Origin of the sequence: Pseudonocardia zijingensis (assembly GCF_042657305.1) — a bacterium.
Classification (GTDB): domain Bacteria; phylum Actinomycetota; class Actinomycetes; order Mycobacteriales; family Pseudonocardiaceae; genus Pseudonocardia; species Pseudonocardia zijingensis.
Window position 1 is genome coordinate 456,946 of record NZ_JBHSKO010000003.1, and the last position, 113,849, is coordinate 570,794.

103 protein-coding genes, 1 tRNA gene and 2 pseudogenes (1 of these 106 running past the window's edge) are annotated in these 113,849 nt (G+C 72.8%); 50 read left to right on the forward strand and 56 right to left on the reverse strand.

Annotated features, from left to right (window positions below; all coding sequences use genetic code 11):
* Positions 1-205: 205 nt before the first annotated feature.
* Complete coding sequence (locus ACFPL3_RS09195; protein WP_343944543.1) at positions 206-907, reverse strand: GntR family transcriptional regulator; 702 nt, start codon at positions 905-907, stop codon at positions 206-208.
* Between the two features lie 120 nt (positions 908-1,027).
* Between ACFPL3_RS09195 and ACFPL3_RS09200 the strand changes: the two genes are divergently transcribed.
* The 5 genes from ACFPL3_RS09200 (at position 1,028) to ACFPL3_RS09220 (ending at position 7,184) form a co-directional block, all read left to right on the forward strand.
* Positions 1,028-2,320: an ABC transporter substrate-binding protein gene (locus ACFPL3_RS09200; RefSeq protein WP_343944544.1), complete on the forward strand. Its 1,293-nt coding sequence runs from the start codon at positions 1,028-1,030 to the stop codon at positions 2,318-2,320.
* The gene (locus tag ACFPL3_RS09205) at positions 2,317-3,270 is read left to right on the forward strand and encodes a carbohydrate ABC transporter permease (protein WP_343944545.1); all 954 of its coding nucleotides are present in this window, start codon (positions 2,317-2,319) and stop codon (positions 3,268-3,270) included. Before ACFPL3_RS09200 ends, ACFPL3_RS09205 begins: the two co-directional genes overlap by 4 nt.
* Entirely contained in the window at positions 3,267-4,085 is an 819-nt protein-coding gene (locus tag ACFPL3_RS09210; RefSeq protein ID WP_343944546.1) for a carbohydrate ABC transporter permease, read from the forward strand. The genes ACFPL3_RS09205 and ACFPL3_RS09210 overlap by 4 nt, the downstream gene beginning before the upstream one ends.
* A complete protein-coding gene (locus ACFPL3_RS09215) occupies positions 4,082-6,148 on the forward strand; it encodes an alpha-amylase family protein (RefSeq protein WP_343944547.1) in 2,067 nt (688 codons plus the stop codon). The genes ACFPL3_RS09210 and ACFPL3_RS09215 overlap by 4 nt, the downstream gene beginning before the upstream one ends.
* A 205-nt stretch (positions 6,149-6,353) precedes the next feature.
* The gene (locus tag ACFPL3_RS09220) at positions 6,354-7,184 is read left to right on the forward strand and encodes an HAD family hydrolase (RefSeq protein WP_343944548.1); all 831 of its coding nucleotides are present in this window, start codon (positions 6,354-6,356) and stop codon (positions 7,182-7,184) included.
* 368 nt (positions 7,185-7,552) lie between these two features.
* On the opposite strand, the gene ACFPL3_RS09225 is transcribed toward ACFPL3_RS09220, so the two are convergent.
* Positions 7,553-8,296 (reverse strand): oxidoreductase, encoded by a 744-nt coding sequence (locus tag ACFPL3_RS09225; protein WP_343944549.1) that lies wholly within the window; start codon positions 8,294-8,296, stop codon positions 7,553-7,555.
* A gap of 261 nt (positions 8,297-8,557) precedes the next feature.
* Here ACFPL3_RS09225 and acs point away from each other — a divergent pair, with 261 nt between their 5' ends.
* Positions 8,558-10,537: an acetate--CoA ligase gene (acs, locus tag ACFPL3_RS09230; protein ID WP_343944550.1), complete on the forward strand. Its 1,980-nt coding sequence runs from the start codon at positions 8,558-8,560 to the stop codon at positions 10,535-10,537.
* A gap of 610 nt (positions 10,538-11,147) precedes the next feature.
* Here acs and ACFPL3_RS09235 read toward each other — a convergent pair.
* The 5 genes from ACFPL3_RS09235 to frc form a co-directional block, all read right to left on the reverse strand.
* Entirely contained in the window at positions 11,148-12,149 is a 1,002-nt protein-coding gene (locus ACFPL3_RS09235; protein WP_343944551.1) for a TerC family protein, read from the reverse strand.
* An 87-nt stretch (positions 12,150-12,236) separates the two neighbouring features.
* The gene (locus tag ACFPL3_RS09240; protein ID WP_343944552.1) at positions 12,237-12,833 is read right to left on the reverse strand and encodes a hypothetical protein; all 597 of its coding nucleotides are present in this window, start codon (positions 12,831-12,833) and stop codon (positions 12,237-12,239) included.
* A gap of 1 nt (position 12,834) precedes the next feature.
* Positions 12,835-14,241, reverse strand: coding sequence for an Nramp family divalent metal transporter (locus ACFPL3_RS09245; RefSeq protein WP_343944553.1), 1,407 nt, complete (start codon positions 14,239-14,241; stop codon positions 12,835-12,837).
* 280 nt (positions 14,242-14,521) lie between these two features.
* Complete coding sequence (locus ACFPL3_RS09250; protein ID WP_343944554.1) at positions 14,522-16,657, reverse strand: acetate--CoA ligase family protein; 2,136 nt, start codon at positions 16,655-16,657, stop codon at positions 14,522-14,524.
* Between the two features lie 3 nt (positions 16,658-16,660).
* Positions 16,661-17,887: a formyl-CoA transferase gene (gene frc / locus ACFPL3_RS09255; protein WP_343944555.1), complete on the reverse strand. Its 1,227-nt coding sequence runs from the start codon at positions 17,885-17,887 to the stop codon at positions 16,661-16,663.
* 281 nt (positions 17,888-18,168) lie between these two features.
* Between frc and ACFPL3_RS09260 the strand changes: the two genes are divergently transcribed.
* On the forward strand, positions 18,169-19,146 hold the full coding sequence (locus ACFPL3_RS09260; RefSeq protein ID WP_343944556.1) for a 2-dehydropantoate 2-reductase: 978 nt from the start codon (positions 18,169-18,171) through the stop codon (positions 19,144-19,146).
* Positions 19,147-19,337: 191 nt separating this feature from the next.
* Here the strand turns inward: ACFPL3_RS09260 and gcl are convergent, their stop codons facing one another.
* From gcl to sucC, 5 genes are all read right to left on the reverse strand, one after another.
* A complete protein-coding gene (gcl, locus tag ACFPL3_RS09265) occupies positions 19,338-21,035 on the reverse strand; it encodes a glyoxylate carboligase (protein ID WP_425564219.1) in 1,698 nt (565 codons plus the stop codon).
* Positions 21,036-21,052: 17 nt separating this feature from the next.
* Positions 21,053-21,931: a 2-hydroxy-3-oxopropionate reductase gene (locus ACFPL3_RS09270; RefSeq protein WP_343944558.1), complete on the reverse strand. Its 879-nt coding sequence runs from the start codon at positions 21,929-21,931 to the stop codon at positions 21,053-21,055.
* A complete protein-coding gene (locus tag ACFPL3_RS09275) occupies positions 21,928-22,788 on the reverse strand; it encodes a hydroxypyruvate isomerase family protein (RefSeq protein ID WP_343944559.1) in 861 nt (286 codons plus the stop codon). The genes ACFPL3_RS09270 and ACFPL3_RS09275 overlap by 4 nt, the downstream gene beginning before the upstream one ends.
* A 68-nt stretch (positions 22,789-22,856) precedes the next feature.
* On the reverse strand, positions 22,857-23,768 hold the full coding sequence (gene sucD, locus ACFPL3_RS09280) for a succinate--CoA ligase subunit alpha (protein ID WP_379588717.1): 912 nt from the start codon (positions 23,766-23,768) through the stop codon (positions 22,857-22,859).
* Between the two features lie 2 nt (positions 23,769-23,770).
* On the reverse strand, positions 23,771-24,934 hold the full coding sequence (sucC, locus tag ACFPL3_RS09285; protein ID WP_343946855.1) for an ADP-forming succinate--CoA ligase subunit beta: 1,164 nt from the start codon (positions 24,932-24,934) through the stop codon (positions 23,771-23,773).
* Positions 24,935-25,062: 128 nt separating this feature from the next.
* On the opposite strand from sucC, the gene ACFPL3_RS09290 reads away from it, so the two are divergent.
* Positions 25,063-26,436 (forward strand): MFS transporter, encoded by a 1,374-nt coding sequence (locus ACFPL3_RS09290; protein WP_343946856.1) that lies wholly within the window; start codon positions 25,063-25,065, stop codon positions 26,434-26,436.
* Positions 26,437-26,488: 52 nt separating this feature from the next.
* On the opposite strand, the gene ACFPL3_RS09295 is transcribed toward ACFPL3_RS09290, so the two are convergent.
* Both ACFPL3_RS09295 and ACFPL3_RS09300 read right to left on the reverse strand, forming a co-directional pair.
* On the reverse strand, positions 26,489-26,677 hold the full coding sequence (locus ACFPL3_RS09295; RefSeq protein ID WP_343946857.1) for a hypothetical protein: 189 nt from the start codon (positions 26,675-26,677) through the stop codon (positions 26,489-26,491).
* Positions 26,678-26,885: 208 nt separating this feature from the next.
* Positions 26,886-27,605, reverse strand: coding sequence for a GntR family transcriptional regulator (locus ACFPL3_RS09300; RefSeq protein WP_343946858.1), 720 nt, complete (start codon positions 27,603-27,605; stop codon positions 26,886-26,888).
* Positions 27,606-27,750: 145 nt separating this feature from the next.
* Between ACFPL3_RS09300 and arfB the strand changes: the two genes are divergently transcribed.
* From arfB to ACFPL3_RS09340, 8 genes are all read left to right on the forward strand, one after another.
* Positions 27,751-28,179 carry an alternative ribosome rescue aminoacyl-tRNA hydrolase ArfB gene (gene arfB / locus ACFPL3_RS09305; protein ID WP_343946859.1) on the forward strand — a complete coding sequence of 143 codons (429 nt, stop codon included), beginning with the start codon at positions 27,751-27,753 and terminating at the stop codon, positions 28,177-28,179.
* Positions 28,180-28,262: 83 nt separating this feature from the next.
* Positions 28,263-29,591 carry a Na+/H+ antiporter NhaA gene (gene nhaA / locus ACFPL3_RS09310; RefSeq protein ID WP_343946860.1) on the forward strand — a complete coding sequence of 443 codons (1,329 nt, stop codon included), beginning with the start codon at positions 28,263-28,265 and terminating at the stop codon, positions 29,589-29,591.
* Positions 29,592-29,709: 118 nt separating this feature from the next.
* The gene (gene nhaA / locus ACFPL3_RS09315; protein WP_343946861.1) at positions 29,710-30,945 is read left to right on the forward strand and encodes a Na+/H+ antiporter NhaA; all 1,236 of its coding nucleotides are present in this window, start codon (positions 29,710-29,712) and stop codon (positions 30,943-30,945) included.
* Positions 30,946-31,029: 84 nt separating this feature from the next.
* Positions 31,030-31,551 carry a phage holin family protein gene (locus ACFPL3_RS09320; protein ID WP_379588722.1) on the forward strand — a complete coding sequence of 174 codons (522 nt, stop codon included), beginning with the start codon at positions 31,030-31,032 and terminating at the stop codon, positions 31,549-31,551.
* 5 nt (positions 31,552-31,556) lie between these two features.
* Positions 31,557-32,492 carry an alpha/beta fold hydrolase gene (locus tag ACFPL3_RS09325; protein WP_343946863.1) on the forward strand — a complete coding sequence of 312 codons (936 nt, stop codon included), beginning with the start codon at positions 31,557-31,559 and terminating at the stop codon, positions 32,490-32,492.
* A gap of 71 nt (positions 32,493-32,563) precedes the next feature.
* A complete protein-coding gene (gene purD, locus ACFPL3_RS09330) occupies positions 32,564-33,829 on the forward strand; it encodes a phosphoribosylamine--glycine ligase (protein ID WP_343946864.1) in 1,266 nt (421 codons plus the stop codon).
* A 252-nt stretch (positions 33,830-34,081) separates the two neighbouring features.
* Positions 34,082-35,938, forward strand: coding sequence for a hypothetical protein (locus tag ACFPL3_RS09335; RefSeq protein WP_343946865.1), 1,857 nt, complete (start codon positions 34,082-34,084; stop codon positions 35,936-35,938).
* Between the two features lie 154 nt (positions 35,939-36,092).
* Positions 36,093-37,211, forward strand: a complete 1,119-nt coding sequence (locus ACFPL3_RS09340; protein WP_343946868.1) for a pyridoxal phosphate-dependent aminotransferase — start codon at positions 36,093-36,095, stop codon at positions 37,209-37,211.
* Between the two features lie 142 nt (positions 37,212-37,353).
* Here the strand turns inward: ACFPL3_RS09340 and ACFPL3_RS09345 are convergent, their stop codons facing one another.
* Positions 37,354-38,460 (reverse strand): threonine aldolase family protein, encoded by a 1,107-nt coding sequence (locus ACFPL3_RS09345; RefSeq protein WP_343946866.1) that lies wholly within the window; start codon positions 38,458-38,460, stop codon positions 37,354-37,356.
* A 160-nt stretch (positions 38,461-38,620) separates the two neighbouring features.
* Between ACFPL3_RS09345 and ACFPL3_RS09350 the strand changes: the two genes are divergently transcribed.
* The 6 genes from ACFPL3_RS09350 (at position 38,621) to ACFPL3_RS09375 (ending at position 43,785) form a co-directional block, all read left to right on the forward strand.
* Complete coding sequence (locus ACFPL3_RS09350) at positions 38,621-39,139, forward strand: SigE family RNA polymerase sigma factor (protein WP_343946867.1); 519 nt, start codon at positions 38,621-38,623, stop codon at positions 39,137-39,139.
* Between the two features lie 13 nt (positions 39,140-39,152).
* Positions 39,153-39,893, forward strand: coding sequence for a hypothetical protein (locus tag ACFPL3_RS09355; protein WP_379588725.1), 741 nt, complete (start codon positions 39,153-39,155; stop codon positions 39,891-39,893).
* A 20-nt stretch (positions 39,894-39,913) separates the two neighbouring features.
* Positions 39,914-40,486 carry a TetR/AcrR family transcriptional regulator gene (locus ACFPL3_RS09360; RefSeq protein WP_343945749.1) on the forward strand — a complete coding sequence of 191 codons (573 nt, stop codon included), beginning with the start codon at positions 39,914-39,916 and terminating at the stop codon, positions 40,484-40,486.
* A gap of 217 nt (positions 40,487-40,703) precedes the next feature.
* Positions 40,704-42,122, forward strand: a complete 1,419-nt coding sequence (gene purB, locus ACFPL3_RS09365; protein ID WP_343945748.1) for an adenylosuccinate lyase — start codon at positions 40,704-40,706, stop codon at positions 42,120-42,122.
* On the forward strand, positions 42,119-42,949 hold the full coding sequence (locus ACFPL3_RS09370) for a phosphoribosylaminoimidazolesuccinocarboxamide synthase (protein ID WP_343945747.1): 831 nt from the start codon (positions 42,119-42,121) through the stop codon (positions 42,947-42,949). Before purB ends, ACFPL3_RS09370 begins: the two co-directional genes overlap by 4 nt.
* Positions 42,950-43,014: 65 nt before the next feature.
* Positions 43,015-43,785 carry a DUF2334 domain-containing protein gene (locus tag ACFPL3_RS09375; protein WP_343945746.1) on the forward strand — a complete coding sequence of 257 codons (771 nt, stop codon included), beginning with the start codon at positions 43,015-43,017 and terminating at the stop codon, positions 43,783-43,785.
* Between the two features lie 2 nt (positions 43,786-43,787).
* Here the strand turns inward: ACFPL3_RS09375 and ACFPL3_RS09380 are convergent, their stop codons facing one another.
* Positions 43,788-44,414, reverse strand: coding sequence for an MBL fold metallo-hydrolase (locus ACFPL3_RS09380; RefSeq protein ID WP_343945745.1), 627 nt, complete (start codon positions 44,412-44,414; stop codon positions 43,788-43,790).
* Positions 44,415-44,482: 68 nt separating this feature from the next.
* Between ACFPL3_RS09380 and purS the strand changes: the two genes are divergently transcribed.
* From purS to ACFPL3_RS09405, 5 genes are read left to right on the forward strand one after another with little or no spacing between them, the layout of a single operon-like run.
* Positions 44,483-44,716 carry a phosphoribosylformylglycinamidine synthase subunit PurS gene (gene purS, locus ACFPL3_RS09385; protein ID WP_343945744.1) on the forward strand — a complete coding sequence of 78 codons (234 nt, stop codon included), beginning with the start codon at positions 44,483-44,485 and terminating at the stop codon, positions 44,714-44,716.
* Positions 44,713-45,387 carry a phosphoribosylformylglycinamidine synthase subunit PurQ gene (gene purQ, locus ACFPL3_RS09390; RefSeq protein ID WP_343945743.1) on the forward strand — a complete coding sequence of 225 codons (675 nt, stop codon included), beginning with the start codon at positions 44,713-44,715 and terminating at the stop codon, positions 45,385-45,387. The genes purS and purQ overlap by 4 nt, the downstream gene beginning before the upstream one ends.
* Before the next feature lie 50 nt (positions 45,388-45,437).
* On the forward strand, positions 45,438-46,592 hold the full coding sequence (locus tag ACFPL3_RS09395) for a PP2C family protein-serine/threonine phosphatase (RefSeq protein WP_343945742.1): 1,155 nt from the start codon (positions 45,438-45,440) through the stop codon (positions 46,590-46,592).
* The gene (locus tag ACFPL3_RS09400) at positions 46,589-48,160 is read left to right on the forward strand and encodes a sensor histidine kinase (protein WP_343945741.1); all 1,572 of its coding nucleotides are present in this window, start codon (positions 46,589-46,591) and stop codon (positions 48,158-48,160) included. Before ACFPL3_RS09395 ends, ACFPL3_RS09400 begins: the two co-directional genes overlap by 4 nt.
* A complete protein-coding gene (locus ACFPL3_RS09405; protein WP_343945740.1) occupies positions 48,157-48,609 on the forward strand; it encodes a response regulator in 453 nt (150 codons plus the stop codon). The genes ACFPL3_RS09400 and ACFPL3_RS09405 overlap by 4 nt, the downstream gene beginning before the upstream one ends.
* A 391-nt stretch (positions 48,610-49,000) precedes the next feature.
* Here ACFPL3_RS09405 and ACFPL3_RS09410 read toward each other — a convergent pair whose 3' ends face one another.
* Positions 49,001-50,500: an FAD-dependent monooxygenase gene (locus ACFPL3_RS09410; protein WP_343945739.1), complete on the reverse strand. Its 1,500-nt coding sequence runs from the start codon at positions 50,498-50,500 to the stop codon at positions 49,001-49,003.
* An 80-nt stretch (positions 50,501-50,580) separates the two neighbouring features.
* Here ACFPL3_RS09410 and ACFPL3_RS09415 point away from each other — a divergent pair, with 80 nt between their 5' ends.
* The 7 genes from ACFPL3_RS09415 to ACFPL3_RS09445 all read left to right on the forward strand — a co-directional run bounded on the left by ACFPL3_RS09415 (position 50,581) and on the right by ACFPL3_RS09445 (position 59,564).
* Positions 50,581-51,225: a TetR/AcrR family transcriptional regulator gene (locus ACFPL3_RS09415; RefSeq protein ID WP_343945738.1), complete on the forward strand. Its 645-nt coding sequence runs from the start codon at positions 50,581-50,583 to the stop codon at positions 51,223-51,225.
* An 11-nt stretch (positions 51,226-51,236) separates the two neighbouring features.
* Positions 51,237-53,504, forward strand: coding sequence for a phosphoribosylformylglycinamidine synthase subunit PurL (gene purL, locus ACFPL3_RS09420; RefSeq protein WP_343945737.1), 2,268 nt, complete (start codon positions 51,237-51,239; stop codon positions 53,502-53,504).
* Positions 53,505-53,586: 82 nt separating this feature from the next.
* Complete coding sequence (locus ACFPL3_RS09425; RefSeq protein ID WP_379588734.1) at positions 53,587-53,949, forward strand: sterol carrier family protein; 363 nt, start codon at positions 53,587-53,589, stop codon at positions 53,947-53,949.
* A gap of 128 nt (positions 53,950-54,077) precedes the next feature.
* Positions 54,078-56,252, forward strand: a complete 2,175-nt coding sequence (locus tag ACFPL3_RS09430; protein WP_343945735.1) for a putative bifunctional diguanylate cyclase/phosphodiesterase — start codon at positions 54,078-54,080, stop codon at positions 56,250-56,252.
* 54 nt (positions 56,253-56,306) lie between these two features.
* On the forward strand, positions 56,307-57,890 hold the full coding sequence (gene purF / locus ACFPL3_RS09435) for an amidophosphoribosyltransferase (protein ID WP_343945734.1): 1,584 nt from the start codon (positions 56,307-56,309) through the stop codon (positions 57,888-57,890).
* A 64-nt stretch (positions 57,891-57,954) separates the two neighbouring features.
* Entirely contained in the window at positions 57,955-59,034 is a 1,080-nt protein-coding gene (gene purM / locus ACFPL3_RS09440) for a phosphoribosylformylglycinamidine cyclo-ligase (protein WP_343945733.1), read from the forward strand.
* Positions 59,035-59,141: 107 nt separating this feature from the next.
* Positions 59,142-59,564, forward strand: a complete 423-nt coding sequence (locus ACFPL3_RS09445; RefSeq protein ID WP_343945732.1) for an SRPBCC family protein — start codon at positions 59,142-59,144, stop codon at positions 59,562-59,564.
* An 89-nt stretch (positions 59,565-59,653) separates the two neighbouring features.
* On the opposite strand, the gene ACFPL3_RS09450 is transcribed toward ACFPL3_RS09445, so the two are convergent.
* Genes ACFPL3_RS09450 through ACFPL3_RS09465 form a run of 4 tightly spaced genes read right to left on the reverse strand, consistent with a single transcriptional unit; the run spans position 59,654 to position 63,295 of the window.
* The gene (locus ACFPL3_RS09450; RefSeq protein ID WP_343945731.1) at positions 59,654-60,325 is read right to left on the reverse strand and encodes an NUDIX hydrolase; all 672 of its coding nucleotides are present in this window, start codon (positions 60,323-60,325) and stop codon (positions 59,654-59,656) included.
* Positions 60,326-60,369: 44 nt separating this feature from the next.
* The gene (locus ACFPL3_RS09455) at positions 60,370-61,377 is read right to left on the reverse strand and encodes a Gfo/Idh/MocA family protein (RefSeq protein WP_343945730.1); all 1,008 of its coding nucleotides are present in this window, start codon (positions 61,375-61,377) and stop codon (positions 60,370-60,372) included.
* Positions 61,377-62,153, reverse strand: coding sequence for an SDR family oxidoreductase (locus tag ACFPL3_RS09460; RefSeq protein ID WP_379588740.1), 777 nt, complete (start codon positions 62,151-62,153; stop codon positions 61,377-61,379). The genes ACFPL3_RS09455 and ACFPL3_RS09460 overlap by 1 nt, the downstream gene beginning before the upstream one ends.
* The gene (locus tag ACFPL3_RS09465) at positions 62,153-63,295 is read right to left on the reverse strand and encodes a phytanoyl-CoA dioxygenase family protein (RefSeq protein WP_343946259.1); all 1,143 of its coding nucleotides are present in this window, start codon (positions 63,293-63,295) and stop codon (positions 62,153-62,155) included. Before ACFPL3_RS09465 ends, ACFPL3_RS09460 begins: the two co-directional genes overlap by 1 nt.
* 80 nt (positions 63,296-63,375) lie before the next feature.
* On the opposite strand from ACFPL3_RS09465, the gene ACFPL3_RS09470 reads away from it, so the two are divergent.
* Positions 63,376-64,365: a LacI family DNA-binding transcriptional regulator gene (locus tag ACFPL3_RS09470; protein ID WP_343946258.1), complete on the forward strand. Its 990-nt coding sequence runs from the start codon at positions 63,376-63,378 to the stop codon at positions 64,363-64,365.
* Between the two features lie 56 nt (positions 64,366-64,421).
* Here ACFPL3_RS09470 and ACFPL3_RS09475 read toward each other — a convergent pair whose 3' ends face one another.
* The 13 genes from ACFPL3_RS09475 to iolC form a co-directional block, all read right to left on the reverse strand.
* Positions 64,422-64,595 carry a type II toxin-antitoxin system CcdA family antitoxin gene (locus ACFPL3_RS09475; protein WP_343946257.1) on the reverse strand — a complete coding sequence of 58 codons (174 nt, stop codon included), beginning with the start codon at positions 64,593-64,595 and terminating at the stop codon, positions 64,422-64,424.
* A 92-nt stretch (positions 64,596-64,687) separates the two neighbouring features.
* Positions 64,688-65,569, reverse strand: coding sequence for a sugar phosphate isomerase/epimerase family protein (locus ACFPL3_RS09480; RefSeq protein ID WP_343946256.1), 882 nt, complete (start codon positions 65,567-65,569; stop codon positions 64,688-64,690).
* Positions 65,566-66,567 (reverse strand): Gfo/Idh/MocA family protein, encoded by a 1,002-nt coding sequence (locus tag ACFPL3_RS09485; protein ID WP_343946255.1) that lies wholly within the window; start codon positions 66,565-66,567, stop codon positions 65,566-65,568. The genes ACFPL3_RS09480 and ACFPL3_RS09485 overlap by 4 nt, the downstream gene beginning before the upstream one ends.
* Positions 66,564-67,586, reverse strand: a complete 1,023-nt coding sequence (locus ACFPL3_RS09490) for a Gfo/Idh/MocA family oxidoreductase (RefSeq protein WP_343946254.1) — start codon at positions 67,584-67,586, stop codon at positions 66,564-66,566. The genes ACFPL3_RS09485 and ACFPL3_RS09490 overlap by 4 nt, the downstream gene beginning before the upstream one ends.
* 15 nt (positions 67,587-67,601) lie before the next feature.
* Positions 67,602-68,417 (reverse strand): ATP-binding cassette domain-containing protein, encoded by an 816-nt coding sequence (locus ACFPL3_RS09495; protein WP_343946253.1) that lies wholly within the window; start codon positions 68,415-68,417, stop codon positions 67,602-67,604.
* Between the two features lie 5 nt (positions 68,418-68,422).
* Complete coding sequence (locus ACFPL3_RS09500; RefSeq protein WP_343946252.1) at positions 68,423-69,487, reverse strand: ABC transporter permease; 1,065 nt, start codon at positions 69,485-69,487, stop codon at positions 68,423-68,425.
* A 63-nt stretch (positions 69,488-69,550) separates the two neighbouring features.
* A complete protein-coding gene (locus ACFPL3_RS09505) occupies positions 69,551-70,543 on the reverse strand; it encodes a substrate-binding domain-containing protein (protein ID WP_343946251.1) in 993 nt (330 codons plus the stop codon).
* A 55-nt stretch (positions 70,544-70,598) separates the two neighbouring features.
* Complete coding sequence (locus ACFPL3_RS09510) at positions 70,599-71,522, reverse strand: TIM barrel protein (RefSeq protein WP_343946261.1); 924 nt, start codon at positions 71,520-71,522, stop codon at positions 70,599-70,601.
* Between the two features lie 2 nt (positions 71,523-71,524).
* Positions 71,525-73,021, reverse strand: a complete 1,497-nt coding sequence (locus ACFPL3_RS09515; RefSeq protein WP_343946250.1) for a CoA-acylating methylmalonate-semialdehyde dehydrogenase — start codon at positions 73,019-73,021, stop codon at positions 71,525-71,527.
* Positions 73,018-74,880 carry a 3D-(3,5/4)-trihydroxycyclohexane-1,2-dione acylhydrolase (decyclizing) gene (gene iolD / locus ACFPL3_RS09520; RefSeq protein ID WP_343946249.1) on the reverse strand — a complete coding sequence of 621 codons (1,863 nt, stop codon included), beginning with the start codon at positions 74,878-74,880 and terminating at the stop codon, positions 73,018-73,020. Before iolD ends, ACFPL3_RS09515 begins: the two co-directional genes overlap by 4 nt.
* The gene (gene iolB / locus ACFPL3_RS09525) at positions 74,877-75,749 is read right to left on the reverse strand and encodes a 5-deoxy-glucuronate isomerase (protein WP_343946248.1); all 873 of its coding nucleotides are present in this window, start codon (positions 75,747-75,749) and stop codon (positions 74,877-74,879) included. Before iolB ends, iolD begins: the two co-directional genes overlap by 4 nt.
* Positions 75,746-76,621 carry a Cgl0159 family (beta/alpha)8-fold protein gene (locus tag ACFPL3_RS09530; RefSeq protein WP_343946247.1) on the reverse strand — a complete coding sequence of 292 codons (876 nt, stop codon included), beginning with the start codon at positions 76,619-76,621 and terminating at the stop codon, positions 75,746-75,748. Before ACFPL3_RS09530 ends, iolB begins: the two co-directional genes overlap by 4 nt.
* The gene (iolC, locus tag ACFPL3_RS09535; RefSeq protein ID WP_343946246.1) at positions 76,611-77,561 is read right to left on the reverse strand and encodes a 5-dehydro-2-deoxygluconokinase; all 951 of its coding nucleotides are present in this window, start codon (positions 77,559-77,561) and stop codon (positions 76,611-76,613) included. The genes ACFPL3_RS09530 and iolC overlap by 11 nt, the downstream gene beginning before the upstream one ends.
* Positions 77,562-77,677: 116 nt before the next feature.
* Between iolC and ACFPL3_RS09540 the strand changes: the two genes are divergently transcribed.
* Positions 77,678-78,406 carry a GntR family transcriptional regulator gene (locus tag ACFPL3_RS09540; RefSeq protein ID WP_343946245.1) on the forward strand — a complete coding sequence of 243 codons (729 nt, stop codon included), beginning with the start codon at positions 77,678-77,680 and terminating at the stop codon, positions 78,404-78,406.
* A gap of 62 nt (positions 78,407-78,468) precedes the next feature.
* Here the strand turns inward: ACFPL3_RS09540 and ACFPL3_RS09545 are convergent, their stop codons facing one another.
* From ACFPL3_RS09545 to ACFPL3_RS09560, 4 genes are all read right to left on the reverse strand, one after another.
* Positions 78,469-78,672 carry a DUF3073 domain-containing protein gene (locus ACFPL3_RS09545; protein ID WP_343946244.1) on the reverse strand — a complete coding sequence of 68 codons (204 nt, stop codon included), beginning with the start codon at positions 78,670-78,672 and terminating at the stop codon, positions 78,469-78,471.
* 239 nt (positions 78,673-78,911) lie between these two features.
* Positions 78,912-80,102, reverse strand: a complete 1,191-nt coding sequence (locus ACFPL3_RS09550; RefSeq protein WP_343946243.1) for an MFS transporter — start codon at positions 80,100-80,102, stop codon at positions 78,912-78,914.
* Positions 80,103-81,108: 1,006 nt separating this feature from the next.
* Complete coding sequence (ygfZ, locus tag ACFPL3_RS09555) at positions 81,109-82,209, reverse strand: CAF17-like 4Fe-4S cluster assembly/insertion protein YgfZ (RefSeq protein WP_379588746.1); 1,101 nt, start codon at positions 82,207-82,209, stop codon at positions 81,109-81,111.
* Positions 82,179-82,562: a Fur family transcriptional regulator gene (locus ACFPL3_RS09560; RefSeq protein WP_343946260.1), complete on the reverse strand. Its 384-nt coding sequence runs from the start codon at positions 82,560-82,562 to the stop codon at positions 82,179-82,181. Before ACFPL3_RS09560 ends, ygfZ begins: the two co-directional genes overlap by 31 nt.
* A gap of 283 nt (positions 82,563-82,845) precedes the next feature.
* Here ACFPL3_RS09560 and ACFPL3_RS09565 point away from each other — a divergent pair, with 283 nt between their 5' ends.
* Entirely contained in the window at positions 82,846-84,678 is a 1,833-nt protein-coding gene (locus tag ACFPL3_RS09565; protein ID WP_379588747.1) for a DivIVA domain-containing protein, read from the forward strand.
* Positions 84,679-84,723: 45 nt separating this feature from the next.
* Positions 84,724-86,673 carry a hypothetical protein gene (locus ACFPL3_RS09570; RefSeq protein WP_379588748.1) on the forward strand — a complete coding sequence of 650 codons (1,950 nt, stop codon included), beginning with the start codon at positions 84,724-84,726 and terminating at the stop codon, positions 86,671-86,673.
* Between the two features lie 9 nt (positions 86,674-86,682).
* Here the strand turns inward: ACFPL3_RS09570 and ACFPL3_RS09575 are convergent, their stop codons facing one another.
* The 7 genes from ACFPL3_RS09575 to ACFPL3_RS09605 all read right to left on the reverse strand — a co-directional run bounded on the left by ACFPL3_RS09575 (position 86,683) and on the right by ACFPL3_RS09605 (position 90,625).
* A complete protein-coding gene (locus tag ACFPL3_RS09575; RefSeq protein ID WP_379588750.1) occupies positions 86,683-87,306 on the reverse strand; it encodes a heme-binding beta-barrel domain-containing protein in 624 nt (207 codons plus the stop codon).
* The gene (locus ACFPL3_RS09580) at positions 87,303-87,434 is read right to left on the reverse strand and encodes a hypothetical protein (protein WP_343946811.1); all 132 of its coding nucleotides are present in this window, start codon (positions 87,432-87,434) and stop codon (positions 87,303-87,305) included. The genes ACFPL3_RS09575 and ACFPL3_RS09580 overlap by 4 nt, the downstream gene beginning before the upstream one ends.
* A 99-nt stretch (positions 87,435-87,533) precedes the next feature.
* Positions 87,534-87,833 carry a DUF1416 domain-containing protein gene (locus ACFPL3_RS09585; protein WP_343946812.1) on the reverse strand — a complete coding sequence of 100 codons (300 nt, stop codon included), beginning with the start codon at positions 87,831-87,833 and terminating at the stop codon, positions 87,534-87,536.
* Positions 87,833-88,684 carry a sulfurtransferase gene (locus ACFPL3_RS09590; protein ID WP_343946813.1) on the reverse strand — a complete coding sequence of 284 codons (852 nt, stop codon included), beginning with the start codon at positions 88,682-88,684 and terminating at the stop codon, positions 87,833-87,835. The genes ACFPL3_RS09585 and ACFPL3_RS09590 overlap by 1 nt, the downstream gene beginning before the upstream one ends.
* Positions 88,685-88,821: 137 nt before the next feature.
* Positions 88,822-88,896 carry a putative leader peptide gene (locus ACFPL3_RS09595; RefSeq protein WP_379588785.1) on the reverse strand — a complete coding sequence of 25 codons (75 nt, stop codon included), beginning with the start codon at positions 88,894-88,896 and terminating at the stop codon, positions 88,822-88,824.
* A 68-nt stretch (positions 88,897-88,964) separates the two neighbouring features.
* Entirely contained in the window at positions 88,965-89,756 is a 792-nt protein-coding gene (locus ACFPL3_RS09600) for an LmeA family phospholipid-binding protein (protein ID WP_343946814.1), read from the reverse strand.
* Positions 89,757-89,830: 74 nt separating this feature from the next.
* Complete coding sequence (locus ACFPL3_RS09605) at positions 89,831-90,625, reverse strand: alpha/beta hydrolase family protein (RefSeq protein WP_343946815.1); 795 nt, start codon at positions 90,623-90,625, stop codon at positions 89,831-89,833.
* A 138-nt stretch (positions 90,626-90,763) separates the two neighbouring features.
* Between ACFPL3_RS09605 and ACFPL3_RS09610 the strand changes: the two genes are divergently transcribed.
* The 6 genes from ACFPL3_RS09610 to pstB all read left to right on the forward strand — a co-directional run bounded on the left by ACFPL3_RS09610 (position 90,764) and on the right by pstB (position 97,815).
* Entirely contained in the window at positions 90,764-91,540 is a 777-nt protein-coding gene (locus tag ACFPL3_RS09610) for a winged helix-turn-helix transcriptional regulator (RefSeq protein WP_343946816.1), read from the forward strand.
* Positions 91,541-92,625: 1,085 nt separating this feature from the next.
* A complete protein-coding gene (gene mshD / locus ACFPL3_RS09615; protein WP_379588751.1) occupies positions 92,626-93,495 on the forward strand; it encodes a mycothiol synthase in 870 nt (289 codons plus the stop codon).
* Positions 93,496-93,735: 240 nt separating this feature from the next.
* Positions 93,736-94,848: a phosphate ABC transporter substrate-binding protein PstS gene (pstS, locus tag ACFPL3_RS09620; RefSeq protein WP_379588786.1), complete on the forward strand. Its 1,113-nt coding sequence runs from the start codon at positions 93,736-93,738 to the stop codon at positions 94,846-94,848.
* A gap of 189 nt (positions 94,849-95,037) precedes the next feature.
* Positions 95,038-95,940, forward strand: a complete 903-nt coding sequence (gene pstC, locus ACFPL3_RS09625) for a phosphate ABC transporter permease subunit PstC (protein ID WP_343946818.1) — start codon at positions 95,038-95,040, stop codon at positions 95,938-95,940.
* Positions 95,940-97,025, forward strand: a complete 1,086-nt coding sequence (gene pstA, locus ACFPL3_RS09630; RefSeq protein ID WP_343946819.1) for a phosphate ABC transporter permease PstA — start codon at positions 95,940-95,942, stop codon at positions 97,023-97,025. Before pstC ends, pstA begins: the two co-directional genes overlap by 1 nt.
* Positions 97,026-97,035: 10 nt before the next feature.
* Entirely contained in the window at positions 97,036-97,815 is a 780-nt protein-coding gene (pstB, locus tag ACFPL3_RS09635; RefSeq protein ID WP_343946820.1) for a phosphate ABC transporter ATP-binding protein PstB, read from the forward strand.
* A 62-nt stretch (positions 97,816-97,877) separates the two neighbouring features.
* On the opposite strand, the gene phoU (ACFPL3_RS09640) is transcribed toward pstB, so the two are convergent.
* The 6 genes from phoU (ACFPL3_RS09640) to ACFPL3_RS09665 form a co-directional block, all read right to left on the reverse strand.
* Positions 97,878-98,537: a phosphate signaling complex protein PhoU gene (gene phoU / locus ACFPL3_RS09640; RefSeq protein ID WP_343946821.1), complete on the reverse strand. Its 660-nt coding sequence runs from the start codon at positions 98,535-98,537 to the stop codon at positions 97,878-97,880.
* Positions 98,538-98,609: 72 nt separating this feature from the next.
* Complete coding sequence (gene phoU / locus ACFPL3_RS09645; RefSeq protein WP_343946822.1) at positions 98,610-99,266, reverse strand: phosphate signaling complex protein PhoU; 657 nt, start codon at positions 99,264-99,266, stop codon at positions 98,610-98,612.
* A 72-nt stretch (positions 99,267-99,338) separates the two neighbouring features.
* Positions 99,339-103,022 carry an LCP family glycopolymer transferase gene (locus ACFPL3_RS09650; protein WP_379588753.1) on the reverse strand — a complete coding sequence of 1,228 codons (3,684 nt, stop codon included), beginning with the start codon at positions 103,020-103,022 and terminating at the stop codon, positions 99,339-99,341.
* 80 nt (positions 103,023-103,102) lie between these two features.
* Complete coding sequence (locus ACFPL3_RS09655; RefSeq protein ID WP_343942728.1) at positions 103,103-103,924, reverse strand: GGDEF domain-containing protein; 822 nt, start codon at positions 103,922-103,924, stop codon at positions 103,103-103,105.
* Positions 103,925-104,058: 134 nt separating this feature from the next.
* On the reverse strand, positions 104,059-105,195 hold the full coding sequence (dusB, locus tag ACFPL3_RS09660; RefSeq protein ID WP_343942727.1) for a tRNA dihydrouridine synthase DusB: 1,137 nt from the start codon (positions 105,193-105,195) through the stop codon (positions 104,059-104,061).
* A gap of 21 nt (positions 105,196-105,216) precedes the next feature.
* Positions 105,217-105,678, reverse strand: coding sequence for a superoxide dismutase family protein (locus tag ACFPL3_RS09665; RefSeq protein ID WP_343942726.1), 462 nt, complete (start codon positions 105,676-105,678; stop codon positions 105,217-105,219).
* A 321-nt stretch (positions 105,679-105,999) separates the two neighbouring features.
* Between ACFPL3_RS09665 and ACFPL3_RS09670 the strand changes: the two genes are divergently transcribed.
* Positions 106,000-106,075, forward strand: a tRNA-Lys gene (locus ACFPL3_RS09670).
* A gap of 35 nt (positions 106,076-106,110) precedes the next feature.
* Here the strand turns inward: ACFPL3_RS09670 and ACFPL3_RS09675 are convergent.
* The gene (locus tag ACFPL3_RS09675) at positions 106,111-106,479 is read right to left on the reverse strand and encodes a tyrosine-type recombinase/integrase (protein ID WP_343942725.1); all 369 of its coding nucleotides are present in this window, start codon (positions 106,477-106,479) and stop codon (positions 106,111-106,113) included.
* A 676-nt stretch (positions 106,480-107,155) separates the two neighbouring features.
* Here ACFPL3_RS09675 and ACFPL3_RS09680 point away from each other — a divergent pair.
* Entirely contained in the window at positions 107,156-107,953 is a 798-nt protein-coding gene (locus ACFPL3_RS09680; protein ID WP_343942724.1) for a class I SAM-dependent methyltransferase, read from the forward strand.
* 999 nt (positions 107,954-108,952) lie between these two features.
* On the opposite strand, the gene ACFPL3_RS09685 is transcribed toward ACFPL3_RS09680, so the two are convergent.
* On the reverse strand, positions 108,953-109,354 hold the full coding sequence (locus tag ACFPL3_RS09685; protein ID WP_379588755.1) for an alpha/beta fold hydrolase: 402 nt from the start codon (positions 109,352-109,354) through the stop codon (positions 108,953-108,955).
* A gap of 273 nt (positions 109,355-109,627) precedes the next feature.
* Positions 109,628-110,119, reverse strand: a complete 492-nt coding sequence (locus ACFPL3_RS09690; RefSeq protein WP_343942722.1) for a TetR/AcrR family transcriptional regulator — start codon at positions 110,117-110,119, stop codon at positions 109,628-109,630.
* A 23-nt stretch (positions 110,120-110,142) separates the two neighbouring features.
* Between ACFPL3_RS09690 and ACFPL3_RS09695 the strand changes: the two genes are divergently transcribed.
* Positions 110,143-110,388, forward strand: a complete 246-nt coding sequence (locus ACFPL3_RS09695) for a cupin domain-containing protein (protein WP_343942721.1) — start codon at positions 110,143-110,145, stop codon at positions 110,386-110,388.
* A gap of 61 nt (positions 110,389-110,449) precedes the next feature.
* Here the strand turns inward: ACFPL3_RS09695 and ACFPL3_RS09700 are convergent, their stop codons facing one another.
* Positions 110,450-111,019 carry an alpha/beta hydrolase gene (locus ACFPL3_RS09700; RefSeq protein WP_343942720.1) on the reverse strand — a complete coding sequence of 190 codons (570 nt, stop codon included), beginning with the start codon at positions 111,017-111,019 and terminating at the stop codon, positions 110,450-110,452.
* Positions 110,902-111,480: pseudogene (locus ACFPL3_RS09705) on the reverse strand (alpha/beta hydrolase); the annotation flags it as partial. The gene ACFPL3_RS09700 and the pseudogene ACFPL3_RS09705, both read right to left, overlap by 118 nt.
* Positions 111,481-111,650: 170 nt before the next feature.
* Between ACFPL3_RS09705 and ACFPL3_RS09710 the strand changes: the two are divergent.
* From ACFPL3_RS09710 to ACFPL3_RS09720, 3 genes and pseudogenes are all read left to right on the forward strand, one after another.
* Positions 111,651-112,964: an MFS transporter gene (locus ACFPL3_RS09710; RefSeq protein WP_343942719.1), complete on the forward strand. Its 1,314-nt coding sequence runs from the start codon at positions 111,651-111,653 to the stop codon at positions 112,962-112,964.
* A gap of 185 nt (positions 112,965-113,149) precedes the next feature.
* Positions 113,150-113,251 (forward strand): annotated as a pseudogene (locus ACFPL3_RS09715) (DNA-binding response regulator); the annotation flags it as partial.
* Positions 113,252-113,558: 307 nt separating this feature from the next.
* Positions 113,559-113,849, forward strand: the 5' portion of a protein-coding gene (locus ACFPL3_RS09720) for a cupin domain-containing protein (protein WP_343942718.1). It continues 60 nt past the right edge of the window; only the first 291 of its 351 coding nucleotides appear in the window; it begins with the start codon at positions 113,559-113,561; its stop codon lies off the right edge, out of view.

Sequence of the window (113,849 nt, forward strand, 5' to 3'; positions counted from 1 at the left end):
GGTGGTCGGCGGAGGGGCGTCGTGGGAGACGATCACCAGAGCTGTGGAAAACCTGTGGTTGATGTGGACAACTCCGGATCAAGCCGGGCTGACCAGCACATCTGTGTCAGCCCCGTCCGGAAGAGTTGAGATCGGGGGTCCCTCCCGCGCCGATCCATCCACAGCGTTGCCCACAGGGTGAGCGGCCGGCGCCGCGACGGGTGGGTCAGGCGTCGACGCGGGGCGGTTCGTGCGGCTGCTCGTCGCGGGTGAGCCGGGCGACGAGCCGGTCCTGCGCGGCGCGCAGGTGGCCGGCGAGGTGCTCGGCGGCCGCCGCCTGGTCTCCCGCCTCGACCGCGGCGAGGATCGCGAGGTGCTCCGCGGCCACCGTGCGGGGGTCGGTGGTGCGGTGGGCCTGGAACTGGCCCATGGTGAGGTGCACCTCGCCCATGATCAGCTCGTGCATGCGGGAGAGCCGCTTGCTGCCCACTGCGTCGACGAGCGCGGTGTGGAAGGCGATGTCGGCCTCCACCTGGTGGGCGAAGTCCTTGTCGGCCACGGCGCGCTCGATGCGCTCCTGGGCGGCGCGGGCGGCGGCAGGCACCCGGCCCAGCTCGGCGAGGCGCTGCACGGCCCGGCGCTCGATGGAGTCGCGCGCGAAGAAGAGGTCGAGGATCTCGGCCACGTCGAGCTCGGGGACGACGGCGGTGCGGTGGGCGGTGCGGTGCAGCAGTCCCACGGCCGTGAGCCGTTCCAGGCAGGCCTTGGCGGTGGGCCGCGCCACCGTGTACTCGCTGACGACCCGCGCCTCGGTGACCTTCTCGCCGGGGGCGATCTCGCCGTTGATGATCCGCTGCCGCAGCGACTCGTAGAGCGCGTCGATCATCGACGAGGGCGCCAGCGTGAACCTCGGCGGGCTGGTCGACATGGCGGACACGCTACTGGGCCGCAAAATTGTTAGACAAGTATCTGCTGCATATTGACTGACAAGTACGCAGCTCCGTAGCGTCGGCTCGCCCGCGTTCACCTCAGGGCTGAGGAGCTTCGGATGAACCCCGTGAACCGACGACGATTCCTTCAACTGGTGGGGATGGGAGCCCTCGGCACTGCCGGGGTCACGGCTCTCGCCTCCTGCGGCGGCGGGTCGGGCGGCACCGCGATCCGCTACGCCTGGTGGGGCGACTCGAACCGGCAGCAGAAGTACACGGCCGCGCTGGACGCGTTCGTCGCGCAGAACCCCGGCATCGAGGTCCGGCCCGAGTTCGCCGACTACGACGCCTTCCAGGAGCGGATCACCGTGCAGACGGCCGGCCGCGACGTGCCGGACGTCTTCTGGATCCCGTCGCCGCAGGTCATGAGCTACCACGAGGCCGGGCTGTACCGGCGCCTCGACGACATCCCGTCGCTGGACCTGTCGGCGTTCAGCCCCACGCTGATCGACTCGTACCGGATCGACGGGGAGCTGAACACGCTCCCGCGCTCGGTGCTCACGGCCGCCGTGCGCTACAACCAGACGTTCCTCGACGAGGCGGGTGCCCAGCTCCCCGCCGACGGCGCCTGGACGTGGGACGGGCTGTCGGAGTTCCTGATCGAGTACACCCGCACCGCGTCCGGCGGCCGCAAGGGGATCCACTACAACGCGCAGGCCGACCTGTGCTTCGAGGCGTGGCTGCGCCAGCACGGGCAGGACCTGTGGACCGCCGACGGGCGGATGGGCTTCGAGGTCGACGCGCTGGCGGGCTGGTTCGAGTGGTGGGAGGTCCTGCGCCGGGCCGGTGCCGCCACGAACCTGAGCGAGCAGGAGGGTGCGCAACCGGAGTGGCCGGTCGTCGGCGACAAGGTGCTGATGACCTTCGGCAACTCGAACCACATCGCCGACGAGGCCCCGATGTTCCCCGACTACGAGTTCGGGCTGCGCCCGATGCCGGTGCTCGCGGACGCGGCCGCCGGGCACCGCTTCGGCTACCTGAGCCGCCTGGCCGTCTACCAGGGCATCGACGACGACAAGCTCGAGGCCGCCGGCCGCCTCGTCCACTTCAACATCAACGACCCGGCGATCCTCGGGATCGTCGGCCTCTCGGTCGGGGCGCCCGCCAACCCGCAGATGCTGCAGGCGGCCTACGCGGTGGCCAACGAGGACGAGAAGAAGATGCTCGCCGTCGTCGAGCAGGAGATGGCGGAGGAGCAGAAGCCGCGCTACGAGGCTCCGCCCGGGTCGGGCACGTGGCGCACGATCATGACCCGCGGGGTGGAGGAGGTGGCCCTGGAGCGGTCGAGCGTCGCCGACGCCGCCGCGCGGGTGGTGGCGGACATCGAGCGCGAGCTGGGCCGGGCGTCGTGACCCAGGAGACGCTCGTGCGACCGGTGGCGCAGAGCCCGCCGGTGCCGGCCCGCCGCAGGCGGCCCCCCTCGTTCCGCCGGCAGGGCGGCGCGGCACACGTGTTCCTGCTGCCCTTCCTGCTCGGGCTGGTGTTCGTCACGGCGGTGCCGCTGCTCGCGTCGCTGTACCTGTCGTTCACCGACTACGACCTGCTCCACGACCCCGAGCTGATCGGGCTGGAGAACTTCCAGCGCATGGTCTCCGACGAGCGGTTCTGGGCGTCGGTCGGCGTGACGCTGCGCTACGTGCTGGTCTCGGTGCCGCTGCAGCTGGCGTTCGCGCTGCTGCTCGCCGTGGTGCTGGACAAGGGGATGCGCGGTCTCGCGCTCTACCGCAGCGCCTTCTACCTGCCCTCGCTGCTGGGCTCCAGCGTGGCCGTCGCGATCCTGTGGCGGCAGTTGTTCGGCCACGAGGGCCTGGTCAACGGCGTGCTCGGCTGGTTCGGCGTGGAGGGCGAGAGCTGGCTGCAGAACCCCGACACCGCCCTGTCGACGCTCGTGGTGCTCAACGTCTGGACGTTCGGATCCCCGATGATCATCTTCCTGGCCGGGCTGCGGCAGATCCCCGAGGAGCTCTACGAGGCGGCGCGCGTGGACGGCGCGGGCAAGGTGCGGCAGTTCTGGAGCGTGACGGTGCCGCTGCTCACGCCGATCGTGTTCTTCAACCTCGTGCTGCAGACGATCGGGGCGTTCCAGGCGTTCACCCAGGCCCACATCATCTCCGGGGGCCAGGGCGGGCCGCTCGACTCCACCCTGTTCTACACGCTGTACCTGTACCAACAGGGGTTCCAGAGCTTCAACATGGGCTACGCGTCGGCGATGGCGTGGGTGCTGCTGGTGGTCATCGGGATCGTGACGGCGGCCCACTTCCTGCTCTCGAAGTACTGGGTGTTCTACGGGGACGAGCGATGAGGGCGGCCGTGCGGCACGTCGTGATGTGCGCGTTCGTGCTGGTGATGATCTACCCGCTGATCTGGATGGTGGTCAGCTCGGTGAAGCCGGGCAACCTCGTGCTGTCCGAGCCGGGGCTGACCCCGTCCGAGGTGACGTTCCAGAACTACCGCGACGGCTGGAACGCCCTCGACGAGCCGTTCTCGCTGTTCTTCCTCAACTCGCTGCTGGTGAGCGTCGGCTCGATCGTCGGGAACCTGGTGTCCTGCTCGCTGGCGGCCTACGCGCTCGCCCGCCTGGAGTTCCGCGGCCGGAAGCTGTACTTCGCCATCACGCTCGTGTCGGTGATGCTGCCGCTGCACGTGCTGGTGGTGCCGCAGTACATCTTCTTCTCGCAGCTGGACATGGTGAACACCTACTTCCCGCTGCTGCTGCCGAAGTTCCTCGCCACCGACGCGTTCTTCACCTTCCTCATGGTCCAGTTCATCCGCACGATCCCGCGGGAGCTGGACGCGGCAGCGTGGGTGGACGGCGCGGGCCCGTTCCGCATCTACTGGTCGATCGTGCTCCCGCTGATGAAGCCGGCGCTGGTCACCGCGGCGATCTTCACGTTCATCTGGACGTGGAACGACTTCTTCACCCCGCTGATCTACCTGACCTCCACCGAGATGTTCACGGTGCCGGTGGCGTTGAACTCGATGATGAGCTCGGAGACGGCGAACGGGGTGGGAGCGCTGTTCGCGATGTCCCTGCTGTCGCTGCTGCCGGTGCTCGTGTTCTTCGTGACGGCCCAGAAGTACCTGATCCGCGGTATCTCGACGACAGGACTCAAATGAACCTGCGCACCCCCGACTGGCACCGCACGGCCACGCGCTGGACGCAGCTGACGCTCACCGAGAGCGACCCGGGCCGGTTCGATCCCGCGTTCTGGGTCGACATCATGCGCCGCACGCGGTCCAACGCGACCTGCATCAGCGCGGGTGGCTACATGGCCTTCTACCCGACGCGGATCCCGTTCCACTACCGCAGCCGCCACCTCGGCGACGGCGACCCGTTCGGCGAGCTCGTGGAGGGTGCGCGCAGCCTGGGGATGCACGTGATGGCGCGCGTCGACCCGCACGCGGTGCACGCCGACGCGCTGGCGGCGCACCCGGAGTGGGTGGACCGCACGCCCGACGGCGAGCCGCGCGAGCACTGGGCGTTCCCCGGCACGTACGTGACCTGCCCGTTCGGCCCGTACAACCGGGAGTTCGTCACCGAAGTGGCGCGCGAGCTCGTGCGCGAGTACGACATCGACGCCGTGTTCGCGAACCGGTGGCAGGGCCACGGCGTGTCCCGCAGCGAGCACGCGCGCAGGGCGTTCTTCGACGCCACGGGCCACGAGCTCCCAGTGGAGCCGTACGACCCGGACGACCCCGCCTGGAAGGCCTACGTCCCGTGGCGTCGTCAGCAGCTCAGCGAGCTCGTGGCGCTGTGGGACACCGCGGTGAAGGACATCCGGCCGCACGCCCGGTTCATCCCGAACCTGGGGTCGCTCGCGGTGCACGAGCTCGACCGGGACCTGATCGAGCGCCACTACCCCTTCTTCGTGCTCGATCGGCAGAGCCGTTCGGGGATCGAGGCGCCGTGGGCCGCGGGCCGCAACGCCAAGCGCAGCCGCGGGGCGTTCCGCGATCGGCCGGTCGGACTGATCTCCTCCGTGGGGCCCGAGCACCACCAGCACCGCTGGAAGGACTCGGTGGCGAGCCCCGCGGAGATCCGGATGTGGATCGTGGACGGCTTCGCCCACGGCGGCTTCCCGTGGTTCACCAAGTTCAACGGGATGGTGCCCGACGACCGCTGGGTGGAGCCGGTGGCCGACGCGTTCGGCCTGCACGCCACCGTGGAGCCGGTGCTGTCGCGGATGCGGGTCACGGCGGACGTCGCGGTGTACGACGCGGCGGGCCCTGCGGGCGACCCGCACGAGGACGGCTTCCACCAGGCGCTGGTGGAGGCGCGGATCCCGTTCGAGTTCGTGTCGGCCACCCGGTTCACCGCCGAGGAGCTCGGCCGGTTCCGGGTGCTCGTGCTGCCCAACGCCGAGCGGATGAGCGACGAGGCCTGCGCGGTGGTGCGCGAGTTCGTGCGCGCGGGCGGCGGCGTGGTGGCCGGGCACCGGACGTCGCTGAGCACCGCGGACGGCGGCACGCGATCCGACTTCGGGCTCGCCGACGTGCTCGGCGTGCACCTCGAGGAGGACGTGCGCGGCCCGGTGAAGAACAACTACATCGCGCTGACCGGGGAGCACCCGGTGTCGGCCGGGTTCGGTGGTGCCGGGCGGATCATCGGCGGCACGCACCTGCTGCGCGTGGCGGCGGCCCCGGACGCCGACGTGCCCTTCCGGTTCGTGCCGGACTACCCGGACCTCCCGATGGAGGAGCTGTACGCCCGCCGCGCACCGGAGCACCCCGCAGTGGTGACCCGGCAGCGGCCGGGCGAGGGCCGCACCGTGCACGTGGCGTTCGACATCGGCTCGCTGTTCTGGGAGACCCTGCAGCCCGACCACGGCCGCCTCATGGCCGATGCGGTGACGTGGGCACTCGCCGAGCCGCCCCGGGTGGACGTGCGCGGGCCGGGGCTGCACGACGTGGCGGTGCACGAGGGCGAGGGCGAGCTCGCCGTGTGCCTGGTGAACCTCACCAACCCGATGGCGATGCGCGGCCCCGTGCGCGAGCTCATCCCGGTGGGCCCGCTCGCGGTGTCGGTGGCGTTGCCCGAAGGGGCCACCGGTGCGGTCGCCCGGCTCCTGGTGGGCGGCGCCGACGCGGAGGTGGCGGTGGCCGACGGCCGCGTGACGGTGGCCGTCGACTCCGTCGAGCTGCTCGAGGTGCTGCACCTCGCCTGGGTGACAGGCCGCTGAACGGGACGGCCCCCGCCAGGGGGGATTGGCGGGGGCCGTCGGTGGTTCAGCTCCGGGGGGTCGAGCTGAACCGTGTCCGGACACAGCCGGACAAACCCATCGTAGCCCCTGACGAGCGCATCCGCGCGATTCTGAGAGAAGAACTGGGGTGGTGTCGACCCGGACGCACGCGGGTGACCGATGGTGGTCTGGCAAGCTCGCCCGCGTGTCCGGTGCGCTCCCCCCGCAGCTGCCCGCCCGGGCGCCGGCCCGCTCCGGCGCCGCGGCCTTCTTCGACCTCGACAAGACCATCATCGCGGGGTCGAGCGCGCTCGCGTTCAGCCGGCCGTTCCGCCGGAAGGGGCTGATCAGCAGGCGGGCGGCGCTGCGCAGCGGTTACGCGCAGCTGCTGCTGGTGCTGGCCGGTGCCGACGCCGACACCATGGAGCTGCTGCGCAGGCGCATCACCGCGCTCTGCACCGGCTGGGAGGTGGCCCAGATCCGCAACATCGTCGCGGAGACGCTGCACGACATCGTCGAGCCGATGGTCTACGCGGAGGCCACGGAGCTGATCGCCGAGCACCGCGCGAACGGCGACGAGGTCGTGGTGCTGTCGGCGTCGGGCCAGGAGGTGGTGGAGCCGATCGCCGCGCTCGTCGGGGCCGACACCTGCCTGGCCACGCGCATGGGCGTCGTCGACGGCCGCTACACCGGCGAGATCGAGTACTACTGCTACGGCGAGGAGAAGGCCCGGGCCGCGCGCCAGATCGCCCAGGAGCGCGGGTACCGGCTGGAGGACTGCCGCGCCTACTCCGACTCGATCACCGACCTGCCGCTGCTGGAGGCCGTCGGGCATCCCACCGTCGTCAACCCGGACCGCTCGCTGCGCCGGGAGGCCGAGCAGCGCGGCTGGCCCGTGCTGACGTTCGTCGACCCGGTGGCGCTGCGGTTCCGGCGCCCGCCCCTGCGCACCACCCTCGCGGCGGCGGGGGTCGGAGCGGCGGCCGCGCTGGCCGCCGTCGGCTGGTACGCGTGGCGCCGACCGGCGCGCGCCTGAGCCCGCTGGGGTACGTGAGGGTGGCTGCGCGGTCGCTGATCGCCACCCTGCGTGCCTGAACCGGTGCACCTCTCGGCGGCCCTTGATGTGCTCCGGGTCACCGACTACAAAGGGCCGTACGGACCCCTGATCGGCCAGGGGCGGTGCGGTGGAGAAGCACCCGTCCACCCCGAGCAGGGCTCCGTGCGGGAAGGTCGGGCGCTCCACGCACAGCACGCCGCGGGAGGCATGTCGTCGTGGGCCTGCGTACCGGGACGCCGGACGCCGAGGCCACAACCACGACACGTAGTGCACGCCTGGATCTCGGACTTCCCGCGCAGGCGGGCGGCGTTCCTCGTGGGCGCCGCCCGCTTCGTGCGTTCGGGGCCTCAGGCCCGGGCGTCGGCGATGGACGTGCCCTCGCGCGCCCCCGCCTCCCACTGCGCGCAGCAGTGCAGCACCCATTCCCGCACGCCGTCGCTCGTGCCCCCGGCGAATGCGGCGGCCGCGCTGCGGTACTGCGCGGCGTGGCGCAGGTGCCCCACCTCCGGCACGGCGAGCCCCTTCGGGTCGAGACCTGCGGCCACCGCGGCGAGCCGGGCCGCGGCGCGGGCCACCACACCGTTCGCCTCCGAGAACGGCGCGAGCGCGAGGAGTTCGCCGTGCACCACCGCCACGAGCACCGGTCCGGGCGCCCGGGTGCCGCCCGTGACGAGGTCGGCGAGCATGCTCAGCCGCGCCGCCACCCCCGGGGCGCTACGGGGGCGGCCCAGCTCCGCCTCGTGCCGGTCGGCAGGCACCAGGTCCGCTGCCGCCACGACGTGCAGGCGGGCGAGCGCCTGCAGCGGGGAGCTGCGCCAGGCGCCGAGCAGCCGCCCGCTCTCCTCTGCGGCCCGCACGGCGCCCGCGAGCACGGGGTCGGCCGCGGTGTCGCCCGGTTGGAGCGCGGCCCCCTCCAGCGCAGCGGACGCGCGGGCGGCGCGCAGGCTCGCCTCGGCTGCGCTCGCCGGCCACCCCCGCCGGTTCACCGGGTGGTTGTGCACGGCCACCAGCGCGTCCCGCGCCCGGGCGACGGCCTCGGGCACGCCGGGCAGCTCGAGCAGCGGGGCCAACGGATCGGAGGTCACGGCCACCGGGGCATGCTGTCACCCGCGTCGCGGGCCGCGGTGCGCGGTGCCGTCCAGCTCGTGGAGCGGGGTGCCCTGGCGCCGGGTTCGCGGGGCCGCCGTTGCCCGGCCGCCGGTCGGACGTTCGTCGACCGTCCGGCAAAAAGGCCCCGACCTGTCCGGACCGACGGTGCATCGGGCCGTGCGGCGCACTAGCGTCGAACGGCAAGCATGCTTCAGCCGGGCGCGCCGCCGCCCGGCGCGACGCCCAGGACCAGGAGGGCATTGATGGCCGAGGAACACGCCACGCTGAGCAACCTGTCCACCGAGAACCGGAGCTTCCCGCCGAGCGCCGAGTTCGCCGCGCAGGCCAACGCCACGGCCGACTGGTACGACCGCGCCGACGCCGACCGCGAGGCGTTCTGGGCCGAGCAGGCGGAGCGGTTGCACTGGGACCAGAAATGGGACCGGGTGCTGGACTGGGACGCGCCGTTCGCGAAGTGGTTCGTCGGCGGCAAGCTGAACGTGGCCTACAACTGCGTCGACCGGCACGTCGAGGCGGGACACGGCGAGCAGGTGGCGTTCCACTGGGAGGGCGAGCCCGGTGACACCCGCACCATCACCTACGCCGACCTGCAGCGCGAGGTCAGCAAAACGGCGAACGCGCTGATCGAGCTGGGCATCGGCTCGGGCGACCGGGTGGCCATCCAGCTGCCGATGATCCCGGAGGCCGTGTTCTCCATGCTGGCGTGCGCGCGGTTGGGCGCCATGCACAGCGTGGTGTTCGGCGGGTTCTCGCCCGGTGCGCTGAAGGCCCGCATCGAGGACGCCGAGGCGAAGCTGCTGATCACCTCGGACGGCCAGTTCCGCCGGGGCAAGCCCGCGCCGATGAAGGCCAACACCGACGAGGCCACGGCGCAGACGCCCACGATCGAGCACGTGCTCGTGGTCAAGCGCACCGAGATCGACGTGCCCTGGACCGAGGGCCGCGACGTGTGGTGGCACGACCTGGTGGACAAGCAGTCCGACCAGCACACCCCGGAGGCGTTCGACTCCGAGCACCCGCTCTACATCCTCTACACGTCCGGCACCACCGGGAAGCCGAAGGGCATCCTGCACACCTCCGGTGGCTACCTCACCCAGTGCGCCTACACGCACCACGTGGTCTTCGACCACAAGCCCGGCGAGAGCGTCTACTGGTGCACCGCCGACATCGGCTGGGTCACCGGGCACAGCTACATCGTGTACGGGCCGCTGGCCAACCGGGCCACGTCGGTGATGTACGAGGGCACCCCGAACACCCCGCACGAGGGCCGGCACTGGGAGATCATCCAGAAGTACGGCGTCTCGATCTACTACACGGCCCCCACGCTGATCCGCACGTTCATGAAGTGGGGCCACGACATCCCGGAGAAGTACGACCTGTCGTCGCTTCGGGTGCTGGGCAGCGTCGGCGAGCCGATCAACCCCGAGGCCTGGATGTGGTACCGGGAGCACATCGGCCGCAACAACTGCCCGATCGTCGACACCTGGTGGCAGACCGAGACCGGCGCGATCATGATCTCCCCGTTGCCGGGGGTCACGGCCACGAAGCCGGGCTCGGCGATGCGGCCGCTGCCCGGGATCAGCGCCGAGATCGTCACCGACGAGGCCAAGCCGGTCGGCCCGGGCGGTGGCGGGTACCTGGTGCTGGACAAGCCGTGGCCCTCGATGCTGCGCGGCATCTGGGGTGACGAGGAGCGCTACCGCGAGACGTACTGGTCGCGCTTCGCCGACCAGGGCTACTACTTCGCGGGCGACGGCGCCAAGTACGACGACGACGGCGCGATCTGGCTGCTGGGCCGGGTGGACGACGTGATGAACGTGTCCGGCCACCGCATCTCCACCACCGAGGTGGAGTCGGCGCTGGTGAGCCACCCGACGGTGGCCGAGGCGGCCGTCGTGGGCGCGTCCGACGCCACCACGGGGCAGGGGATCGTCGCGTTCGTGATCCTGCGCGGCAACGTGGCGCAGGACGAGGCCAAGGGCGCCGACGCCATCAAGGCCCTGCGCGACCACGTCTCCAAGGAGATCGGCCCGATCGCGAAGCCGCGTCAGATCATGGTCGTCGACGAGCTGCCGAAGACCCGGTCCGGCAAGATCATGCGCAGGCTCCTGCGCGACGTGGCCGAGAACCGCGAGATCGGCGACGTCACCACGCTGGCCGACTCGTCGGTGATGGACATGATCTCTGCGGGCCTGCAGGACACCAGCCGCTCGGAGGACTGAGCCGGCGGTGGGTGCGGGTGCCGCGGCACCCGCACCCACCCACCCCTGTCGTCACTGTCGACGTGCCGCTCGACGCGGTCGCCGTGCCCCGTGAGGATCGGACCGAGGCGCACACAGCTGCTGTCGTAAGAACAACCAGGTCCTGCTGATCACCACGACGCCCGCATGCTCGACGCGAGCAGCACCTCACTGCCGTGGTGCGAGCAGTGGCGTACTGCTCGCGACGATCAACACCGCAGAGCCGGACCGAGAAGTACACCGCCGTACCTGCGACGACCGTCAGGTTCTGCTGATCATCGACAGCGCGCCACGGCCACCGCCATCTCCGCCCGAGCAGCACGTCACGGCTGCCACCCGGGTGTGCTCCTCGCGGAGCAGACCGAGGCGCACCCCGCCTCTGCAGCGAGGACACCCAGGTTCTGCTGATCATCCGGGTCTGGGCCGGCTGCCCTCGCGATCAGCGCAAGCAGCACCTCACCGCTTCGGCCGTGCAGAGGTGTACTGCTCGCAGCGATCAACGGTCGCGAGCAGGACCTCCGCGTTGCTGTGCGTGCAGTGGCGTACTGCTCGCGGCGATCAACTTCCGACGGCCGCCGCCCACGAGCGCCGGTCAGGCGCCGGAGGCCCGGCTGCTCGGCTCGCTCACGTCGTCGTCGGGCGTGGCCGAAGCGGCGGCGTCGCGGCGGGACTTCGCGAGGCTCGCCACCGTCGTCACCGCGAGCGTGCCGACGATGACGGCGAGGGACACGACGATCGGCACCTCGGGCGCCCACGAGACGCCGTGGTGGTGCATCGCCTCGAGGATGAGCTTCACGCCGATGAAGGCGAGGATGAACGCCAGGCCCTTGCTGAGGTACACGAGCCGGTCCAGCAGCCCGCCGATCAGGAAGAACAGCTGCCGCAGCCCCATCAGGGCGAAGGCGTTGGCCGTGAACACCAGATACGGCTCCTGGGTCAGGCCGAAGATCGCCGGGATGGAGTCGAGGGCGAACAGCAGGTCGGTGGTGCCGATGGCCACCATCACGATGAGCATCGGGGTCACCAGCCTGCGGCCGTCCACCACGGTGGTCATCCGCGCACCCTCGTACCGGTCCGTGGACGGCACCACCCGCCGGACGAACAGCAGCGCCCGGTTCTCCTTGAACTCCTCGTCCTCGTCACCGTGGCGGATGAGCTTCCAGGCCGTGTAGATGAGGAACGCGCCGAACAGGTAGAACATCCAGTCGAAGCGTTCGATGGCCTCCGCGCCCAGCGCGATGAAGATGCCGCGCAGCACGAGCGCGAGCACGATGCCGATCAGCAGCACCTTCTGCCGGTAGTCGCGGGGCACCGCGAACCGGCTCATGATCAGCACGAAGATGAACAGGTTGTCCACCGACAGCGAGTACTCGGTGATCCAGCCGGCGAAGAACTCCCCGCCGTACTGCGATCCCGCCACCGTCGTCACACCGATCCCGAACGCGATCGCGAGCGAGACGTAGACGAGCACCCAGATGGTCGACTCGCGCATGGACGGATCGCGCGGGTTGCGGGCCACGAGGTAGAAGTCGAACGCGATCACCACGAGGAAGGCAGCGATCGTCGCGATCCACGCCCAGGTCGGTATGCCCATCTCTCTCCTGTCGGAATGCGGCGTGCCGCAGCGGCGGCGGAGCGGGAACGGCGCGGCGGGGGCGGGTGCCCCTCGCCGCGCCGTCCGTCACGAGGACCGGCGGGTGCGCGCCCGGGCGGCGGCCCCGGTGGCCCGGGGCTTCCCGGGCGCGTCGCGGGCGGCTCGCCGGGCCCGCTTGGCCTCCCTGGCGGCCCACACCGCTTCGGCGTGGGCGGCGTAGCGGGCGTAGACCCGCTGCGCGTAGGGGTTGTGGTCCTTGATGTGGATCAGCCAGCCGGGGATGAGGCGCTCGTGGAGCCAGATGAACCCGATGGCGAAGCCCATGCTGACCAGCGCCTGGAACAGCAGGAACGTGAGCACGTCGTCCGGTGGCGCCGGGTCGCCGCCCAGGAACACCGGGGTCAGCGTCTCGTGCGCCAGGCGGGCGAGGGGGAAGCCCACGATCCACAGCAGGGCGACGGGGGCGAACGTGCCCGGCTGGGCGTACCCGAGCCCGACGAGCACGCCGTAGCAGCCGCCGACCACGGCGAGCGGGACGGCGAGCATGACGGCCCCGGTGAGCGCCCAGCCGAGGGGCTGGCCGACGAGTACGGCCAACCCCCCGACGACGGCGCCGGCGAGCACCCCGATCACGGCGCCGGGGGCACCGAGCTCGGCGAGCTGACGTGCGCGGATCAGCGACATGTCAGCTCACGATCACGCCGAAGCGGATCAGGCTGTAGAAGAGCATCCCCAGGTAGAAGAACGCGCCGAACCCGATGATGAGGTTCGTCCACAGCTTCGGCCGGATCGGCTTCGGCAGCAGCCTGTTGTTCACCAGGAGGAGCACCACGCAGTACGCGCCCATGGCGAACGTGGACAGGAACGCGAGGATGTCCAGGATCGCGGCAGGCCCGTCGGCGGGACCCCACAGCAGGATGCAGATCCCGAAGATGATCACGCCCCAGAGGAAGCCCGCGTACAGGTGGGCCATCCGGAACCGCTTCATGCCGGGCACGAAGTGGTAGGTCATGTCCGACTGCCCCCGGGCGAAGGAGTCGAACAGACCGAGCGTGGCGTTGAGGCCGATCAGCGCGATGAATCCGAGGAACACCGTGCCGAGCACCGGCATGCCGACGCCGCCGAACGAGTCGGACATCGCCTGCAGCGCGGCCGACCGGTCACCGTCCCGGAGCAGTGCGACGACGTCCGGGCTCTGCCGGGCCGCCGACTGCGCCAGCACGGTGAACGAGATCGTGACCAGCATCGTGATCCCCCAGAACAGCAGGATCGCGTCGAACGTGACCCAGCGCCGCCAGCCCTTCCACTTGCGCATCTCGTCCGGGTCGTCGGTGTCGAACATGAAGCCGCGGGAGGGCTGCTCCTCCTCCTCGCCCGCGGCGCGCAGGCCGCGCAGCTGGGGGATGTGCGCGCCCATGCCGGCGCCCTTGTCACGCAGGTGCAGCGTGTACCACATCTGCTGCATGCCGGACGGGCCCGCGAAGGCGACCGAGCCGACGATCACGGGGAACCACTCCGCGGACAGCGCCTCCTGCGGGAGGTAGCCGAACGCGAACATGCCGGTGATCGTGCTGGTGAGGTCGCCCCACGTGCCGACGAGCGACGCGATGATCGCTGTGCCCAGCACCAGCACGCCGATGAGGATCGACAGGATGCTCTCGACGACGTTGTAGATCACCTTGGCGAGCGTGAACAGCGTGCCGACCATCAGCATGCCGATGATCGCGGCCACCTGCCACGGGACCCCCGTGGCCTGTTCGAACGCGCTCGCCCCGGCCGAGAGGTGCCCCGGCCAGATGTAGATCAGGATCGCGATCGTGAAGAAGAACCACATGACCGGTTTCCAGATGCGCGCGGCGCCGGTGAAGATGCTCTCCCCGGTGGCCATCGCGTAGCGCGCCATCTCCAGCAGGACGAACGCCTGCAGGGTGACACCGATCAGGAACAACCAGCGGATCTCGGGCCCGAACAGCAGCACGAGCCGCGGCCACATGTAGGACTCGCCCATGCCCACGCCGAGGGCGACGAGGAAGACCGTCGGCCCGATGAGGTGGACGGACGGGGGAGCTTCCGGCAGCTTGCGGATGGGCATCGGTTCGAGCCCACCCGCCCGCCATACTCGTTCGGCGCCTGCAGGGGCAGCCGTGTGCGCGGCCGGTAGGCCCGCGTCGGGTTGCTTGGAAGTCGTCACTGGTGGACCTCTCCGTTGGGATCTCCTGGGTGGTTGACTGCCCTGGCCCTGCACTTCCTCCTCGTCTCTCGACGTGGCCACCGGCCGGCCCGGCAGGCTTCCCGGCGGGTGGGCGAGATCCGCGGGGAGCCGGCCGGGCCGACCGATCCGAGCCGGTGGCGGGCACCGGCCTGGCGTTGTCTCAGATCAGGCCCGCGCTGCGAGCCCAGCGGTACTTGGCGCCGAGCACGGCCACCGGCTTCTCCGTCGTGTACGGGTAGGCGACGATCCCGTGGTCGTAGAGGTACGTGCTCGCCTCCTCCACCTCGACGTCCCCGGCGAGTGAAGCCACCACCGGCTTCTCGATCCCCTTCTCCCTGGCCTCGGCCACCACGCGAGCGGTGAGCTCGGCGAAGACCATCGGTGGGGTCACGATGGTGTGCCAGTAGCCCAGGATCAAGGCGTGGATCCGGTCGTCCTCCAGACCGAGCCGGATGGTGGCCTCGTAGGTGGAGGGCGGCTCGCCACCGGTGATGTCGACGGGGTTGCCCGCGGCACCGAACGGCGGGATGAACTTCCGGAACGCCTCGTCGAGGTCCGGCGGGATCTCCATCAGCGACATCCCGTTGTCCACCACCGCGTCGGACAGCAGCACCCCGGACCCGCCTGCGCCGGTGATGATGACGACGTTGTCGCCCTTCGGCGTGGGCAGCACCGGGACACCGCGGGCGAACTCCAGCATGTCGTTCAGCGAGTAGGCCCGCACCACGCCGGACTGGCGGAGGATGTCGTCGTAGACCTTGTCGTCGCCGGCCAGCGCGCCGGTGTGCGAACCCGCTGCGCGCGCCCCCATCGCCGTGCGGCCCGCCTTGAGCACCACCACGGGCTTCTTCTTGGTGATGCGCTGCGCCGCCTCGACGAACGCCCGGCCGTCCTTGAGGTCCTCGAGGTGCATGGCGACGACCTTGGTGTCGTCGTCCTGCTCGAAGTAGGTGAGCAGGTCGTCCTCGTCGAGGTCGGACTTGTTGCCCAGGCCGACGATCGCCGAGACACCGGTCTTCGTGGTGCGGCTGAACCCGAGGATCGCCATGCCGATGCCGCCGGACTGCGACGTCAGCGCCACCCCGCCCTTGACGTCGTAGGGGGTGCAGAACGTCGCGCACAGGTTCTGCGGCGTGTAGTAGTAGCCGTAGATGTTCGGCCCGAGCAGGCGCACGCCCTGCTCCCGGCCGATCCGCACGATCTCGTCCTGCAGCTCGTGGTTGCCGGTCTCGGCGAACCCGGACGGGATGAGCACCGCGGCCGGCACGTTCTTCTCGCCGACCTCGCGCAGCGCCTGCGGCACGAACTTGGCCGGCACGGCGAACACCGCCACGTCGACGTCGCCGGGCACGTCGCCGATGCTCTTGTAGGCCTTCTTCCCGAGGATCTCGTCGGCCTTCGGGTTGATCGGGTAGATCTCGCCGGCGTAGCCCCCGTTGATGAGGTTCTTCATCACGGAGTTGCCGATCTTGCCGTTCTCGGCCGACGCCCCGATCACGGCCACCGCGTTCGGCCGCATCATGCGGTTCATCGTCGCCAGGATCTCCTCCTGGCTGTAGCGCACCGGCTCGGCGGGCTCCTCGGCGTCGAGCAGGATCCGGACGTCGGCCGCGGACGCGCCGTTCGCGCGGGCGAACACCGGGTTGAGGTCGAACTCGCGGATCCGCGGGAAGTCGGTGACCAGGTCCGACAGCCTGCGGATGACGTCCGCGAGCGCGTCGGCGTCGGCGGGTTCCGCCCCGCGCGCTCCCTTGAGCACCTCCGCCGCCTGGATGTCGTCGAGCATGCCGCGGGCGGTGGCGGCGTCGACCGGGGCGAGCCGGAACGTGGCGTCTTTGAGCACCTCGACCAGCACGCCACCGAGGCCGAAGAGCACCACCTTGCCGAACGTCGGGTCGGTGGTGGCGCCGATGATCACCTCGTGGCCGCCGGTCAGCAGCTGCTGGACCTGCACGCCGTCGATGTCGGCCTCGGCGTCGTACGCCTTCGCGTTGGCGATGATCTCGTCGAACGCGGCGCGGACGTCGGCGTCGCCGGAGACACCGACCTTGACGCCGCCTGCCTCCGTCTTGTGCAGGATGTCCGGCGACACGATCTTCATCACGACCTTGCCGCCCAGCTCGGCGGCGAGCTGCACGGCGTCGTCGGCCGTGCTGGCCAGGCCCTCGCCCGGCGTCGGGATCCCGTACGCCTCGCAGACCCGGCGGCCCTCCGGCGCGGTCAGCGAGTCCCGGCCCTCCGCGAGCGCCTTGTCGAGGACGTCGCGTACGGCGTCCTTGTCGTAGCCGGCTCCCATTGCTCAGATCACCCCGTTCGTCTTGAGCTCGGCGAGGCGCTGCGGATCCAGGCCCAGCTCGCGCACGTACACGTCCTCGTTGTGCTGGCCGAGCAGCGGCGAGGTCTCGACCTTCACCGGGGAGTCGGACAGCTTGATCGGGCAGCCGACGGTCTTGAACGCGCCGCGCTCCGGGTGGTCGACGGTGACGATCATGTTGTTGTCGACCAGTGACGCGTCCTCGATCAGCTCCTTCGTGGAGAGGATCGGGCCGCAGGGGATGTTGTGGGCGTTCAGCTCGGCGAGCGCGTCCCACTTGCTCAAGCCCGCCGACCACTCCTCGATCAGCTGGAACATCTTGTCCAGCTTCGGCAGGCGGGCCTCCGGGGTGGCCCACTCGGGGTCGTCGGCCAGCTCGGGCCGGCCGATCAGCTTCGCGATCGGGGCCCAGCCCGGCGGCTGCACGATCACGTAGATGTAGTCGTTGGGTCCGCCCGGCGCGCACTTCACGGCCCAGCCGGGCTGCCCGCCGCCCGAGGCGTTGCCCGAGCGGGGGACCTCGTCGCCGAACTCCTCGTTCGGGTACTCGGCCAGCGGGCCGTGCGTCAGCCGCTGCTGGTCGCGCAGCTTCACCCGGCACAGGTTGAGCACCGCGTGCTGCATCGCCACCGTGACGCGCTGGCCGCGCCCGGTGCGCCCGCGCTGGACGAGGGCGGCGAGGATCCCCGCCACGGCGTGCATCCCGGTGCCGGAGTCGCCGATCTGTGCGCCGGTGGCCGTCGGCGGGCCGTCCTCGAACCCGGTGGTGCTCATCGAGCCGCCCATCGCCTGGGCGACCACCTCGTAGGCCTTGTAATGGGTGTAGGGGCCCTCACCGAATCCCTTGATGGAGGCGTACACCAGGCGCGGGTTCAGTTCCTGCAGCCGATCCCACGTGAATCCCATGCGGTCGACGGCGCCGGGTCCGAAGTTCTCGACGAGCACATCGGACTTCTTCACCATGTCGATGAAGAGCTGCTTTCCCTCTTCGCTCTTCATGTTGAGAGTGATGCTGCGCTTGTTGCAGTTCAGCATCGTGAAGTACAGGCTGTCGACGTCGGGCAGGTCCCGCAGCTGCTTGCGCGTGATGTCCCCGCCCGGGGCCTCGAGTTTCACCACGTCCGCGCCGAGCCAGGCCAGGATCTGGGTGGCCGACGGGCCCGACTGGACGTGGGTCATGTCCAGGACTCGGATTCCTTCCAGCGCGCTCACCTATCGCCCCCTGATCACTTGTCCGTCGTCTGGTGGATGACCCGCACGTCGATGAACGGGGGCGGATCGCCGGACCCGTTGCGAGCGGCGCTTCCGGAGATCGTCTGCGTCATGGGAAGCATCTCCTCGTCGTCGCCGCCCAGGAGCTCGACGGCCTGTCTACTGCATACGGTATGGCTGTCTTGGTACTCCTCGGGAGAGCGCTTGTCCAGAGGAACCTTGACGAACGGTCGACTCCATACTGCATACTGCATCCACAACACCGAGGACGGGAGCCCGACGTGAAGGTTGCTGTGCTGGGGGCAGGTGCGATCGGTGCGTACGTGGGAGCGAGCCTCAGTCGGGCGGGTGCGGACGTGCACCTCGTGGCCCGCGGTCCGCACCTCGCGGCGCTGCGGGAACGAGGGGTCGAGGTGCGCAGTCCGCGGGGAGATTTCTCCGCCCACCCGCACGCCACGGACGACCCCGCGGAGATCGGCCCGGTCGACCACGTGTTCCTGGGGTTCAAGGCCAACGCCTACGCGGCGGCGGGGCCGATGGTGGCGCCGCTGCTGCACGAACGCACCACGATCATCGCCGCCCAGAACGGGATCCCCTGGTGGTACTTCCACCGCCTGCCCGGCCCGTTCGACGGCCACCGGATCGAGAGCGTCGACCCCGGCGGTGCCGTCACCCGCGCCCTCCCGCTGGAGCGCGCCGTCGGCTGCGTCGTCTACGCCGCCACCGAGATCGAGTCACCTGGCGTGGTCCGCCACCTGGAGGGCACCCGCTTCTCCATCGGCGAGCCGGACATGACGGTCTCCGCGCGCTGCACCGAGTTCGCGGACGCGATGGTCGCCGGGGGCCTCAAGTGCCCCGTGGAGGCCGATCTGCGCCGCGACATCTGGATCAAGCTGATGGGCAACATCGCCTTCAACCCGCTCAGCGCGCTCACCCGGGCCACGATGGCCGGGATCTGCCGGCACGCCGGCACCCGCGCGCTCGTCGCACGGATGATGGAGGAGACCCTGGAGGTGGCCCACAGCGTGGGCTGCCACCCGGAGATCTCCGTGGAGAAGCGGCTCGCGGGCGCCGAGCGCACCGGGGAGCACAAGACCTCCACCCTGCAAGACCTCGAACGCGGCCGCCCCATGGAGCTCGACGTGCTCCTGACGGCCGTGGTGGAGCTCGCCGACCTCGCCGGGGCCGAGGTGCCCACGCTGCGGGCCATCACCGCGGTGGCGGACCTCCTCAACCAGCAGGTGGCCGCGGCTTCCTGAGCGTACGAACGGCACCCTCGTCCCGCTCTATCGGACGAGGGTGCCGTTCGTACGGCTGCGCGGAGGTTCAGGAACGTGGCGTTCCTGAACCCCGTCGAAGCGGGGCCCTGCGGTGACGGCGCGCAGCACCGCACCACGTACGAACGGCACCCCCGTCCCGCTCTATCGGACGGGGGTGCCGTTCGTACGTGTCAGTCGGCCACGGGCACCAGGTCCGGCACCGGCTCGAACTCCGTGATCGCGTCGAGGGACGGGCCCATCGCCGCGTTGGCCTCGCGCTCCACCATCACCTCGACGAGCACGGGCAGCTGCTGGGCCTCGGCCTCGAGGGAGGCCCACGCGAGCGCGTCGGCGATCTCGTCGGGCTGCTCCACCCGCCGGGCGGGGCACCCGAAGGCCTGCATGAGGGTGACGTGGTCGATGCCGCCCTCCCCGTAGTGCAGGTCGACCGCGTAGTTCATGTCGTAGCCGAGCTCGGCCTGCCGGATCAGCCCGAGGTACTCGTTGTTGACCATGACGATGACGAACGGGATGCGGTACTGCGCCGCGACGGCCACCTCCTCCATGAGGAACTGGAAGGAGTAGTCGCCCACGACGGCCACCACCTGCTTGTCCGGGTGGGCGCACTTCACGCCGATCGCGGCCGGCACCTCCCAGCCGAGCGGGCCGGCCTGCCCGCACACCAGGTAGTGGCGGGGCCGGAACGTCTGCTGGAACTGCCCGGACCAGATCTGGTAGAGCCCGATCGCCGTGACGAACGTGGTGTCCGGCCCGAACGCCCGGTTCAGCTCCCGGTAGACGCGCGGCGGCTTGATCGGCTTGTCGTCGAAGTCGTCGCGGCGCAGCAGCGTGCTGCGCAGCTCGGCAACCCGCTCCACCCAGCTTCCGGGCGCGTGCCGGGGCGAGGCGTGGCGGGCGTGCTCGGCGAGCGCGGCGAGCGTGGGCCGGGCGTGCCCGACGATCCCCAGGTCCGGTTCGAACACCTTGCCGATCTGGGTGGGTTCGATGTCGACGTGGATGAACCGGCGGCCGCGCCGGTAGGTCTCCAGGTCGCCGGTGTGCCGGTCGCCGAAGCGGGCCCCGACGGCGAGCACGAGGTCGCTTTCGAGGAACGCCGCGTTGCCCCACCGCGTCTGGGTCTGGATGCCCGCCATGCCGGCGAAGAGCGGGTGGTCCTCGGGGAACGCGCCCTTGCCCATCAGGGTGACCTGCACCGGGATCTGCAGGTGCTCGGCGAGCGAGCGCAGCTCGTCCGACGCCTCGGCACCGATCACGCCGCCGCCGGCGAGGATGATCGGGCGCTCGGCCTCCAGGAGCATCGCGACGGCCGCGGCGATCGGTTGCGGCCGCGGCTCCGGGACGTCGACGGGCAGCGGGGCGTCGAGTGCGGCGTCGTAGACGCAGGTGCCCTTCTGGACGTCGAGCGGCAGGTCGATGAGCACCGGACCCGGCCGCCCCGAGCGGGCGATGCGGAACGCCTCGCGGAACACCCAGGGAGCCTGGGCGGGCTCCTTGAGCTGCACCGCCCATTTCGTCACGGGCTTGGCGATCTCGACGATGTCGACCGCCTGGAACGCCTCCTGGTGCAGCTTCGCCCGCGGCGCCTGGCCGGTGATGCAGATCATCGGGATGGAGTCGGCCAGCGCCGTGTACAGCCCGGTGATCATGTTGGTACCGGCTGGGCCGGAGGTTCCGATCGACACCCCGACCTTGCCGGTGGCTCGTGCCCACCCGTCGGCGGCGTGCGTGCCGCCCTCCTCGTGCCGCACGGTGAGGTGGCGGATGCCGCTCTTCCGCAGCGCGGCGTAGAGCGGCAGGATCGCCGCCCCGGGAATGCCGAACACGGTGTCGACGCCCTCCGACTCGAGCACCGCGGCGACGGCTTCCATGCAGGGGATCCGGGTCATCAGGCAGCCTTTCCCGAGACGTTCTCCAGCACCTTGAGCAGCGCGGAGTGGTCGAGCGAGCCGTGGCCCTGGGCGCGGGCGGCGGCGACGAGCTGGGCGGTGAGGGCGGTCATCGGCAGCGCGACGCCCGCCTCGCGGGCCGCGGCGAGCGCGATCCCCATGTCCTTGTGGTGCAGGTCGATCCGGAAACCCGGCGCGAACTGCCTGGCCACCATCGACTTGCGCTTGAGCTCGAGGATCCGGCTGCCCGCGAGCCCGCCCGCCAGCACGTCGAGCGCGGGGCCCGGGTCGACGCCGGAGGCCTCCAGCAGCACGATGGCCTCGGCGACCAGCGCGTAGATCCCCCCGACGACGAGCTGGTTGGCGGCCTTGACGGTCTGGCCGGCGCCGCTCGGCCCGACGTGCACGATCGTCGTGCCGAGCACCTCGAGCACCGGCCGGGCCGCCGCGAACGCCTCGGCGTCGCCGCCCACCATGATCGACAGGACGCCGTCGACCGCGCCCTTCTCCCCGCCGCTCACCGGTGCGTCCAGCGCCCGCACGTCGCGCGCCGCGGCCGCCGCGGCGACGGCCACCGAGGTGTCCGGCCGGATCGTGCTCATGTCGATCAGCAGCAGGCCGGGTTCGGCGTGCTCGAGCACGCCGCCCGGACCGAGGACGACCTCCTCCACCTGCGGTGAGTCCGGCAGCATGGTGATCACCACGTCGGCGGCGGTCGCGGCCGCCACCGAGTCGACGTACTTGCCGCCCGCCGTCACGAGCCGTTCCGCCGCGGCCTGCTGCACGTCGTGGCCGAGCACGGTGTGCCCCGCGGCCACCAGGTTGGCGGCCATCGGGCCGCCCATGATCCCGAGCCCGATGAAGCCGATCGTGCTCATGCGTTCTCCTCGACGGTGGCGGATCGCAGCGGACGGGGGAGCCAGTCGAAGCTCTCGGCGCTCGGGCCGCCCGGCTTGTACTCGAGCCCCACGTGGCCGGAGTAGCCGCTCGCGGCGAGCCGGTCGAGCACGGCGGGCCAGTCGAGCTCGCCGGTGCCCGGCCGGCCGCGGCCGGGCGGGTCGGCGATCTGGACGTGGACGAACCGGTCGGCGCGCAGCTCCACGAGGCGTTCGACCGGCTCGCCCATCCGCGCGAGGTGGTAGAGGTCGGCGAGGAAGCCCACGTTCGGCACGCCGTGCACGACCTTGAGGTAGTCGACGAGGTCGAGCGCCTTCTGCGACGACGTGATCGGGTAGTGCGGGCTCTCGTAGCTGTTCAGCGCCTCGATCACGACGGTCGCCCCCACCCGCTCCGCGGCCGCCGCGGCGAACACGAGGTTGTCGGTGGCGAGCTCCCGCTGCTCCGGCACGGTGCTGCGCGGGTCCCGGTTGCCGTAGAGCGCGTTGAGCACCGTGCACCCCAGCGAGGCCGCGAACCCGACGGCCACGTCGACGTTCGCCCGGAACCGGGCGCTGTCGCACGGGCGGGAGAGCAGCCCGCGGTCGCCCGCCGCCATGTCTCCGGCGTCGAAGTTCAGCCCGACCAGCCGCACCCCGGCGTCGGTGATCGCGGTGCGCAGCGCGTCCAGGTCGCGGTCGGCGGGCACCGGGTCGGGGAACGGCCACCACAGCTCGACCGCGTCGAACCCGGCCGCCGCCGCGGCGGCGGGGCGCTGCAGCAGCGGCAGTTCGGTGAAGAGGATGGACAGGTTGACGTCGTAGCGCAGGGGTGGGGTGGGCAGGACGGGGTCGGGCATGCGGCTCCTCCCGGAGTCGGCGGTGCGGCGAGGTGGTGGGTGCCGGTGCGGCCTGAACCTCGAGCGGCTCAGGCCGGCGACGAACTCAGCTCGGTGGCGGCGGCGAGCTGCTCCCGCATCAGGGCGGCGGTCTCGCTGGGCGTCTTGCCCACGGTGACGCCGGCTGCCTCGAGGGCGTCCTTCTTGGCCTGGGCGGTGCCGGCCGAGCCGGACACGATCGCCCCGGCGTGCCCCATCGTCTTGCCCTCGGGCGCGGTGAACCCGGCAACGTACCCGACCACGGGCTTGGTGACGTTGGCCTTGATGAAGTCCGCGGCGCGTTCCTCGGCGTCGCCGCCGATCTCGCCGATCATCACGATCGCCTTCGTGTCCGGGTCGGCCTCGAACGCCTCGAGCGCGTCGATGTGGGTGGTGCCGATCACCGGGTCGCCGCCGATGCCGATCGCGGTGGAGAAGCCGAACTCCCGCAGCTCGTACATCATCTGGTAGGTCAGCGTGCCCGACTTCGACACCAGCCCGATCGGGCCCGGCCCCGCGATGTCGGCCGGGATGATCCCGGCGTTCGACTTCCCGGGCGAGATGATCCCCGGGCAGTTCGGGCCGATGATCCGCGTGCGGTTCCCGGTGGCGCAGGCGTGCGCCCACACCCGCGCCGAGTCGTGCACGGGGATGCCCTCGGTGATGACGACGGCCAGCCCGATGCCCGCGTCGATCGCCTCCACCGCCGCGTCGGCCGCGAAGCGCGGCGGCACGAACAGGACGCTGACGTCGGCGCCGGTCTCGGCCATGGCCTCCGCGACGGTGCCGAACACGGTGAGGTCCCGGCCGCCGATCGTGACGGAGGTGCCGGCCTTGCGGGCGTTCACGCCACCGACGACCTCGGTGCCCGCGGCGAGCATCTTCGCCGTGTGCTTGGTGGCCTCGCTGCCGGTGATGCCCTGGACGATGACGCGGCTGTGCTCGTGCAAGAAGATCGACATTGTCAGGCTCCCGCCGCTGCCAGCGACGCGGCCCGGTCCGCCGCGTCGTCCATCGTGGCCACCTGGGTGACCAGGGGGTGGTTCGCCTCGTCGAGGATCCGGCGGCCCTCGACCACGTTGTTGCCGTCCAGCCGCACCACGAGCGGCTTGGTGGCCCCGTCGCCGAGGATCTTCAACGCCTCGACGATCCCGTTGGCCACCGCGTCACATGCGGTGATCCCACCGAACACGTTGACGAACACGCTCTTCACCGCCGGGTCACCCAGGATCACGTCCAGACCCGCGGCCATCACCTCGGCCGAAGCGCCACCACCGATGTCCAGGAAGTTCGCCGGCTTGACCCCGCCGTGCCGCTCGCCCGCGTAGGCGACCACGTCCAGCGTCGACATCACCAGGCCCGCACCGTTGCCGATGATCCCGACCTCGCCGTCCAGCTTGACGTAGTTCAGGTCCTTGGCCTTGGCCTTCGCCTCGAGTGGGTCCTCGGTGCGCCGGTCGACCAGGTCGGCGTGCGCGGGCTGGCGGAAGGCGGCGTTCTCGTCGAGGGTGACCTTGCCGTCGAGGGCCACGACCTCGCCCTGGCGCGTGCGCACCAGCGGGTTGACCTCGACGAGCGTGGCGTCCTCCGCCACGAACGCCGACCACAGGCTGCTGATCACCTTGGCGGCATCGGCGGCCACCTCGGCCGGCAACGCGGCGGCGATCCGGGAGGCGGTGTCGGGGTCGACGCCGCGCAGCGGGTCGATCGGCACCTTGAGCAGCGCCTCCGGGCGCTCGACGGCCAGCTGTTCGATCTCGACGCCGCCCTCGGCGGAGCACATCGCGAGGAACGTGCGGTTCGAGCGGTCGAGCAGGAACGAGAGGTAGTACTCCTCGGCGATGTCGCTGGCCTCGGTGACCAGCACCCGGTGGACGGTGTGGCCCTTGATGTCCATGCCGAGGATGGCGGCGGCCTTCTCCTGCGCCTCCTCGGGTGTCCGGGCCAGCTGCACGCCACCCGCCTTGCCCCGTCCACCGGTCTTCACCTGGGCCTTCACCACGACCGTCCCGCCGAGCTCACGGGCTCGGTCGGCGGCCTCGGCGGCGGTGTCGGCCACCGCGCCGCGGGGGACCGGTACGCCGTGGGCGGCGAAGAGGTCCCTGGCCTGGTGCTCGTAGAGGTCCACAGTGCGGTCTCCCGTCTGCCGCGAGCAATGGCGGTCGACTGTATGCAGTATGGAGAAAGTTGTCCAGGGCTCTTGTGCTCTGGGTCACGCGTGACGCAGACTCGGCATACTGTATGGAGGGAGTCGACATGGGGATGCCGCACCCGGGGGCCGTCCGGGAGATCCGCGACAACCACGGGCGCCGCTACCGCGTGGGCGAGTCACCGATGCAGCTCATCGGCCGCCCGCGATCCAGCGTGCTGTGGCAGGCCTGGCTGCCGATGGCCGCCGTCGGCGTGCTCCAGTACGGGTACGGCGCCGCGGTTCCGGCGCTCATGGAGCGCAACGGCTGGAGCCTCGTCGGCGCGATCTGGCTGCTCGCGGGGTGGACGGTCATGCAGGCGGGCGTCGGCCTGCCCACCGCCTACCTGCGCGAACGCCACCGCATCGGACCCCGCCCGGTGATGGTCGCGGGCGCGGCGCTCTCCGCCCTCGGGCTCGTCGCGCTCGCGCACAGCACCGACCTGCTGGGCGCGCTCCTCGGCTACGCCCTCCTCGGGGGCACCGGGGCGGGCCTGGTCTACGCGGCGTGCACGTCGACCGTGGCGAAGTGGTACCCCGAGCGCATGGGCCGGCGGGTGAGCACGGTGACCGGGGCCTTCGCCTACGGGTCGGTGCCGTTCATCGTGGCCGCCGTGATCGGCCTGGACGCGGCCAACCTCACGCCGGTCCTCGACGTCGCCGCGGTGGTGCTCTTCGTGCTCGTGGCCGGTCCCGGGCTCTTCTTCCGCGACCCACCCCAGCGGTGGTGGCCCGAGGAGGTCGACCCCAGGGCGTGGGCGCTGCGCAACCCGGCCCGGCGGATGAACCCGCCCGCCATCCGCGACTTCTCACCCGCGCAGGCGATGCAGACCCGCGTGCTGCCCGTGATGTGCCTGATCCTGCTCGGCGCCGGGGCGGTGTCGCTGTTCAACGCGGCGTTCCTCGTCGTTTACGCGGGCGGCGTCACGGCCACCGCGGGCCTCGTGGCGCTCGCCGCGGGCCTCTTCGCGGGCGTCAACGGGGCCGGGCGGGCGTTGTCCATGGGCATCTCCGACCGGCTCGGCCGCTGCCGCACGCTGAGCGCGGTGCTCACCGTGCAGGGGGTGGCGCAGTTGCTGTTCGCGCTGTCGGCGGCCAGCGGCTCCACGAGCGCGCTCGTCGTGGCCGCGACCCTGGCCGGCCTCGGCGGGGGCGGCTTCTACCCGATCTTCGCCAGCTTGGCGCGGGAGTACTTCGGCGAGCAGAGCGCGCTCGAGGTGCACGGCCTGGTGTACAGCGCCAAGGCCGCGGGCGGGGTGCTCGGCCTCGGGCTGGCCGTGCTCGCCGTCACGAGCTGGGGCTGGGCCGCCGCGTTCACGGGTGCGGCCGTCGTCTCGCTGGTCGCGGCCCGGGCCACGGCGGCGCTGCAGCGCCCCGGGCTGCCCAGCACCCTCCCGCTGCCCCGGATCCCCGAGCAGCAGTCGTCGCGCTACGCAGTCTGAACATGACTGTGGCCGCCCCGATCGGGGCGGCCACAGTCATGTCAGGCGTTCGTCAGGCCCGGGTGAAAGGACGGTCCTCGGTGGTCGGACGGCTCCGGGTCGTGAGCGGGGTGCCCTCGGCGCCCCGGGCGCGCTGGGCCCGCAGCGCGGCGTCCAGCCCGAGACCGATGCCACGGCCGTCGGCCGAGGAGCCGCGCGGGAGGTCCGCAAGGGACCGGATGAAGTTGCGCAGCGTACGCATGCTTGTCACCTCCGTGATCAGGGTTCCCCATCCGCGGCCCGGCATGCGAGATCGGGCGCGGTGGCGTCGTTCGGTCGGCGCGCGGGGACGGCCGGCGCTCGGCACTGCGCGCCGGATGGTCGTGCGGGACCCGCCCGTCGGGCGGGGTGTGAGATCCGGCGTCGTCGTCGACGCCGTGCGTGCGCCGGGCCCATGCGGCCCGGGTCGGTCAGGGGACGCGACCCCGCAGGGCGGGAGCGTCCTCGTCCGCGTCGTCGCGGTGCTCCAGGTAGGACTGACGCGTGTGCTCGGTGTGGGCGGCCATCACCTCGCCCGCGCGGGCGGCGTCGCCCGCAGCGATGGCGTCGATCAGGGCGGCGTGCTCGATCCAGGACTGCTCGCCGCGGTGGCGCGCCACCGGCGTGTAGTACCAGCGGACCCGCCGGTCGACCTGGGCCGCGAGCTCGACGAGCACGTCGTTGCCGGACATCGACATCACGGCTTTGTGCAGCTCGGCGTTGAGTTCCACCATGGTGGAGACGTCCTCGGCGGCGAGGGCCGCCTGGCCGCGGTCGCACAGCTCGCGCAGGCGCGCCACGCCCTCCTCGGTGGCCCGGCCGGCGGCGAGGCGCGCCGACTCGGTCTCGAGCAGGCTGCGTACCGCGAGCAGCTGGTCGGCCTCCTCGACCGTGGGCGTGTGGACGAACGCGCCGAGGCCCGGTCGCAGGTCGACCCATCCGTCGTTCTTGAGCCACTGGAGGGCCTCACGCACCGGCTGTCGCGATACGCCCAGCATCATGGCGAGCTCGCTCTCCACGAGGTGCTGGCCGGGCTCCAGGTTCCGGCTGACGATCATGTCCAGGATCGCGGTGTAGACGCTCTCGCGGAGCGGCACGGGCCGGGCGATCCGCCGGCTTCCGGCCTCGGTGGGCGTCTCTGACAGTGCCATCGCGTACTCCTGGACCTCCGGTCGACTGCTTACAGCATACAAAGTGCTGAGCCTGTCTGAGCTGTTCCGCGCCGTGAACATGCTCACTCCGGCCGAAAGGGGTACACCGCCCCCGTCCGGACACCCCCTTCGGCATCCTGTAGCGGTGGCCGAACCAGACCTCCCGGTGCGACGCGCCGTGGTGCTGCCCGGCCGCGAGCTGCACTGGCGCTTCTCCCGTTCGTCCGGCCCCGGCGGCCAGGGCGTGAACACCACGGACTCGCGCGTCGAGCTGTCGTTCGACCTCGCCCGTTCGCCCAGCGTGCCCGAAGCCCTGCGCGAGCGCGCGGTGCGCAGGCTCTCCGGCCGCCTCGTCGACGGCGTGCTCACGGTCGTGGCCGCCGAGCACCGCAGCCAGCTCCGCAACCGCGAGGCCGCCCGGGAACGCCTCGCCGGCGTGCTGCGCGAGGCCATGCGCGCCGATCCGCCGGCGCGAAGGCCGACCCGGCCCACCCGCGGCTCCGTGCGCAGGAGGCTCGACGCCAAGGCGCGCCGCGGAGCGGTCAAGCGGATGCGCGGCCGCCCGGAGGATTGACCGGCCGGCAGCAGTTAGGGTGGCTCCAGGTGTGCCGGGAAGCCTGGTCGGCGAGTCGATCGCCGACGTCCCGAGGAGCACCGATGGACCCGAACGCCCGCCGCACGCCGTCCCTGCTCACGCGGGGCAGCTGGCCCGAGGTGCGGCGCATCGGCGACATCCTGCGCACCGAGACCGTGGGTGGCGTCCTGCTCGTCGTCGCCGCGGCGCTCGGGCTGGCGTGGGCGAACTCGCCGTGGGGTGAGGTCTACCGGGCGCTGTCGGACCTGCAGGTCGGCCCGAGCGCGCTGCACCTCGACCTGTCGCTGCACACCTGGGCGGCCGACGGCCTGCTCGCGATCTTCTTCTTCGTGGCGGGGCTGGAGCTCAAGCGCGAGTTCGTCGCCGGCGATTTGCGCGATCCGCGGCGCGCGGCCCTGCCCGTCGCCGCGGCGGTCGGCGGCATGGCCGCTCCCGCGGTGCTCTACGCGCTGACCAACAGCGCGAACACGGCTGCGCTCGTCGGCTGGGCCATCCCCACCGCGACCGACATCGCCTTCGCGCTGGCCGTGCTCGCGGTGATCAGCACGCACCTGCCCTCCGCGCTGCGGACGTTCCTGCTCACGCTCGCGGTGGTCGACGACCTGCTCGCGATCACGATCATCGCCGTCTTCTACACGGAGACGCTGGCGTGGGGTCCGCTCGCGCTCGCGATCGTGCCGCTCGGGTTGTTCGCGGTGCTCGTGCAGCGGCGGGTGCGGTCGTGGTGGCTGCTGCTCCCGCTGGCCGTCGTCACGTGGGTGCTGGTGCACGAGTCCGGCGTGCACGCCACGGTGGCCGGGGTGCTCCTGGGGTTCACCGTGCCGGTCGTCCGGCGCGCGTCCGGGCCGGGACCCGGGCTCGCCGAGCACTTCGAGCACCGGTTCCGCCCGCTGTCGGCGGGCGTCGCCGTGCCGGTCTTCGCGTTCTTCGCCGCCGGTGTGACGCTCGCGGGAGCGGGCGGGTTCGGCGCGAGCCTGGCCGACCCCATCACGCTCGGGATCGTCGCCGGCCTCGTGTTGGGCAAGCCCCTCGGGGTACTCGGCGCCACCTGGGCCGTGCAGCGCTTCACCGGGGCGCGGCTGGCCGACGACCTGGGCTGGCCGGACCTGTTCGGCCTGTCGCTGCTGGCCGGGATCGGGTTCACCGTCTCGCTGCTGATCGGCGAGCTCGCCTTCGGGCCGGGGAGCGAGAGCGACGAGCGCGTCAAGATCGGTGTGCTGCTCGGCTCGCTGATCTCGGCGCTGCTGGCCACGGTCGTGCTGCGGCTGCGCAACCGGCGCTACCGGCGCATCTGCGCCGAGGAGGAACGCGACACCGACGCCGACGGCGTGCCCGACGTGTACGAGCCCGAGCCCGACGGGGGCTCCTCCCCCGGGGAGGCCGGGCGGTAGGGCTCACATCCGCACGATCTTCCTGGGCCCCGGTCCGGCCGTTAGGGTTCCCGCAGGGCGTGCCGGGAAGTCTGGTCGGCGACGTTTTCGCCATGCCTTCCGACGACCGGAGATCCCCGTGCAGGAGCGTCGCCCAGCCAGCCCCGTCAGCGAGTTCGCGCGCTTCCTGCGCACCGAGACCGTCGGCGGCGTCGTCCTGCTCGCCGCCACCGCCGTCGCGTTGATATGGGCGAACTCGCCCTGGTCGGGCGCCTACGTGGCGATGCGGGAGACCGTGGTGGGGCCCGCAGGCCTGCACCTGGACCTGACGCTCGCGACGTGGGCCACCGACGGGCTGCTGGCCATCTTCTTCTTCGTGGTCGGGCTGGAGCTCAAACGCGAGCTGGTGATCGGGGAGCTGTCCACCCGCAGCCAGGCCATGCTCCCGGTCACGGCCGCGCTCGGCGGCATGATCGTGCCCGCGCTCCTCGCCCTCGCGGTGGGCTGGGGCGAACCCGCCATGGAACAGGCGTGGGCCATACCCGTGGCCACCGACATCGCGTTCGCACTGGGCGTGCTCGCGGTCGCGGGCTCGGCATTGCCGACGAGCGCCCGCATCTTCCTCCTCGGCCTCGCCGTGGCCGACGACCTCGGCGGCATCATCGTGATCGCGGTGCTGTTCAGCAGCGGGCTGAACCTCCTGTGGATCGGGGCCGTCGTGCTCGCGGGCCTCACGTACTGGTGGCTGCAGCGCAAGCGCGTGCGCGCGTGGTGGCTGTACGTGCCACTCGGGGTGTTCACCTGGATCGCGATGCACGAGGCCGGGATCCACGCCACCATCTCGGGCGTGCTGCTCGGCCTGCTCACCAGGGTGAAGGCCGACCCCGGTGAGGAGTACGCGCCCGCACTGCGCCTGGAGCACCGCCTGCAGCCCTGGTCGGCGGGCTTCTGCGTGCCGGTGTTCGCGCTCTTCGCGGCCGGCGTGCCGATCGGGTCGGACGCGCTGCGCGCCGTGTTCACCGAGCGCGTCGCGCTCGGCATCGTCGTCGGGTTGCTGGTCGGCAAGCTCATCGGCATCTTCGGGGCGTCCTGGCTCGTGATCCGGTTCACCCCCGCGGACCGTCCGCGCGGGCTGAGCTGGCGCGACCTCGCGGCCGTGTCGATGCTCGGTGGGGTGGGGTTCACGGTGAGCCTGCTCATCGCCGAGCTGTCGCTGGCCGACCACCCGGACCTGCTCGACACGGCCAAGGCCGGGGTGCTCGTGGCCTCGGCCTCGGCGTCGCTGATCGGAGCGGCGATGGTGATGCGGCGTGTCCGCGTGCGCGCCCGGGAGAACGGCGACAACGGGGGCGACGAGGGGTCCGCGCCCGCTTGATCACCCGCGGCACGCCGGTCCTCCTGACCGGCATCGTGCAAGGTGGCGTGGGAGGATGCCCGCATTCGCCCATGACCCGGACAGATGAGCAGGAGGACCGTGGTGGCCAGCCCGACCAGCTCCGGCGGCGGGGACGTTCCGCCCGTCCTGCCGTCGATCCCGCTCGCGCCGGAGCCCGTCCGATCCGCTGGTGAGCAGTCGATCGGCGAGCTCGTCCGCGAAGCCACGACGCACGTCTCCACGCTGGTGCGCGCGGAGGTCGAACTGGCGCGCGCCGAGGTCACGGCAGAGGTGAAGAAGGGCCTGCAGGGCAGCATCTTCTTCGTCGTCGCGCTGACGATCCTGCTGTTCAGCCTGTTCTTCCTGTTCTTCACGCTGGCCGAGGTGCTCGCCATCTGGCTGCCGCCCGCGGCGGCTTTCGGCATCGTCTTCGGCGTCATGCTGCTCACCGCCGGGCTCTTCGCCTTCCTCGGCTACCTGCGCGTGCGGCGCATCCGCAAGCCGGAGCGCACGATCTCCTCGCTCCGCGAGTCGGCGCAGGTGCTCGCCCACCGCGGCCACGACGACGACGGCCATCCCGAGCTGACTGCGCGCCAAGGCGCCTGAGGGCGGTGCGCCGGGCCGCGCCGGACGCCTCCTCGCTCCGGTTGCCGGGTCCGTGGACGCACCGGGCCGTCTCCGCCAACGGGATCCGGCTGCACGTCGCCGAGTGCGACGGCGGCGGCCCGCTCGTGGTGCTGCTGCACGGCTTCCCGGAGTTCTGGTGGGCCTGGCGCCACCAGCTGCCCGCGCTCGCCGATCGCGGGTACCGCGTGGTGGCCGCCGACTTGCGCGGCTACGGGGAGTCCGACAAGCCGCCCCGCGGCTACGACCTCTGGACGCTCGCGGGTGACGTCGCCGGGCTGATCAAGGCGCTCGGGGAACCGCGCGCCCACGTCGTCGGGCACGGCTGGGGCGGGCTCGTCGCGTGGACGGTGACCGCGCTGCACCCGCGGCTGGTGTTGTCGCTCGCCGCGTTCGGTGCCCCGCACCCGCTCGCCGTCCGGTCCGCGGTGGTGCGGGACCCGCGCGGGCAGGGGAGGGCGACGGCGGCCTACGGCGCGGCGTTCCAGCTCCCGCGCTGGCCCGAGCGGTCGCTGCGGCGCGAGGGGGGAGCCCGGGTGGCGCGGATCCTGAGTGCCTGGTCGGGGCCGGACTGGGTGCGCACGCAGGACTTCACCGAGGCCGTGGGGCACTACCGGCGTGCCATCCAGGTGACCGGCGTGGTGCACAGCGCCCTCGAGTACTACCGGTGGGCGGCGCGGTCGCAGCTGCGCGCGGAGGGGAGGCGGTTCGCCGCAGCCGTGGCGCGGACCCCGTCGGTGCCGGTGCTGCAGGTGCACGGCGCGCTCGACCCCTGCGCGCTGCTGCCCACGGCCGCGGCTTCCCGGCACTGGGCGGGTCCCGAGCACCGCCTGGACGTCGTGCCCGGCGCCGGTCATTTCCCGCACGAGGAGAGCCCCACGGCCTCCACCGACCTCCTCGCCGGGTTCCTCACCCCCTCGTGAGTGGTAACAGGTGCTCCCGCACCCGTATCCGCTCACGACGGCCCCGGTCAGGCCATCTACGATTCTGCAACGTGCGCGTCCTGGTCGTGGGGTCCGGTGCTCGGGAGCACGCCATCGTCCTCGCCCTGGCGCAGGACCCCGGCGTCACGGCGTTGGCCTGCGCGCCGGGCAACGCCGGCACCGCCACCGTGGCGGAACAGCTCGGCGTCGACGCGGCCAACCCCGCCGCACTCGCGGCGCTGGCCCTCGACTGGCGCGCCGACCTCGTCGTCATCGGACCGGAGGCGCCGCTCGTCGCCGGTGCCGCCGACGCCATCCGCGCCGCCGGCATCGCGTGTTTCGGGCCGAGCGCCGCCGCCGCCCGCATCGAGGGCTCGAAGAGTTTCGCCAAGGACGTCATGGCCGCGGCCGGCGTCAACACGGCCACCGCCGTGGTGGTCGACAACCCCGCGCACCTGGACGCGGCCCTCGCCCGGTTCAGCCCGCCCTACGTCGTGAAGGACGACGGCCTCGCCGCCGGGAAGGGCGTGGTCGTGAGCAGCGACATCGACGTGGCCAGGGCCCACGCGAGCACGCTCCTCGACGGCGGGCACCCGGTGCTGCTCGAGTCCTACCTCGACGGGCCGGAGGTCTCGCTGTTCTGCCTCGTCGACGGGGAGACGGTGCGGCCGCTCCTGCCCGCCCAGGACTTCAAGCGCGTCGGCGACGACGACTCCGGCCCCAACACCGGCGGCATGGGTGCGTACGCGCCGCTGCCGTGGGCGGGCCCCGGCCTGGCCGACGAGCTGGTGGAGAAGGTGGTCGGCCCGGTGGCGGCGGAGCTGGTGCGCCGCGGCACGCCGTTCAGCGGGCTGCTCTACGCCGGCCTGGTGCTCACCTCGTCCGGCCCGGCCGTCATCGAGTTCAACTGCCGTTTCGGCGACCCCGAGACCCAGGTGGTGCTGGCGCTGCTGCGCAGCTCGCTCGCCCGCCTGCTCCACGCCACCGCCACCGGCAGGCTGGCCGAGGAACCCGCCCCCCAGTGGGCCGACGGCGCCGCCGTCACGGTGGTGGTGGCCGCCGAGGGTTACCCCGGTCCGCCCCGCGTGGGTGATGTGATCACCGGGGCCGACGCGCAGGGCGTGCTGCACGCGGGCACCCGGCGCCGCGACGACGGCGCCGTGGTCTCGTCCGGCGGACGGGTGCTGTCGGTGGTCGGGACGGGCGCCAACCTGCCCGCTGCCCGCCAAGAGGCCTACAACCGATTGGAGCAGGTGCACCTGCCCGGCTCCCACCATCGGACGGACATCGCCCTCCGGGCGGCCGAGGGGACCATCTCTGTACCCGCTCGATCGTGAAATCGGGTCCTCCGAACAGGTGACATTTGCGATCTCTTGGCGTACGCTCCGGGCCGTGAAGCGCATGCTCAGTGCCCCCATCAGGGTGAGGCGTGCCGTTCGGGGGTCGCTCTCCGCGATTTGCACCCCGAACGGGTGGCGCGCCAGGGTCTGCGCACCCGGGGTGATCACGTCGTCGCCGCTCCCCACGACGGCTCCCTGCTGATCACGTCGGGTCCCTGTTCGCTCCCCCGAGAAGACACGAGGACTCGAATGACGAACAACGCACGGCCTCGACACGCAGCCCCGAGCCGCGCGTCGAAGATCGCCGGGCGCGCCGCGGTCGGCGTCCTTGGCGCGCCGATGGCCATGATGGCCGCGGCCGGGCCGGCATCGGCCGCTGCAACGAGCGCCCAGGTCGACAACGACGAGTCGGGCACCGACCTGCAGCTGTCGATGGTGGGGTCGGTGCTGCCCGGGCTCGAGGCGCTGGGAGTTGAGGGACTCCCCGGCGCCGAGCAGGTCACCCAGGGGCTGGCCGGCGACCTCGACGTGTTCGAGGTCACCAACGCGCTGTCCACCGCGCCCAGCCTCGCCAACGGCGTGGCCTCCGAGCTCGGTGCCGACCTGCTGCCGGTGGTCGGCGACCTGCCGGTTGCCGGCGTGCTGTCGGGCTCCGACCTCACCGAGCTGCCGGGCGCCGACGTCCTGCCGCTGGTCGGCGACCTCGAGGGCCTGCCCGTCGTCGGCTCGATCGAGCCGCCCCAGCCCGTCGACGTCAACGTGATCGAGAACACCGTCGGTGGCCTGAGCGGCAGCCTCCGCACGCTCGACCTCGATGCGCTGCGCGACCTCGACCTCGACGACCTCCCGGCCGACCTGCGCGACGTCCCGCTCGGTGACCTCGCCGACGCCCTGGACGACCTCGACATCGACCTCGACGAGCTGCCGGACGTCCTCCAGGACCTCGACCTGGACAACCTGCCGCGGATTCTGCAGAACGTCGAGCTGAGCCAGCTGCCCGCCGTGGTCGACGGGCTCGAGCTGGGCAAGGTCACGTCGGTTCTCTCCGACCTCGACCTGCCGGTCGACCTGAAGAACCTCGACCTCGACGAGCTGCGGAGCGTCCTGTCCGGCCTCGACCTGGACGACGTCGACCTCGACGATCTCGACCTCCGCGAGCTGCGCACCGCCCTGTCGGACCTCGACCTGAAGGGTCTCGACCTCGACGAGCTGCGGAGCGTCCTCTCCGACCTCGACGTCGACGGGCTCACCGACGAGGTCTCCGACACCCTCGCCACCGTGCTCAACGGCAACGCCCTGCGCGCCGGTCTCCCGCTGGGCCTCGGCAACCTCGACGACGACGAGGCCCGCGGCCTGCTGGCGGGCGTGCTCGGCTCCGACGCCGACGACAAGGTCCGCAGCGGGCTGGTCTCCGGCCTGCTCGGCGGGTCGCGCGACAGCGACGATGACGACGACCGGCGCGGTGGCCTGCTCACGGGCCTGCTGGGCGGCGGCTCCTCGCGCGAAGCCGCCGACGACGACCGCGACGACGACCGCAGCGGCGGCCTGCTCACGGGCCTGCTCGGCGGTGGCTCCACGCGCGCCGTCGACTCCGACGACGACGAGGACGACGACGAGCGCTCGGAGCGCCGCGGCGGCCTGCTGTCCGGGCTCCTGGGCGGTGGCGCGTCGCAGCGTGCCGACGCCGACGACTCGGACGACGACGAGGACTCCGACGAGCGCCAGGAGCGCCGCGGTGGTCTCGTGTCCGGCCTGCTCGGTGGCGGCGGCTCGCAGAAGGCCGACGCCGACGACTCCGACGAGGACGACGACTCCGACGAGGAGTCCCGCGACTCCGACGACGAGCGCCGCGGCGGTCTCCTCGGCGGCCTGCTCGGCGGTGGCTCCGACCGCGGCGGCGACGAGTCCGACTCCGACTCGGACGAGAAGGGCTCCGACGAGTCCGACTCGGACGACGAGAAGGCTTCTGAGGAGTCCGACTCCGACGAGGGCGACTCCGATGACAGCGACTCGGACGAGGGTGACTCGGACGACAGCGACTCCGACGGGGGCAACTCCGGCGGCGACCGCTTCTCGGCCAAGGATCTGGTCTCCGGCCTGCTCTGACAGCCGGGAGCACATCCCGGTGCGGATCGGCGGTCGCCCTCCATCGACGTGGGGCGACCGCCGATCCGCATAAGCTCCGAACGTGCCGACCCAGCCTGTTCCCACCGCCCGGCTCACGGTCGCCGCGCGGGCCGCGGTGCCCCCGTTCCACGTCATGGACGTGTGGGCGGCGGCTGCCGAGCGCCAGCGCACCCACGGCGACCTGGTCAACCTCTCCGCGGGCCAGCCCTCCACGCCCGCCCCGGCGGCCGTGCGGCAGGCCGCCGCGGCAGCCCTCGACGGCGACGTGCTCGGCTACACCGTCGCACTCGGGATCCCCGAGCTGCGCGAGGCGATCGCCGGGCACTACGCCCGCACCTACGCGCTGGACGTGCCGCCGGAGCAGGTGGTGGTCACCACCGGCTCGTCAGGCGGGTTCCTGCTGGCGTTCCTCGCCGCGTTCGACGTCGGCGACCGCGTGGCGCTCGCCCGCCCCGGCTACCCCTGCTACCGCAACATCCTCACCGCGCTCGGCTGCGAGGTCGTCGACCTGCCCTGCGGGCCGCAGACCCGCTACCAGCCCACCGTCGCGATGCTGGAGGCGCTCGACGAGCCCGTGAAGGGCCTGGTCGTGGCGAGTCCGGCCAACCCCACCGGCACCGTGCTCGACCCCGCTGAGCTGGCCGCGCTCGCCGAGTACTGCGAGCGCACCGGCGTGCAGTTGATCAGCGACGAGATCTACCACGGCATCTCCTACCCGGGCGCCCCGGCCACGTCGTCGGCGTGGACCACCTCGCGCGAGGCGATCGTCGTCAACTCGTTCTCGAAGTACTTCTCCATGACCGGCTGGCGGCTCGGCTGGCTGCTCCTGCCGCCCAGGCTCCTGCGTGCCGCCGACCGCCTCACCGGGAACTTCACGATCTGCCCACCCGCCCTCGCGCAACGCGCGGCCCTCGGTGCCTTCGAGGAGTCGAGCTACGCCGAGGCCGACGGGCACGTCGACCGGTACGCCGTGAACCGGGAACTCCTCCTGGACGGCCTCGGCGCGGCGGGCATCACCCGGCTCGCGCCGGCGGACGGTGCCTTCTACGTCTACGCCGACGTCTCGCACCTCACGGCCGACTCGATGGAGTTCACCCAGCGCCTGCTCGCCGAGACCGGAGTGGCCACGGCACCGGGGATCGACTTCGACACGGTGGACGGCGGCCGGTTCATCCGGATGTCCTTCGCCGGGGCCACCGCGGACATCGAGCTGGCCCTCGAGCGCCTGGGAGCGTGGCTGCCGCGGGCCTGACCTGACCCGAGGGCTCCGCTACGGAGTGCAGCCCCGGGAGGCGTCCCCGAAGTTCAGGAAAGCCACATTCAGGGCCGTACAGGCCCGGAAAGTGGCTTTCCTGAACCCCGGGGCGAGGGGCGGCGCGCACGGCGCGTGACGGTCAGCGACGGCCGGGCCGCACCGGGGAGCGGCGGCCGTCGACGCGGCCCGCCGTGTCGTCGATCGGCCCGATCCGGTGCAGGGCGGTGGCGATGTCGGCGTCGGTGAGGTCGGCGTGGGTCATCAGTCGCACCTGGCCCGACATCGGCACCGCGCGCACGCCGGCGGCCTCGAAGCGCTGCAGGGTGCCCGCGAGGTCGGCCACCGCGACGAGCACGATGTTGGTCTGCGGCACCGAGGCCTGCCAGCCGCGTTCGCGCAGGCCCGCGGCGAGCGTGCGGGCGCGTTCGTGGTCCTCGTGCAGGCGGTCGATGCGGTCGAGCGCCACGAGGCCCGCGGCGGCCACCACGCCGCCCTGCCGCACGCCTCCGCCGAGCATCTTGCGCAGCCGCCGGGCGTCGGCGACGAACTCGGACGAGCCGGCCACCACCGAACCGATCGGGGCGCCGAGGCCCTTGCTGAGGCAGACCTGCACGGTGTCGACGCCGACGGTGAGCGCGGCGGGCGGGACGCCGAGCGCGACCGCGGCGTGCCAGAGCCGGGCGCCGTCGAGGTGCACCTTGAGCTTCGCCCCGCGTGCCGCGGCGACGACGCCCGCGTGCTCGTCGGGTTCGGTGACGGTGCCCCCGGCCGCGTTGTGGGTGTTCTCGAGGCACAGCAGGGTGGTGCGCAGCGCGTGGTAGGGCGCGTCGCCGCCCGCCGCGGCCCGGCGCACCGCGGAGGGCGTCACCTTGCCCGGCCCGGCGTCGTGCGCGAGCGGGCGGGGCATCCCGCCGGCGAGCCACGCCGCGGTGCCGAGCTCGCTGTCCAGCACGTGGGCGCCGGCCGGCGCGAGGAAGGCGTCGCCGCGGCCCAGGTGGTGCATGAGTGCGATGAGGTTGCCCATGGAGCCGCTGGGCGTCCACAGGGCGTCGGTCGCGCCGAGCAGCCCGGCCACGCGGAGTTCGAGCTCGCGCATCGTGGGGTCGCGGTCGAGTACGTCGTCGCCCACCTCGGCCGCGGCCATCGCCGCACGCATCTGCTTGGTGGGCTTCGTGACGGTGTCCGAGCGGAGGTCGATCGGGCCGTCGTGGGCCGCAGATCGCCGGGCTCGCGAGGTGGGTCGCACGACCCTCGATTCAACCAGGAGGAGACGGCGCGGCGGCGGGAGGGTCACGGAACGGTCACAGTGTTGGGCCATTCGGGGGAATCAGAGCGGCTCGGCCAACCACGGACGAGGATGCTCGCGTCCCTTGCACGACGGACCGGCGGGAAGGGGGAAGGGCCGGGTGGACGACGCCAGCGAGCGGGAGTTCGCCGAGTACTTCCGCGCGCGCCGCGACGCCGTGCGCCGCACGGCCTTCCTGCTGTGCGGCGACTGGCACCGCGCCGACGACCACGCGCAGTCGGCGTTCGTCAAGCTGCACCGCCACTGGCGGCGCATCCGCGACCGCGACGCGCTCGACGCGTGGGTGCGCCGCACGCTCGTGCGCTCCATCGTCGACGAGTCGCGGCGGCCGTGGCGCCGGGAACGGGCCACGGCGGAGCTGCCCCCGGACACGGCGGTCACGCCGTCGGCGTCGGAGGCGGTGACCACGCGCCACGTGCTCGTCGACGGCCTGCGGGCGGTGCCGCCGCGGCAGCGCGCCGTGCTCGTCCTGCGCTACCTCGACGGTCTCGACGTCGCGGGCACGGCCGCGGCGCTGAACTGCAGCGAGGGCACTGTCAAGAGCCAGACCGCACACGGGCTGTCGGCGCTGCGCGCCGTGCTCGGCGACGTACTCGACGACCTGCGACCGGCCGGATAGGGAGGTGGGGGACATGACCGACGACGAGCGGCTCGGGGCGCTGTTCCAGGCCGCCGCCTCCGAATCCGCACCCGAACCCGGGTTCGACCACGAGACGGTGGTGCGGGCGTCGCGGCGGGTCACGGCCCGGCGTCGCGCCGCCGTGGTGGTCGGCGGGCTCGCGCTGTTCGCGGCGGTGGGCGTCGGCGGGGCGATCGTGCTCCCGGGGCAGCCCACCGGCGGCGGGGAGTCGGCCACGGTGGCCGCGCCGATGGTCGCCCCGGATGCGCCGAACGCCGACGCTCGGGCGGAGCGGCAGGCACCCCCGCCCGCTGCGGCGGAGCGTGCGCCCGGTGCCGCGCCGGACGTGCGCATGGCGCCCGAGCCGGGGGCGGCGGCCGTCGGGGGGCCGCCGCCGCTGGGGCCGGGCACCACCGAGTGCGCCGACCGGCAGGACCCCGCGCTGCGCGCCGTGCTGGAGGAGTTCCTCCCCGAGGTGGCCGGTGCGCCCGAGGCCGGGATCACGATGGAGTGCAGGCCGCGGGGTGAGCGGGGCGTCAACCTCGAGGTGCGCGACGGCGCGGCGGCCGGGCTGCTCACCGTGCAGTACCTGCCCCCCGCCGTCGAGCCCGGCCCGCTGGAGGGCGCGGTCTCGGCCCCGACGGCGAGCGGCGGCACGGTGGTGGTCGTGACCCGCGGCGACGGTCCCGGCACGCCCGCCCCCTTCGCGGACCGGCTGGACGCTCTGGCCTCGCAGCTGGCCCCCCGCCTCTGACGGCGGAGGAGGATGGCGGCGTGGGTACGAGCAAGGGGGAGAGGCGGCGGCACGAGCTGGTGACGGCCGCCGCCGCCCTGCTGCGCTCGGGCGGGTTCGACGCCGTGCGCCACCGGGCGGTGGCCGAGCGCGCCGGCCTGCCGCTCGCGTCCACCACGTACTACTTCTCCTCCCTGGAGGAGCTGGTCACGGCGGCCGTCGAGCGCACGGGGCGCGACGAGCTGGCCGAGGTCCGCGCGCAGCTCGACGCCCTCCCCGAGGACGTCCTCGGCACGGCCGAGCTGGTGGAGCTGGTGCTGGACCACCTGATCGGGCCGGAGTCGCGGGAGCAGGGGCTGGAGGCCGCGCTGCTGCGCTACGAGCGGCTCGTCGGTGCCGGGCGGCGGCCGTACCTGGCGCCGTTGATGCGCAAGATGCGCGACGAGTTCGACGCCCTGCTCGGCGAGATCCTCGCGCGGTCCGGCCGTTCGCTCGACCCGGTGGCCGTGCGCGACCTCGTCTCCCTCGTCGACGGGGCGGTGGTGAGCGCGCTGATCGAGGCCGACCCGGACCCCCGCGCCGTCGGCCGCGAGCTCCTCCTCCGCACCCTCTGACCGAACGCAGAACTCGGCCCGTGAAACGCGAGACTCGCGTCCGGTGTGTGTGGTGCCCCCGGATCTCCGCGAGTCTCCCGTCTCGGTGGGCGAGTTTCGCGTCCCATCCCGCGCGAGTCTCGCGTTCCGTAGGGCGAGTGGCGCGTTCCGTGGCGGGGACGGTCACGGTTGCGGCCGGTGCCCCCGGGCCGGGGCCCGGCCCGTAGGCTGCCGGAACGTGATTCCCAACGTGCTGGCCGCCCGCTACGCGAGCGCGGAGCTCGTGCGGCTGTGGTCGCCCGAGAACAAGATCGTTCTGGAGCGGCGGCTCTGGATCGCGGTGCTCCAGGCCCAGCGGGCGCTCGGCGTGGACGTCCCCGACGGTGTGGTGGAGGACTACGAGCGGGTCGTCGACCAGGTCGACCTCGCCTCGATCGCCGCCCGCGAGCGGGTCACCCGCCACGACGTGAAGGCGCGCATCGAGGAGTTCAACGCGCTGGCCGGGCACGAGCACGTGCACAAGGGCCTCACCAGCCGGGACCTCACCGAGAACGTCGAGCAGCTGCAGGTGCGGCTCTCGCTCGAGCACGTGCGGGACCGCACGGTGGCGGTGCTCGCCCGGCTGGCCCGCCGCGCCGCGGAGCACGCCGAGCTCGTGATGGCCGGGCGCTCGCACAACGTCGCCGCCCAGGCCACCACGCTCGGGAAGCGGTTCGCCTCGGCGGCCGACGAGCTGCTCGTGGCGTACGCCCGCCTGGAGGACCTGCAGGCGCGCTACCCGCTGCGGGGGATCAAGGGGCCGGTCGGCACGGCGCAGGACATGCTGGACCTCCTCGGCGGCGACGCTGCGAAGCTCGCGGAGCTGGAGCGGCGGGTGGCCGAGCACCTCGGGTTCGCAGGGGCCCTGACGAGCGTGGGCCAGGTCTACCCGCGCTCGCTCGACTTCGACGTGGTGAGCGCGCTCGTGCAGCTGGCCGCCGCGCCGTCGTCGCTCGCCACCACGATCCGGCTGATGGCGGGGGCCGAGCTGGCCACCGAGGGGTTCCAGCCCGGGCAGGTCGGCTCGTCGGCGATGCCGCACAAGATGAACTCCCGCTCGGCCGAGCGGATCAACGGGATGCTGGTGCTGCTGCGCGGCTACGCGGGCATGGCGTCCGAGCTCGCGGGCGCGCAGTGGAACGAGGGCGACGTCTCCGACTCGGTGGTGCGCCGGGTCGTGCTGCCGGACGCGTTCTTCGCGCTCGACGGGCTGTTCGAGACCACGCTGACCGTGCTCGACGAGTTCGGCGCCTACCCGGCCGTGATCGCCCGCGAGCTGGACCGCTACCTGCCCTTCCTCGCCACCACGGCCGTGCTGATGGCCGCCGTGCGGGCCGGGGTCGGGCGGGAGACGGCCCACGAGGTGATCAAGGAGCACGCCGTGGGCGTGGCGCTGGCGATGCGGGAGAAGGGCCAGGCCGAGAACGACCTCGTGGCGCGGCTCGCGGGCGACGAGCGCCTGGGGTTGCCCGCGGGTGCCCTCGACGGCCTGCTCGCCGACCCGCTGCGGTTCACCGGTGCCGCCACCGCCCAGGTGGCCGCCGTCGTCGAGCGCGTGCAGGGCGTCGTCGACGCCCACCCGGACGCCGCCGCCTACACCCCCGGAGCGATCCTGTGAAGCTGCTGCACTCGGGCAAGGTCCGCGACGTCTACGAGGACGGGGAGGACCTCGTGCTGGTCGCCTCCGACCGTGTGTCGATCTACGACGTGGTGCTGCCGACGCCCATCCCGGACAAGGGCAGGGTGCTCACCCAGCTGTCGCTGTGGTGGTTCGACCGGCTCGCCGACATCGTGCCGCACCACGTGATCTCCGGCACGGACGTGCCCGCCGAGTTCGCGGGGCGCGCGATGCGGTGCCGCCGGCTGGAGATGCTGCCGGTCGAGTGCATCGCCCGCGGCTACCTCGCAGGGCTGGGCCTGGAGGAGTACCGCAAGCAGGGCACGGTGTCGGGGGTCCCGCTGCCGGACGGGCTCGTGGAGGGTTCGAAGCTGCCGGAGCCGATCTTCACGCCCACCACGAAGGCGGCGGTGGGCGAGCACGACGAGTTCATGACGTTCGACGACGTCGTCTCCGCCGTCGGCGCGGACACCGCGAAGAAGCTGCGGGAGCTCACGCTGGCCGTCTACACGCGGGGCGCCGAGACCGCGGCGGCGCGCGGGATCGTGGTGGCCGACACCAAGCTCGAGTTCGGCCTCGACCGCGACGGCCGGATCGTGCTCGCCGACGAGGTGCTCACCCCGGATTCGTCGCGGTTCTGGCCCGCCGACTCCTGGGAGCCGGGTCGCCCGCAGTACGCGTTCGACAAGCAGTTCCTGCGGGAGTGGTCGCAGGGCCTGGAGTGGGACCGCACGCCGCCCGGCCCGGAGGTGCCGCCCGACGTCGTGGCGGCCACCCGGGCCCGCTACCTGGAGGCGTACGAGCGCATCACCGGTGGCGTCCTGTGATGGGCGCCCACTGACCACCCGCCGCTCATCGCCAGGTCCACCGCCGTTCACGGCGGCATGGGTCCATGGCGGGCGTGGCCCACTCCCACCTGGTGGTCTCCCTCTCGGGGCTGACCCACGACGCCGCCGAGGCGCTCGACCGCGCCGTCGACCTCACCGCTGAGCTGGACGCGCGCGGCGTCCCGTCGTCGCAGCTCCTGCGGCCGGCGGGCGTCCCCGACGGGTCGGCGCTGGCTCGCTGGGTGCACGAACGCCGGGCCGGGGGCGACGCGCTCGTGCTCCACGGCTTCGACCACACCGCGGACCCGATCGGCGCCTGGCAGCCGGGCGGGCTGCCGCGGGTGGGCAGGCGGGCGGAGTTCGCCGCCCTGCCGCGCCACGAGGCCGGCCTGCGGCTGGTGGCGGCCCGGCGGGCGCTCACCGCGCTGGGGCTGCGCACGGACCTGTTCGTGCCGCCGCGCTGGATCGCCTCGCCCGGCACCGTCGAGGCGCTGCGCGAGCAGGGCTTCCGGCTCCTCGCCGACGAGCACGGCGTGCGGTTCCTGCAGGAGGGCGGGGCGCAGCTGCGGTCGCGCGTGCTCGGCTTCCGGACGTCCGGCCTGCGCCTCCCCGTGGCGGCGGACCGGCGCGCGGCGGAGGCGTGGCGCTGCCGGGTGCTGGTGGCCGAGATGGCCCGCACGGTGCGCCGCGGTGGGCTGGTGCGGATCAACGTGCGGGCGAAGGACCTCAGGCGCCCGCAGCGGCGGGCCGCGGTGCTGGCGGCGGTGGACGCCGCGCTCGGCCTCGGTGCCGTGCCGGCCACCTACCAGCTCAAGGCGACCGCCCGCGCGGCGTGAGCTCAGACCTGCGTCGCCGTCTCCCGGTCGAGCACGCGCAGCGTGGTGGCCTCCGGCTTGAGCCGTTCGAACATGCCGTAGTGCATCGCCGGCCGGGCGAGCACGGCCTCGTGGATCGGCACAGCGGCACGCGGCGCCACCGCGCGCAGGTATTCCACCGCCTCGGACAGCTTGAGCCACGGGGCGCCCGTGGGCAGGAACAGCACGTCCACGGGCTGCGGTGCGGGCGTGTAGGCGTCGCCGGGGTGCAGATGCGTGCCGTCCACCAGGTAGGCGTTGTTCGGGACCACCGGGATGTCCGGGTGGATCACGGCGTGCTCCCCGCCCAGCACGTCGACGTGGGCGCCCGCGATCTCCAGCTCCGCCCCCGGTGCGACGACCTCGTGGGGGATCTCCGCGAGCTGCTCCGCGGTGCCGCTGTCCACGATCAGGCGGGCGTCCGGGTTGGCGTCGAGCAGCGGGCGGATGCGGTCGGCGTCGAGGTGGTCGAAGTGCTGGTGGGTGACGAGCACGGCGTCCAGCCCGCGGACCTGCTCGAAACCCGCCGAGAACGTGCCCGGGTCGAGGAGGAGGCGGGCCCGGCCGGTGTCCAGCAGGAGGCACGCGTGGCCGAAGTGGGTGATCAACACGACCCTCCACTCTGCCACCGTTCCGCCCGTCCTGCCGATGCGGGCGAGGGCGCCCGTACGCTTGGGGCGTGGCGAAGGTCGTGGTGGACGTGATGCCGAAGCCCGAGATCCTGGATCCGCAGGGCCAGGCGGTCGCGGGTGCGCTCGCTCGGCTCGGCGTTGCCGGGGTCGGGGACGTGCGGCAGGGCAAGCACTTCGTGCTCGAGGTCGACGACTCGGTGGACGACGAGACCCTCGACCGGGTCGCGGCCACCCTCCTGGCCAACCCGGTGATCGAGGACTGGGTGGTGACCAGGGCATGAGGATCGGCGTCATCACGTTCCCGGGCACGCTCGACGACGTCGACGCGGCCCGCGCGGTGCGGTACGCGGGTGGCGAGCCCGTGGCGCTGTGGCACGCCGACCACGACCTGCGGGGCGTCGACGCGATCGTCGTGCCCGGCGGGTTCTCCTACGGCGACTACCTGCGCGCCGGTGCCATCGCGAGCATCGCGCCGATCATGACCGAGGTCGTGGCCGCCGCCGGGCGGGGCACCCCCGTGCTCGGCATCTGCAACGGCTTCCAGATCCTCTGCGAGGCGGGCCTGCTGCCGGGTGCGCTGGTGCGCAACGCCGGTCTGCACTTCATCTGCCGCGACGAGCGGCTGCGGGTCGAGTCCACCGCCACCGCGTGGACGGGTGGGCTCACCGTCGGGCAGGAGCTGCTGGTGCCGCTCAAGTCGGGCGAGGGCCGGTACGTCGCCGACGCCGACACGCTGCGCCGGCTCGAGGACGAGGGCCGGGTGGTGTTCCGCTACGCGGGCGGGAACCCGAACGGGGCCCTGGGGGCAATCGCGGGTGTCGGCTCGGCCGACGGGCGCGTGGTCGGTCTGATGCCGCACCCCGAGCACGCCATCGATCCGCTCACCGGGCCGTCCGCCGACGGTCTTGCCCTGTTCACGTCGGTGCTGCGCACCGCGGTGCCGGCCGCCTGAACGGCATCTGCCCTCCCCGGGCCGCTCAGATGACCGGATCGGTGCCGATCATGCCCCGTCGCGTGCTGCTGGTCGAGGACGATCCGGGCGACGTGTTCCTCGTGCGGGAGCTGCTGGCCGAGGTCGATCCCGAGCTCCAGGTCGTGGTGGCCCAGTCGGTGGCGGCGGCGGTCGGGGGCGATCTGCTGCGCAGCTCCGACTGCGTGCTGCTCGACCTGAACCTCCCCGGCTCGCAGGGCCTCGACGGCCTGCGTCGCCTCCTGCACGTCCACAGCGGCGCCGCGGTGTGCGTGCTCACCGGTGTGGACGACGAGCACCTCGGCGTGGCGGCCGTGGCCGCGGGCGCGCAGGACTACCTGGTCAAGGGCAAGGTCGACGGCCAGGTCCTGATCCGGGCCGTGCGCTACGCCGTGGAGCGGCGCCGGGCCGAGTCGAGCATCCTGCGGTTGCGGGAGGAGCAGCTCGCCGCCGCCGAGTCGGCGCGGTTGGAACGCGGCCTGCTGCCCTCGCCGCTGCTCGCGGGCAGCCGGGTGCGTGCGAGGTCGTACTACCGGGCGGGCCGCACGCGGTCGCTGATCGGCGGCGACTTCTTCGACGCCGTGCACGGCCCCACCGGCACCGTGCACGCGATCACCGGCGACGTCTGCGGGCACGGGCCCGACGAGGCCGCGCTGGGGGCGCTGCTGCGGGTGTCCTGGCGCGCGCTCGTGCTGGCCGGGGTGGACGAGGCGCAGCTGCTGCCGAAGCTGCAGCAGGTGCTGGTGAGCGAGCGGCACGACCCCGCGCTGTTCACCACGGTGTGCGCGGTGGCCCTGCGGCCCGGTGACGGCGGCCGGGCCAAGGCGGTCGTGCGGTTGGCGGGCCACCCGCCGCCGGTGGTGCTGCGGCCCGAGCTGCGCAGGCTGGAACCGCCGGTCGGGGTGCCGCTCGGCGTGCTCCCGGACGCCACCTGGGAGCCGTTCGCGGTGTCGCTCGACCCCGGATGGGCCCTGCTGTCCTACACCGACGGCCTCATCGAGGGCCGCGGATTCGAGTCCGGGGAGCCGCTCTGGGAGGAGGGCCTGCACGAAGTCCTGGCGCGGGAGCGCGCCGCTGACCTGGAGCAGCTGGCCGCACGGGTCGTCGAGCAGGTGCAGCAGCTCAACGGGGGTCCGCTGGCCGACGACGTCGCGATCCTCATCCTCACCGAGGACACGACCCGGTGACCGCCCCGCCGGAGCACGGCAGGCGTCCGCGGCTCGCGCTGCGGCCACGCCCGGTGGGGGGACCGACGCACTGGCCGCTCGCGCGGGTGTTCGTGGTGGGCGCGGTGCTCGCCGCGCTGGTGGCCACCGGCACCGTGGTGCTCGGCGCCGCCGCGCTGTGGCGGGTCGGGGAGGCCAGGGCGGCCCTGATGGACCAGGCCGGGCCCGCCCTGCTCGCGGTCAAGGACCTGTCGAACGCCCAGGTGGACCAGCAGACGGGTGTGCGCGGGTTCCTCCTGACACGGCGCCCGGAGTTCCTCGAGCCGTACCGCACCGGGGCGGAGCGCAGCCGCGAGGCCGTGGCCCAGCTGCACGCCGCGGCGGATGCGCTCCCGGAGCTCCGGTCGGCCGTCGAGGAAGCGGAACGGGCCGAACAGGACTGGCGCACGACCTACGCCGAGCCCGTCATCGCCGCAGACCCGGCGGCGCCCGGACTGGACGCCGGCCGGGCCTCCTTCGACCGGATGCGCGCGACAACGGGCGGGCTCGAAGCGCGGCTCGAGGAGCTGCGGCGCGACGCCCGCGCGCAGCTGCAGTCGGCCCTGTCGTTCATCGCCGTGGCCGGCGTGGCGATCGGGGTGGTGCTGCTCGTGCTGCTCGCCGTGGTGGGGTACGGCCTGCGCCGGATGGTGCTGCGGCCGGTGTCCGACCTCGCCGCCCAGGTGCGCGAGGTGGTGGCGGGCGACACCGACCGGCGCGTGGACGTCGACGGGCCGGGCGAGATCCGCGAGCTCGGCGCCGACATCGACGCGATGCGCCGCCACATCCTCGAGGACCTCGACGAGGCGCAGGAGGTGAACCGCCGCCTCGACGACCAGGCGCGCGACCTGGAGCGTTCGAACCGCGACCTCGAGCAGTTCGCGTACGTGGCGAGCCACGACCTGCAGGAGCCGCTGCGCAAGGTGGCGAGCTTCTGCCAGCTGCTGCAGCGGCGCTACGCAGGTCGGCTCGACGAGCGGGCCGACCAGTACATCGCGTTCGCCGTCGACGGCGCGCAGCGGATGCAGCAGCTGATCAACGACCTGCTGGCCTTCTCCCGCGTCGGCCGCACCACCGAGAGCTTCAAGCCGGTCGACCTCGACGCCGTGGCCGCCGCCGCGGCGTCGCAGCTGGAGTCGACCCGGGAGGAACTGGGCGGCGAGATCGTGCTCGGCGCGCTGCCGAAAGTCCCGGGAGATGCGAGCCTGCTGCAGTCGCTGCTCGTCAACCTGATCGGCAACGGCCTGAAGTTCCACCGTGAGGGCGTGGCCCCCGTCGTGCGCGTGGCGGCGCAGCGCGACGGCGACACCTGGACCATCACGGTGACCGACAACGGCATCGGGATCGAACCCGAGTACGGCGAGAAGGTTTTCGTGATCTTCCAGCGACTGCACGGCCGCGACGACTACCCCGGCACCGGGATCGGGCTCGCGCTCGCCAAGAAGATCGTCGAGTTCCACCGGGGCGGCATCGAGCTCGTGCCCGGGCACGACCAGGGCACCACCATTCGCGTGACCCTGCCCGCACTGCACGAGGAGAACGCCGAATGACCGACCAGCGGCCCCGGACGATCAACGTGCTCCTCGTCGAGGACGACCCGGGCGACGTCCTGATGACCCGCGAGGCGTTCGAGGAGAACCTGCACAACAGGCTCGACGTGGTCACGGACGGGGCGGCGGCGCTCGACTACCTGCGACACGAGGGCTCCCACGCCGACGCGCCCCGGCCGGACCTGATCCTGCTCGACCTCAACCTCCCCCGCCGCGACGGCCGGGAGGTGCTGCAGGAGATCAAGGCCGACCCGAGCCTGCGCCACATCCCCGTGATCGTGCTGACCACCTCCAAGGCCGAGGAGGACGTCCTGCGCAGCTACCAGCTGCACGCCAACGCCTACGTCACCAAGCCGGTCGACTTCGAAGGCTTCATCGAGGCGATCAAGCAGATCGACCACTTCTTCATCAGCGTGGTCCAGCTCCCCTCCGACCTGCGGAGCAACTAGCCGGCGGCCGTGACCGGGGTCCTGCCGGGCGCGAGGCGCACGCCAGGGTCGTCGAGTCGCCGTGAGGTGCGGCTCGGGTGGCGTTCGGGTGGTCGTCGGAGCCGAGTCGCACGTCAGGGTCGCGGGGGTGGCGGTGAGGTGCGGCTCGGGTGGCGTTCGGGTGGTCGTCGGAGCCGAGTCGCACGTCAGGGTCGTTGGACGACCGTGAGGTGCTGATCAAATTGGCTCCGGCAGGCGAGCAGCACCTCTCAGCGGGTGCGGCCGCCGTGAGGTCCTGCTCGGGGCGGGCGGAGTCGGCCCGGCCGCCCGGCCACCCGGTCGCGTCGACACAGCGGGGCGCGAGTCGCACCTCAGGGTTGGCGGGGCAGCCGGGAGGTGCTGCCCGACGCCCTCAGGTGCGGGACGCCGCCCCCACTCGTTCCGGGACCATCCGCCCCGCGTCGCCGATCGCCCCCACGTACCCGTCGGGGCGCACGAGGACGGCGGTGCCGTCCGGCACGTCGTAGGCGGCCGCGACGAAACCCTGGGCGTCGACGACCGCGGTGCCGGTGGCGGTCCGCCCCGCCGGGAGCACGACGCGGGCGTCGGCGGGGACCGTGCCGGGCGCGGGGTCGCCGAACACGAGGAGCGTGGCGTGCGGCCCGCGGAAGAGGTCGAACAGGCGCAGAGGCCGGCCGGCCGCGTCGACCACCGGCCCGTCCGGTGCGCGGTCGCCCGCGTGCAGCCGGCCGGGGCGGGCGCGCTCGTCGCGGACGATGGGGCTCCCGCGGTAGCCGATGTCGAGCTGCTGGGTCTCGGGGCCGCGCTCGTGCGCGTCGTCGGCGCCCTCGACGTGGCGGCGCAGCAGTTCCTCGCTCAGCCCGAGCACGTGCGCGGCGACGGGCCTGCGCTCGGCCTCGTAGCTGTCGAGCAGGGCGTCGGCGTCCGGGCGGCCGGCGAGTGCGGCGGCGAGCTTCCACCCGAGGTTGTACGCGTCCTGCACGCCGGTGTTGAGGCCCTGCCCGCCGGTGGGCGGGTGCGTGTGGGCGGCGTCGCCCGCGAGGAACACGCGGCCGGCGCGGTAGCGGGCGGCCAGCCGGACGTTCGGCCGCCACACCGTGGACCAGGCGACCTCGCGGATCGCGACGCCGGGGAGGCCGCAGAACTCGGCGAACGCCGCGTGGACGATCTGCTCGGGCTCCGCGGTGCCGTTCTCGAGCGGGGTGGCGAACTGGAAGAGGTCCTCGCCGGGCAGGGGGCTGAGGAACATGCCGCGCCGCTGGTCGTGCTCGTCGGTGAACATGTGGCCGCAGGTGTGGTCGAGCCCCGCCACGCGCACGTCGCCGATCAGCATGCGCACCGACTCGTCGGTGCGGCCCTCGAACGGGATCCCGAGCGTGCGGCGCACGGTGCTGGCGCCGCCGTCGGCGCCGACGAGCACGGCTGCGCGCACGGTCTCCCGCCCGGCGGGTCCGGCGAGCGTGGCCGTGACGCCGTCCGCGTCCTGCGCGAACCCCTCGAGCGCGGTGGCGAACTCGACGCGGCCGCCGAGCTCGGTGAGCCGGGCTCGCAGGATCGCCTCGGTGCGGTCCTGGCCCAGGAAGTGGCCGTTGGGGTACGGGACGTCGGGCGTGGGCTCGCGCAGCTCGCCCATCCGCTTCTCGCCGGTGTACCGCCCGCCGGCGTACGCCCGCACGTGCGAGGGGGCGACACCCGCCGCGAGCACGGCGTCGAGCACGCCGAGGTCGTCGAACACCTCGAGGGTGCGCGGCTGGAGGCCGTCGCCCCGGGAGCCGGCGGCGGGGGCCGCCGCCCGGTCGACCACGCGCACCGGGACGCCGCGGCGGGCCATCTCGATGCCGAGGACGAGGCCGGTGGGCCCGGCGCCCGCGACGAGGACGGAGGGTGTCATGACGCTCCTTCGATGAATCAACATTCAGTGAATCGAGATTCACTATGCTGGTTGTTAGCGTGCGCGTCAAGGAGGTCGAGATGGCTGCTCCCGCGGGGAGACGGGCGGCGCGGGCCGCGGAGACGGAGGCGGCGCTGAAGGAGGCGGCGCGGCGCGTCTTCGCCGAGCGCGGGTACCTCAACACGAAGATCACCGACATCACATCGGCGGCGGGCCGGGCGGCCGGCTCGTTCTACAACCACTTCGCGGGCAAGGACGAGCTGCTCACAGCGCTGCTCACCGACATGCTCGAGGACAACAGCGCGCGGACCGACCCCGAGCACGACCCGGACCTGTCGCGGCGCGGCGCGGTGCGCTGGCACGTCGCCGAGTTCTGGCACTTCTACCGCAGGCACCTGCCGGAGATGGTGGCCCTGCGCGAGGCCGCCACCGTGAGCCCGGAGTTCGGCAGGCGGCTGCAGGAGATCATCTCCGCGGACAGCGCGCACCTGCTCGGCCACCTCGAGCTCGTGCGCGCCGCGGGGATCCCGCTGCCCGGCGATCCCCGGCTTCTGGTGTCGGCCGTGCACTGCCTGCTCGACCAGTTCGCCCACACCTGGCTCGTCCTCGGCGGCGACGGATCGCGCCCGCCCGTCGACGACGACGAGGCGATCGACTTGCTCACCGACCTGCTGCACCGCGGTCTGGCGGGCACACCGCCGGAAGGCTTCGGCACCGCCACGTAGGCTGACCAGCTGTGACGCCTCAGCCGGCCGCCGACACCGTCAAGAACGCCGCCGCCACGCCCGACCAGCCGCAGCCCTACCGGGAACTGGGCCTCAAGGACGACGAGTACGCCCGGATCCGGGACATCCTGGGACGCAGGCCCACCGACGCCGAGCTGGCGATGTACTCGGTGATGTGGAGCGAGCACTGCTCCTACAAGTCCTCGAAGGTCCACCTGGCCTACTTCGGCGAAACCACCACCGACGCCATGCGTGAGCGGATGCTCGCCGGCATCGGGGAGAACGCGGGCGTCGTCGACATCGGCGACGGCTGGGCGGTCACGTTCAAGGTGGAGTCGCACAACCACCCGTCGTACGTGGAGCCGTACCAGGGTGCGGCCACCGGCGTGGGTGGGATCGTCCGCGACATCATGGCGATGGGGGCCCGCCCGGTGGCGGTGGCCGACCCGTTGCGGTTCGGGCCGGCCGACGCGCCCGACACCGCGCGCGTGCTGCCCGGCGTGGTCGCGGGGGTGGGCGGGTACGGCAACTCGCTCGGCCTGCCCAACATCGGCGGCGAGGTGGTCTTCGACGAGAGCTATCTCGGCAACCCGCTGGTCAACGCGCTGTGCGTGGGTGCCATGCGCAAGGAGGACCTGCACCTGGCCTTCGCGTCGGGCACCGGCAACAAGATCATCCTGTTCGGGGCGCGCACCGGGCTGGACGGCATCGGCGGGGTGTCGGTGCTCGCGTCGGAGACCTTCGGTGAGGAGACCGGCCGCAAGAAGCTGCCGTCGGTGCAGGTCGGCGACCCGTTCACCGAGAAGGTCCTCATCGAGTGCTGCCTCGAGCTGTTCCACGCGGGTCTCGTGGTGGGCATCCAGGACCTGGGTGGGGCGGGCCTGTCCTGCGCCACGTCGGAGCTCGCGAGCGCGGGCGACGGCGGCATGCACATCGACCTGGACGCCGTGCCGCTGCGCGCCACCGGCATGACGCCCGCGGAGATCCTCTCCAGTGAGTCGCAGGAGCGCATGTGCGCGGTGGTGCGCCCGCAGGACGTCGACGCGTTCCTCGAGGTGTGCCGCAAGTGGGACGTGCTGGCCGCGGTGATCGGCGAGGTCACCGCGGGCACCCGGCTCGTGATCGACTGGCACGGCGAGACCGTGGTGGACGTCCCGCCGCGCACCGTCGCGCACGAGGGCCCGGTCTACCAGCGCCCCGTGGCCCGTTCCGACCGGCAGGACGCTCTGGTCGCCGACGTCCCCGACCGCCTGCCCCGGCCGGCCGCCCCGAGCGAGCTGCGCGCCGAGGTCCTGCGGATGGCGGCGAGCCCGAACCTGTGCAGCCGGGCCTGGGTCACCGACCAGTACGACCGCTACGTGCGCGGCAACACCGTCGGCGCGCAGCCCGCCGACGCCGGGGTGCTGCGGATCGACGAGGCCACGGGGCGGGGCATCGCGGTGGCCACCGACTGCAACGCGCGGTTCGTGGCGCTCGACCCGTACGCGGGGGCGCAGCTGGCGCTGGCCGAGGCGGTCCGCAACGTCGGTTCGAGCGGCGCGGTGCCGGTGGCCGTCACCAACTGCCTCAACTTCGGCTCGCCGGAGGACCCGCACGTGATGTGGCAGTTCCAGCAGGCCGTGCGCGGGCTCGCCGACGGGTGCGCGCAGCTGGGCATCCCGGTCACCGGCGGCAACGTGAGCTTCTACAACCAGACGGGGGAGCGCGCGATCCTGCCGACGCCGGTGGTGGGCGTGCTCGGCGTGCTGGACGACGTGGCCAGGCGCGTGCCGTCGGGGTTCCGGCGCGACGGCGACGCGATCGTGCTGCTCGGTGACACCCGCGAGGAGCTCGGCGGCAGCGAGTGGGCCCACGTCGTGCACGGGCACCTGGGTGGCCGCCCACCCGCGGTGGACCTGGCCGCCGAGGCCCGGCTCGCCGACCTGATCGCGCGGGCAGCACGGGCCGGGCTGCTCAGCGGCTCGCACGACCTGTCCGACGGCGGGCTCGCGCAGGCCCTCGTCGAGGCGTGCCTCGTGGGCGGTCGCGGCGCCGCCGTGCAGCTCCCACCGCTCGACCCGTTCGTCGCGCTCTTCTCCGAGTCGGCGGGCCGCGTGCTCGTCGGCGTGGCCCCGGAGAGCCTGGCCGAGCTGCTCTCCCTGGCCGCGGACGCCGGTGTGCCGGCACGGGAGATCGGCACCACGGGCGGGTCCGCCCTGTCCGTCGACGGGGTGGGCGAACTCCCGCTGGCGGACCTGCGTGCCGCCTGGGAGGGCACCCTTCCGGCGTTGTTCGGCTGATCGGCGCGGCCGATCTGGGCCGAACGTGTACCACACCTGTCCGAAAGGGCAGGTCCACTCCGGATCGATTACCGTTCGGCGGGTGCAGGGAGGACTCAGCGGCACCCGGATCGCCTCCGCCGTACTCGATTGGCTGGGCGGCAGCGGCCCCCCACCCGACCGTGCGGTGCTGCGTGCGGCCGTGAAGGAGAGCCTGGCCGCGGTGGCCGCAGCTGCGCCGGGCCACAGCGTGGAGGTGCGGATACCGCCGTTCGGAGCCATCCAGTGCGTCGAAGGCCCGCGGCACGGTAGGGGCACCCCGCCGAACGTCGTCGAAACCGATGTGCGCACCTGGCTCGAGCTGGTGACGGGCCGCACCACGTGGGAGGCGGCACTTGCCGAGGGGGTTCTCCACGCGTCGGGCACACGCAGCGGCGAGGTTGCGCGGCTCCTGCCGCCGCCGTGAGCCGGCACTAATGTGCCGCTCGCTCCGGTGAATGCGAACACGCCCAGGTGGCGCGAACCGGGTCGGTGGACGGAAGATTGATCCGATCAGGGGCGAGACGGACCGAACGGGCGACAGGAGGTAGCCGCGTGGTTGCACCGCGCAGCCTTCCCGAGACCGTCGAAGCATCCCCTGACGCGACCGCGCGCCGGTCCCTGCGCTCCGTCGAGGGCGACCGGGTCGAGCTGCTCGCCGCGCGGTGGGCCGGGATCACCCATCCCGACGACCCGGGTGCGGCCGCGCACCTGGCCACCTTGCTGCGCATGCTCGCCGCAGTGTTGCGTGCCGAACCGTTCTGGCCGCTCGCCGCGCGGGCGATCGGCGCCGAGCTGGTCAGCGCGGGCGGCCGCGGCGCCGTGGAGCACCCGGCGGCCCCCGACTTCGAGGGTCTCGTGGTGCCGAGCCTGCGGCTGCTGCGCCGGGACGTCCCGGACGCGTTCGGGCTGCAGGGTCCCGATGCGGAACGGCGTCTGACCGGGGCGCTCGACGAGATGGTCGCCGGGATCGTGGGCGCCCTGCGCGACCGGATCCCCGTCGGCCGCGACGATCTCGGTCCCGCCGCGCCCGGCCCGGCGCCCGCTCTGGACGGGCGCTACATCCGCGCGGTGTACGACCAGGCCGCCGTGGGCATCGGCATCGTGTCGCTCGACGGGAGGGTGCTCGACCTCAACCCGGCCCTCTGCCGGATGTACGGCCTCGAGGGTCCGCTCGACCAGCCGCGGCCGTTGTCGGACTTCGTGCACCCCGACGACATGGCCGACGTCGTCGAGCGCCTGAAGCGCCTCGCGAGTGGCGGGGATCCCGACGTCGTGCGCATGGAGATGCGGCTCGTTCGGGCCGATTCGCGGGTGATGTGGGTGCACGTCACGGCCTCGCTCGTGCTCGCGGCGGACGGCACGCCCTCCCACGTCACGGGGCTGGTCGAGGACGTGTCGGACCGCCATCGGCTGTGGTCGCGCCTGCGGGAGACCTCCTTCGCCGACCAGCTCACCCGGTTGCCCAACCAGGCCGTGGCCGACCAGTGGCTGCGCCGGGCGTTCTCCGCTGGCGGACCCGCGCGCGTCGGGCTCTGCGCCCTCGACCTCGACGGCTTCCACGCGGTCAACGACGAGCTCGGCCCGCAGATCGGCGACCGGCTGCTGCTCGGCGTGGCGGGGCGGCTGCACCTCGCGGCGGGCGACGGCGTCGTGTGCCGCACGGGCGACGACGAGTTCATCGTGCTGGTAGCCGACCCGCCGGACGGCGCGGCCATGAGCGCCCTCGCCGACCGGCTCCAGGACGCGCTGGCCACGCCGTTCCACGTCGAGGGGCAGCCGCTGGTCGTCTCGGCCAGCATCGGGGTGGCGGAGACGGGCACCGCCCGCGGCAGCGCCACCGAGTTGCTGCGCGCGGCCGACGTGGCCCGCGGGTGGGCCCGGGCGCTCGGCGGCGGGCGGCGCGTGGTCTACGACCCGGAGCGGGACACAGCGGAGGCCACGCGGTTCTCCCTGCTCTCCGGCCTGCGCGGGGGGATCGACCGGGGTGAGTTCCGCCTCGTCTACCAGCCGCTGGTGCGGCTGGCCGACGGCAAGGTCCGCGGTGCGGAGGCGCTGGTGCGCTGGCAGCACCCCGAGCACGGCATCGTGGGGCCCGGCCGGTTCATCGAGCTCGCCGAGCAGAGCGGCGCGATCGTCCCGCTCGGGGGCTGGATCCTGCGGGCGGCGTGCGAGCAGGCGGCCACGTGGTGGCGGGAGCTGGGCGACGAGGCGCCGTTCGTCAGCGTGAACGTCTCGCCGGTGCAGCTGGCCGAGCCGGCCTGGGTCCACGACGTCGCGCAGGTGCTCACCGACACCGGGCTGCCCCCGCACCTGCTCCAGCTGGAGATCACCGAGCAGGCCGTGCTCGGCGACGAGCTCCTCGTGCTCGACGCGCTCAGCGAGCTGCGGCACGCAGGCGTCCGGATCGCCCTGGACGACTTCGGCACCGGTTACTCCAGCCTCGCCTGGCTGCGCAGGCTCCCCGTCCAGGTGCTGAAGATCGACGGGTCGTTCATCGACGGGCTGCGCAACCCGGCCGCCGACCCCACCGACTCCTCGATCGTCCGGGCGCTGGTCGAGCTCGCCCACGCCCTCGGCCTCGAGGTCACGGCCGAATGGGTGGAGACCCCCGTGCAGGCGCAGCGCCTCGCCGAGCTCGGCGCCGACGTCGGGCAGGGAAGATGGTTCGGTGATGCGGGTCCCGGAGAGTGGGTCCCGGAGCTCGCACGGCGTAGCATCGGGCGCTGAGCGGCGGGGCCGTGCCTGAGCCGCCGTCTGTGCCGTCTGCGCGAGGAGCGTGTTGTGGGCCCGAGTTCCGCACGGAACGAGCAGCCGACCGAACGCAACCCGGAAACAGACCCCTTCGGCCACGAGCCCGAGCCGCGCGAGGAGTGCGGGGTCTTCGGTGTGTGGGCCCCGGGGGAGGACGTCGCCAACCTCACCTACTACGGGCTCTACGCCCTCCAGCACCGCGGCCAGGAATCGGCGGGCATCGCCGTGTCCGACGGGCGGCGGATGGTCGTCTTCAAGGACCTCGGGCTGGTCAGCCAGGTGTTCGACGAGCAGGTGCTGTCCTCGCTGAAGGGCCACCTCGCCGTGGGCCACTGCCGGTACTCCACCACCGGCTCCACCACCTGGGAGAACGCGCAGCCCACGTTCCGCACCACGGCCACCGGTAGCGGGATCGCGCTGGGCCACAACGGCAACCTCGTCAACAGTGCCGAGCTGCGCGACGAGATCCGGGCGGCCCGCGCCGACGAGCGCGCCGATCGCGGGGCGATCCAGGCGAGCACCGACTCCGACCTCATCAGCGAGCTGCTGGCCGTCACCGCCGCCGACACCGGGGTCGAGGAGGCGGCGCTGCGCCTGCTCCCGCGGGTGCGTGGCGCGTTCTCGCTGGTGTTCGCCGACGAGCAGACGCTCTACGCGGCGCGCGATCCGTACGGCGTGCGGCCGCTGGTGCTGGGCCGCCTCGAGCGCGGGTGGGTCGTGGCGAGCGAGACCGCGGCCCTGGACATCGTCGGCGCCTCGGTGGTGCGCGAGGTCGAGCCGGGTGAGCTGATCGCCATCGACGCGGGTGGCCTGCGCAGCTCGCGCTTCGCCGCCCCCGAACCCAAGGGCTGCGTCTTCGAGTACGTCTACCTGGCCCGGCCCGACACCACCATCTCCGGGCGCTCGGTGCACGCGGCGCGGGTGGAGATCGGGCGCAGGCTCGCCGAGCAGCACCCCGTCGAGGCCGACCTGGTGATCCCGGTGCCGGAGTCCGGCACCCCGGCGGCCATCGGGTACGCGCAGGGCTCCGGCATCCCCTACGGCCAGGGCCTCGTCAAGAACCAGTACGTCGGGCGCACCTTCATCCAGCCCAGCCAGACCATCCGCCAGCTGGGCATCCGGCTCAAGCTCAACCCGCTGCGCGACGTCATCCGCGGCAAACGCCTCGTCGTCGTCGACGACTCGATCGTGCGCGGCAACACCCAGCGCGCCCTCGTCCGCATGCTCCGCGAGGCGGGGGCCGTCGAGGTGCACGTGCGGATCGCGTCCCCGCCGGTGCGCTGGCCCTGCTTCTACGGCATCGACTTCGCCACGCGGGCCGAGCTCGTCGCGAGCGGGCTCGACACCGAGGGCGTGCGCCGGTCCATCGGCGCCGACACGCTCGGCTACGTGTCCGTCGAGGGGATGGTCGCGGCCAGCGAGCAGCCGCGCAGCAGGCTGTGCACGGCCTGCTTCACCGGCGAGTACCCGATCCCGCTGCCCGAAGAGGCGCGGCTCGGCAAGCACCTGCTCGAGGAGCTCGCCGTACCGGAGGACACGTCCGGGGCCGCGTCGGGCGATCCCGGGCCGCTCTCGGTCGGGTACGGCGCCGCCGACGCGCTCGGCCGGCCCTGAACCCGGACCCCACCAGAACCCCGGCGGCGCGTGCCGCCGAACCGACGTCAGGAGTGCCACCACCATGCCGCCGAGCACCGCCCGACCCACGGGGAGAGGCGCCAGCTATGCCGCCGCCGGCGTGGACATCGAAGCCGGTGAGGACGCCGTGGACGCCCTGCGCCCGTACGCGGAGAAGGCGAGCCGCCCGGAGGTGATGGGCGGCATCGGCGGGTTCGCCGGCCTGTTCGCGCTCAAGCTCGGCAAGTACACCGAGCCGGTGCTCGCCTCGTCCACCGACGGTGTGGGCACCAAGGTCGCGATCGCGCAGGCGCTCGACAAGCACGACACCATCGGGCTCGACCTGGTGGCGATGGTGGTGGACGACCTCGTCGTCTGCGGCGCCGAGCCGCTGTTCATACAGGACTACATCGCGGTCGGGAAGGTCGTCCCCGAGCAGATCGCCTCGATCGTCAAGGGCATCGCCGACGGCTGCCAGCAGGCGGGCTGCGCGCTGCTGGGTGGCGAGACCGCGGAGCACCCCGGCCTGATGGAGGCCGGCAGCTACGACATCTCCGGCACCGGCGTGGGCATCGTCGAGGCCGCCAAGATGCTGCGCCCCGACCGGATCCGCCCCGGCGACGTGCTCGTGGCGCTCGGCTCGTCGGGCCTGCACTCCAACGGCTACTCGCTGGCCCGCCACGTCCTGCTCGACATCGCACGGCTGCCGCTCGAGGGCCACGTCGAGGAGTTCGGCCACACCCTCGGCGAGGAGCTGCTCGCCCCCACCCGGATCTACGCGCGCGACTGCCTCGCGCTCACCGCGGAGACCGGCGTGCGGATGTTCGCGCACATCACCGGTGGTGGGCTGGCCCGCAATCTGGCCCGGATCCTGCCCGACGGCGTCAAGGCGGTGGTCGAGCGCGGCAGCTGGACCCCGGCGCCGGTGTTCAAGATGATCGCCACCCGCGGCCGCGTCGAGCGCGCGGAGATGGAGAAGACGTTCAACATGGGCGTCGGCATGGTGGCGGTGCTGCCCGCCGACGAGGTCGACCGCGCGCTGGCGGTGCTCACCGCCCGGCACGTCCCGGCCTGGGTGCTCGGCGAGGTGCGCCGGGGCGGGAGCGGCACGGTGGAGATGGCGGGAGACCACCCCCGCTTCTGAACGGCCGTGTGACCGCCATCACTGGCGAGGGCCGCTCAGGTCGGCGGCCCGGCCTGGTCCACTCTCCGACGGCCCCGCTCCGGGGGCCCGCGGACGAGGAGATGACGATGAGCGCCACCGCCGAGTACACCTACCGCCTGTCCCGCGTGCTCGACGCCCCCGTCGAGAACGTCTGGGCCGCGTGGACCCAGCCCGAGCACTACGCGCAGTGGTCCGGCGCCGTGCTCCCGACGATCTCCCTCGACGTGCGGCCCGGCGGCGCGTGGAAGGCCACGATGGCCACCCCCGACGGCCAGGAGTTCCCGCTCACCGGCACCTACGGCGAGGTCGTCGAGAACGAGCACCTCGAGGTGCTGATGGACCTCCCGGGCGGCGCGTCCACCGCGATGGTCGTCGACCTCACCGCGGTCGACGGGAAGACCGAGATCGTGGTGTCCCAGGCGTGCGACAGCGCCCAGGCGCGGGACATGTCGGAGCAGGGGAGTCGGATGCTGCTCGACGGGCTCGCGGCGTACGCGCCGACGATCTGAGATCTCGGCCCGCAGAACGGGGGACTCGGCCAGCGAGACGGGAGACTCGCCGGGGATGGGGCGTCGCGTCGCTTGGCCGGGCCGGGGCGTCAGGCCGGGAGCCCGGCGTGGTCCCGCAGCATCGGTGGGTGCAGCGCGGTGGCCGGGCCCCGGCGGAACAGCTGCCCCGGCCGGCCTCGCCCGGAGCTCACCTTCTCCCCGGTCGGCACGAGGAAGCCGGGGGTCGAGGTGACCTTGCGCGAGAAGTTGCGCGGGTCGGGCTCGGTGCTCCACACGGCCTCGTACACCCGACGCAGCTGCGAGATCGTGAACTCGGCAGGGCAGAACGCGGCGGCGAGGGTGGTGTATTCGAGCTTCGCCCGGGCCCGCTCCACGCCGTCGGCGAGGATCCGGGAGTGGTCGAACGCGAGGTCGCCCGCCTTCTCCACGGGCGTCCAGGCGCCCTCGCCGGGTGGCTCGGGGAGGTCGGGAACCAGGGCGAGGTGCCCGACGGTGAGCACCCGGCCGCGCGGGTCGCGGTCGGGTGCGGCGTAGCTCGCGAGCTGCTCCAGGTGGTGGCCCTCGATGGCCAGCCCGATCTCCGCGAGCTCGCGGGAGGCGGCGTCGAGCAGATCCTCGCGGGCCTGCACGAAGCCGCCGGGCAGCGCGGGCTCCCCGGCGAACGGCGGTGCCGTGCGCTCACGCAGCAGCACGCACAGGGCGCCGTCCCGCACCGTCAGCACGACCAGGTCCACCGCCACGGCGAACAGGTTGCCGCGCATCGTCCTCCCCGACTTCTCGTCGGGATGACGTTACCGGATCATGATCACGCCGCCGCACGCACCTCCTCGATCCGCACGGGGCGGTGCTCGCGCCGCGACAGCGTGGCGGCCTCGGCGATGTATGCCACCTCCAGGGCGTCCTCCACGGTGCACGGGCTCGGCCGGGTGCCGGCCACCACCTCCGTGAACGCGGCCAGCTCGGCCCGGAACGCCGCGGCGAGCCGGTCCATGAAGAAGGTGTGCGGCGGGCCTGCCGGGAAGGTGACGCCGGGGTCGAGCGAGCGCAGCGGCAGCCCGTCGTCGAGCCCTGCCGCGGCGGAGTCGGCGGTGCCGTGCAGTTCCAGGCGCACGTCGTAGCCGCGCGGGTTGCCCCGGCTGTTGGAGACCACCCCGAGCGTGCCGTCGTCGAGGGTGAGGATCGCCGCGGCCGTGTGCACGTCCCCGATCCCGGTGAAGAGCGGGTCGCCGCGGTCGGAGCCGGTGGCGTAGACCTCGACGACCTCGCGGCCGGTCACCCAACGGACGGCGTCGAAGTCGTGCACGGCGCAGTCGCGGAAGATGCCGCCGGACCCGGCGAGGTAGGCGGCCGGCGGCGGCGCCGGGTCGAGCGTGGTGGAGCGCACGGTGTGCAGCGCGCCGAGCTCGCCGCTCTCCACGGCCGCGCGCCCGGCCAGAAACGCCGGGTCGAAGCGGCGCGGGTAACCGATCTGCACGGGCACGCCCGAGTCCTGCACCCGCCGCGCCACGGCGACGGCCTCCGCGAGGTCGCGGGCGAGCGGCTTCTCGCAGAACACCGGCAGCCCCGCGTCCACCGCGGCACCCACGAGCTCGGCGTGGGTGTCGGTGGCAGCCGCCACCAGCACGCCGTCGATGCCCGCCGTGAGCAGCTCGGCCACCGAGCCGGCCGGCTGCGCGCCGACCCGCTCGGCCACCTCTTTCGTGAGCGCGGGCACGGCGTCGGTGACCACCAGCGAGTCCATCGCCGCCAGGTCGGTGAGCGTCTGCGCGTGGAAGGCGCCGATCCGGCCGAGCCCGATCAGTCCCAGGCGCATCAGTCCAGCCCTCCGAACACGTTCTGGTCCCAGTCGATCACCGAGCCGGTGACCACGCCGCTGCGGTCCGAGAGCAGGAAGACGACGAAGTCGGCGATCTCGTCCACCTGCCCGAGCCTGCCCATCGGCAGCTTCCGGCCCGCCTCCTCGCGCCAGCCGTCGCCCGCGCCGTGGAAGCGGCGCTGGGTGGCGTCCTCGCCCTCGGTGTCGGTCCAGCCGATGTCGAGACCGTTGATCCGGATCCGGTCGAAGCGGTGGGCGTGGGCGGCGTTGCGGGTGAGCCCGGCCAGCCCGGCCTTGGCCGCGACGTACGCGGCCAGGTAGGGCTGTCCGCCCAGCTCCGACGAGGAGATGATGTTGACGATCGTGCCCGGGCTGCCCCGGCGGAGCATGTCGCGCACCGCCGCCTGCATGAGGAAGAACGGTGCCCGCAGGTTGATCGCGACGTGCTCGTCGAAGAGCTCGGGGGTGGTGTCCACGAGCGTGCCCCGCGACGTCAGCCCGGCCGCGTTGACCAGCGAGTCGACGCGGCCGAACGCCGTCACCGCGGCAGCCACCGATGCCTGCGCCTGCGCCACGTCCGCCACGTCGGTGGGGACGCAGCGCGCGTCGGCGCCGCCCCCGCGCAGCTCCGCGACGAGCTTCTCGCCCGGCTCCGGCCGCCGCCCCGTGACGACGACGGCGGCGCCCTCGCGGGCCGCGGCCCGGGCGACCGCGGCGCCCACGCCCTGCGTGCCGCCGCTGACCAGCACGACGCGCTCCTCCAGGAGGCCCATCACGCGGTCCGGTGCCGGTCGGTGTGCGCGGTGAGCGCCGCCTCGAACTCCTCGGGCGACCAGCCCTCGGCCAGTGCCTGCCGCACCAGGTCGGCCTGGCTGGGCGGGGCGAGCCCGCCGACCGGTGGGTCGCGGTCCAGGTTCGTGGGGAACGGGTAGCCCTCGGCGGCCGCGGCCACGGCGTGCTCGGGCGCCGGGTGGGCGCGCAGCGCGGGGTACACGGCACGGCAGATCCGGTCGCGGTCGACGCTCTCCATCGCCCGCCCGAATGCCGAGGAGACCTGCAGCAGGTTGGCCATCCGACGCACGTCCGCCGACCGGTTCGTCCCCGCGCCGTGGATCACGGCCGGGTTGAAGAACGCGGCGTCGCCGGTGACGAGGGGCAGCTGCACGTGGTGGCGCTCGAAGTGCTCGGCGAACTCGGGGCGGCCCGTGGCGAGGTAGCCGGGCCCGTACTTCTGCGAGTGCGGCAGGTACATGGTGGGTCCCGTCTCCACCGGCATGTCCGTGTGCGCCACCGCGCCCTGCAGCGTGAGCACGGGGGAGAGGGCGTGCACGTGCGCCGGGAACTGCTCGATGCGCGCGGGTGGCAGGAACCCCAGGTGGTAGTCGCGGTGCCCGACCTGGGCGGCCCCGCCCGGGTTCACGACGTTCACCTGCGAGGTCACCTGGTAGCCCGGGCCCAGCCAGGCCGTGGACACGAGGGCGAGCACGGGGTTGGCGTAGTACTCGACGAAGACGTCCGGCGCGTGCACGGCGAGCTTCTCCAGCGCGTTCCAGACACGGTCGTTCGCCCCGGGCTTCGCGAAGTGGTCCCCTGCCACCGCCCCGCTCGCGCGCTGCGCGGCGATCATCTCCTCGAACGCCGCCGTGGCGCGGTGCACCACGGAGGGGTCGGGGTACGCCCCGCGCACCACGACCACACCGGGGCCGTCGGAGAAGGCGCGCACGAGCTCGTCCCGTGCCGCGTCGGCCGGGGCGTCGCGCAGGCGGCCGGCGTCGTAGACGAGCACTTCGGAGACGACCTCGGTGGCGATCGGGTACGCGCGCGGATCGGTGCGATCGGCGAGCACGGCCAGGAGGTCCTCGAGGCGGCAGGTGGCCTCGGTCCAGCGGGTGTCGGGTGCGTGCGTCGTTGCCATGGCGGCTCCCGAAGGGTTTAAAGCGCTTTAGCCGTGCGGCTACGATCCCCGGGTCGTCGAGGGCTGTCAAGGGGGTGGACGTGCACCGCAGACCCCGGCTGGAGGACGTCGCCGCCGAGGCGGGCGTCTCCACCGCGTCGGTCTCGCTCGTCCTGCGTGACGTGCCCGGACCCAGCGCCCACACCCGCGAGCGCGTGCTCGCGGCCGCCGAGCGCCTCGGCTACCGGGCCGATCGCACCGCGAGCCTCCTCGCCCGGCGCCGCACCCGGCTGCTCGGCGTCCCGGTGCTCCTGCGCGACGCGTTCCGCACCGAGATGGCCGAGGAGGTGCAGGTGGCGGCCGACGAGCGCGGGTACGCCGTGGCGCTCAGCGCGATCACCCCCGTGTCCGACGAGGCCCGCGTGGTGGATGCCCTGCTCGACATGCGTTGCGAGGCCGTGCTGCTGGTCGCCCCCGAGATGCCGGTGGCCGACCTTGCCGCGCTCGGGGCGCGGGCCCCGGTCGTCGTGGTGTCGCGGCACGTCGCACCCGACGGCTTCGACGTCGTGCGGGTGGCCGACGAGGCGGGCGTCGGCGAGTCCGTCGACCACCTCGTGGGCCTCGGGCACCGGCGGATCGTCCACGTCGACGGGGGCGAGGCGGCCATGGCGGCCGACCGCCGGGCCGGCTTCCTCGACGCCCTGCGCCGCCACGGCCTCGACGGCCGCGTCCTGCCCGGCGGCCCGGTGGAGGCGGCGGGTGCGGCCGCGGCGCGGGTGCTGCTGGCCGAGCCGGACCTCCCGACGGCCGTGATCGCGGCCAACGACCGGTGCGCCATCGGCCTCCTCGACGTCTTCCTCCGCGCGGGCGTGCGGGTGCCCGAGGACGTGTCGGTGATCGGCTACGACGACGGCGAGCTGGCCCGCCTCGCCCACATCGACCTCACGACGGTGAGCCAGGAGGCCGCCGAACAGGCCCGGCAGGCCGTCACGGCTGCGGTGGAGCGACTGGACGGGGACCGCACCGACCCGGTGGAGGTGGTGCTGACTCCGCACCTGGTGGTCCGGGGGACCACGGCCCCGCCCCGCTGATGCGTACGAACGGCACCCCCGTACCGCTCTATCGGACGGGAGTGCCGTTCGTACGGCTATGCGTCGGGGCCCTCGAGTTCTTCTGCGGGCTGCACCGGGCGTCGCCGCTGTTCACGGGTGTGCTCGGCGATCGCCGCCTCGACGGCGGCGTGCACCGCGGCCGGGGAGACGTTCGGGTCGACCCGGCGGGCGGCCGCCAGCGACCGCGAGGACACAGAAATATTGATCATTGGGATGACCCCCCTCGGAGCCTCGGTGTCGACCGCTCTGCGGACTATCGTCCCAGCGGCCCTGAGTGTGTCGCTCGGAGGTGAGTCCTGCGTCACTCCGTTGGGGCGCCGAGTAGCTCGCGTAGCGCGGTGACGGAGCTTCGCACGTCGGTGAGCGGGCCCTCTCCGCGGGGTTCCTCGGTGAGGATCGTGTCCTGTTCGAGCACGTACCAGCCGGGGTAGCCGTCGCCGCGCAGGTGCTCGACGATCGCGGCGAAGTCGACGTCGCCTTGCCCGACGGGGCGGTAGATGCCCTTGCGGACGGCCTCGGTGTAGGTGCGCCGCCCGGACTGCACCTGGCGGGCGAGGCCGAGGTCGACGTCCTTGACGTGGGTGTGCGCGATCCGGTGCGGCGCCTGGCGGGTGAGCTCGGCCGGGTCGGTGCCTCCGATGAGGAGGTGGCCGGTGTCGAGGCAGAGGGAGATCGAGGAGCCGTCGAGCACGCGCTGCACCTCCTCGCCGTTCTCGACCATCGTGCCGACGTGCGGGTGCAGGACGGCCTTCACGCCGTGCTCGGCGGCGAGGGCGTCGAGGCGGTCGAGGTTGCCGAGCAGCACGCGCCATCCCCTGGCGTCCAGGTCGGGGCGCGCGTCGTACCCGTCGAGGCCGGTGACGGCGGAGAGCACGAGCACGTCGGAGCCCGTGGCGGCGTAGGTCGGGAGGAGCTTCTCGACCTCGGGCACCGGGTCCCGGCCGGGCACGTGCAGCAGCAGCGGCGTGAAGCCGCCGATGGCCTGCAGGTCGTGGCGGGCCAGCACGTCGGTCATGGCGCCCGAGTCTGACGGCAGGAACCCGTCGGGACCGAGCTCGGTGGCGGCGAGGCCGACGGCGTGCATCTCGGCGAGCACCCGCGACGGCGGCAGCTGGAAGCCCCAGCCGGGCACCTCGCACACCCCCCAGGAGATCGGGGCTCCGGCGATCCGGTGGGTGCTCATGGGGTCACTCCCTGGTTGACGGCGACGGGGCGGCCGGTGCGCCACGACTCGTCGGCGGCCACGGCGAGGTCGAACGCGGCCAGCGCGTCGCGGCCGGTGACGCGCGGCGCGGCGCCGGTGCGGACGCAGTCGGCGAACGCGTCGAGCTCGGCGGCGTAGGCGTAGGGGTAGCGCTCCTCGAAGTCGTGCACGAGGTCGCGGGTGGCCGCGCCGGGCGTGCGCCACTCGAGGCCGTGGCGGTGCGGGTTGTCGATCCGCGCGGTGGCCAGGGTGCCCATCACCTCGGTGGAGCACTCGTAGCCGTAGCGGGCGCCGCGGCTGTTGTCGATCACGCCGAGCGCGCCGTTCGCGAAGCGCAGCACCACCACGGCGGTGTCGATGTCGCCGAGCTCGGCGAACGCGGGGTCCGACGCGGTGCCGTGCGCGCTGACCTCGACGACCTCGCCGACGAGCCAGCGCGCGACGTCCAGGTCGTGCACGGTGACGTCGACGAAGAAGCCGCCGGAGCCCGCGAGGTAGGACGGGTCGGGTGGGTTCATGTCCCGCAGCGACGTGCGGAAGAGGGTGACCTCGCCCAGCTCGCCCGCGGCGATCCGCTCGGCCGCTGCCACCCAGTCCGGGTCGAACCGACGGTGGAAACCGACCTGGAACGGCACCGCCGCGGCCTCGACGGCTTCGAGCGTGGCCACGGTGGCAGCGCGGTCGAGCGAGACCGGCTTCTCGCAGAACACCGGCGTGCCCGCCTTGGCGGCGGCCACGGACAGCTCGGCGTGGGTGCCGGTCGGGGTGGCGATCGCCACGGCCTCGCTGCGTTCGAGCAGCTCGTCGAAGCTCGCTGCCGCCGGCACGTCCAGCTGCGCTGCGAGCGCGGCGGCGCGGTCGCCGTCGGCGTCGTACACGCAGGCGAGGCCGGCGCGCGCGCAGCGGGAGACGAGGTCGGCCGCGTGGATGCGGCCCATCCGCCCGATGCCCGCGACGCCGATGCCCAGCTTCTTCACGCCACCGGCTCCTTCGCGTAGAGGTCGGGCCGCTCCCGCAGGACGATCTCCTCGCGCCTGCCGCTGTGCAGGGCCGCGAGGCCGGTCTCGCACGCGACGGTGGCCGCGTACCCGTCCCACGCGCTCGGGCCGGTGGTGCCGCCTGCCGAGACGGCGTCGACCCAGGCCTGCAGCTCCAGGTCGAAGGCGGCGGCGAAGCGTTCCTTCCAGTGCGCGGGCACGCGCCCGGCGTAGCGGCCCGCGTGCTTCACGACGGCGCCCGCGCTCTCGGACAGCTCGACGGTGCCGTCCTCGCAGACGACCTCGCCGCGGATGTCGTAGCCGAAGCCCGCGTTGACCATCGCCTCGACGTCGACGAGCACGCCGCCGCGCATCTCCAGGACCACGAGCAGCGGGTCGTGGAAGCCCGGTTTCGCCTTGCGGCTCACGCGCCCCTTCAGGACGGTGACGGCGGCGATCTCGTCGTCGAACATCCACCGGGCCACGTCGATGTCGTGCACGGTGCTGTCGTTGATCGTCATGTCGCTGGTGAAGAAGTCCGGCACCGACGGGTTGCGGTGCGCCGCGTGCATGAGCAGCGGCGCCCCGATCTCCCCGCCGGTGACCACGGCCTTCATCTCCCGGTACTGCGGGTCGAACCGGCGCATGAACCCCACCTGCACGAGCCGCCGCCCCGCCGCGACCTCGGCGTCCACGATCCGGTCGCACGCCTCGCGGGTGGTGGCGAGCGGCTTCTCGCAGAACACCTGCTTGCCCGCGGCGATCGCGGCGAGCACGTACTCCTCGTGCGTCGGGCCCCACGACGTGACGACGACGGCGTCGACTCCCGGGTCCTCGATCAGGTCCTGCCCGGTGTGGTGCACGACGGCGCCCGGGACCCCGTCGGCGACCGAGCGGGCGCGGGCGGGGTCCACGTCGGTGACCGCGGCGACCCGGGCGCCCGAGAGCACCGAGGTGAGCCGCCTGATGTGGTCCTGTCCGATCATGCCGGTGCCGATGACGCCGACGTTGAGTGCCACGAATGGGGTCCCTTCTCAGCGCTTGAGCTCGTGGGACAGCTCGGTGAGCTCCTGCCCACCCGCCATCTCGGCCGTGAGCTCCTCGAGGGAGACCTCGGCCCGCTTCCTGTCCAGCACCCGGCGGCCCAGCTTCAGGATCACGAAGTGGTCGCCCACCAGGTACGCGTGGTGCGGGTTGTGCGTGATGAACACGACGCCCAGCCCGGCGTCGCGGGCCGCCGCGGTGTACTTGAGCACCACGCCCGACTGCTTGACGCCCAGCGCGGCCGTGGGCTCGTCGAGGATGAGCACGCGCGCCCCGAAGTACACCGCCCGGGCGATCGCCACGCACTGGCGCTGCCCGCCGGACAGCGTGCCGATGGGCTGGTTGATGTCCTTGACGACGATGCCCATCTTGCGCAGCTCGGCGTCGGCGATCTCCCGCATGCCCTTGATGTCCAGCGGGGCCAGCGGGTAGTTCCCCTTGCGGATCTCCGATCCGAGGAAGAAGTTGCGCCAGACCTCCATCAGGCCGACCACCGCGAGGTCCTGGTAGACGGTGGCGATGCCGTGGTCGAGCGCCTCGCGCGGCGAGCTGAAGTGCACCTTTTGGCCGTCCACCTTGAGCGTGCCCTCGGTGTGCGGGTGCAGCCCGGAGATGATCTTTATCAGGGTGGACTTGCCCGCGCCGTTGTCGCCGAGCACGCAGGCCACCTCGCCGGCGTTGACGGTGAGGTCGATGCCCTCCAGGGCCCGGATGGCGCCGTAGAGCTTCCCGACGGCCTGCATCTCGACGAGCGGTGTGCCGACCTTCAGGTCCCGGTCGGCGTGCTCCACGATCGTGTCGGTCATGGCGCTCAGCTCCTGCGGTTGAGGGCGTAGTTCTTGACGTAGAGGTTGAGCAGGACCGCGAGCAGGAGCATCGCGCCGAGGAAGAACTTGAACCAGTTGGGGTCCCAGCCGGCGAAGACGATGCCCTGGGTGGTCATGCCGAAGATGAAGGCGCCGACCGCGGCGCCGATCGCCGAGCCGTACCCGCCGGTGAGCAGGCAGCCGCCGACCACCGCCGCGATGATGTAGAGGAACTCGTTGCCGACGCCCTGCCCGGACTGCACGGTGTTGAACGCGAAGAGGATGTGCATCCCGTAGAACCAGCACACGAACGCCACGCCCATGAACAGACCGATCTTCACCTTGTCGACCGGCACACCGACCGCGCGGGCGCTGGCCGCGTTGCCGCCGACGGCGAAGATCCAGTTGCCGACGCGGGTGCGCAGCAGGATCCACGTCGCGAGCGCCACGAAGAAGATCCACCACAGCACGGTGACCCGGATGGTCACCCCGCCCACCGCGAACTCGGAGGCGAAGATCGCCCGCGCGGAGGCGAACCCGTCCATGTCGGCCACGTTCTGGGTGGCCACGGTGCCGGTGACGAGCTTGGTGACGCCGAGGTTGATGCCCGCCAACATGAAGAACGTGCTCAGCGTGATCAGGAAGCTCGGGATGCCCGTCTTCACCACCAGGTAGCCGTTCCAGAACCCGATCGCGAGCATCACGACCAGGCTGACGAACACCCCGACCCACAGGTTCGCGCTGAACTGGTAGCTCAGCATCGACGCGGTGAGCGCGCCGGTCACCACCGACACGCCTGCCGACAGGTCGAACTCACCGCCGATCATCAGCAGGGAGACCCCGACGGCGATGATGCCGATCGAGGAGCTCGCGTAGAGCACGGTGGACAGCGCCGGGAGCGTCCGGAACGGCTCGGCGAGCACGAAGAAGAAGATGAAGATCGCGATCGCCGCCGCGAACGACCCGACCTCCGGGCGGGTGAGCACCTTCGACAGCAGCGACTTCTGGGGACGTTCGAACTCGGCCGCCGGTGTGGGCGGGGACGGCTGGGTCGCAACGGGTGAACTCATGGCCCGCTCCAGGGAGGGTCAGGTGGACCCGGGGGGAGCCCGGCGGGCTCCCCCCGGAGGGGTTCAGCGCGTGTTGTTCTGCGCGTAGCCGACGATCTGCTCGATGTTGGTCGAGTCGACGAAGGACGGGCCGGTGAGCACCGGGCCACCGCCGCCGAGGTCGTTGCCGTTGGTGAGGTTCAGCCACAGCGACGCCACGGCCATGTAGCCCTGCACGTAGGGCTGCTGGTCGACGGCGAACATGATCCGGCCTTCCTGGATCGCCTTCGCCGCGTCGACGTTCAGGTCGAACGTCGCCACCTTCGCCTGGCTCCCCGCGTCACCCACCGACTCGAGCGCGGTGAGGGCGAACGGAGCGCCGAGCGCGATGATGTGCGTGATCGACGGGTCCTCCTGCAGCTTCGCGCCGATCGTCGACCGCACCGACGGCAGGTCGGTGCCCTGCACGTAGAGGTTCTCGGTGTTCGGGAAGCTCGACTGCACGCCTGCGCAGCGGGCCTCGAGCGCCACGTGCCCCTGCTCCTGCACGACGCAGATCACCTTCTGGGCGCCGTCCTGGGCGAGGCGCTCCCCGGCGGCCTGGCCGGCGAGGGTCTCGTCCGACCCGAAGTACATCTTCGCGCCGAACCGCTCGTAGTCGTCCTTGCCCGCGTTGAACGCCACCACCGGGATGCCGCGGTCGGCGGCCGCCTTCGCCGCCGGACCGACCTGCTCGAGCTGGGCGAGCGTCACGGCGAGCCCGTCGACCTGGCTGTCGATGGCGTTCTGCACCAGGGTGGCCTGCTCGGGCGCCTGGGCGCCGTTCGAGTACTTCAGCTCGACGTTGTGCGCGCGTGCCGCGTCCTCCGCGCCGGCCCGGATCCGGTCCCAGAACGTGTCACCCGGTTGCTCGTGGGTGACCATGGCGATCGTGTAGCGCTCGCCGCCGACGTTGCCACCGGCGGCCTCGCCGCCGCCCTGTTCCTGCTGTGCGCCACCCTGGCTGCTGCACGCGGCCAGCGCGACGCCGAGCGCCGCGGCCACCGCCAGCACACGCATCGTCTTCCTGGTACTCATCGTTGAGCTTCCTTCCAGTGCGACAGCCGGCCCGCAGGGGCGGGCTGGGGATGGGTCAATAGGGCCACCGGCGCACGGGCCCGAGCCCGCAGCCCCGGAAGTAGCCGGCCGTGCGGGCGCCGATGGGCAGCGGGATGTGCGGCTCCACCGGGTACAGGTCCTGTTCGACCACGGTGAACAGGTCGACGTCCAGCCGGGCGAGCGCGTCGAGCAGCGGCGGCATGTCGGGCTCGCCGTACGGGGGCTCGACCATCACGCCGAGGGGCACGGCCTCGGCGAACGAGAGCTTCTCGGCCCGCACCCGCTCGCGCACCGCCGGGTCGACCTGCTTGAGGTGCACGTAGCGGACCCGCTCGCCGAACCGCTCGACGATCGCGGTGTTGTCCCCGCCGCAGTAGGAGATGTGCCCGGTGTCCAGGCACAGGTTCACGTAGCGCGGGTCGGTGTCGGTGAGGAACCGCTCCACCCGCTCCTGGGTGTCGACGTGCGTGTCGGCGTGCGGGTGGAAGACCAGGTCGACGCCGAACTCCTCCTGCAGGATCTTCCCCAGCCGGTCGTAGCCGGTGGTGAGGTTCTTCCACTGCTCCGGGTCGAGGTCGCCGGGCTGCACGGTGCTGCCCGTGTGCATGTCCGTGTACTGCTCGGGGAGCAGCACGAGGTGGCGGGCGCCGAGGGCGGTGAGCAGCCGGGACTCCTTGCCGCACGCCTCGACCGCGTCCTCGAGCGCCTCGGAGCCGCGGTGCAGGCCCGCGAAGATCGTGCCGCCGCAGACCCGTAGACCGCGGGCGTCGAGCTCGTCGCGCAGCCGCGCCGGGTCCTGCGGCAGGAAGCCGGACGGGCCGAGCTCCGTCCACAGGTAGCCGGCCTGCGCGATCTCGTCCAGGTACTGCTGCCAGCCCACCTGGTGCGGGTCGGACGGGAACCACACCCCCCAGGAGTCGGGGGCGGTGCCCAGGGTGAGCTTCTCCAGGCCGGCCATGGTCACGTCGCCGTGGGGAAGTGGTAGCTGGCGCCGGTGGCGTGCTCCACGTGCGGCCACCGCGACGTCACGACCTTGGCGCGCGTGTAGAACGACACGCCCTCCGGGCCGTGGATGTGCTTGTCGCCGAACAGCGAGTCCTTCCACCCGCCGAACGAGTAGTAGGCCATCGGCACCGGGATCGGCACGTTGATCCCGATCATCCCGACGTTCACGCCGCGCTGGAACCGCCGCGCCGCCTCGCCGGACGAGGTGAAGATCGCGGTGCCGTTGCCGTACGGGTTGGCGTTGATCAGGGCGATCGCGGCGTCGACGTCGTCGGCGCGCACCACCGACAGCACCGGGCCGAAGACCTCCTCGCGGTAGACGTCCATCCCGGGCGTCACGCGGTCGATCACCGTGGGGCCCATGAAGAAGCCGTTCTCGTGGCCGGGCACGGTGAGCCCACGCCCGTCGACGGCCAGCTCGGCGCCCTGCTCGGCACCGCTGCCGATCAGCCCGGCGATCCGCTCCTTGGCCGCTGCGGTGACCACCGGGCCCATCTCGCTGTCGGGCTCGCGGCCCGGGCCGACCTTCACCGCGCGGGCCTTCTCGCTCACGGCGGCGACGAGCTCGTCGGCCGCACCGCCGACGGCCACGGTGGCCGAGATCGCCATGCAGCGCTCACCCGCCGACCCGAACGCGGCCGCCACCAGGTGGTCGGAGGCGTAGTCGATCGGCGCGTCCGGGAGCACGACGGCGTGGTTCTTGGCCCCGCCCAGCGCCTGCACGCGCTTGCCGTTCACCGTGCCGCGCTCGTGGATGTACCGCGCGATCGGAGTGGACCCCACGAACGACACCGCCGCCACGTCCGGGTGGTCGAGCAGCGCGTCGACGGCCTCCTTGTCGCCGTGCACCACGTTGAACACGCCGTCGGGCAGTCCCGCCTCGGCCCAGAGCTCGGCCACCAGCTGCGACGCGCTCGGGTCGCGCTCGCTCGGCTTGAGCACGAACGTGTTGCCGCAGGCGATCGCCACCGGGTGCATCCACATCGGCACCATGGCCGGGAAGTTGAACGGCGTGATGCCGGCGCAGACGCCCAGCGGCGCGCGGAACGAGAACAGGTCGACCCCGGTGGACACCTGGTCGGAGTACTCGCCCTTGAGCAGCGTCGGGATCCCGCAGGCGAACTCGATCACCTCGAGGCCACGCTGCACCTCGCCGCGGGCGTCCGACACGACCTTGCCGTGCTCGTCGGAGATGATCTCGGCGAGGTCCTGGATGCGGGAGTTCACCAGCTCCCGGAAGTTGAACAGGATCTTCGTGCGCTGTGAGAGCGACGACTGCGACCAGCCCGGGAACGCCGCGGCGGCGGCCTGCACGGCCGCGTCGACGTCGGCGCGGTTGGCGAGCAGCACCTCGGCCTGCTGCTCGCCGGTGGCCGGGTTCCAGACCGGTCCCGTGCGGGTGGACTCGCCGGTGGCGGGTTTGCCGCCGATCCAGTGCGTGACGGTCCTCATCGGGGGGTGCCTCCGATCAGCGGGCGCTGGTTCGCCTTCTGGGCCTCGTAGGTCTTGCGGGCTGCGGTGGTGGTGTCGAGCTGGGAGACCTCGGCCACCGGCACGTCCCACCAGTTCTCCGAGTCGGGCGTGGGGGCGAGCGGGTCGGTCTCCACGTGGATCGCGGTGGTGCGTTCGGACGCCCGGGAGCGCGCGATCGCCGCCCGGAACTCCTCGATGGTCCGCACCCGCATGACCTCGGCGCCGAGGCTCTCGGCGTTGGCGGCGAGGTCGACCGGCAGCGTGGCGCCGTCGAGCAGGCCGGTGGCGGGATCGCGGTAGCGGTACGCCGTGCCGAAGCGCTGCGAGCCCACCGACTCCGACAGCGCCCCGATCGAGGCGAACCCGTGGTTCTGCACGATCACGAGGTTGAGCTTGATCCCCTCGGACACCGCGGTGACGATCTCGCTCGCCATCATCAGGTACGAACCGTCGCCGACCAGGGCGAACACCTCGCGGTCGGGCGCCGCCATCTTGACGCCCAGCGCCCCGGCGATCTCGTAGCCCATGCAGGAGTAGGCGTACTCCACGTGGTACTGCTTCGCGTCGCGGGCGCGCCACAGCATCTGCAGGTCGCCGGGCATCGACCCGGCCGCCTGCACCACGACGTCGGTGGGTGCCATCTCCTCGTTGAGGGCGCCGAGCACCTCGGTCTGCGCCGGGAGCGGCTGGTTGCCGAGGTGGAAGGCTTCGTCCACCGTGCGGTTCCACGCGCTGACGTCCCAGGTGGAGGAGCACCGGTAGCCGGCGAGGGCCTCGGTGAGGGCGTCCAGCCCGGCGCGGGCGTCGGCCACGAGCATCTCGCCCGCGTGCTTGGCCGCGTCGAACGCGGCCACGTTGAGGTTCACGAACCGCACGTCCGGGTGCTGGAACGCGGTGCGCGAGGCGGTGGTGAAGTCGCTGTAGCGGGTGCCGACGCCGATCACGACGTCCGCCTCGCGGGCAAGCTTGTTCGCCACCGGTGACCCGGTGGAGCCGACGCCGCCGACGGCCTGCGGGTGGTCCCACAGCAGAGCGCCCTTGCCCGCCTGGGTGTCCCCGACGGGGATGCCCGTGGCCTCGGCGAGCCGCCGCAGGGCCTCGGTGGCCTCGCTGTAGTGCACGCCGCCGCCCGCCACCACGAGTGGGCGCTGCGCGGAGCGGATCAGCTCGGCGGCCCGGGCCAGCGCGGCGGGCTCGGGCACCGGGCGGGGGATGTGCCACACCCGCGGCGCGAACAGCTCGTCGGGCCAGTCGTACGCCTCGGCCTGCACGTCCTGCGGCAGCGCGATCGTGACGGCCCCGGTCTCGGCCGGGTCGGTGAGCACGCGCATCGCGCCCAGCAGCGCCGAGGGCAGCTGCTCGGGCCGCCACACCCGGTCGAAGAACCGCGAGACCGGCCGGAACGCGTCGTTGACCGAGATGTCGTGGGTGCGGGGGTCCTCCAGCTCCTGCAGCACCGGATTCGCCACACGGGTGGCGAACACGTCCGACGGGAGCAGGAGCACCGGGATCCGGTTGGTGGTCGCGAGCGCGGCCCCGGTGACCATGTTCGTGGAACCAGGGCCGATCGATGCGGTGCAGGCCATCGCCTGGAGGCGGTTGCACATCCGCGCGTAGCCGACGGCCGTGTGCACCATGCCCTGCTCGTTGCGAGCCAGGTGGTAGGGCAGGTCGACGCCGGTGCGGGTGGCCTCCAGCAGCGCCTGCCCGAGCCCGGCCACGTTGCCGTGCCCGAAGATGCCGAAGCACCCCGGCACGAGCCGGTGCTGCTCTCCGTCGCGCTCGCTGTACTGGTTCGCGAGGAACCGCACGACGGCCTGGGCCACGGTCAGCTTCACTGCTGCTTCTCCTCCGTCGTGGTGAGCGGGAGGCGCGGATCGACCTCCTGGTCGTCCCAGGTGCCGCGCACCCAGGCGTGCGCCGGGTCGTCGCAGATCAGCCACGCCCGGTCCGGGCTCGGGCCGGCCATGACGTTGAGGTAGTAGAGGTCGTAGCCCGGCGTGGCCATCGACGGGCCGTGCCAGCCGTAGGGGATGAGCACGGTGTCGCCGGTGCGCACCTCCGCGCACACGTCGATCTCCCGGCCCGGCCCCGAGGTGTAGACGCGCTGGTAGGCGGGGCCGTCGCGGTCGACCTCGAAGTAGTAGACCTCCTCGAGCTGCGCCTCGCCCTCGCGCTCCTCGTCGTGCTTGTGCGGCGGGAAGGACGACCAGTTCGCCCCGGGCGTGAGCACCTCCACGGCGATCAGCTTGTCGGCGTCGAAGGTCTGCGGGTTGCAGAAGTTGTTGACCTGCCGGCTGGCCTGTCCCGCGCCGCGCAACTCCACCGCGACGCCCTCCGCCGGGCCGTACCGAGCGGGGAGCTTGCGGGTGGCCTTTGCGCCGGGCAGCGCGAACCGGCCGCCGTCGCGGGAGACGACCATCACGTGCGTGTCGATCGGGAGATAGGCGAAGTCGGTCACCCGGGTGAACACGCTGCGCCGGCCGACCAGCTCGATCTTCTGCCCCTCGCAGAACACCTGGACCCCACCGGACAGCGGCAGCAGGACCATCTCGTCCGCCCCGGTGTCGAACTCCGCCGATCCGCCGGCCGGCAGCTCGAGCATGCGCAGGCTGCTGTACTCCCAGCCCGCTGTCTTGGGCGTGATGACCAGGGAGAACGGCTCCTCGGCCGACTCGCCCTCCCGCACGATGAACCGCTCGTTCACAGCAGCCCCACCGCCGTGTCGACCGCTGCCGCCACGTCGTCGCCCGGCGGGTAGAGCAGCGACCGGCCGATCACCAGGCCCTTCACCGTGGGCAGAGCCAGCGCCTTGCTCCAGCTGGCGAACGCCGCGTCCTGGTCCTCGGTCACCTCCCCGCCGAGGATCAACGCGGGCAGGGTGGTGGCGGCCATCGCACGCTCCATCTCGTCGACGATCGGGACCTTCAGCCAGGTGTGGGCGGACGTGGTGCCGAGGCCCGCCGCCACCGTGGAGGCGCGGATCATGGCCTCCGGCGTGAGCTCGTTGCGCACGCGGCCGTCCACGCGGTGGGAGATGAACGGCTCGACCATCGCCATCAGCCGGTGGCCCGCGAGCTCGCCGACCGCCCGCGCGCACGCCTCGAGCGTGGCCGCCGTGGCCCGGTCCTCCGGGTCGATGCGGACCAGCATCTTGCCGCCCTCGTACCCGGCGGCGGCGATGTTCGCGGCGTCGAACGCGGTGAACCGGTCGTCGATCTCGAACGCGGTGCCGGCCAGGCCGCCGCGGTTCATCGAGCCGACCACGACCTTCCCGTCGAGCGCACCGAGCAGCAGCAGGTCCTCGATCACGTCCGGGGTGCCGAGCACCCCGTTGACGCCGGGCCGCGACAGCGCGAGGCACAGCCGGTCCAGCAGGTCCCCGCGGTCGGCCATCGCGAGTGACCGCTCACCCGCCCGCAGCGCACCCCGGGCCGGGTGGTCGGCGGCGATCATCATCAGCCTGCCGTGCTCACCCAGCAGGGAGCCGGGCCTGCGGCGGCGCCGCGCGGCCTCGGCCACCGCCTCCGGGCGGTGCACCCGCAGCTCCACGAGCTCCTGCAACCGGTCAGCCTGCACCGACGGCCTCCCCGAGCACGGCCTCGACCTCCTCGGTCGTGGGCATCGCCTCCGCGCAGGCCAGCCGGCCCGCGACGATCGCGCCCGCGGCGTTGCAGAACCGCATGGAGCGCTCCAGGTCCCATCCCGAGAGCAGCGCGTGGCAGAGCGCACCGCCGAAGGCGTCGCCCGCACCGAGCCCGTTGACCACCTCGACGGGCACCGGGGGCACCACCACCTGCGTGGTGCCGTCGGAGGCGAGGACGCCTGCAGGCCCCTGCTTCACCACCGCCAGCTGCACACCCGCGGCGTGCAGCGCCTCCGCCGCGGCGTAGGGCTCCCGCGTGCCGACCGCCGTCTCGCACTCGTCGAGGTTGCCGACGGCCACCGTGGCGTGCGGCAGCGCCTCCCGGTACCAGCTGCGCGCCTCATCGCGGGAGGGCCAGAACATCGGGCGGTAGTCGAGGTCGAAGACCGTGATCCCCGCCTTCGCCCTGGCCCGCAGGGCGGCGAGCGTGGCCTCGCGGCTCGGATCCTGCGACAGCCCCGTGCCCGTCACCCAGAAGATGCCCGCCCCGCGCACGGCGTCCATGTCCAGCTCGTCGGTGTGGATCTCCAGGTCGGGTGCCTTCGGGAAGCGGTAGAAGTACAGCGGGAAGTCGTCGGGCGGGAAGATCTCGCAGAACGTCACCGGCGTCGGCAGGTGCGGCACCGGCGTGACGTACCGGTCGTCCACGCCGAAGCCCTGCAGTGCGTCGTGGATGAACTCGCCGAACGGGTCCTGCCCGGTGCGGCTGATCACCGCGCTGCGCCGGCCGTGCCGGGCCGCTGCCACCGCCACGTTCGTGGCACTGCCGCCGAGGTACTTGCCGAACGTCTGCACCTCGCGCAGCGACACCCCGGTCTGCAGCGGGTACACGTCCACCCCGATGCGACCCATGGTGAGGACCTCGTGCGCCATGTGCCTCCCCTTCGGTCCGTGCCGGAGGTGACGCCGGACACGCCGCCCAGGTGTACTCTGACCCGCCACACCTGTCAACACTTTGTCAGGACATACCCTGCCACGAGGAGGTGGGTGTGGAGGTCACTGCACTGGACCCCGCCAGCCCGGTCCCGCTCTACTTCCAGGTGGCGGGCCGGCTCGAACAGCTCATCGAGACCGGGCAGCTACAGGCAGGGGGCCGGCTGGAGAACGAGGTGGAGCTCGCCGAGCGCCTCGGCGTCTCCCGCCCCACCGTCCGCCGGGCGATCCAGTACCTCGTGGAGCGCGGCGTGCTCGTGCGCAAACGCGGCATCGGCACCCAGATCGTGCACCCGAAGGTGCGCAGGCCCGTGGAGCTCTCCAGCCTGTACGACGACCTGGCGAAGTCCGGCAGGCGGCCGACCACGCGGATCCGCCACCTCGAGGTGCGCCCCGCCCCCGACCACGTCGCCGAGGCACTCGGGGTGTCCGAAGGCACCCGCGTGACCTGGTTCGAACGGATCAGGTTCGCGGCAGGCGAACCGCTCGCGCTGATGCACAACGCGGTACCGGTGGACGTGCTGCCCCTGGACCGCGCCGACCTCGAGTCGCGCGGGCTGTACGAGCTGCTGCGCGCCGCCGGTTACCTGCCCCGGATGGCCGACCAGGTGGTGGGCGCTCGCACCGCGACCGCGGCCGAGGCCCGGCTGCTCGGTGATCCCCGGGGTGCCCCCGTACTCACGATGACCCGCACGGCATGGGATGCCGGCGGCCGTGCGGTGGAGTACGGCTCGCACATCTACCGAGCGAGCCGGTACTCCTTCGCCCTCACGCTCTCCAGCTGACCCCTCGGTCAGGCCGGTTGCCCGCGCCACCCCCCACCGGGCTGCGGGCGATCCGCAGCGGTCTAGCGGTAGCGCCGCTGCGGGGCCTCGTCGTCGTCGTCCTCGACGGGAGCGTAGGGATCGGCGTAGTCGTCCTCCGCCTCACCGTTGCGGGGTGCCGCACTCCCGATCTCGCGCTGCAGCGCGTCGAGGTCCATGGTGGGGGAGCTGTACTTGAGCTGACGGGCCACCTTCGTCTGCTTGGCCTTGGCTCGTCCGCGCCCCATGGCTGGTCCCCCTTACAACAGGGAAGGGGCGGCCGGATGTCTCGGCGGCCCCATTCATCTCATCAATCTCCTGGTGTTCACCGTACCTTGCGAACCGGCAGGAGTGCGACGTGGCACCGCTGATGTGACGCCGGACGCGTGTGAGCTCACCCGCTGGGCTGTCCCCAGCGCGCCGCCACCCGAGCGTCGCGCGGTTCCACCTGCCGTTCCACCACCCGACCGGGTGGATGCTGCGGGTGTCACCGGCGCAGCGGGTCGGCGACCGGTTCGGCCAGGTGGCGCAGGGCGAGCAGGGCGCCGACCGCGGCGACCGCGCCCATCGCCAACATCGCCGACCACCCCGCCAGGTCGGCGACCAGCCCGCCGAGCGCGGGGGTGACGGCGCCGGCGGCGTAGTTGGCGGTGTTCGACATCGCCATCGCCGTGGCCGCGCGCCCCTCGGGCGCCAGCTCGCCCGCCGCCGTGAACACCAGCCCGTTCCAACTGATGGCGAGCGCGGCCGCAGGCACGAGGACGGCTGCGAGCAGCACCGCCGGCCCCGGCCGCAGCACGGCGGCGAGCGCGAACCCCGCCGTCACCGCGAGTGCGACGATCCGCAGCGGGCCCAGCCTGCTGTGCACGCGGTCCGACCACGCGCCGTTGACGAGCCGCCCGGCGGCGCCCAGCACCTGCGTGACGCCCAGCAGCACGCCCGCCACCGGCAGCGAGAGCCCCGCCCCGCCGTGCAGCACCTCGACCAGGAACACCGAGCCGAGGAACTGCGGCACCACCAGCAACAGCCCGGCCAGGCTGAGCCGCTGCAGGCTGCGGTCGGCCAGCACCTCGCGCGTGCGGGCCGCGGGCCGTGCCGTCCGGGCGGGCGCGTCCGGCGGCTCGCGGATGAACGCCGCCACCGCCACGGCCGCGGCGAGGCAGGTGGCGGCCAGCGCCACGAACACCGCCGGAACCCCGCCCGCGTCCGCGATCGGGGGGAGTGCGACGGCCGCCACCGCCGCACCCACGGGCACCGCCGTCTGCCGGATCGCCATCGCCGTGCCCCGCCCGGCCACCGGGAACCAGGTGAGCACGGCGCGCCCGCTCGCCGCGTTGACGCTCGCGCCGCAGGCCCCGGCCACGACGAGCAGCACGCCCGCGGCCACCGGGTGGTCGACGAGCGCGAGCACGCCGAGCGTCACCGATGCCCCGAGCAGGCCGGACGCCATCACCCAGCGCTCGCCGAACCGGTCGGCCGCGCTGCCCCACGCCATCAGGGTGGGAATGAGGCCGGCCGAGGCGAGCCCGATGAGCACGCCGACCCCCGCCAGGCCCAGATCGAAGTGCGCGCGCAGCGCAGGCGTGACGGCCGCTAGCCCGAGGAAGTAGGCGGTGGCCGCCTGTGCTGCGGTGCCGACGAGCAGCACGACCCAGCGGTACCGAGGCCCTGAACCCATGGGTTCGACGATAGGTCGCTGTACCGGGATCCGGGAAAGATCTCCCACATTTTGGGAGCCACTGTTGGCGGACCGCCGCGGTGGCCGCCGGGATGTGCTTCTCGGTTCGATCACCGGCTGGCCAACTCGAGCAGTACCTCGCGGTAGTCGTGGCGGCCCTGGTGTGCGTCTCGGTGTGATCGACGGCCTGGAACCGGCCCGAGCAGTACCTCGCAGTTGCTCCGCGACCGTGGTGTGCGGCTCGGTTCGATCATTGCGGCCGTGGCCGCGTCCTCGGCTGTTGACCAAGGGCAGATGGTCGCTCGCAGAGATCGAACAACGACCATCTGCCCTTGATCAGCTCCGGGACACCCGGCCGCGGCAGGGGTTGCTCCGCAGACGGTCCGCCCCGGAGCTCGAGCGGCACGACCGCAGCGCAGGCGTCGCTCACACACGACCTCTCGCGCTCGCACACCGACTGCAACCGATGTGCGAGCTCCACAACCGATGTGTGAGCGCGGTCGGCGGCCTCGGCCACTCGCACACCACCTTCGTCGCTCACACACTGACTGCAGTCGATGGGCGAGCGCCAAGACCGGTGTGTCGGCGCGCCCGGCCTCGCCGAGCGCCCCGTCGTCGCCGGGCGGCGCCCCCCGCCGGCTCACACACGACCTCCGGCGCCGGCACACCGGCTGCAACCGATGTGCGAGCACCACGACCGATGTGCGAGCGCGCTCGACCACGTCGGCGGCGACTCCGCACACCACCTCTATCGCCGGCACACCGGCTGCAACCGATGTGCGACCAACACAACCGGTGTGTGAGCGCCTGCCGGCGACAGCGTCGTGCGACTCGCGCCGATCGTGGGCCGGCCGCGGTCCTGAGTCCGCCTATTGCGCTCGAGCAGTACCGGAAGGTCGTCGGGGCTTTGGGGACGTGCTGTTCGGTTCGATCAACGGCCGGGAGTCGGCTGCGAGCAGCACCTCACGGTCATCTCGACGACCGTGAGGTGCGATTCGCGGCGGCGTCAGCGGAGCCCGCCGCGCAGCTGCGCCGCCCGGCCGGGAGGTGGAGCCCCGTCCTCCGGGGGCAGGCTGGCCGGGTCGATCGCCGCCGGCGTGCTGCGGTCGTCCTCGCCCGCCGTGAGCTCCGCGTCCACCGGCACGTTGCGCTTGACCAGGGCCAGTGCCACCGGGCCCAGCTCGTGGTGCATCGCGACGGTGCCGACGCGGCCCACGGCCCGCCCGTCGCGCACCACCGGGTCGCCCGGCACCGGCAGGGTCTCGTCGCCCGAGTCGAGGTGCAGCAGCACGAGCCGGCGCGGGGGGCGCCCCAGGTTGGCGACGCGGGCCACCGTCTCCTGCCCGCGGTAGCAGCCCTTCGTGAGGTGCACGGCCGAGCCGATCCAGCCGACCTCGTGGGGGATCGTGCGGTCGTCGGTGTCGACGTGCAGCCGGGGGCGCAACGCCTCGACGCGCAGCGCCTCGAAGGCGAGCGCGCCCGCGGGCCGCGCGCCGGCGGCCGTGAGCCGCTCCCACCAGGCCGCGTGCGCGTCGCGTGGCACGAGCAGGTCGGCGGCGTCGGCACCGGGCCAGTCCACGCGCCGCACGAACCCGCCGTCCGGGAGCCCGAGCACGCCGTGCGGCCGTTCCGGCACCGCGACGCCCGCGCGGGCGAGCACGTCGGGGGTGTCCGGCCCCACCACGCTCAGCACGGCGAGCTCCGCCGTGGCGTCGCGCGGCTCGACCTTCGACCAGAACACCATCTTCTGCAGGTACTCCAGCAGCTCCGGCACGTCGCCGGCCTCGGTGTCGAGGTGGACCGCGTCGCCGGTGTGCGCCACCACCATGTGGTGCAGCACCCGCCCGTTGATGTCCAGGACGAGCGCCTCGGTGCCGGTGTCGGGCGCCAGCTCGCTGACGTGCTGGGTGAGCAGCAGGTGCAGCCATGTCAGGCGCTCGGGCCCGGTGACCGTGATGACGCCGCGGTGGCTGCGGTCGACGACCGCGGCGCCCCGGCTCATCGCCCGCTGCTCGGCGAGCGGGTCGCCCCGGTGGGCGGGCACCCCCGCGTCGTGGGTGGCTCCGGGCAGCTCCGTCACCGGCTTGCTCCTTCTTCGTCGCGGCACTCGCGGCACCGCCCGGACAGTGCGACGTGGGAGGGGTCCAGCACGAAGTCGGACTCGGCGAGGAGCCGCTGCGCGAGGCCGTCCATCAGGTCGGTGGGGGACTCGGTGACCGTGCCGCACGAGTGGCACACCAGGTGGACGTGCTGGTGCTCCTGCTCGGAGTAGGTGGGGGCGCCGTGCCCGAGGTGGGTGTGGCGGACCAGCCCGATGCGTTCCAGCAGGTCGAGCGTGCGGTACACGGTGGTGATGTTGACGGCGGGTGCCGCCTGCTGCACCTGCGTGCAGATCTGTTCCGGGGTGGCGTGTCCCAGTTCGCGCACGGCGTCGAGCACGAGTTGCCGCTGCGGCGTCATGCGCAGACCGCGTTGGTGCAGGGTGCGGCGGAGCGCGGCCGGCCCGCTCTCAGCGGGTGGAGCCGTCGACTCCACGGGTCCCGACGTGGTGTCCACCGAAGCGATGGTAGGCGCTCCGGCACCCGCCGCGGCGGGCTGGACGAAGCAGGGGTTGCGGCGCTCCGATACCTGAGGAGCGGGTGTCGTCGGTATGCTCCGTCAGGGTGAACGACCAGGTGTCACCGCCTGGACCTACCTACCCTCGGCGGGGTGGAGGGGCTGTCGCGCTCGGGAGGGACCACGGATGACGAGTGATGCGGGCGCGCTCGGCGCCCCCCGTTTCGACGTCGTTCTCCGAGGTTACGACCGCAAGCAGGTCGACGAGCACGTGGCCCGCCTCCAGCGCGTGGTGTCCCGGATGCGGGCCGATCTGGAGATGGCCCGCAGCCACCCGCTCCCGCTCGTCTCGCCGCCCGGGGGCACGCCCGCCGCCGGTGCCGGTGGTCCGCGGCCGGGTCCGCCGCGCCCGCGACCCGGGCCGCAGCAGGGGGGCGAGGCCCCCGACGTCGTCGGCAGCTTCACCGACCGCATGCAGAGCATCCTCCAGGCCGCGGAGGAGGAGGCGGCGGAGATCCGCAACAAGGCGCGGTCCGCCGCCCGTGCCGAGGAGGAGAAGGTCCGCGCGCAGGTCGCCGACCTGCAGCGCCAGCGCGACGCCCTCATGAAGGAGCTCACCCGCATGCGCGGGCAGCTCGAGGGCATGCTCGGTGCCCCCACCGGGCGCATCGACCTCAAGCGGCCCGACGCCGGTGCCGCCCGGCCCGCAGGTGCCACCCCGTCGCCCACGGCGAAGCCCAGCCCCGGCAAGCCCCAGCCCGGGCCCTCGACCCAGCAGCCCGCGCAGCCGGCCTCGGGTGCCCGCCCCGGTGGCGCCCCGGCCTCCGGCCAGCCGTCGGCCGACACCCGATCGGGTGGTTCTGCTCCGGCTGCCCCGCAGCCGTCCGCGCAGCAGCCGAACCCGCAGCAGACGCCGGCGCAGCGGCCCCAGCAACAGCAGCAGGGCCAGCCCGGGCCCCGGCCGCCGGCCAGCCCCACCCCGCGCCCGCGCCCGGCCTCCGAGGGCCCCGCCCCGGCCGCCGCGCGTCCGGCCGCGGACTCGGCCAAGAACCAGGGCGGGAAGGACGCGAACCCCTCCCGCCCCGCTCCCGTGCCGGCCGACGGCCTCACCCGGGCTGCGCCCCAGGTGCCGCCCGCAGGCCCGGCTCCGGCGCCGCAGCAGCCGTCCGGAGGCGGCGCCGCGCCGTCCCGGAACCCTGCGCCCGCCGCAGGCAGCGGTGGTGGGCAGCCCCAGGGCGGGTCCCGCCCGGCGACGCCGCAGCCCGCCGGAGCGTCGTGGCAGCAGCAGAAGCCCGGCTCGGGCGGTCAGAACGGCCCCGCGCAGAACGCGAACCCCGCTCGCCCCGCCGCACCGGCGCCGGGGGGTTCTGGCTCGGGGCAGACCGGTTCTGGTCAGGGCGGCAACAAGGGGCCGAACAACCCCGGCCAGCAGCAGAAGGGTCCGGCCCCGAGCGCCGCGCCGCCACGGCCCGCCCAGCAGGGCTCCGGCGCCAACCAGCCGGGCGGAGGGAACGGCGCCCCGCAGCGCCCCGCTCCGGCCCAGCCCGCCGGATCCCGCGGCAACGCGCCCGCGCAGCAGGCACAACCCAACTCCGGTGGGCGACCCGCCGGACCGGGCAACGCGCAGCCCGCCCAGGGCGGTGAACAGCGGCAGGGGTCCGGCAAGGAGGCGGGTGACCTGTTCCGGTCATCCTCCGATCAGGCGAAGCGCAACGGTCCCGATCAGCGGCCCGCTGCTCGGCCGGTCGACCGTCCCGGTGGCGACCGCACCGCGCTCGTCCCCACCGTCCCGCCCTCGCAGATGGCGCCGCCGCGCCCGGCCGACAAGCCCGCGAACGGCGCCCCGACCACGGGCAATTCGCCTCGGCCACCCTCCGGGGCCCGTCCCGACGGCGCGCGACCCGAGCAACGGGGCGACGCACAGGGCGCCTCGGGCGAGCCCGGGAGGCAGGGATCGCCGCCGGCCGGCAACGGTTCCGAGCGCTCGGATCGATCGGCATCGGCGTCACGCTCCGGGTGATCGTTGTTGCGCACCGTGAGATCAAAAGGCGTACGGTGCGCAACCATGCAGCTGCCCCTGTCGGCGTCCGCGCTGGTCATGCTGGGCGTGGGCGCAGTGCTCGTCGGTGCGTCGATCCTCGTCGTGGTCGCCGTGCGCAAGCGCAAGTCCGCGAGCGGTGCCACCCGGGTCCCCCCGGACGTGCGCATGGCGCAGGCGGCGTCGCACCCCGGTGCGCCGCGGCCTGACGTCGCGCCACCCGCCGCGCCGCAGGCCTTCGCGGCGCCCGCTGCCGCTGCGCCGGTGGTGCCGCAGCAGGCGGAGCCCGTCCGGGAGATCGCGGAGCAACCGCAGGTGCCTGCTCCGCAGCCGGAGCCCGAGGTGAGGCCGGTGGCGGCCGCAGCCACACCGCGCGCTGCGGAGGTCTCCGCGCGCGTCGAGCCGCCCCGCGAGCCCGACGCGGGCGCGAACGTCCCGCCGCCCACTCCCGCCGGCGGGGTCCCGGTCGCCGCGCAGCGCCACCCTCAGGCCGGCTCGGGCCGCACGGTGGCGGCCGCGGTGGCACAGGCCTTCGCGATGCGGGCCGCCGCGAGTCGAGGCGGCACCCAGCGACCGGCGGACGCCCCCGAGGGGCCCACCCCGGCCGTCGACCCCGCCGCCACCACGGATCCCGACGGCCGTGGTCTCGGTGCCGCGGCGGACGACGCCCAGCAGTCCGACCACGGCCCCGAGGGCAACGGGAAGCCGCCGCAGGGGTGGGTGGTGCCCGAGTCGGCTTCGGACGCTCAGCGACCGTCTCAGGCGGTCACAGCGGCCCCTCTGGCCGGCGGATGGACGCCGCCACCGGCCGCCGCCACGGGGACCGGGGCCGAGCAGCAGAAGGACGAGCCCGGTTGGGCCGCGCACGAGGCGGATGCGCTGGGGCTGGCCGCTGCTGGTCAGGTGCCCCGTGGCGACGGCTCGCGCGATCAGGAGCCGGCAGACCGTCCGCAGGTTGAGCACGAGGGTGCGGCGTCGGAGCGGCAGGACGAGCCCGGGTGGGTCGCGCCTGCGGCCGGTGCGTTGGGGTTGGCGGCTGCCGGACTGGCGTTCCGCGGGGACGGATCGTCCGAGCGGGCCGAGCGCGAGGGTGCGACGCCGGGGCAGGACGGTGCCGGCGCGGCCGGGCCTGATGCAGCCGGGCAGGAGCCTCGAGGGGACGGTTCGCCGGAGCAGGCCGAGCAGCAGGACGAGCCCGGGTGGCTCGCACCCCCGGCCGGTGCGCTGGGGTCGGCGGCTGCCGGCCATGCGTTCCGCGGGCACGGCTCGCCCGAGCAGGAGGGCACGACGCGGGGGCAGGACGGTGCCGGACCGGCCGCGCTCGGCGGGGACGGCTCGCCCGAGCAGACCGATGGCGGGCAATCGGACCGTCCGCAGGCGGAGCCGGAGGCCGCTGCGCCGGAGCAGACCGACGCCGGCTCGATTGCGCCCGCGGGCGGTGCGCTCGGCCTCGCCGCCGCGGGACAGGCGCTCCACGGATACGGCGATCCCGAGCAGGCCGAGCAGCAGGACAAGCCCGGATGGGTGGCGCCCGCTGCGGGTGCGCTGGGGTTGGCGGCTGCCGGCCACGCGCTCCACGGGCGCGGCACGCCCGAGCCGGGCGACGAGCAGGCCATCTCCGCCCCGGCCGACCGCGAAGAGGCTGCCGCCGAGGAGGCCACGGTCCCGACACCCCGGCCGGGCACCGAGACCGTGGCGGCGGAGGAGCAGCCTCTCGACGCGCGGGACCGGCTGCTGGCCGTGCTCCTGGACGACCCCGAGCGGGCCGTCGGCGCCACCGTCGAGCTGGAGTCGTGCCTGCGCGAGCTCGACCGGTTGTCCGACGCGGTGCGCACGGGGCGCACGGCGTTGCGCGACGTGCTTCAGCGGCTCGTGTCGGCCGGTCTGAGCCCCGAGCAGCTGGCCCGGCTGGCGCGGCTGCCGCAGCCGGAGGTGGACGAGCTGCTGGCGGCCGTGCCCGCCGAGCAGCAGGCCTGACCCGGCGGGTCAGCCGGCGATGCGGTTCAGCCGCGCCGACAGGTGCGGCTGCAGGGGCTGGCCCACCATCGCGCGCTCGTCGACGTAGGCCAGGTCTCCGCCCTCGACGAGGCCGTAGAGGCGGTGCGAGCCCACCACCTCCTTGGCCGACGCGGTGCGCACCACCGCGTCGCTCTTGATCTCCCACGAGCTGAGGTTGCGCGCGCGGCCGTAGAAGATCTCGGTGATGCCGGTGGCGTGGGTGATCAGGACCTCGAGCTCGCCGTCCGGCTGCGGTCGCCAGAAGCCGGTCTCACGGGCCGCGGGGCGCAGCACCTCGCCGTCCGGGCCCAGCAGCCACGCCCGTGCCTCGTAGGAGAGGAACGGGCGGCCGTCGTGGGCGAAGACGATCTGCTGCCCGTAGGAGTACGGCCCGTCGATCGTGGGGTAGACGACCTCGCCGGTGCCGCGCCACACCCCGACGAGGGGTAGCAGCCCGACGCACAGCTCGTGCAGGTCGGGGCCCTCACGCAGGTTGGCGGTGTCGTCCGGGACGGGCAGGTCGTCGAACCGTGGCCGGTTGCGCTGCGCCGACCCGGGGGCGGCGTTGGCGGGGCCGGTGATGGTGCCGGGCACCTCGTCGCCGGCGGTCACGGCTTGGGCTCCGCGGGCACGTCCCGCTCGCCGGGGGCCGTGGTGAACAGCCTGCGGAGGAGGTAGCCGGTGAAGACGGTGATGCCGCCGCAGAGGGCGAGGAGCACACCCGTGAACAACCACTGCACCGGGCGCAGCCTAGTCGTGCCGCCCGCACCCCGTTGCAACAAAGCCACCTCCCGCGACCGCGTGGCGCGGGAAGTGGCTCTGCTGCGAACGGGAGCGGACTACGCCACCGCGATCTCCGCCCGGTGGACCCCGGGCCCGTCGGCCGTGAGCTCGGCCTGGCCGTTGCCCGCGCGGGAGAGGGCGCGCACCGTCCACGTGCCGGGCGCGGCGAAGAACCGGAACTGCCCGGCCTCCGACGCCACCACCTCGGCGGTGAACTCGCCGGTGCCGTCGAGGAGGCGCACGAACGCGCCCGCGACCGGCGTGCCGCCCGACACGACCCTGCCGGTGAGGACGGTCTCCTTGGTCAGGTCGGTGCCGGGCGGGAGCGCCACCGCCTGGTCAGGGGCGCCGCACATCAGGCGCCCTTCTTCTCGGGCGCACCCAGCTCGATCGGCACGCCGATCAGCGAGCCGTACTCGGTCCAGCTGCCGTCGTAGTTCTTGACGTCGCTGTAGCCGAGCAGCTCGTGCAGCACCACCCAGGTGTGGGAGCTGCGCTCACCGATGCGGCAGTACGCGATGGTGGGCTTGTCGGCGTCGTAGCCCTCCTCGCCGTAGAGCTTGGTGAGCTCCTCGTCCGACTTGAAGGTGCCGTCCTCGTTGGCCGCCTTGCTCCACGGGATGTTGATCGCCGAGGGCACGTGGCCGGGCCGCTGCGACTGCTCCTGCGGCAGGTGCGCGGGCGCAAGGATCTTGCCGGAGAACTCGTCGGGCGAGCGGACGTCGACGAGGTTCTTCTTGCCGATCGCGTCGACGACCTCGTCGCGGAAGGCGCGGATCGACAGGTCGGGCTGCTGGGCGGTGTACGTGGTGGTGGGGCGCTCCACGACGTCCGTGGTGAGGGTGCGCCCGTCGAGCTCCCACTTCTTGCGGCCGCCGTCGAGCAGCTTGACGGAGTCGTGGCCGTACAGCTTGAACTGCCAGTAGGCGTAGGCGGCGAACCAGTTGTTGTTGCCGCCGTACAGCACCACGGTGTCGCTGTTGCTCACGCCCTTGGCCGACAGCAGCTTCGAGAACTGGTCGGCGTCGACGATGTCGCGGCGCACCGGGTCCTGCAGTTCGGTGGTCCAGTTGATCTTGACGGCGCCGGGCAGGTGGCCGCCGTCGTAGGCGGTGGTGTCCTCGTCGACCTCGAGGAAGACGATGCCGTCGGTTCCGAGGTTCTTCTCGGCCCAGTCGGCGGTGACCAGGACGTCCTGGCGGCTCATGCGTTGGCTCCCTGGATGTCGGTGGTGCGGATGTGGGCGTGCACGAACGCGCTGCCGGCCTGGGGCACGGCAGACGGGTGCGGTGATGCGGACATCGTGTTGCTCCTGAGAAGTGGTGCGCGGAAGACGCGGAAAGCTCAGGAGACGTGACACAGGCAGCTGCCGACGCGGCACAGGTCAACTGCGCGGCGTCGGGTCAGCGGCCAGAACACGCTGGTGAGGGTAGCCGAGGTTGCGCCGCGTGGGCAGTGCCGGTGAGGAGAGCGTCACTCGGCGGCGGTCAGCCCGTGGCCGACACCGCGCTCTCGCCGAGGGTGAGGTCGTCGGCGTACCCGCTGATCTCGAGCGCGCCGCCGGCGGCCCGCAGCTTCGTGGGCGTGGCCGCGAGCGGGAGCGAACCCGGGTCGATCCGCAGCGTGAACTGCTGCTGGAGCGTCCGCTGCACCGCGGCAGGCAGCGGGTCGGCGTCGTCGCCGCCGATCCGGACGTCGCGCGGCGTGATCTGGGCCTGCCCGTCCACGAGGTCGAGCGTGGCGATCGCCGCCACCTCGGTTTCCTGCCCCAGCAGCTCGATGGTGCCGACGAGCCGGACCGCGTTCTCCGGGTCGATCGTCCGCAGCGACTTGTCGCCGCCCTCCTCGACCGCCTGCTCCAGCGTGAAGTCGTCGACGTTCTCGATGCGCAGCTTCTCGATCCCCGGGACCATCCGCTCCACGTCGTTGGCGGGGATCCGGACGATGCCCTCGACCTGCCGCACGGAGAGCGACTTCGGCCCCGACCCGAGCAGCATCGGCAGCGGGGCGTCCACGTCGCGCAGCTGCGCGCGGACGCTCAGTTCCTGCAGCTGGCCCACGCGGACCCGGGTGGCCTCGACATCGACGCTCGAGTACTCGCCCGAGATCGCCTGCACGAGGAACGGGAAGCCGTTGATTCGCACGTTCGGGTCGTCGACCAGCCCGATCTGCTCGCGCATCTGGCGGGACACGGCGGACTCGGCGAGCGCGGCGGCCCCGAAGTCGACGGCGACGAACAGCCCGACCAGGACGAGCAGCGCGATGAGCAGGCGCCTCATCCGACCTCCGAACATGCGACCCGGCACCGCGCCGGGATGACGCGTCGACGGTAGAGCGAAGCCGTTCGCGCCCGTCATCGGGGGTTGTGTCCGGTCCTCTCCGCCGCGAGCGCCCACCGGGCGATGCGGCGGGCCAGGTCGGGGTGGGTGCCGCTCTCGCCGTGGCCGTCGCCGGGTTCCTCCCACAGCTCGGCCCGCCCACCGGACGCGGCGTGGAGCGCCCTGGCGTGCGCGGCCGTGAAGTAGCGGTCGCCCGCGATGTGGACGAGCAGCACGGGAACCTCGATGTCGGCCACGACCTCGACCGGTGAGGGCGGCACCACGGCCCACCAGCCGTCGAGGCGCAGGCCGAGCGCCCGGGCGACGAGCCTGCCGTGCGGCTGTTCCAGCAGCCAGTGCACGCGGCGCATGGCCGCGGTCTCCCGGGAGTACCAGCGTGCGGGCGAGCTGACCGCAACGACTGCGTCCGGCCGGTGCACCCCGCTCGCGGCGTGCCGCAGGGCCACGGCGCCGCCGAGGGAGAACCCGATCGTGGCCACCCGTTCGTAGCCGAGCTCGCGCGCGGCGGCCACCGCGGTGTCCAGGTCGAGCGGCTCCCGGTCGCCCACCGTGCAGCGCCCGCCCGAGCGGCCGTGGCCGCGCATGTCGAGGGCGACCACGGGCACCTCGGCCGCGAGAGCGGCCAGCACGGTGCGGGTGGTCGGGTGCCGAACGTGGTGGGTGAAAGCGTGCGCGACGACGAGCGCGGTACCCCGCTCGGGCGCCTCCCGGAAGAGGTGCACACCCGCGAGCGGAACCCCGTCGGCGGAGGTCGCGGAAACCGGACCGGACGTGACCTGCGCCGCGCGTCTCGTGCGATCGATGGTCACCCGGTTATCCTGCATCGATCCGCGTGTGGTGTTCCCGCCGGGTCACGCGGGTGTGAACGGTGCGTCAGCGCAGCCCGCCGTGATCGGAGGAGGGACGCAGTGGGCGTCCGGCTCCCGGTGGGAGAGGAGGCACGCCACGTGGAACTCCTGCTGCTCACGAGCGACCCGGACCCGGGAGCCGTGTTGCCGGCTCTCACGCTGCTGCCCCACGGGGTGCGCACGGCGGCCCCCGAGGTCGCGGCGCTGCTCGACGCCGGGCCGCACGACGCGGTCCTCGTCGACGCGCGCACCGACCTCGTCGCGGCGCGGAGCCTGTGCCGGTTGCTCGGCAGCACCGGCACCGACGTGCCCGTGATCGCCGTGCTCACCGAGGGTGGGCTGGTCGCGGTGTCCGGCGAGTGGGTGGTCGACGAGATCCTGCTCCCCACCACAGGTCCCGCCGAGGTCGACGCCCGGCTGCGGCTGCTGAAGTCCCGCCCCGGCGCCGACGCCGGCCGTGACGGCGGCGCGCTCGTGCTCGGTGAGCTCGTGATCGACGAGGCCACGTACGCAGCGCGGCTGCGCGGCCGGCTCCTCGAGCTCACCTACAAGGAGTTCGAGCTGCTCAAGTACCTCGCACAGCACGCCGGCCGGGTCTTCACCCGCGCACAGCTGCTGCAGGAGGTGTGGGGCTACGACTTCTTCGGCGGCACCCGCACGGTCGACGTCCACGTCCGGCGGTTGCGGGCGAAGCTCGGCCCCGAGCACGAGCAGATGATCGGCACGGTGCGCAACGTCGGCTACAAGTTCGTGCGTCCCAGCCGGGGTGCGCTCGGCGCGCCGCCTGCCGGGCTACTGAGCGACGACGGCGGCGGCGAGGACGACGAAGGTGAGCAGGTCTCCCGCCCTGTCTCGGAGGTCGCGAGCCGGTCGTAGGCCCAGTCCGGCTGACACGGTCGGGCTGAGCAGTACTTCACGGCTGTCCCTGCGGCACTGTGCGGTCGCGCCACGGCTGCGGCGTCCGCCGCTGCGTGCCCGCGGCCGCTGGAACTCGAGCAGTACCGGACTGTCGCCGGCCGACCCTTCGACCGACCGGCGAGCAGTGCCTCAGGGCTCTTGCGAGGACCGTGTTGTGCGGCTCGTGGTGGCAGCTGCGCCTGCGGACGGCCGAGCAGGACTTCACGGTCGTTGCAGCGGCTCTGGTGTGCGTCCCGGGACGTTCCGCTTGTTGACCAAGGGGAGATGGTCGCTCGTGGAGATCGAACTACGCCCATTTCCCCTTGATCAGCGCATTTCGGGTCGGTCTGTGATCTCGTTGCCCGGCAGGGGCCTCGAGAAGTACCGGGCTGTTGCGGGGCGACCGTGAGGTGCTGCTCGGTTCGATCAACCGGTGCGAGCAGTACCTGTCGGCTCTCCTGAGGGCCGTGTTGCGCGGCTCGTGGCAATGACCGGTGCTGCCGGAGAGGTCGCGGAGGTCCGGCACTCCTCGGCTGTCGCAGCGGCCCCGGTGTGCGGCTCGGGGCGTTCCGCTCGTTGGCCAAGGAGGCCGGGGCTCGGGAAGTACCAGAGTGTCGAGGGGTCGCCGGGAGGTACTGCTCGGTTCGATCAACCGGCGCGAGCAGTACCTCCCGGCTCTCCTGAGGACCGTGTTGTGCGACTCGCGACGGCGACGTTCCGCGGGCGCCTCGTGAGGAGGTCGGAGGTCGTGGGCCGCTCCACAAGAGCCAGCCCGACCTCGCTGGAGGCTCGAGAAGTACAGGGCTGTTGCGGGGCGACCGTGAGGTGCTGCTCGGTTCGATCAACCGGTGCGAGCAGTACCTGCCGGCTCTCCTGAGGACCGTGTTGCGCGACTCGTGGCGATCATTGGTCTCGCGGCGCCTCCGAGCTGCACTTCCGGCGACCCTGGTGTGCGGCTCGAGCCTTCCCTCGATCAACGCCGACCCAGGTCGGACGAGCAGGGGGAGGGGGCCGGGTCGTCCGGCACGACCCACTCGTCTCCGGGCCGCGCTACCGTCGGGACCGTGATCGAGCTGTCGTGGCATGCGGGACTGGACGAGTCGCAGGCCGCCGAGGTGAGGGCGCTCGCCGCGGCGGCGGAGGGCGTCGACGGCACCGCGCCGCTCGGCGAGCACGTGCTGATGCACCTCGCCGACGACGCCATGGCCCACCTGCTGGCCGTCGACGGCGGCGCGTTGCGCGGGGTGGCCCAGCTCGACGCGGCCGAGGGGGTCGCGGAGCTCGTGGTGCACCCCGAGCACCGCAGGGCGGGTCTCGGCAGGCGGATCGTGGAGGAGGCGCTCACGCGTTCGGGCGGCACGTTGCGCGTCTGGGCGCACGGGCAGCACCCCGGTGCCGTGGCGCTCGCGGCCCGGCTCGGGTTCGCCCCGGTGCGGGAGCTGTGGCAGATGCGGCGCAGCCTGCTCGCGCCGCTGCCGGAGCCGCAGCTGCCGGAGGGGGTCCGCCTGCGCGCGTTCGTGCCGGGGCAGGACGACGAGGAGTTCCTGCGGGTCAACAACGCCGCCTTCGACTGGCACCCGGAACAGGGCGGCTGGGACAGCTCGCAGCTGCGGCTGCGGGAGGCCGAGGCGTGGTTCGACCCCGCCGGTTTCCTGCTGGCAGTGGACGAGTCGGACCGGCTGCTCGGCTTCCACTGGACGAAGGTCCACGGCGGGACCGAACCGATCGGTGAGGTGTACGTGCTGGGCGTCGACCCGGCCGCGCGCGGGATGCGGCTGGGCGCCGCGCTCACCGTTGCCGGCCTGCACCACCTCCGGGAGCGCGGGCTGCACGACGTCCTGCTCTACGTCGAGGCGGACAACGCGCCCGCGGTGCGGCTCTACAGCGGCCTGGGGTTCACCCGTTGGCAGGCCGATGTTCTGTACCGCCGCTGACGGTTGTTCACCCCGCGGCTACCCGCGCGGCGATGTGGATGATCACGTCCACGCAGGTCACGGCGAGATCACGACGGGCCCTGGATGAGTGTGCTCGCTCACCCGGCTGACCTGTTCATCTTCCGTTCACCCCAACGGTGAGGACCGTCCACCGGCCTTACCTACCGTCACGCCCGAGCGGCCCCGAGCCGCGCGCCCGTTGCACGGGAACCCACGTACGGAGGAACACAGGTGAACACCCTGCGGCACGGCTCCCGTGCCCGACTCGCCGCGGTCGGCGTCGCCGCCGGCAGCGCGATCCTGCTCGCCGGTTGTGGTGCGGCCAACGAGACCGCCGCGCCGCCCGCAGGCGGTGACGCCTCGGTGGCCGGCGACGTCTCCGGCACCATCGCCGGCGCCGGCGCCACCTCGCAGCAGGCCGCGATGGAGGCCTGGATCGCGGGCTTCAGCAGCCTCGCGCCCGACGCCACGATCAACTACGACCCCACCGGGTCCGGTGCGGGCCGCACCCAGTTCACGGCCGGCGCCGTGCAGTTCGCGGGCAGCGACGCCGCCCTGGACGAGGAGGAGCTGCCCGCCGCGCAGCAGGTCTGCGGCGGCGCGGACAACGTCATCCAGATGCCGCTGTACATCTCGCCGATCGCGGTGGTGTTCAACCTGGAGGGCGTCGACAACCTGCAGATGTCGGCCGCCACGATCGCCAAGGTCTTCAACCGGCAGATCACCACGTGGAACGACCCGGCGATCGCCGCGGAGAACCCGGGCGTGCAGCTTCCCGCCACCGCGATCACGCCGGTGAACCGCTCGGACGAGTCCGGCACCACCGAGAACTTCACCGAGTACCTCGCCGAGGCGGCGGGCGCCGACTGGCCGCACGAGCCCGACGGTGTGTGGCCGGTCCAGGGCGGTGAGGCCGCGCAGGGCACCTCCGGTGTGATCGGCTCCGTCCAGGGCGGGCAGGGCACCATCGGCTACGCCGACCTCAGCCAGGCGGGCGACCTCGGCACCGTCGACGTCGTGGTGGGTGACACCCCGGTCGACCCGACGCCGGAGGCCGCGGCGGCCGTCGTCGAGGCGTCCCCGCGGGTCGAGGGCCAGGGCCGGTACAACTTCGCCGTCGAGCTGAAGCGCGACACCCCGGGCGCCTACCCGATCGTGCTCGTGTCCTACACGATCGCCTGCACCCAGTACTCCGACCCGGCGCAGGCCGCCACCGTCAAGGCGTTCGTCGACTTCATGGCCAGCGCCGAGGGGCAGTCGCAGGCGCAGCAGAACGCCGGCAACGCGCCGATCTCCGCCAACCAGCGCAGCACGTTCCAGCCCGCGATCGACGCCATCGCCGCGGCGGGATGACGTGAGCGCGACATCACGTAGCCGCGCGGCCCGGACGATCGTCATCATGACGCTGTCCGGGCCGTCGGCCCGTCGCGCGCCCTCCATCTTCCGCGACGCTTCGCCGGAAGGGATCATGTGAGTACCGAAACCAGCCCGGGGCCTGCGGCTGCCGGCACGCGATCGGCGTCCGGCTCCACCAAGCCCGTCGTGCAACCCGGGGACCGCGTCTTCGCCGGCATGGCGAAGGGCGCGGGCATCCTCATCCTGGTCGTGCTGGCCGGGGTCGCGGTCTTCCTGCTCGTGGAGGCGGCGCCCGCGCTCACGGCGCCCGCCGCCGACATCCCCGGCGGCGCAGGCTTCGCGGCCTACGTCGTCCCGCTGATCTTCGGCACCCTGCTCGCCGCGGTCCTCGCGTTGATCATCGCGACGCCGCTCGCCGTCGCGGTCGCCCTGTTCATCACCCACTACGCGCCGCGGCGGATCTCCCAGGGCCTCGGCTACGTCGTCGACCTGCTCGCCGCCGTGCCGAGCATCGTGTACGGCCTGTGGGGAGCGTGGACGCTCGCGCCCGCCACCGTGCCGCTGATGCAGTGGCTGGAGTCGAGCCTCGGGTTCATCCCGCTGTTCGCCGGGCCGGTGTCGGCCACCGGCCGCACCATGCTCGTGGCGGGCGTCGTGCTGGCCGTGATGATCCTGCCGATCATCACGGCGGTCTCGCGGGAGGTCTTCCTGCAGACGCCCAAGCTGCACGAGGAGGCCGCGCTGGCCCTCGGTGCCACGCGCTGGGAGATGATCCGCATGGCGGTGCTGCCGTTCGGCCGCTCCGGCATCATCTCCGGCGCCATGCTCGGCCTCGGCCGCGCGCTCGGCGAGACCATGGCCGTCGCGATCGTGCTCTCGGTGTCCGGTGGGATCACGTTCAACCTGATCTCCAACGGCAACCCGTCCACGATCGCGGCCAACATCGCCCTGCAGTTCCCGGAGGCGAGCGGGCTGGGCGTCAACGTCCTGATCGCGTCCGGGCTGGTGCTGTTCCTCATCACCCTCGCGGTGAACTCCATCGCGCGCTACATCATCAACCGACGCCGAGAGTTCTCGGGGGCCAACTGATGACGGTCGACACCACCGAGCAGCGAGGACGCGAGAGCACGCTCCCGCCGCCGTCGAGCAGGCTCGCGGTCTCGGGACGGCTGCCCAACTGGGCGGTTCCCGGCGGGCTCGCGGCGTCCGCGGCCGTCGTCGGCGGATCGCTGGCCGCGGTCGGGTTCAGCGTCGGGCTCTTCGTCGTCGGCACGGTCGTGCTCTTCACGATCGGTCTCTACATCGCGTCGCGGATCGTCGAGGGCGCGCGCAAGGCCACCGACCGGCTGGTCACCGTGGTCGTCAGCAGCGCGTTCGCGCTCGCGGTGATCCCGCTGATCTCGGTGATCTACACGGTGGTCTCGCAGGGCATCGTCCGGTTCGACGCCGAGTTCTTCACGTTCTCGATGCGCGGCGTCGTCGGCGAGGGCGGCGGCGCCTACCACGCGATCATGGGCACGCTGATCATCACGGGCTTTGCCGCGCTGATGTCGATCCCGGTCGGCCTGCTCACGGCGATCTACCTGGTGGAGTACGGCAAGGGCAGGCTGGCGCGGGCGATCACGTTCTTCGTCGACGTCATGACGGGCATCCCGTCCATCGTCGCCGGCTTGTTCGCGGTGGCGCTGTTCACCTACCTGGTCGGACCCGGCGCGCGGCTCGGCTTCGCCGGGTCGGTGGCGCTCTCGGTGCTGATGATCCCGGTGGTCGTCCGGGCCACCGAGGAGATGCTCAAGATCGTGCCGAACGAGCTGCGCGAGGCGGCGTTCGCGCTGGGGGTGCCGAAGTGGCGCACGATCCTCAAGGTCGTGATCCCGACGTCGATCGCCGGCATCGCCTCGGGCATCACGCTGGCGATCGCCCGCGTGATCGGTGAGACCGCGCCGCTGCTCGTCGCCGTCGGCCTCACCACGGCGCTGAACTTCAACGCCTTCGACGGGCGCACGGCCACGCTGCCGGTCTTCGCCTACCTCTCCTACGCCACGCCCGGTGTGCCGCGCGAGCCGTACCTGGAACGGGCCTGGACCGCGGCCCTCGTGCTGATCATCATCGTCATGGTGCTGAACCTGCTGGCGCGCCTCATCGCCCGCGTGTTCGCACCGAAGACCCGATAGGAGCCCTGCGATGGGCAAGGCGATCGAAGCCAAGGACCTGAACATCTACTACGGATCGTTCCGCGCGGTCGAGGGCGTCAGCATGCTGATCCGGCCGAAGACCGTCACCGCGCTGATCGGCCCGTCGGGCTGCGGGAAGTCGACGTACCTGCGTTCGATCAACCGCATGCACGAGGTCATCCCCGGTGCCCGGGTGGAGGGCAGGCTGGAGCTCGACGGCCAGGACCTCTACGGGCCCGGTGTCGACCCGGTGGGCGTCCGCCGCCAGATCGGGATGGTGTTCCAGCGGCCCAACCCGTTCCCCACGATGTCGATCTACGACAACGTGATCGCCGGGATGCGGCTGAACAACAAGAAGCTCAAGAAGGACGCCACCGACGAGCTCGTCGAGAAGTCACTGCGCGGCGCGAACCTCTGGAACGAGGTCAAGGACCGGCTCGACAAGCCCGGCTCCGGCCTGTCCGGCGGGCAGCAGCAGCGCCTCTGCATCGCCCGGGCGATCGCCGTGCAGCCCGACGTGCTGCTGATGGACGAGCCCTGCTCGGCCCTCGACCCCATCTCCACGCTCGCGATCGAGGACCTGATCAATGAGCTCAAGATGGACTACACGATCGTCATCGTCACCCACAACATGCAGCAGGCCGCGCGCGTGAGCGACTACACCGGCTTCTTCAACATCGAGGGCACCGGCAAGCCCGGCAAGCTCGTGGAGATGGACGAGACGAAGACGATCTTCTCCCAGCCCAGGGAGAAGGCCACCGAGGACTACGTCTCCGGCCGCTTCGGCTGACCTGCCACCACCCGTGAGTGGATACGAGTGCTGGAGCACTCGTATCCACTCACGGCCGTTCGTCAGATCGGGAGCGCGTCGGGCTCCTGGCCCGTGACGGCGTAGACGGTCTCGCGGGCCACCACCACCGCATGGTCGGCGAAGCGCTCGTAGTAGCGCGCCAGGAGGGTGACGTCGACGGCCGTGCGCACGCCGTGCGGCCAGTGCTCGTCCATGAGCACCTCCATCATCTCGCGGTGCAGCACGTCCATCGCGTCGTCGTCGGTGTCCAGCTCGGCCGCCATGATCACGTTGCGGGTGCGGGCCACCTCGGCCGCTTTGAGCGCGAGCCGCACGGCGACCTTCCCCATCTCCCCGAACGCGGGCCGCACCTCGGCGGGCAGCGCGGGTTGGGGGTGCCGCATCCGCACGACCTCGGCGACGTGCAGCGCCAGGTCGCCCATGCGCTCGATGTCGTCCGCGGTGCGGATCGCGGCCACGACCGCGCGCAGGTCGCCCGCCACCGGGCTGTGGAACAGCAGCGCCTCGGCCGCGAGCTCCTCGACCCGGGCCCGGAGCGCGTCGATCCCCTCGTCGCCCGCCACGACCTGCGCGGCCAGCCGCTCCCGGGACTCCAGGAGCGCGGCCGTGGCGCGGTGCAGCGCTCCGGCCGCGTCCGCGCACATCCGGCCGAGCAGCGTGGACAGCTCGGCCAGCTGTTCCGGCAATGGTGCTGGGGGCACGGGGAGAGCCTAGAAGCCGGCGGACAGGCCTCAGCGGCTTCCGGGTGAACGCCCGGTGAACCGCGCGGGACCTCAGACCGTGAGCGGCCCGGGCATCTGACCGGTGACGACGTAGACGATCCGGCGGGCCACGGCGACGGCGTGGTCGGCGTAGCGCTCGTAGAACCGGGCCAGCAGCGTGATGTCGACCGCCGGGCCGACGCCGTGGCTCCAGTTGCGGTCCATGAGCACGGTGAACATGTGGCGGTGCAGGTCGTCCATGGCGTCGTCGTCGCTCTCGAGCTCGGCGGCGCGCGTGAGGTCACGGCTGCGGATGACGTCGCCGGCCTTGAGCGCCAGCTCCACGCCGACGCGGCCCATCTCGGCGAAGTACGGCGCAACCTCGTCGGGCAGCACGGGGTGCGGGTGGCGGCGGCGAGCCGCCTGGGCCACGTGCAGGGCGAGGTCGCCCATCCGCTCGATGTCGCCCGCCCCGTGGATGGCCGACACCACGATGCGCAGGTCGGTGGCCACCGGTGCCTGCAACGCGAGCAGCGCGAACGCCCTCTCCTCGGCCTGGGCGCGGATCTCGTCGACGCGGACGTCCTCCGAGATCACTTCCTCGGCGAGCTGGAGATCGACCTCGAGCAGCGACCGCGTGGCCTTGCTCATCGCGTCCGCCACCTGGGTGCACATCCCCGCCAGTGCGCCCGCCAGTTCGTCGAGCTGCTCCTGGTAGACGTCACGCATGGGGCAAGACTAGTCGCGATCCGGACGAACTGCCGTTCGGGCAGGTGAACCGGGGGTGAACGTCAGGAGGCCTCACGCGCAGGTGACAGCGGGGGTCACGGGCGCCTCGGCCTCGGTGGTGGGCGCGGACAGGGCGATCGGTTCCGCGGGGGCCCGCACCACGTCGTCGAACGACTGGCCGAGCACCAACTGCAGCACACCGGTGCTGCCGGGATCGGGCACCTCGGTGGCCGACGGCACCGTGGACCGCAGCATCTCGGCCTCCGCGGCCTGGTCGGGGGAGAACCGGATCACGGTCTCGGAGGTGGGCTGGTCGGCGCTCTCGGGCTCACCGACGTCGAAGCCGAGCGAGCTCAGCGTCTCGCTCACCTCCCCGGCGAGCCCGGAGCGGGTGGACGCGTTGACGACCTGCACCGTGATCTCGCTCGGGCTGATGCCTGCCGATCCGGAGCCCGGGTCGGTGGCGCCCTCGGGCAGCGGCTCGTCGCCGCGCACGGCCGCGAAGAGGGCGGCCGCGTCGGCGTCCCGCATCACCGTGTTGCCGCGGCTGTTCTGCTCCGCGGTGGGCACCGTCGCGTACTGCACGCCGTCGGCGTCGAGGCGGCGCAGCGTCATCGAGAGCGCGAGCACCTGGTCGAGCCCAGCCTCGTCGGTGAGCACGGCGTCGCCGAGCACCGGACGCACCGCCATGAGCCGCCCGACGTCGAGCAGCGCCGTGCCCGACACCGCCGAGTTCAGCACGGCGGCGAGCACCTGCTGCTGGCGCTCGATGCGCCCGTACTCCGGTGAGGGTTCCCCCTCGACGTCGCCGGCCTGCACGTAGTCGCTCACCCGGACGCCGGCGAGCCGGGTCTGCCCCGGTTCGGGCACCACCGGGCCGAGGACCGCGTCGAGCACGGGCCGGGGCACGCAGACCTCCGCCCCGCCCACCGCGTCGGTCATCGCGGGCACCTTGGAGAGGTCGACCCCGACGTACTTCGTGATGGCGAGCCCGCTCAGCTGCTGCACCACCCGGGTGATGCAGCGCGGTCCGCCGAGGTCGAGGGCGCTGACGAGCTGGGTGCGGGCCTCCGCCTGCACCGGCTCCTCCCGGTAGGAGGCCGTGGCCGCGTCCCACGTCTCGCACGGGGGCCGGTTGATCTCCAGGTCCAGGGGGAACGCGAGCACGGTGACCGGGCCCCCGCCGTCCGGGATGTGGGCGACGGCCACGGTGTCGGCGCGCGGCCCGGCCTCGTCGGCGCCCGGCTCACCGGCCACCACCAGCACGTTCTCATCGCCTGCCTGGGCGGCCGCGTCGACGACGGCGCTCGAGCTCGGATCCAGCGCTCCGGCGTCGCGCACGGCGGTGCCCAGCCAGGTCTTCGTGCCCCAGCCGAACGCCGTGGCCGCGAGCACGACCAGCGCCAGAGCCCCCGCGAGCACGCGCCCCGCGACGGCGGCAGGTCCGCTGCGCCGGACCGGTGCGGCCGGCTCCGGCGGGGGGCGGTCGGTGACCGAGAGGGTCAACCCGGCGTGCGCCGCTGTCAGCCGCGTAAGGGTCTCGTCGATGCGCAGCGCCCGGGTGCGCGGGTCGAGGTCGCGCTCGGCCTGGCGGGCGGCGGCCTCTTCGGGCGCAGTGCCACGGCCGGCCCGTACACCGCCCGCGTGGAGCACGGTGGTCTCGGGTGCCCTCGTGTCATCGGACGGCTCGTCGTCCGCAGGGCCGGGACGACGGCGGGTGCTCGGCAGGGCCGTGGTGGCGGGCGCGTCGGGATCGCCACCACGCCGACGGGCGGGGATCGCGGTCGTGGCGTCCGCTGCGGGCGCGTCGGGGCGTCGCCGCCGCGGTGCTCCACCGGCGGGGAGGGTGGTGGTCGGCGGGGCGTCGGCGGGCTGCGGTGGATCGGGCGCGGCTGCACCCCGGCGCCGGGTGGCCGCCGGGGGCTGCGCAGCTGCCGCATCCGTCGGCCGGGAACGCCGCCCGGAGTCGAAGTCGGAGTCGGCGTCGGGGTCGTCGGAGTACGGGGCCTGGGGGGCGAGCGCGCGACGGCGGCGGGCCGCCACGGGTATCGCGGTCGTGGCCGCGGCGTCCACGGGGTGCCGACCGGGCTCCGCGTCGTCGGCCGGCTGCTGCGCCTCGACATCGGCTGCGCGCCGGCGCCGGCCGGGGCCCGCGGCGTCGGCGGGGCGCGGTGCCTCGGGGACGGATGCCCGTCGGCGGCCGGCGGTCGGATTTGCCGGAGGTTGGCTCGGCCGGCCGGCGTCGGCGTCCTCGGAGGGCCGCCAGGCATCGGGGTCCGCTTCCTCGCGGCGGAAGGCCCTGGCGCCCGGCCGGCGGGGGTCGGCGTCGTCGGTGGGTTGCGGGGTGTCGGGGTCGGCTGCTCGGCGGCGGGGGGCAGCGCCGGCAGGGGGACCCGGCCAACCGGGGTCGGCGTCGTCGATGGGCTGCCGGGTGCCCGAGGCGCCCGCGGGGTAGGGAGACCGGCCGGGGTCGGCGCGATCGGCGGCTGACGGTGTCTCGGTTGCGCGGCGGCGGGCCACGGTGGGCAGTGCCGTGGTGGCCGCGGGGTGGGCCGGCCAACCGGGCTCGGCGTCGTCTGGGGTCTGTGGGGCGTCGAGACTGCCTGCCCGGCGGCGGGTGGCTGGAGCGTCCGCATGGTGCGGAGGCCGGCCGAGGTCGGCGTAGTCGACGGGCTGCGGGGCTTCGGGGTCGGCAGCCCGGCGCCGGGTGCCCGGTGGGTGGTGAGGCCACCCGGGGTCGGCGGGCTGCGGGGCCTCGGGGTCGGGTGCGCGGCGGCGGGCCACGGCGGGCAGGGCGGTGGTCGCCGCGGGGTGGGCCGGCCATCCGGGATCGGCGTCCTCGAGGGGCCACCGGGCGTCGGGTTCGGCTGCCCGGCGGCGGGAGCCCGTGGCGCTCGTGGGCTCGGGGACGTCGAGGTCGCCTGCGCGCCGCCGGCGGGCAGACGTGGTGCCCGAGGGGTGCGGTGCACCGTCGATCTCGGCGTCGTCGGCGGGGTACGGGGTGTCGGGGTCGAGTGCACGCCGCCGGCGCACGGGTGGGGCGGCATCCACCGGACGCCGGCCGAGTCCACCGGGGGCGGTCCCGTTGGAGGAGCGCCGCCCGTCGACCGGCTCGTCGGGGAGGCCGCGGCGGGGCGCGACCGCGTGCTCGGGTGGTTCCGCACGCCACCGCCGTCCGCCGGTCTCCGGCGGTTCGGCCGCGAGGGGCCACGGCGGATCGTCCGCGGGCGCGGACCGGTGCCCGCGAGGCGCGACGGGTTCGTCCGGATCTTCGGCGCGGCGCCTGCGACCGCCTGCCGGGGGAGCGGTGAGTGGTTCGGCGCGCCGGGGCCACCGGTCGTCGAGGGCCGGCTCGGCGAAGGCGGGGTCGTCATCGGGAGCCGCGCGCCGCCGTCGCGGTCCGGTCGGTGGGACGGCCGCGGGCAGGTCGACCGGTTCCGGTGCCCTCCGGCGGCCTCCGCCGCCGTTCCAGGACGCCGGCGCGAAATTGCTGCTCCGGTGCGCGTCCTCGAGGTCCGGTTCGGCCGCGCGGCGCCGCGGGGCCGAGTCCCGCGGAACCCAGGGCACCTCGACGGAGTGCTGCCCGCTGTCGGTCAGCGGCAGATCTGCCTGTTCCGCGGCCCGGCGCCGGGCCGCGCGGCCACCTTCCGGGGCGGCGTCGAGCAGGCCGTACCGCGCCAGGACGTCCTCGGGATCGTCGTGCGCGCGTCGGCGGCCCCCGGTAGGGCGCTGAGCACGGTACGGACCGTCCTCCACGCCCACCTCCTCGGCACGAACAGAGGGCGGGCACGGGCGCGAACACGCCCGAGCCCGCCCCTCAACGTCTCGATCGGAGCTTACGGAGAAGTTGGGGGTTGACCGCAGTGGGGTGCGACGACCGGTGGCTGTGGGATCGACCGGCGGCCGGACGCCGGTCCGGCGAGGCGCACGTGTCCGGTGTGGGCGTCGTGGAAGGCGACTGCGTTGCGCCCGGAGTGCTTCGCGGCGTAAAGGAGCCGGTCCGCGCCGGCGACCAACCCGTCGGGTCCGGTCACCGGACCGAACCCGTGCGCCACGCCGATGCTGACCGTCACGCGCAGCCCCGGCGCGAGCTCGGACCACGGGTGGGCGTCGACCCGCTCGCGCGTCGTCTCACCGACCTGCACGGCTTCGTGGCGGTCGTGTCCCGGCAGCACGATCGCGAACTCCTCGCCGCCGTAGCGGGCGCAGAACGCGCCGTCGGGCAGGCTCGCGTCGACCACGGCCACGAGCCGCTGCAGCACGCGGTCGCCGAACGGGTGCCCGTAGGTGTCGTTGATCTGCTTGAAGTGGTCGACGTCCAGCAGCGCGACCGCGATCCCGGCCGCCCCGACGTCGCCGACCAGCGCACCGAGCCGCTCGTCGAGGTAGCGGCGGTTGTAGGTGGCGGTGAGGCTGTCGCGCCGGCTCTGCTCCCGTGCCTCGGCGTGCTCCCGGCGCAGCCGGTCGAGCTCGTCGACGCCGGACTGCCCGTTCAGGATCCGGACGGCCGTGCGGAGGTGCTGGTAGGCCTGCTCCCAGCGACCGGAGGCGGCGAGCTCCTCGGCGGCGGCGGTGTGCCAGGCCGCACCCGCTGCCGCGGGCGGCACCCGGTGCTCGCGGCGGCCTGCGGTCGTCGTCGACGAGTCGAGCATCGTCATGCCCGTTGTGTCGACGGCCGGGGCCGCGGCCTTGAGGTCCGCGGACCGTAAAGGAGGAACCAGCCGACGTGCAGACGTTCCGGAGCGGCGACCGGTCGCAGCGGACCGCTGCGGGGTTTACGGACCGCGCCCGGTCATCCGCCCGAATGCTCCAGTTCCGCGCCCAACGGCACCGACGGGTCGTCCGGGTCGTCCAACCAGTGCTCGGGGAGCACGACGCGGCCCGCCGACCCCTGGCGCCCGCGCGGACCGTCGGCCTCGGCCGGGAACGGGATGGCGGGGTCGAGCTGGGCGAGCAGCTCGTCCAGCTCGTCGAGGCTGCTCACCAGGCCCAGGCTGCGGCGCAGCTCGGACCCCACCGGGAAGCCCTTGAGGTACCAGGCGATGTGCTTGCGCATGTCGCGGATGCCCTTGTGGTCGCCCATGTGCTCGATGAGCAGCTCGGCGTGCCTGCGCATGGTGGCGGTGACCCGGCCCAGGTCGGGCGGCTCCGGCAGCGGCCTGCCCGCGAACGCGGCCTCCAGGTCGCCGAACAGCCACGGCCTGCCCAGGCACCCGCGTCCCACGACGACCCCGTCGCAGCCGGTCTGCGCGACCATCGCGAGCGCGTCGGACGCGCTGAAGATGTCGCCGTTGCCGAGCACGGGCAGCTCCGCGGGCATCGCGTCGCGCAGGCGCGCGACCGCCGACCAGTCGGCGGTGCCCGAGTAGCGCTGCGCGGCCGTGCGCGCGTGCAGGGCGACGGCGGCGACCCCGGCGTCGGCGGCCCGGCGTGCCGCGTCGAGGTAGGTGTGGCGCTCGTCGTCGATGCCGATCCGCATCTTCACGGTGACCGGCACCGATCCCGCGTTGTCGACCGCTGCGCGCACGATCCGTTCGAACAGCTTGCGCTTGTACGGCAGCGCCGCCCCGCCACCGCGCCGCGTGACCTTGGGAACGGGGCAGCCGAAGTTCATGTCGATGTGGTCGGCGAGGTCCCGCTCAACGATCATCCGCACGGCGAGGCCCATGGCGGTCGGATCGACCCCGTAGAGCTGCATCGACCGCGGGTGCTCGTCGGCATCGAACTCGATCATGCGGAACGTCAGCGGGTTCTTCTCGACGATGCCCCGCGACGTGATCATCTCGCAGACGTAGAAACCCGCGCCCTGCTCCCGGCACAGGCGCCGGAAGCCGGGATTGGTGATGCCCGCCATCGGTGCGAGGACCACCGGGGTGTCGGACACGAACGGTCCGATGCGCAGCGGATGGGCGACGGTCGGGGCACTCACAGGGCCCCATTGTCCCCGACGTCAGAAGTCGGCGGAGATGCAGGCGACCCGGCCGCCCGCGTCGCCCGCCCGCCCGGGCTCGGACGACGTCGGGTCGGTGTGGATGACGACCGACCTCGGACGCCGGTCGGGCGGGAACGTCCAGGCGACCGTGGACTCGGCGCTGCCCGCCCCGGTCTCGTCGGTGGTGAGGTCCAGCCAGATCTCGTTCTGCGCGTTCGCGAACGTGGGGTCGACGCTGGGCTGCACCGGGTCCGGCGCGTACTGGAAGTGCGGGCCCGCCGCGTCGGGCTCGTCGCCGCACGGCTCGGTGTGCACGTGGGCGCCGTACACGCGGTTCGGCTCGAGCCCGCGCGCCGCCAGCATCACCGTGGTCGTGCCCTCCCCGGACCGCGACTGCACCGCGCCCCGCGCACCCGCGGGCACCAGCTGCTCGTCGTAGGTGACGGCCGGTCCGCCACCGCGCTGGAAGGTCTCACTCACCTGGATGCTGTGCCCCGACGTCACCGACGCCGCCGGGCGCACAGTGGCTTCCGGGCTGGCGCAACCGGCCATGAGCAGGGCACCGACCACTGCGGGGAGGACGTGACGTGGGCGCATGTTCCTCAGAATGAGTGGTCGCTCAGCGTCGCGAACACTGACCCTGCGTTACGACAGGCGAGGTACCAGCAGGGTGTCGAGCCGTGCCCCTGCGTGTCCGGCACTGGGCCATTGGGGCGCACGGGCGCCCACGTCGCGCCGCGGGCGCGTGGGTCGCGGTGATCGCCGGGGTCCAGGTCACCTCCGGCTACGCTGGGGAGCCACGGGCCTCTAGCTCAATCGGCAGAGCAGCGGACTTTTAATCCGCGGGTTCAGGGTTCGATCCCCTGGGGGCCCACCAGACCCGCTGGTCACGAGCTCGCCGGTGATCTCGGATCAAGATCCAGGGACACTTTTGGGACTCTTTTCGTCCGCAGGCACGCCGAACAGCCCCTCGAGTACCTTCGCTGTCCACCGGTCCGTGAGCCGGCGGCCGAGGTAGCGATCCTGGGTCATGCTGACCTTCGCGTGCCCGAGCTGATCGCTGATCTTGCGGGTGGACACGCCCGCGTCATCGAGGAAGCTCGCCACCGTCTTGCGCAGCGTGTGGCTGACGAAGCCCTCCAGCTCCAGCTCGTCGCGCACCTCTCGCCACACCCGCCGGACGTTCGATGGATCCCGCCAGTTGCCGAGCGAATCGGGGAACACGGCCTCCACACTCGGGCCGATCGCCAGCCGCGGCGCTTCAACATCGCGACCGCCCACGACGGCAACGGGATCAGCCGCTCACCCTTCCGCCCGCTCTTCGTCGACGGCAGCCGGAGGAGACCCACGCCGGTCCGCCGGACGAGCCGCCACCGCACGTCGACCGCCGCACCGTCGAGGTCGACCTCAGACCAGCCGATCGCCAGGGACTCACCGATGCGATACCCCGTCGCGAGCATCATCAGCGTGAGGTCCGGCAGGTCCCAGTCGTTCGCCTTCTTTCTGCTCCGGACAGCGTCCAACCACCGCTGCCGCTCCTCTGCGGGCGGTGCTCGTGGCGGCCGAGCAGGCGTGCTGTCGATCCGAGCGACCTCCCGGACGGGGTTGGATGCCTTTGGCGTGCACCTGCGTCCGAACCGGACCACGTGCGCCGGCCGATCCAGGTCCTCGCACGCTCATCGAAGGTGGGCAACAGTTCCCGGGTGTCCGGGTCGACGAACGCCTTGGCGCGGTCGTCCCAGCGGGGCAGGCGACCACGGTGCGGTTCTCCACCGGGCGGCGGGGGAGGTTCGGCGCGTCCTGCCGCCGCCGAGCCGAGCGCTTCACCACCGGCCGGTCTGGCGGGTCAAGGCGCCGCCTCCGGCGGCGCGGGGCCGGCCGCACCCGCCGAGCGTGTGCCGCGCACCAAGACCGAATCCGATGGCAAGATCGTCAGGAACCGCTACGGTCGCTACGCATGAACGAACGTGCCGAGCTCGTCGCGCACTACTCCGCCGCCGACGAACAGGCCCGATTGACGGCCACCGAGTCCCTCGAGCTCCTGCGCACCCGGATCATCCTCAACCGGGTCCTCCCCCCGGCACCGAGCGCGATCCTCGACGTGGGCGGTGGCGCCGGTGTCTACGCCTCGTGGCTGGCCGATCGCGGCCACTCGGTCCACCTCGTCGACCCGGTGCCCAAGCACGTCGAGCAGGCCGCCGCGGTCGGCACCTTCACCGCTGCGGTCGGGGACGCGGTGGCTCTGGAAGCCGCCGACGACTCCTACGACGCGGTCCTCCTCCTCGGGCCGCTCTATCACCTCGTCGAACGAGCCGACCGGCTCCGTGCACTCCGCGAGGCCCGTCGCGTAGCCCGTCCCGGCGCACCTGTCGCCGTCGCCGCGATCTCCCGATATGCCAGCACGATGGACGGCTTCTACCACGGGCTGATCGCCGACAGCGCCTTCGTCGAGATCCTCACCGAGGACCTCCGGAGCGGTCAGCACCGCAACCCGGACGACGACCCCCGGTACTTCACGACGGCCTACTTCCACACCTGCGCAGATCTCCGCGACGAGGTGGTGGAGGCCGGTTTCGAGGACGTGGGCGTCCTCCCGGTCGAAGGCATGCTCGCGTGGGCTCCGGACCTCGCCGGCCTGCTCGCCGATCCCGAGGTGCGGGACCTCGCACTGCACTGCCTCGAACAGGCCGAGACCGATCCGGCGGCCACTGCCGCGACGCCTCACCTGCTCGCCGTGGCGCGTGCTCCGAAGTAGTTCCGATCCCCCTCGGCCGAGGATGATCCACGTCTCCACGGTGGGGCGCCTACGGCGCCCTTGCGATGGGGCAAGCGCCAACCTTGCCCCCACCGCTCCGACGAGCAATGCGGCCAGGACGAGGGGGACAGGGGGAAGAGCGCGTCCGAGCGCGAGACTGCCCGCCGGTATCGAGCGGATCTCCCGAGTACTGTCCGTCGCGGGTGCTCGTCCTGGGCGCGGGCAGATTCGCGCTCGGCCGTGACTCACTCGGGGTCGGTCGGCGGCCGGCCGCGGAGGAAGTCGCGCGGGGAACTTTGGGACACGAAACGCCCGCGGCGGACCCCGAACGACGCCAGTGATCTCGGCGGGGCCGATCCGGAATCCCCAGCTCAGTGGTGGTTACGGCAGTCGACCGTAAGCACTGCACCAGACTCCGCGGGTTCAGGGTTCGATCCCCTGGGGGCCCACCAAACGTCCTGCTCATGGGCTTGCTGGTGATCTCGGATCAAGATTCGCGGACACTTTTGGACTCTTTCGTCGCCTGGCACCCCGAACAGCCCCCTCCGCACCTCCGTCGTCTGCCGGTCTGTGGCCGACGACCGAGGTAGCGATCCTGCGGCATGCTGATCTTCGCGTGCCCGAGCTGATCGCTGATCTTGCGGGTAGCCGCGTCCGCATCGTCAAGCGCTGGTCAGAGGGCTTGGTTCGCCGCATGAGCTGCGACGTTCGCCAGGACCTTGGCGACCAGGTCGGGGCATTCGCGCCACGGCTGGTGACCGGCCCCGGGCAACTCGTGAAAGTCTGCCTGCGTCAGAACGGACGCGAGCGTCCGTGGGCCATCGATCGGTCGAGGATCGCCGCTGCCGTGGATGATCCAGACCGGCGGAGCCGCTGCGCTCCAGCGCGACTGCTCGTCGGACTCGCTCCAGGCGCCAGTTTCGGCGCTGAGGGCTCGGTTGCAGGCGAGGTTGAGCCGTAATGGAGTCTCGGCGTCGGCGCGAGCCCAGTCCCGGGCTGTCATCGGGTCGACGAAGTCCGGGAGCCAGGAGAGGATGCGCCACTCGACTTCCTCGTCCCATGAGCGGTCCTGTTGCGCCAGCTCATCAAGTCGACGGGCTTCCGCGTCGCTGAGCCGATGGCGCTTGCGGGCCACGTACGTCGACCGGTTGTCTTCCACCCGAGGCCGACGCCGCTGCAGTAGACCAGGCCGGACACTCTGTCGCCGTGAACCGCGGCGTATTCGAGGCCAAACGTGGCCCCGAAGGAGTGGCCGAATACGTACCAACGCGCGTACCCGAGGTGCTGGCGCAGCTCGTCCAGGTCCGCGACGTAGCTGACCAGGCTGTAGTTCTCGCTCGCTGGGGAGCGGCCACAGCCGCGCTGGTCGTAGCGATGAGTTCGGAACGAGTCGGACACCATGTCGGCAACGGGACCGAGGTAGTCCTACATGCCTGCGCCACCGGTTCGGTGCGCCGGCGGCCCGACGGCGCACGAGCATCGCCACCGCCCAGGTTGGCAGCTCCAACTTCCGGAACCGAGTGCAGCCCAAGTCATCGCGGACGCCTCGCCGATCCGCAGACCCGTCGCGAGCATGGAGTCGGTGAAGTCGACCAGGCCCCAGTCCCGGCAGCGCTGATCGGCGTGCAACTTCGCCCGAAGGCCGCGCGCCTCGTCGACGCTCAGGGCGCGGGTCTAGCTCAGGCCGGCTGCGGCGCACGCAATCCGGTCGAGTTCGCGGTGGGCGAAGCCGGCGAACCTGCGATAGGTCGGGCTCGCGGCCCAACGCGCGTACGCCGCGCCGAACGCCGCGGTGCCGGCCAGTCCGGCCAGCTCGGCCGTCCCGCCCGCGACGCCCCGAGCCTGCAGCGCTGTGGTCATCGTCTGGGCAAGCGCTGCGCGCTTGAGCACGGCGCGCTCGTGCAAGGTCGCCGAAGAAGCGATCAGGCGTTGACGGGTCGCGGCGTGATGGTGCCGGTCGGCGTCGAAAACGGGGTCGACGGCGAGGACCGCGGCACGCACGAGCTCGAGCGGCGAGGCACCTGCCGCGCTGTCCGCGATGGTCTGCCGGAAGGTGTTGGCGAGCAGGTCCTGGCCCCAGAACAGCACCTCGGGCTTGTCGAGAAAGTGGCGAAAGAACGTCGCCTTGCTCAGTCCGGCACGGCTGGCGATCTCGGCGGTCGACACCGCCTCGAACCCTGGAGCGGCAGATGCCCGGCGTGATGGCCTCCATGGAGCCCGACGGCTCAGGGATGCACACCACCGACACGATGGACTACCTCATGGTCGTGCACGGCGAGGCGACGCTCGAACTCGACGACGGCGAGCGAGTCGTGTTGCGGGCAGGCGACGTGGTCGTCCAGAACGGCACCCGGCACGCATGGCGCAATTACGGCATCGAGCCCTGCACGCTCGTCGCTGTCTCGGTCGGCGCGGGCCGCACGACAACCCGTTAGTCCAGTGTGATTTCAGTTCGTCACCGACGACCAACGTCTGATCGGGCCGTGCAACGCGTTCCTACGCCGACCTGCGATCGCCGAAAAGTAGGACGCGCCCGAGCCAGTCCTCCCGTGCGGCCCGGGCGGCGACGGACACCGGTGCGTGCGGGGCGAAGAGGTCGAACCCGTGGTAGCCGCCCGCCCAGATGTGCAGCTCGGCCTGGGTTCCGCAGGCCCAGAGCCGGGAGGCGTACTGGACGACCTCGTCGCGGAACACCTCGGCCGACCCGGCGTCCAGGTAGGTGGGCGGCAGGCCGGACAGGTCGGCGGCTCTGCCGGGGGCGGCGTAGTGGCTGATGTCGTCACGGTCGGCATGGCCTTCGCCGAGCACCGCGTTCCAGGCCCAGGCGTTGTTCTCGGCCGGCCAGCCGGCGAACGGACCCTCCGTCGCGGCGTATTGCCGGCGGACACCGTCGCGTTGCGGTCGTCGAGCATCGGGCAGATCAGGAGCTGCGCCGCCGGGGCAGGACCGCCCCGGTCCCGGGCCATGAGCGCGGTTCCCGCGGCCAGCCCGCCGCCCCCGGAGATGCCCGCGAGAACGATCCGGTCCGGGTCGATGTTCAGTGAGCGGGCGTTCGCCGCCACCCATACGAGGCCGGCGTAGCAGTCCTCGACACCGGCCGGGGCGGGGGCTTCGGGGGCTCGCCGGTACTCGGGGCTGATCACGACGAGCCCGAACCGGCGGATCCACCGGAGAACGTGCAGCTCCCGGATGTTGCCGGTCCGGTCGCTGAGCACCATCCCGCCGCCGTGGAGCATCAGCAGCACGGGGGGCGTGCCCGTGCTGTCCGCCGGTCGCAGCACCATCAGCTCCAGGTCGCCGCCGGGCCCCCGGACCCGGAGATCCTCGCGGACGACGCCCGCGTCGCGCAGCGCGTCCTCGAACACGGCTGGGTCGGGCACGGTAGCGCGCAGGTCCTGGATCGTGTGGTCGTTCAGCAGCGGGAACGGGGGAAGGGCGGCCAGCGTCTCCTCGAGCTCCCGGTCGTACCCCGGACGCGCCACGGGATCGGCCATCGCCCCTCCCAACTCGACTCGAGGAACGATCATCCTGCGGCGCGAGGATCCCCGCCGCCCACTTCTTCCAGGAAGAACTTCGGCGCTCCGGGCATCCGGGCGTGGACATCATCGCCGGGCTGCGGCGCCCGGGCGTCGGTCTCCCGGGAGCGCACGCCGTCGACCCACGACGGCGGTCGCCGATGAGTTCGAAGGGGAGCTCGATGACTTACACCCCCCACCAGGTCCGCCTCGGTGCACCTGACCGCAAACCGTCCCGCCGCCGGACCCTCGCCCTGGTCGCGGTCGGCAACGTGTTCGAGTGGTACGACTTCACGGTCTACGGCTTCGTCGCCCCGCAGATCGCCAAGACGTTCTTCCCCGCGGCCGATCCCTTGGCAGGGCTGCTCTCGACCTTCGTCATCTTCTTCGTCGGCTTCCTCGCGCGGCCCATCGGTGCGCTGGTCTTCGGCTCGCTCGCCGACCGCGTCGGCCGCAAGCCGGTGATGCTGGTCTCGATGTCGCTGATGGCGGGCGGAGCGCTGATCATCGGGTTCGCACCGGGACATGCGACCGCGGGAAGCCTGGGCACGGTCCTCGTGGTTCTCGGCCGACTGGTCCAGGGCCTCTCCGCGGGTGGCGAGCAGGGCGCAGCGGGGATCTTCCTCGTCGAGTGGGCCGGCCCGAGGCAACGAGGCTTCTACGGCAGCTTCCTCAACTCCGCCGCCACGACCGGCGTGCTGCTGGGGGCACTGCTGACCGCGGCCCTCAACACGGTGCTGGGGGCGAGTGCGATGGCCGAGTGGGGGTGGCGCATCCCCTTCTTCGTGGGTGCGGTGCTCGCCGTCTTCGTGCTGGTCGCCCGCCGCAGGGTCGAGGAGACGCCGGTGTTCAGGGAGCTACAGGCGGCGCACGAGCAGGTCGGGGCCGCGGCCGTCGACGCGCGCAGCGGGAACGGCAAGGCGTTCTTCATCGCCTTCGGCCTGATCGCCCTGTGGGCGACGACGACCGGCGTCACCCTCACGTTCATGCCCACGTTCGCCTTCTCCATCGTCGGGGTCGACGGCGCGGGTGGGCTGTGGGCGACGGTACTGGGCTCGGCGATGACCGCAGGCCTCATCCCCGTGGGCGGATGGGTCTCGGACCGGGTCGGCCGCCGACCGATGTTCCTCTTCACCGCCATCGGATACCTGGTGCTCACCGTCCCCCTCTTCGCGTTGATCGTCGAGACAAAGGCGTTCTGGTCGGTGCTCCTCCTCGAGTTCGTCCTCGCCTTCTTCTCGGCCGCGATCGGCGGTACGGCGGTCGCGACGATCGTGGAGCTGCTCACCGGACGACGCCGTGGCCTCATGGTCACGATGACCCTCGCGCTCGGCGTGACGATCTTCGGTGGGCTCGCGACCTACGCCTGCACCTGGCTGATCAGCGTGACCGGCCAACCCCTCTCCGTCGTCTACTGGGTCCTGGGCCTCACCGTGATCACCCTCGTCGCGGCGATCTTCATCCCCCGGGACCTGCACCTGCGGAAGCTGGCCTGACCCGCCGGGGCCGCTACCGGCCGATGCGAAAACGCATGCGGGTGGCCGTGTCGACGTGGCCCTCGCCGAAGGTCTCCCAGTCGTGCGATGCAGGTTCCGCTCCTTGCCGGCTGCCGGTCCCCACCATGAACAGCACGTCGTCGCCGTCCCGCTCCACCCAGACCAAAGACTGCTGCGGCGTGCGCCTCAAGACCCACATCGGCCGTCTTCTGATCAAGCTCGAAGCGCGCGACCGCGCCCAACTCGTGATCGCGGGATACGAAGCAGCCCTCGCCAACGAGCGGTAGGCCGGACCTCTGGGCTCCGCCCGGACCCGGCACCGCTTCGGAGATCAGGGAACGGCGGTGATTCTCCTCTCGGCGCCCACAAGGGCAGCCGCACCGGCCCGCACCGGCCAAGGCCAAGCCGCTCCGCGGTGCCTCCGGCAACCCTGACTGGCACGACCCGGCCCGGCAGGGAAGGACCCGCGCTGCGAGGAGATCACCTGGTTGCAGGCCTGTTGCTGAGCTGATGCCGGGTGCGGGCTGTGGGTAACGGTGTCCGCGGCCGTGCCGACCCCAGACCATCAGACCTTGAGTGAGGGAATCAGCAGCCATGAGCGACGATCCGACGATCACGAACCCCGAGCTCTACAAAGTGATCTTCGAAAACGACCGCGTTCGTGTCCTGGAGTACCGGGATCGTCCGGGCGACAAGACCCAACCGCACCGCCATCCCGACAGTCTGATGTACACGCTCAGCGCCTTCCGGAGGAGGATCGCTTCCGCTGGGCGGCATGTGGAGGTAGAACTCCAACCAGGGCAAGTTCGGTGGGTCGGCGCACAGGAACACTCCGGGGAAAATGTCGGTGACACCGACACGCACTCGATCTTCGTCGAACTCAAG

Bases quoted from the DNA above. Each gene is read 5' to 3' on its own strand.
- ACFPL3_RS09375 (WP_343945746.1), top strand. From the start codon at position 43,015: ATGGCGGGCGTGGCCCACTCCCACCTGGTGGTCTCCCTCTCGGGGCTG.
- ACFPL3_RS09495 (WP_343946253.1), bottom strand. From the start codon at position 68,417: ATGACCGACACGATCGTGGAGCACGCCGACCGGGACCTGAAGGTCGGC.
- ACFPL3_RS09550 (WP_343946243.1), bottom strand. From the start codon at position 80,102: ATGGGTTCAGGGCCTCGGTACCGCTGGGTCGTGCTGCTCGTCGGCACC.
- ACFPL3_RS09585 (WP_343946812.1), bottom strand. From the start codon at position 87,833: ATGTGCGGCGCCCCTGACCAGGCGGTGGCGCTCCCGCCCGGCACCGAC.
- ACFPL3_RS09475 (WP_343946257.1), bottom strand. From the start codon at position 64,595: ATGATCAATATTTCTGTGTCCTCGCGGTCGCTGGCGGCCGCCCGCCGG.
- ACFPL3_RS09655 (WP_343942728.1), bottom strand. From the start codon at position 103,924: ATGACGATGCTCGACTCGTCGACGACGACCGCAGGCCGCCGCGAGCAC.
- ACFPL3_RS09570 (WP_379588748.1), top strand. From the start codon at position 84,724: ATGCAGCTGCCCCTGTCGGCGTCCGCGCTGGTCATGCTGGGCGTGGGC.
- ACFPL3_RS09245 (WP_343944553.1), bottom strand. From the start codon at position 14,241: ATGCCCATCCGCAAGCTGCCGGAAGCTCCCCCGTCCGTCCACCTCATC.
- ACFPL3_RS09460 (WP_379588740.1), bottom strand. From the start codon at position 62,153: ATGGGCCTCCTGGAGGAGCGCGTCGTGCTGGTCAGCGGCGGCACGCAG.
- ACFPL3_RS09215 (WP_343944547.1), top strand. From the start codon at position 4,082: ATGAACCTGCGCACCCCCGACTGGCACCGCACGGCCACGCGCTGGACG.
- ACFPL3_RS09685 (WP_379588755.1), bottom strand. From the start codon at position 109,354: ATGGTGTCCGACTCGTTCCGAACTCATCGCTACGACCAGCGCGGCTGT.
- pstA (WP_343946819.1), top strand. From the start codon at position 95,940: ATGACGGTCGACACCACCGAGCAGCGAGGACGCGAGAGCACGCTCCCG.
- ACFPL3_RS09510 (WP_343946261.1), bottom strand. From the start codon at position 71,522: ATGGCCGGCCTGGAGAAGCTCACCCTGGGCACCGCCCCCGACTCCTGG.
- ACFPL3_RS09410 (WP_343945739.1), bottom strand. From the start codon at position 50,500: ATGACACCCTCCGTCCTCGTCGCGGGCGCCGGGCCCACCGGCCTCGTC.
- ACFPL3_RS09465 (WP_343946259.1), bottom strand. From the start codon at position 63,295: ATGGCAACGACGCACGCACCCGACACCCGCTGGACCGAGGCCACCTGC.
- ACFPL3_RS09320 (WP_379588722.1), top strand. From the start codon at position 31,030: ATGAGCAGGAGGACCGTGGTGGCCAGCCCGACCAGCTCCGGCGGCGGG.
- ACFPL3_RS09500 (WP_343946252.1), bottom strand. From the start codon at position 69,487: ATGAGTTCACCCGTTGCGACCCAGCCGTCCCCGCCCACACCGGCGGCC.
- ACFPL3_RS09700 (WP_343942720.1), bottom strand. From the start codon at position 111,019: ATGGGTGGCGGCGAACGCCCGCTCACTGAACATCGACCCGGACCGGAT.
- sucD (WP_379588717.1), bottom strand. From the start codon at position 23,768: ATGTCGATCTTCTTGCACGAGCACAGCCGCGTCATCGTCCAGGGCATC.
- ACFPL3_RS09455 (WP_343945730.1), bottom strand. From the start codon at position 61,377: ATGCGCCTGGGACTGATCGGGCTCGGCCGGATCGGCGCCTTCCACGCG.
- purQ (WP_343945743.1), top strand. From the start codon at position 44,713: ATGAGGATCGGCGTCATCACGTTCCCGGGCACGCTCGACGACGTCGAC.
- ACFPL3_RS09270 (WP_343944558.1), bottom strand. From the start codon at position 21,931: ATGAGCACGATCGGCTTCATCGGGCTCGGGATCATGGGCGGCCCGATG.
- iolC (WP_343946246.1), bottom strand. From the start codon at position 77,561: ATGGCGCACGAGGTCCTCACCATGGGTCGCATCGGGGTGGACGTGTAC.
- ACFPL3_RS09355 (WP_379588725.1), top strand. From the start codon at position 39,153: ATGACCGACGACGAGCGGCTCGGGGCGCTGTTCCAGGCCGCCGCCTCC.
- nhaA (WP_343946860.1), top strand. From the start codon at position 28,263: ATGGACCCGAACGCCCGCCGCACGCCGTCCCTGCTCACGCGGGGCAGC.
- ACFPL3_RS09210 (WP_343944546.1), top strand. From the start codon at position 3,267: ATGAGGGCGGCCGTGCGGCACGTCGTGATGTGCGCGTTCGTGCTGGTG.
- ACFPL3_RS09680 (WP_343942724.1), top strand. From the start codon at position 107,156: ATGAACGAACGTGCCGAGCTCGTCGCGCACTACTCCGCCGCCGACGAA.
- acs (WP_343944550.1), top strand. From the start codon at position 8,558: ATGGCCGAGGAACACGCCACGCTGAGCAACCTGTCCACCGAGAACCGG.
- ACFPL3_RS09590 (WP_343946813.1), bottom strand. From the start codon at position 88,684: ATGAGCCGCCAGGACGTCCTGGTCACCGCCGACTGGGCCGAGAAGAAC.
- ACFPL3_RS09560 (WP_343946260.1), bottom strand. From the start codon at position 82,562: ATGACGCCGCAGCGGCAACTCGTGCTCGACGCCGTGCGCGAACTGGGA.
- ACFPL3_RS09450 (WP_343945731.1), bottom strand. From the start codon at position 60,325: ATGCGCGGCAACCTGTTCGCCGTGGCGGTGGACCTGGTCGTGCTGACG.
- gcl (WP_425564219.1), bottom strand. From the start codon at position 21,035: ATGGAAGCCGTCGCCGCGGTGCTCGAGTCGGAGGGCGTCGACACCGTG.
- ACFPL3_RS09235 (WP_343944551.1), bottom strand. From the start codon at position 12,149: ATGGGCATACCGACCTGGGCGTGGATCGCGACGATCGCTGCCTTCCTC.
- ACFPL3_RS09340 (WP_343946868.1), top strand. From the start codon at position 36,093: ATGGACGTGTGGGCGGCGGCTGCCGAGCGCCAGCGCACCCACGGCGAC.
- ACFPL3_RS09710 (WP_343942719.1), top strand. From the start codon at position 111,651: ATGACTTACACCCCCCACCAGGTCCGCCTCGGTGCACCTGACCGCAAA.
- ACFPL3_RS09275 (WP_343944559.1), bottom strand. From the start codon at position 22,788: ATGCCCGACCCCGTCCTGCCCACCCCACCCCTGCGCTACGACGTCAAC.
- ACFPL3_RS09195 (WP_343944543.1), bottom strand. From the start codon at position 907: ATGTCGACCAGCCCGCCGAGGTTCACGCTGGCGCCCTCGTCGATGATC.
- ACFPL3_RS09300 (WP_343946858.1), bottom strand. From the start codon at position 27,605: ATGGCACTGTCAGAGACGCCCACCGAGGCCGGAAGCCGGCGGATCGCC.
- ACFPL3_RS09545 (WP_343946244.1), bottom strand. From the start codon at position 78,672: ATGGGGCGCGGACGAGCCAAGGCCAAGCAGACGAAGGTGGCCCGTCAG.
- pstB (WP_343946820.1), top strand. From the start codon at position 97,036: ATGGGCAAGGCGATCGAAGCCAAGGACCTGAACATCTACTACGGATCG.
- ACFPL3_RS09445 (WP_343945732.1), top strand. From the start codon at position 59,142: ATGAGCGCCACCGCCGAGTACACCTACCGCCTGTCCCGCGTGCTCGAC.
- ACFPL3_RS09415 (WP_343945738.1), top strand. From the start codon at position 50,581: ATGGCTGCTCCCGCGGGGAGACGGGCGGCGCGGGCCGCGGAGACGGAG.
- ACFPL3_RS09335 (WP_343946865.1), top strand. From the start codon at position 34,082: ATGACGAACAACGCACGGCCTCGACACGCAGCCCCGAGCCGCGCGTCG.
- ACFPL3_RS09600 (WP_343946814.1), bottom strand. From the start codon at position 89,756: ATGAGGCGCCTGCTCATCGCGCTGCTCGTCCTGGTCGGGCTGTTCGTC.
- ACFPL3_RS09565 (WP_379588747.1), top strand. From the start codon at position 82,846: ATGACGAGTGATGCGGGCGCGCTCGGCGCCCCCCGTTTCGACGTCGTT.
- purM (WP_343945733.1), top strand. From the start codon at position 57,955: ATGCCGCCGAGCACCGCCCGACCCACGGGGAGAGGCGCCAGCTATGCC.
- ACFPL3_RS09200 (WP_343944544.1), top strand. From the start codon at position 1,028: ATGAACCCCGTGAACCGACGACGATTCCTTCAACTGGTGGGGATGGGA.
- ACFPL3_RS09250 (WP_343944554.1), bottom strand. From the start codon at position 16,657: ATGGGAGCCGGCTACGACAAGGACGCCGTACGCGACGTCCTCGACAAG.
- ACFPL3_RS09395 (WP_343945742.1), top strand. From the start codon at position 45,438: ATGCCCCGTCGCGTGCTGCTGGTCGAGGACGATCCGGGCGACGTGTTC.
- phoU (WP_343946822.1), bottom strand. From the start codon at position 99,266: ATGCGTGACGTCTACCAGGAGCAGCTCGACGAACTGGCGGGCGCACTG.
- ACFPL3_RS09695 (WP_343942721.1), top strand. From the start codon at position 110,143: ATGCCCGGCGTGATGGCCTCCATGGAGCCCGACGGCTCAGGGATGCAC.
- ACFPL3_RS09405 (WP_343945740.1), top strand. From the start codon at position 48,157: ATGACCGACCAGCGGCCCCGGACGATCAACGTGCTCCTCGTCGAGGAC.
- ACFPL3_RS09480 (WP_343946256.1), bottom strand. From the start codon at position 65,569: ATGAGCACCCACCGGATCGCCGGAGCCCCGATCTCCTGGGGGGTGTGC.
- ACFPL3_RS09295 (WP_343946857.1), bottom strand. From the start codon at position 26,677: ATGCGTACGCTGCGCAACTTCATCCGGTCCCTTGCGGACCTCCCGCGC.
- ACFPL3_RS09240 (WP_343944552.1), bottom strand. From the start codon at position 12,833: ATGTCGCTGATCCGCGCACGTCAGCTCGCCGAGCTCGGTGCCCCCGGC.
- ACFPL3_RS09505 (WP_343946251.1), bottom strand. From the start codon at position 70,543: ATGAGTACCAGGAAGACGATGCGTGTGCTGGCGGTGGCCGCGGCGCTC.
- ACFPL3_RS09290 (WP_343946856.1), top strand. From the start codon at position 25,063: ATGGGGATGCCGCACCCGGGGGCCGTCCGGGAGATCCGCGACAACCAC.
- ACFPL3_RS09515 (WP_343946250.1), bottom strand. From the start codon at position 73,021: ATGAGGACCGTCACGCACTGGATCGGCGGCAAACCCGCCACCGGCGAG.